Source organism: Enterobacter sp. MGH119, assembly GCF_001037675.1.
GTDB lineage: Bacteria > Pseudomonadota > Gammaproteobacteria > Enterobacterales > Enterobacteriaceae > Enterobacter > Enterobacter hormaechei_C.
On record NZ_KQ089929.1, the window covers coordinates 1398794 to 1509205 of the forward strand.

Genomic DNA, 110412 nt, shown 5'->3' on the forward strand with positions numbered 1-110412 from the left:
ATTCGCTGATTGCGTGGTGTAAAGCTCGTGGTGAAGCGGTGGTGGCGAGTCAGGACTGGCATCCGGCAAACCACGGCAGCTTTGCCAGCCAGCACAACGTTGAGCCTTACAGCCAGGGCGATCTGGACGGGCTGGCGCAAAACTTCTGGCCCGATCACTGCGTGCAGCAGACGGAGGGCGCTGAGCTGCATCCGCTGCTGAACCAGAAGGCCATCGACGCGGTGTTCCACAAAGGTGAAAACCCAACCATCGACAGCTACAGCGCGTTCTTTGATAACGGTCATCGTCAGAAGACGGCGCTGGACGCGTGGTTGCGCCACCATGAGATCACCGAGCTGATTGTGCTGGGCCTGGCGACGGATTACTGCGTGAAGTTCACCGTGCTGGATGCGCTCCAGTTGGGCTATACCGTGAATGTCATCACCGACGGCTGTCGCGGGGTAAATATTCAGCCGCAGGACAGCGCTCAGGCGTTTATGGATATGGCCGCAGAAGGCGCAACGCTGTATACGCTGGCTGACTGGATGGAGACGCAGGCGTAAGCTTTTTAGCCGGGTGGCGCTGACGCTTACCCGGCCTACTTTCTCTGGTTTTGTAGGCCGGGTAAGCGTCAGCGCCACCCGGCATTTCTTCCCCAATCCCCATAAAGTGAACTCCCTCGCATCACAAGCGAAACGGCGATGCTATTCTCTTCAGGCTGTTTTTTCGCCACGCCTTTTCTGTGGCGTGGTTATTTTTATTCAGTCAAAGAGGAACTTATATGAAACGTTTGCCCTTGCTGGCAGCATTACCCTTGCTTTGCGCGTCACTGGCTTCCGCCGCGCCCCTGATGTCCGTGGGCTACTTCAATGGCGGTGGCGATGTTACCGCCGGACCGGGTGGCGATATTAATAAACTCGACGTCCGCCAGATCACCCACCTCAACTACTCGTTTGGTCTGGTCTATAACAACGAGAAAGACGAAACCAACGCCGCGCTGAAAGATCCGGCAAAACTGCATCAAATCTGGTTATCACCTAAGGTGGCATCCGATCTGGCGTTACTTCCTCAGCTTCGTAAACAAAACCCGAACCTGAAAGTCCTGCTTTCCGTTGGCGGCTGGGGGGCGCGTGGTTTTTCTGGCGCAGCGGCAACCAAAGAGAGTCGCGCGGTATTTATTCGCTCCGCGCAGGAGATCGTCAGTAAATACGGCCTGGACGGGATCGACCTGGACTGGGAATATCCGGTCAACGGCGCGTGGGGACTTGTCGAAAGCACCCCTGCCGACCGGGATAATTTCACCGCGCTGTTAAAAGAGATGCGTGACGCGTTTGGTAAGAAAAAGCTGGTCACGATTGCGGTGGGCGCGAATGCGGAAAGTCCGAAAAGCTGGGTGGATGTGAAAGCTATTGCCCCCCTGCTCGATTACATCAACCTGATGACCTACGACATGGCGTACGGTACTCAGTATTTTAACGCGAATCTGTATGACTCCAGCGACTGGCCAACGGTAGCTGCCGCAGACAAATACAGCGTCGAGTTTGTGGTGAATAACTATCTGGCCGCCGGGCTGAAGCCGCAGCAGATGAATCTCGGAATTGGTTTCTATGGGCGCGTGCCGAAACGTGCCGTAGAGCCAGGGATCGACTGGAGCAAACCAGACGCGCAAAACAATCCGGTGACGCAGCCCTACTTCGGGCCGCAGGAACTGAGCCTGTTCAAATCGCTTGGCTATGATCTGACCAAAGATACCTATGTGAAATACAACGATATCGTCCGCAAGCTGCTGAACGATCCGCAAAAACGCTTTACCGAGCACTGGGACGAACAGGCGAAGGTGCCGTGGCTGTCGGTGAAATCCGCCGACGGGAAGGCGCTGTTTGCGATTTCCTATGAGAACCCGCGCTCCGTGGCGATCAAAGCGGATTACATCAAGGAGAAAGGTCTGGCCGGCGCCATGTTCTGGGAGTATGGGGCTGACGACGAAAACCAGCTCGCGAAACAGCTGGCGGAGTCGCTTGGGATCCCGCATCAGTAGTAAGACAATCAAGCCCTCTCCCTTTGGGAGAGGGTTGGGTGAGGGCATAAACCCGCACCGTTATTGCATTTTCATCGTCGCAATCGGCTTCGGCGTGATGCCGAAGTCTTCTTTTAACTCGCGCTTGCTTTTCATCACCATCTGACCGTTAGTGTCGATGGTCATGTGCTGGGCGTCGGTATTGTGACGCGCCTGCCACAGCATCACCAGCTGCAAGCTGTTCTCTTTTTGCTCAGGTGTGAGCGCCACACCGTCCGGCCATTTTCCCAGCTCAACGGCCGTCACCAGACGCTGATAAACCTCCGGGGTCATACCTGCAATCATGTCATCAATATTCATGATCTCTCCCTTTCAAAGGAATAATTTGCTGAATCGTTTTTTCAACCCTTGGTCTGGTCGCCGTTTTCATCATCGGTAAAGCTCATGGAAGCCGAATTTACGCAGAAACGCTCCCCCGTCGGCTGCGGGCCATCCGGGAAGACATGCCCGAGATGGGCGTCGCAGTTCCCGCAACGAATTTCGGTGCGCACCATGCCGTGCGAGGTGTCCGTCAGGTAGCGGATCGCATCATCGCTGACAGGCTCGTAAAAACTCGGCCAGCCGCAGCCAGAATCGTACTTCGTCTGGGAGTTAAACAGCGGTGCATCACACACCAGGCAGTGGTAGACGCCTTCCCGTTTATTGTGCAGCAAACGCCCGGAAAACGGCGGTTCTGTGCCGTGATTTTGCGTCACGTAAAACTGCATCTCTGTAAGGTTTTTTTTCAAATCGTCGGGGTTACGTTGGTTCGACATATGCTTACATCTCGCTGTTGAAACAGACATCTTTTAACCCAGATTCTAACAAAACATTAACACCCGCGCGTGCACTTTTGTTCTAAACTTATGTGTCGCGAAAAGGCGGTCAGGCAATTGTGATCAATTTCACATTTTAATCCTGCGAGGCCTTTAAAATTCCGGGCGCAGCCCCCATGTGGTTGCTAGCTCAAAGGGAAAGTGAGGCGAGTCAGTCGCACAAACGTTAGTCACAGGATTGATTTGTCGCAATGATTGACACGATTCCGCTTGACGCTGCGTAAGGTTTTTGTAATTTTACAGGCAACCTTTTATTCACTAACAAATAGCTGGTGGAATATATGACTATCAAAGTAGGTATCAACGGTTTTGGCCGTATCGGCCGTATTGTTTTCCGTGCTGCTCAGAAACGTTCTGACATCGAAATCGTTGGTATCAACGATCTCCTGGACGCTGAATACATGGCGTACATGCTGAAGTACGACTCAACTCACGGTCGTTTCGACGGCACCGTTGAAGTGAAAGACGGCCACCTGGTTGTTAACGGCAAAACCATCCGCGTTACTGCTGAGAAAGACCCAGCTAACCTGAAATGGAACGAAATCGGTGTTGACGTTGTAGCTGAAGCTACCGGTATCTTCCTGACCGACGAAACTGCACGTAAACACATCACTGCGGGTGCGAAGAAAGTTGTTCTGACTGGTCCTTCCAAAGACAACACCCCAATGTTCGTTCGCGGTGCAAACTTCGAAACTTACGCTGGCCAGGACATCGTTTCCAACGCATCCTGCACCACCAACTGCCTGGCACCGCTGGCTAAAGTTATCAACGACAACTTCGGCATCATCGAAGGTCTGATGACTACCGTTCACGCAACCACCGCTACTCAGAAAACCGTTGATGGCCCGTCTCACAAAGACTGGCGCGGCGGCCGTGGCGCGGCTCAGAACATCATCCCATCTTCTACCGGTGCTGCTAAAGCAGTAGGTAAAGTACTGCCAGAACTGAATGGCAAACTGACTGGTATGGCGTTCCGCGTTCCAACTCCTAACGTATCCGTTGTTGACCTGACCGTTCGTCTGGAAAAAGCTGCTTCTTATGAAGAAATTAAGAAAGCAATCAAAGCTGCTTCCGAAGGCCCAATGAAAGGCGTTCTGGGTTACACCGAAGACGACGTTGTATCTACCGATTTCAACGGCGAAGTGTGCACTTCCGTGTTCGATGCTAAAGCAGGTATCGCACTGAACGACAACTTCGTGAAACTGGTTTCCTGGTACGACAACGAAACTGGCTACTCTAACAAAGTACTGGACCTGATCGCTCACATCTCCAAATAAGTTGAGATGAGTGCTTGATCCTAAAAGGCGACTTCGGTCGCCTTTTTTATTGTTTTTAGACAGAGGATTGCTTAATGATTAATAAAATTTTTGCACTTCCGGTAGTCGAACAACTTACCCCTGTGCTCTCCCGCCGTCAGATTGACGGTGCCGATATCATCGTCGTTGATCATCCGCGCGTTAAAGCCTCCGTCGCGCTCAATGGCGCCCACCTGCTCTCCTGGAAACCAGAAGGTGAAGAAGAAGGCCTGTGGCTGAGCGAGGCCACCTCGTTCAAAAGAGGGGCGGCGATCCGCGGCGGCGTACCGATTTGCTGGCCATGGTTTGGCCCGTCAGCGCAGCAGGGATTACCGTCTCACGGTTTCGCCCGTAACCAGCAGTGGACGCTGAAAGCCCACAACGAAGATGAAAACGGCGCGGTGTTGACCTTTGAGCTCCAGGCGAATGATGAAACGCGCGCCCTGTGGCCACATGAATTCACCCTGTATGCCCGCTTCAAGCTGGGTAAAACCTGCGAGATTGAACTGGAAGCGCACGGCGAATTCGAAACAACGTCCGCCCTGCACACCTATTTCAACGTAGGCGACATTCAGGCCGTTAAGGTGAGCGGACTTGGCGATACCTTTATCGACAAAGTGGATAACGCGAAAGAAGGCAAGCTGGACGACGGCGTGCAGACTTTCCCGGATCGTACCGACCGCGTATACCTGCACCCGGAAGCCTGTAGCGTCATCCACGACAGCGCGCTGAACCGCGGTATTGATGTGGTTCATCACCACCACAGCAACGTAGTGGGCTGGAACCCGGGCCCTGCCCTTTCCGTCAGCATGGCGGATATCCCGGATGACGGTTACAAGACCTTCGTCTGCGTGGAAACCGCGTGCGTGACCGCGCCGCAGAAAACCAGCGAAGAAAAACCGTCCCGCTTAGGCCAGACGATCAAGATTGTGAAGCGCTAATATTGTTCAGGCATCATAAAAAACAAACGGGGCGCAAGCGCCCCGTTTTAATGCATTACGTTCTGGTCAGAACTTGTAGGTCACACCTACAGAGAAGATGCCAGACCAGGACTTGTCGACCATCGGGCTGTCTTTCACTTCATCGCTCAGACGAATGTAACGGCCAGTACCGTACACATTCCAGTCACCGAGGAAGTTATACGATGCGGTGAGTTCCAGGTACGGGTCCCAGCCATCATCCGCGCTGTAGCTATTCAAACCACTGCGGCGAGACTCCGCTTTAGACACGCCATAGTAGTAGTCGTTGTAATTTTCGCTGCTGTACTGCACACCGATACCCGGCGTCAGCGTCACTGCGCCGTTGGTATAGCGGTAAAGCCACGCCAGATCCCAGATGAAGCCGTTGCTGTTGTCCAGGGTATCGCCCGCCAGCGCAGTGCGCAGGAAGCCATACTCGGTATTATGGACGTAAGAAAGCCCCGCCATCAGTGAGCTTCTGCGTTTGTCCAGTTGACGAAGCGCATTGCTGTCGCTGTCGCCTGGTTTAAAGTGCGTTGGGTCGTAATAGGCCATGATGGAGAGCTTATCGGCCGTATCGTTCCACAGATAGTAGCCGCCGCCCAACCCACGGAACCAGAAGTTATCGCCTTCATAGGTGACAACGGGGACAGGATAAACGTCGCGGTCATATTGCTTGTACGGGCTGTTAATCACGCCAGCACCCGCGCCAACAGTCCACTGGCTCTCAGCCTGTACGGTGCTCGCTGCGGTAGCGGCAAGGATGCCCAATGCCAGAAGTTTGAGTTTGGTCACAATCCATTCTTTCCTGTAGTCAAATAATCAGCGGGTGAAGTGTAACCGCCATTCCCGTACATCCCAAAATTTTTTGCGCACTAATCCGTTTGATTAACCCGTTATTTTTCATTTTTCAGATGACATCCCGCTTTCATTTATGTGACCGATAAATGAAAAACCCGCTTTTCGCTTATAACCGCAGTGGAAATTTTTGGATGAGTTATTGATATGTCATTGAAAGTAGATTTTATCCGTATGCAAGTTTTGCAATTGCCATCTACGCTTTAATTTAAGAAGAGGTTTTGCTGAACACCCTGCGGTTCATAGCCTTCGACCTGGCACACAGGTTGCTGCTCTGGCAGTGAGGTGCGAAAAATTCTCTTCCGGGAGCCTCCACTACTCATACGAACGGCTCTTATCCTGTGCTAAAAAACGAAAGGACGGCATGCCATGAATATATTCGATCACTATCGCCAGCGCTACGAAGCTGCCAAGGACGAAGAGTTCACACTGCAGGAGTTTCTTACCATTTGTCGGCAAGATCGCAGTGCCTATGCCAATGCGGCAGAACGGCTATTGATGGCTATTGGTGAGCCAAACATGGTTGATACTGCCCTGGAGCCACGGCTTTCCCGTCTCTTTTCGAATCGGGTGGTCGCCCGATACCCGGCGTTTGAAGAGTTCTATGGCATGGAAGATGCCATTGAGCAGATCGTCTCCTACCTGAAGCATGCCGCTCAGGGGCTGGAAGAGAAGAAGCAGATCCTTTACCTGCTGGGTCCTGTCGGTGGGGGTAAATCCTCCCTGGCTGAACGGCTGAAAGCGCTGATGCAGCGCGTGCCGATCTATGTGCTGAGCGCCAACGGCGAGCGCAGCCCGGTCAATGACCATCCGCTGTGCCTGTTTAATCCGCAAGAGGATGCGCAAATTCTGGAAAAAGAGTTTGGCATTCCGCATCGCTATCTCGGTACGATCATGTCGCCGTGGGCGGCAAAACGTCTGCACGAGTTTGGCGGGGACATCACCAAATTCCGCGTCGTGAAAGTGTGGCCGTCTATCCTCGAGCAGATCGCCATTGCCAAAACAGAACCCGGTGACGAGAACAACCAGGATATCTCGGCGCTGGTGGGTAAAGTCGATATCCGTAAGCTGGAGCATCACGCGCAAAACGACCCGGATGCCTACGGCTATTCCGGTGCGCTGTGCCGTGCCAACCAGGGGATTATGGAATTCGTCGAGATGTTTAAAGCACCGATCAAAGTGCTGCATCCGCTGCTGACCGCCACCCAAGAGGGGAACTACAACGGGACGGAAGGTATTTCCGCCCTGCCGTTTAACGGGATTATCCTTGCCCACTCTAACGAATCTGAATGGGTGACCTTCCGTAACAACAAAAACAATGAGGCGTTCCTTGACCGTGTGTACATCGTCAAAGTGCCTTATTGCCTGCGGATCTCCGAGGAGATCAAGATTTACGAAAAACTGCTCAACCACAGTGAGCTGGTCCATGCCCCTTGCGCACCGGGAACGCTGGAAACGCTGTCGCGCTTCTCGATCCTGTCGCGCCTGAAAGAGCCGGAAAACTCCAGCATCTACTCAAAAATGCGCGTGTATGACGGCGAAAGCCTGAAGGATACCGACCCGAAAGCGAAATCGTACCAGGAATACCGCGATTACGCCGGGGTCGACGAAGGGATGAACGGTCTGTCGACGCGTTTCGCGTTTAAGATCCTCTCCCGCGTCTTTAACTTCGACCACGCGGAGGTGGCCGCCAACCCGGTACATCTGTTCTACGTGCTGGAACAGCAAATTGAACGTGAACAGTTCCCACAGGAGCAGGCTGAACGCTACCTGGAGTTCCTGAAAGGCTACCTGATCCCGAAATACGCCGAGTTCATTGGCAAAGAGATCCAGACCGCCTATCTGGAATCCTATTCCGAATACGGCCAGAACATCTTCGACCGGTACGTCACTTACGCTGACTTCTGGATCCAGGATCAGGAGTATCGCGACCCGGATACCGGCCAGCTGTTTGACCGTGAATCCCTGAACGCGGAACTTGAAAAAATCGAGAAACCAGCCGGGATCAGCAACCCGAAAGACTTCCGAAACGAGATTGTGAACTTCGTGCTGCGCGCCAGAGCGCATAACAACGGCCGCAATCCGAACTGGACCAGCTACGAAAAACTGCGCACCGTTATAGAGAAGAAAATGTTCTCTAACACGGAAGAGCTGTTGCCGGTTATCTCGTTCAACGCCAAAACCTCAACCGACGAGCAGAAAAAGCACGACGATTTTGTCGACCGTATGATGGAAAAAGGCTATACGCGCAAACAGGTCCGCCTGCTTTGTGAATGGTATCTGCGCGTGCGTAAATCGTCTTAAAACAAGTGCCCGGTAACGCGCTTACCGGGCCAACAAAATGTCCGGCACTTACGGACGCTGCAAGTTGGCAAATGCAGTACGGGGGATATATGACCTGGTTTATTGACCGGCGTCTTAACGGCAAAAACAAGAGCACGGTGAATCGCCAGCGCTTCTTGCGCCGTTATAAAGCGCAAATTAAACAGTCGATCTCCGAGGCCATCAACAAACGCTCGGTGACCGACGTCGACAGCGGCGAATCCGTCTCCATCCCCAACGATGACATCAGCGAACCGATGTTTCATCAGGGGCGTGGCGGCCTTCGCCATCGTGTACACCCAGGTAATGACCACTTCGTCCAGAATGACAGAATCGAGCGACCCCAGGGCGGAGGCGGCGGTTCTGGCAGCGGTCAGGGGCAAGCCAGCCAGGACGGAGAAGGCCAGGATGAGTTTGTCTTCCAGATTTCAAAAGACGAATATCTCGATCTGCTGTTTGAGGATCTGGCCCTGCCGAATCTGAGAAAGAATCAGCACCGTCAACTCAACGAATACAAAACCCATCGTGCGGGCTATACCGCAAATGGGGTGCCCGCCAACATCAGCGTGGTGCGTTCACTGCAAAACTCGCTGGCGCGACGCACGGCGATGACGGCAGGCAAACGGCGCGAACTGCGCGAGCTGGAAACCAGCCTGAAAGTAGTGGAAAACACGGAACCGGCGCAACTGCTGGAAGAGGAGCGCCTGCGAAAAGAGATTGCCGAACTGCGGGCGAAGATCGACCGGGTGCCGTTTATCGACACGTTCGACCTGCGCTACAAGAACTACGAAAAACGCCCTGAGCCTTCCAGCCAGGCGGTGATGTTCTGCCTGATGGACGTGTCAGGTTCAATGGATCAGGCCACCAAGGATATGGCTAAGCGTTTTTATATTCTGCTCTATCTGTTCCTGAGCAGAACGTATAAGAACGTGGAGGTGGTCTACATCCGCCATCACACTCAGGCGAAAGAGGTGGATGAACATGAGTTCTTCTACTCGCAGGAGACCGGTGGCACCATCGTGTCGAGCGCCCTGAAGCTGATGGATGAGGTAGTGAAGGAGCGCTACGATCCGGCGCAGTGGAACATCTACGCCGCGCAGGCATCGGATGGCGATAACTGGGCGGATGACTCGCCGCTGTGTCATGAAATTCTGGCGAAGAAGATCCTGCCGGTGGTGCGTTACTACAGCTACATTGAAATTACCCGTCGCGCCCACCAGACGCTATGGCGTGAGTATGAGCATCTGCAAGCGATGTTTGATAACTTTGCGATGCAGCACATTCGTGACCAGGATGACATCTATCCGGTCTTCCGGGAACTGTTCCAGAAGCAGAGTTCTACAACCTCCAATTAAATGTTATTAATCAGCCAGTTAACCATGTTTTTCTGGCTGATTTTATTGCATTTCCATTCTTAATTTTCACTATATTTTTCATTCGCTTAGCTTTTATTTTGGGGAGTGCGATTTTGAAGAAGTGATAATGCAAAACTTCCTTTGAGCTTTAAGGATGGCCATCATGCGATGGAGGAAAAATCCTATCGTGCCGACCAAAACCACACAAAAAAACCAGCCGCTTATGGCTGGTTATTCGTCAGTGAAGCATGGGGAACTTTATCTATATTGCAGGGCAATCATCATCTAATGCACGATTGATGAAGAACGTCACTCTGCCCAACACTTCCACCTCTTCCAGAGCGGTTCCTTCTATTGCCTCGCCATCATCCGTGATCAATGACTTACCCATCAGTTTTGCAAACTGCGTGTGGCCGTCGCACAAAATTAACAATACATCTCCTGGCCTTTTTTTCGTGGCTGGCTCAATGACTGCAAACCCAACATCTGTTTCAAGCACCCTGCTTTCGGCCCCTATGTTGCACAGAACGGATGGAGAAAGTTGGCGTTCGACGTAATCGGTAGCAGGTGATGCAAATCCCATCAGAGGACCCTCCCCATGTTTCTCAGGATCCAGTACCGGTTATCGCTACCGTCTGTCGTCTTGTCAGCGAAGCCTGGCTGATTGCGCTCTATCCATGCATTGGCGTCGGCTCGGGTGAAGTGCCAGTTAAAACCACGCAACTTTTCTATAAAGCTGTCTGTTCTCAGGTAGCGGTAGCCCTTTGGGTTAAGCTCTATGGCCGCAATAAAGGCGGCCTGAATATCTGAAATTCGGGGCATAATCTGCACTCCCTTTATTGCTGTGTTTATATACAGTAGTTTCAAATGGAATGCAGATCAATTTGGGTTCGCCTATTAATTTTTAAGGCTGAATGTCCTCAGGCTGCTCTGTCAGTTCAAGAGAAGCTTCGGAAGCTCTTGTTTTCCAGATGCTATCCTCTGGCATATCGAGGCGAACGTCGATCCAGCTATTGGCAGGAACATCTATAGGAGCCCCTTTCGTTTTAACAATTTCGCCTTCTTCGTTGAGTATGTATTTCCGCTTAAAAAGCCGAATCGTCAGCCCACCGCTTTCTGTCTGCTCAGCTTCAACTACACCAAGTTCTCCCATTCCACCCGGGTCCATTGGCGGCAGCAGCTGCCAGCCTTCTGATGCCAGCCCTGCCGAACCAGTCAGCAAATAGATACCTACATCTAGCCGGGAAATTTTGATTCCCTCCGCCTCAGCATTAGCCGTACCGCATCCGCACCAGATAAAATCATTTTCATCAATATCTGTGCGCTGATTCTCGTTCTGAGATTTCACGATTCTGGCCACCGGCGAAGCTGCTTTCAGCGTGCCATCGGAGGCTTTAGTGGTATTTTCAGAAGTGTAAACAACTGAGCCTGGCTTCACAGACAGCATTGTTGAGAATGCATCGGTGCCATTATTTCTTCCTGCGATTTGGTAAGAGACGGCACCACCAATGCCTGCAACACCTGCCCTGAAGCGAGGAGTACCGTTAACCATCACCGTATGAGCCCATACACTACCAACAGTTGAAAGTCCTTCAACGGTGAAAGCGTAAGGGTTACCGGCAATACCGGCGATATTCAGGGCATTTGTTAACGTACCACCGCTAAGACTAAGAGCACCAAGTGCTGTTAGCGCGCCATTAGCTGTGCTCTCTCCCGTACCGCCCTGAGCGATGCTGAGAGGAGTTGTTAATCCGTTCAGGCTGGTAATGTCTTTGTTTGCACCTTTCTTCGCCAGCGATTTTTGACCCGGTACGGTAACGGCAGTGCCATTGATAGTTATGGTGACATCAGATGTCCCGTTCATTACATCAGCGAACCCGCTCATGTAGCGCTGATACATCGTGAAGGTTTCAGCGATATCCTGCGCCAGACCATCCACGCTCAGACTGTCACTCAGAAGAATGGCAAATCGGGTTCCGGCGGGAACTGCTGGGTTAGCCGCTGGTGTTACGGTGAGACTTGTTGCGCTGCCAATGGTGGTAATCTGAAATACCTGCACAGGGCTGGTCATTGCAATAACGGTACATCCGTTACGAATAAGAGATCCAGCAGCAGTGAAGTTTGTGCCGGTACCTGTAAGGGTGTTTCCGCTGATGGCGATAGTGCCAGTAGTATAAATCATGTTTTCTCCAGGCAATAAAAAACCCCGCCGGAGCGGGGTTTGTTCAAAACTGAATGGGTTAGTGACAGGTGGTGCTGGTGAACGTGTTGGCGCTCACCCATGACCAGTTAAAGGGATAACCGGCGCGGTACTGCGTCTGATTGTTTTGTTTACGGACTCCGTAGATCTGGACGCTGCTTTCCTGTCCGCCGACCAGGGCTGTTCCGGTGCATACGGGTTGCTGTTTCTCAATAACGCCAGCGCAACCGGAGAGCAATACCGCTACCGCCAGGCAAAGAATCATATTTTTCATAGTGGTTATATCCCAGGGCATTCATGAAGCTACACAATAACAATATGAATCAACGGGATATAATTGATTTGGTAGATCAATTATTCGAAATTGATCGTTCAAAACGATCAATCATAATTGGCGCAGTTAATGGCCATAATCACGTTTCTCAGATTCGAATACGTAACGTTCTGAAGGTTGCCACCGGGGGTTGTCTGCGGCCTGGCGAATATCCGCGTATTGCTTCCCTCAAGTTTTGCCAAGCTCTTGTATATAGCCGAGTATGGCTGCGGTTGACCGCCAGCCGATACAACCCCGGTAATTAGCCCCAGCATGGCAGGCATGCAGGCCCACTTCCCCGCCAGAGTTGTATTGATGTTGTATCCTGAGCTGGCATCCACCCCGGCGGTACCGAGGGTGACAACATCGCTCAGCGTGCGCGTTTCGTTTGTTAAAATCAGCGTCCCTGATGCATCCCACACAGCCAGCCCGTAGTCTGGCTTTGTCTGCGGGAAAATAGAGAAAAAATAAACGTACGCTGTGCCGGTTGCATTCGGTCTGAGAAAATCAATCGTGATGGTGTTCCCGCTTATCGTCTGAGTTATTTCGACCTCAACCGTGCAATGAACGAAGGCGACAACAGGCTGACCTGCGGGGAATGTGTGCGTCACTTTGGTATTGAACCCCGATGTTCCCTGAAGTGCCGCTGTCTTTCGCGCCTGAAGAGCGATTGGCGAGCTGTTAGCGGTCACCCATACTTCCCCGCTCGTGGTCGTCAGTAAAACGCCATACTCCGCCATTTATGCCCTCTCGATCTGGAAAATGAGATAAGCCGCTGCCGCAGGCTCAGTCCCTGCTGAGTAGTCGGTATCGCCTGCTGCTGACACTGTTGCTGTTCCCCCCGAAATGGTGATCTTCCTCCGACTCGTACCAAACTGATCGCCGTTCATGACCTGAAAACAGGTTAGCCTGCAACCCGGTGGAAGCGCTACGGAGTAAGAGCCTGTTTTCTGGTTCTGGGCCAGCTGGAGATAGCCACAAACGCTGACAGGCTTAACGCCATAGTTATTTACATTGCCTGAGGCGTCCCATGTCTGAACACCATATTCCGCCATCCAGTCCTCCTGAAAAAAAAGAGGCCCCGTAAGAGGCCTCCCGTTACCATGTTCCCGTGATTCTCCCGATCTGCACCCTCAACACATTCCTGGAGTCCCGCACGCTGATTGTCTGGTTTGTCTGTTTCATGGCCCCCTCACCAGCTGTCGAACCGTAGTTCTCAAACGTACCTCCCTTATCCAGCCTCCATCCGACTGAGCCAGCGACATAGTTATTGGACTGGATGTAGTTGCCAATCTTGGCGTTGCCGATGGTGCCGTCCTGAATGAAGGTTTCCCGGATAAACACCTGCCCGTTCTGGATAACGAACGGCAGTGTAACCGCTCCCCCCGCCTGCGCCATGACGGCGAGGCGATCCGCCAGGAACAGCACCTGCGACTGCATGCCCGATGGAGTATTCTCAACACCAATCCCCATACCAGCAGCATACTGTTTTCCGTTCGCATCCACGGCAACCTTGATGCTGTACATCGCCTTCAGGTCACCGTTAACGTTCGCTATGGCCTGAGCGTTAGTGGTAATGGCTGAGGTATGTCCGTTGATGGTCGCCGTGATTCCGTTTATCTGCGTGGCCGTGGCCTGCTGGTAATCGGAGAACGTCTGGTTCAGGCTGTTGATGGATGCTTTATTGCCGTTCACGTCAGCCTGCAAGCTCAGCAGCGAACGTGCTGTTGCCTCCCTGTCGCTTGCCATGACGTTATCAATACGATCGATGCCGGCCTTGCTGTCACCGTACTGCGCGCTCAGTCTCACCCGCTGATCAACCTGCGCCAGCGTACTCGTTATTAGCGCGATAGCGTTATTCTGGATGCCGCCGCTGGCAGTATCGGTTCTTGCTCCCAGCTCCTCCAGGCGGGATGCCATTGATGAAGTCGTGTCTGTGACAACTTGTCGCAACGTGGTGATATCAGCAGTGTTTTGTGAGCTGGCTTGTTCAGCCGCATCTGCCTTACCTGATGCAGCGTCAGCTTTACTCGAAGCCGAATCAGCTTTATCAGAAATGACCTGAGTGCTCGCAGTGAGCTGATCAACAGCAGTAGCCCTTGCCTGAGCTTCATCTGACAGAGCCTGCCTTACCTCGGTAACTCCCGCCTCGTTCTGCGAAGTTTTTGCCTCAAGACGGGTAACATCCGTTACGCGCGCCTCCGTTTCAGTAGCGATCACCTCCCGGAGCTGTTCGAATGTCGCAGAGTTAGCGCCCTGTTGGGCTGTCTGGCGCACGATAACATCGGCAATAGCCAGCGCGTTGCCGATGATTGCTTCTGCTGTCTGCTTATTCGAACCTACGGCGGCAGCCAGCCCATCGGCGTTCTCCTTAATTGCATCAGAAAGCTCGGCCAGTTTCTCGTTACTGTCTACAGCACTTTCAATCAGATCCTTAAATACCTCGGAATCTTTAATCTCCTCCAGGATCGCATCGGTGATATCGGATACATCAATGCTGGCCTGCCCGCGCACCCATTCTGTGTAACCTGATTCGTTGCCGCTGCGGTCCACCAGCTGCGCGCGATACCAGAAAATCTGCCCCGCTTTAAGGCCCATCTGCTGATATTTGCGCTGCGGGTAAGGCACATCGGCAAGCAACATCGCATCGTCTTCGGTACCGGTCAGGCTGTACTGAATTTCCGTCTTCAGCGTGTCGTCGGTGTTCGCCGGGAATCCCCAGCTCAGCTCGATACCGAATACCACATTATCGGAAGCGATGAAGCCGACCGGTTTCGGCGGATTGCCCACTTTACCCGTAAGATTCACTTCTGATGATGTCGCCCAGACTGATGAAACGTCGCTGGCGTTCACCGCCCTGACGCGGACCAGATAGCGACCCGAGTAGATACCCTGTACTTCAAAGCCGAGAGAAGACGTTCGGGGAACGCTTACCCAGTTGCCGCTGTCACGCCGCCATTCCGCCTCGTACGCAACTGCACCCTGAACAGAATCCCAGGCAACGCGCATGGTGGTAATCGCAATGTTCTGGTTAACCGTAGAGTAACTGTCTACGACAATATTTCCTGGGGGAGCCTGAACCCCCGGTGGAATGACACTGACTGGCCGCTCGTCCAGTCTTGCGCCGGTATCAACAGCGGAATAGATATCAGGGTTGTAAGTCGTCCCGGTGACCTCGAAAGTTCCGTCGTTGTTGTCCCGCGTTCCCGTAACACGGAAAAGCGCTATAAACAGATCGTCAGAGTCCACGCCCCAGTTACATTCAGCCTCCGGCGTTTCGCTGTAGGGTGTGGTGACAGTGACTGTGTTTCCGTTAACGGCCTGGACGGTTCTGGCCTGAGCTGTGCCTGATGGAAGATTCAAAAACAGCCTGTTACCGGCTTTCACATCAGCAGCGCGATCGAGGGTTATGTTGCGGCCGTTAACCGCGCTCACCCTGCCGCCGATAGTTCTTCCGGCCAGCTCGTTAGCAGCCACGCCGATCACCTCACCAACAGGGGGAACGTCCATGCCCGTGCTGAAGGTCACCACCTCGCCGATACCGTTGGTAAGCAGCGCCCAGCGCCCCCGCCGGTTTGCCTCTGACTGCCTGGTGCAGCCGATCGCAGTCATTTCGAGCTGACGATAATCGAAGCGCATGGCCAGATCGTTATCGTAAATAGGCTCAGGCGTGTCTTTGTAGTGGTTAGCTGGGTCAGACCAGTTCACCAGCGCGGCAGTGTTTCGGGTGGTTTCACTCGGGTCCGCAAAGGTAAATTTACCCTCAACAACGCTGGCGTGGTTATAGATATGCCACACATCGCGGGGCATATCAGCCAGGACATACATCTTATTGTCACCCCAGTACGTCATGCCGCGAAATATACCCGCCAGATCACGAAGTACGGTCCAGGCGTCATTACGGTCCTGGATATAAACGTTGCAACGAAAACGAGGCTCCGTCCCGCTGCCGCCCTTGCCGTCTGGTACCAGTTGATCGCAATACTGGGCGATGCGATAAAGTTCCCATTTGTCTATCTGAGTCGCATCGATTCTTTGACCCAGCCCGAAGCGCTCGTTCAGAATGATGTCGTAATAAATCCAGGCAGGGTTATCCGTCCACGCCCATTTAAATACGCCCTCCCATGTACCAGAATAAGTGCGGGTTTCGGGATCATAAGTATCAGGTACACGGATGATTCGCCCTTTCGGATTGCACACAACCTGAGGAATGCCATTAGGGAACTGCTTTGCGTCAAACTCAACATACAGCAGCGCTGTGTTAACGTAGCGAAGTTTGGCGTCAATAATTTCAGTAACGGCCACAACGCGCATGGTGTCGACGATATTCACGCTCGTGGAATCCGGCGTGATTCTGCGAACCCGCAACTGCCATCCAGTCGAGGCTTTCGGAAGATTGACGCGGTGACTGCGCTCATAAAGCGACGTGGTTTTGTCATCAACAGCACCGTTAACCACCGTTTCATACGGCCCGCCATCGACCGACAGATCGATAGCATACTCAACGCGGGTGCCGACTTTATCACCGTTGTTTTTCTGGAGTAAAAGAGTTGGCCATCCCAGGCGAATTCGCAGCGCAGAGAGCTGCGTGTTGGATACCGCGCGCACGTACGGCACAGCCTGTTTCAGCTCGTATGAAACCTGAAGTTCGTTTTCAATGCCGGGGAAGCCCTGAATGTAGTCCTGGTCCTGAGTACCGGAACGGAACTCATATTTCACATTATTGAAGTTATAACTTCCGTCGGCGTTCTGAAGAGGCGTGTAGGAAGATGAGTCACCAAGAAAAATGTTTTTACCATCAAGCCCGCCAGCGAACTCACCCTCTCCAAGCGCAATCAGCACCTTTGCCCTTGCAATGGACTGAATGCTGTCCGGTGCTTCAATGGGTGTTCGGGTCTGATTGCTGCCACCTTTACCGCGGCCTTTGATGATTGTCGTCGTCATATCGCGTCCATAAAAAAGCCACCGTCAGGTGGCTTGCAGTACGTGGTTTGGTTTATTGCTGATCTTCTGCATAAACCCCGGCGGATATAATGGCGCCGCCAATTTCCCGTTGCCCATAAAGCAGGGGAACGGGATTGCCAGATGCTGTCGTGTTAACGGGACCACCAAACGCATAGGAGGGTTTGTTATCAGGTTCCTGACGCATTCGCAGACCTGAAACCTGAGGAGAGAGCATCTGCACTACACCACCAACGGCCATAGAACCAGCTGCGGCATATAGTGCCATTTGTGTGCTTGCTGCCCATCCTATTGGGTTCCACCAGGTAAAGGCCGCAATTGCGGCGGCAGTAACAATTTGAAAGAGCCCCGCCCTTTTACTACCGCGTATGACAGGGATAATACGGAGCTCATCACCAGGCCCAAGAAGATCAAACTCTTCCTTGCCTATGTTTATTTGGTTTCGGAAGATGACAAAGTCCAGCCCTTTCGCTCTGGTCTCTCGCAGGTAGGCATCAAATCCGTCAATGGTGTTAGAAAGTGCCCTGAACACTTCGCTGGCCGACGTTAGTGCGCGGCGATGTGTCCTGCCAAATCGCTGAGCCATTGAGCCGCTGAGTTTGATAACGGTTTTTCTTTCCATTACATCAAATCCTTATAACGCAGAATTTTGATGGTACGGTCACGGTAATAGCCACCGTAGGGAATACGCTGGCTTAGCTGGCCATACATGTGATGCAGTAGCATGTTGCCATCAAGCAAAATCCCGGCATGGTTCGGGACGGTAGACTGAACCTGCATGATAACCATGTCACCTGGCTGAGCGGGACCGTCGTACTCACGAAAACCGCATTCCTGCCAGTTGTCCATATAGAGGTTTTCACCCTGCTCCCACCAGTGGCGATCTACGCTGTAGTTGGGCAGTTCAATGCCGTGTTCGATGCGGAAATAGTCCATGATGAGAGACCAGCAGTCTGCATATCCGAGAACAAACTGGCGCCCTGTGAGGGGTCGGTCTCCGCGAGGCATGACGGTGCGAATGTCGCCCTCCGGCCACGATGCAATAATCCAGGGCAGTTCCGTGGCATCACACATCAGCATGTCGAGCTCGCTCGGCTGAGTTGTTGCCCCGTCGCCGGGATGGCTGTGGACGATCGCCACCACAGTGCCCTGCTCTTCGGCGGCCGAATAATCCTCAGGATTAATTTCAAATTGCTCAGTCGGCGACTCAGCATTATTTTTGCAGGGGATGTATTTCTCCACCCGCCCCTTCTGAATAACCACGCCACAGCACTCCTCGGGGAAGGATGCGGCGGCATGCGCCAGAATGGCGCTAACTGTTTTCTCGCGCATGATTATCCTCTCAGAAGTGAAGCCCCAGGGAACCCGCCATAATCCAGCTGCTCATTCTCTCCGAAACGAGGTTTGCAGCCCGTTGACAGCAGTCCGGAGCAAACATCCTGTGAGGGATCGTCCACCCGGTTGCCGTCTTTATCGAACCAGCCGTTTTGCCCGGCGTAGGTGCAGCCGTTCCCGGTTTTGTACCAGCCCCGCATGCACCACGTGCACATTGGCTGAATTTGCCGGGTCGGAATAAGTTGCCCGCGCAGATCGGCTGGACTGGAAAGCTCAAACTCTACGGTTTCATCGTCCGATCCTGATTTACGGTCGATGTAATAAACCTGTTTGCGCTCCTCGTTGGGATTCGCAGTCGGGTTCCCGTCAGGAAAATTTCTTGCGTCCAGGTAGTGGGCGAAGGTGTCATGGATGATCACCTTTGCTTTAGCCATCCCCTGAAACCTTCGGCACAGCGCGCCAATCGTACCGCTGATGTTTGCCACGGTGAGAGACGGCCGTGAACTCTGGCCGTCACTGCTTACAGATATGCCGGTCAGTTCATACGGCCACGCGCCATACTCCTGCCCCTGCCACCACACCGACTTCGGCTCAAGTTTTGACTCGTCGCCGCCTGCGGCGATGATTTCCGCCTCGGTATGCGGGATTGTCTCGTTGTGAAAGCGAAGAATACCCGCACCGAACGCTGAGCCGTCTACCTCGATCAGGCGGACGCGCTTACCCGGTTCCAGTTTCTGGACATCAGATGAAATACTCATGGATGGTATGCCTGTATGAATGTGCTGCTGAGGGTGTATTTTTTGTTGCCGTGGGTAGATATCTGGAAGGATTCCGCGCGCCATAAACCTGAAGGCTCAAGCGGTGGCTTCCAGATAAATGACTTCCACCCTGCATGTCTGTTCAGAAAGTTTTTAATGGCCTGAATGTAAGCCTCGTCGCCGGTAAAGCTCACGCTCCACTGAGGTGTTACCGGGTTGATGCCGTCCCCGGCCACCTGTGTATAGCCATCGCCAAACTGCGCCTTTCGGGTACGAAAATTTGTATCAACCTGAGAGGCAACCTTTGGGCACCAGCTGAAGGTTTCGACTGCCATGGTTAAACTCCCTTGATTAATCGCCACAGAGGCGAGCCCGGCATGCTGGCCTGTTCGTTAATGACACCAGTGACGGCATCCTTAAGCTGCCTGCCTGCTGCTCCGGCAGTACCCTGACTGGACGCCTGTGGAGATCCGCCCTGAATATTGATATCGCCGAAGTTAACTGAAGGCACACCGCCAGAGACCTGTGGCATCCCCACTGCGCGAACGGCAAGATCACCATTAGGTGCCCGCGTGAGGGGCATAATGGCTTCAGGACCTGCCTCGCCGAAAATCCCCGCACCCTTGGCAAAAGCAAACAGCTGAGGCGTCTGGAAAACGCCATTGCTGTAAGCGCTCAGGGACGGAGAGTCGTAAACGTTACCCTTCGCATTAAATGTGAAGTTCGCGCCAGCATTCTGAATGGCGGTACCGCTGCTGGCGGTTGCGGCTGACGAGGCACCAAAACTGAACAGTGATCCAATTGAGCTGACGCCATTAGCAACAGCCATGTTCACCAGAACGTTCTGGATGATCTTCAGTACGCTCACGCCCCAGTCCTTCCAGCTGTCAACGTTGCCATTGAGCATGTCGGTGATCGTGGTGACCGCGCCACCCATGGCCTGCTTCATGCCGTCAGCGGCCATGGAAGAATAATCAGTAGCTTCGTCCACCCAGTTCGCATAACCCTCAGACAGTCCCGTCATCCAGTCGTCACGCTGCGCATCAGAAGCTGCGTAATATCCCTCCTGGTCGCGCAGGCGCTCTTCGAGGTAGCGCTTATTAAGTGCCAGCCCCTGCTGATAGAACGTCTCGTCGATTTCACCAGCCTGACGCTGGCGGAGAAGATCGGTATTCTTCTGCTCAAACTCCTTACGCAGATTGAACTGCTCCTGAAGTCTTTCACGGAACCTGGTTCCCTGCCCGTATCCCAGCAGTTGCGCTTCATTGGCCGCGCGGGCGCTGGCGTTACTGTCGGCAAGGTTGGCTTCGTAATTTCGCAGTTGCTCACGCAATTTAACCTGGTCAATCAGTGCAGCATTCTGCAATACCGTCTTTTTCTGGGCTTCCGTCAGAGAAGCAAGTTCCCCCTGGCTGACCTGGTATTTAACCTTCGCCAGCTCAGTATTCTGACCTTGCAGGGCAATCTGCTCTTTTTGCTGCTTGATAAGGCGCTTATACACATCCTCGGTTTTCTCGCCTTCGGTTTTACCGCCCTTCGCCTTAGGTTTGTTGGCCTCATTATTCCGCCATTCAGCAAGACCGTTATTAATCAACTCCTGACGGCCTGTCTGGAATTGCGGATCACTGGTTAACCCCAGGTCATCGGCTGCATAACTCAGTCGCAGGCGCTCTTTTGCTTCACCCTTCAGGCGTGACAACTCCAGATCCCGGCGGCTCTTTTCGAGGGCATCGGTTTGCTTTTTGTCGAGGTCGGCCTGAGGAAGTCTGAGCGGGACGTTAGCCAGCCCCTGACGCGCCATAAGGAGTTGGTTACCCAGGCCGAGTAATCGATTAAGTTCATCGTGCTGCCCATTCATCAACAGAAGTGATTGATAAGCCCGGTTCTGATTCGCCGCCTCCTCCCGAATTAGCGTCACACGCCGATGCTCAAGACCTTCAAGAACCTGTTGGATAGAGGCAGATTTCTCCTGCATCTGGGCAAGCCTTTCCTGCTCAACAGATAACTGTTCAGTGGCTGTAGCCAGTCCACGGGTCACGGTATCCAAAGATGTCAGGTGGTTAATCATGAAACCACCGCTGGTCGTTGGACCGGGATTACTGATCACTGACTGATAACCAGCTATCTGCTCTTTCAGATTTTCTATCTTGCTCTTTTGTTCATCTATCAGCCTGTTCTGCTCATTCAATGCTGCGCGCGTTTTCTCAGCATTGTCTGAAGCTTCAGGCAAAGACATTGCCTTCGACTTTTTACTGACTTCATCAATCGTGGTGGCGTATTCCTGCGCCGAACGACGGGCCTGCTCCTGATTTTGATAGACCGCATACCAGGCACCAGCACCCAACATGACCAAACCCGGTATTCCGCCGATGAGACCAAGTGCACCACTCATCAGGCGAGTACCAACTGATGTTACATTGTTGAGATTTCGCTGGGTGGAGACGCGATTTGCCAGATTCCTGTCTCTGGCTGCCTCCGCAGAAGCCAGTCGTCTTTCAGCAATAGCCTGAGCATCGGCATTTTTTGCAGCCACCAGCCCTGCCTGCGCACGCTCAAGCGCAGTTCTGGCCCTGACTTTTTCTGTGGCGGAGCCACTTGCAAGAGCAGTGGTCAGCCTGGCTTGAGCTGCTGTGACTTTGGCTTCCGCTGCCGCAATTTTTTCTTGCTGAGCGGCCTGAACATCTGCACTTCGCGATCTTTGAACAGCTTGCTGGGCTCGATAAACTTCTGCCCTTGAAGCTGCAACAGCAGACTGAGCCGCTTTATCCTGCGCGACAGCAAGGGCAACCTCTGATTTCGCAGCTGAAATTAGCGCACCTGTTGCGCTACTGGCGCTGGTTACAACTCCGCTGAGGTATCTTGCCAACCCAACACCAACAAGCGCCCCAGCGACTGTTGTAATTGTTGACATATTGTCAGCAACGTCATTCAGCGCGCCGCTCACTGCTGATGAAGTAAAAGAATCAAGCGTCTGGGCAACATTATCCAATCCGCCAGACAACGCATCAGTAGCACCGGTTGCCTGGTTTACACCGCCCACCCAGGCCATGAATGAGTTAGTTACTTTTTGAAGGGATCCGGAAACCGTTTGTGGCATGCTGGCAAATTCGCCCTGCAATGCTCCTAACTGGCTCATTAAAGCTGGGACAACCTTATCGATCGTAAGCTGTCCCTGGTCAGCCATGCTCTTGAGGTCTTTACGGGCTACACCCATTCCCGCAGCCAGAGCGCGGATTACCCGATCACCGGCTTCGTTAACGGCATTAAATTCTTCACCGCGAAGAACGCCTTGTGCGAGCGCCTGGCTGAACTGAGTGATAACAGAACTCGCCTCCTGAGTGTTAGCCCCAGAAAGTTTAAGGCCGGTAGAGACAGCTTCGGTAATTTTCAGAACTTCGTCAGAGCTATAACCGTACTCGCGCATTGAGGCTGCTGCGCGGGAAAAAAGGTTTGCGTTATCTGAAAATGCCGTGCCGGTTCTTTGGCTGATTTCCATTAACTGACGCTGTGAAGCAGCAAAATCATCAGCAGAAGATGATGCCTGTTTAAGACGAGCGTTTACGGAATTCCACTCATCAGCAATCTGCACAATTTTACCCGTTGCAAAAGCTGCCGTAGCTGCGGCGGCAGCCCTTCCAGCCGATGCAAATCCGGCAGTCAGATCAGATAATGCCCTTTCGCTCTCTCTGGCGGCAGCGGCGGCCTGACGACCACCATTTTGCATGGTTCGGTAATAATCCTGCCCCATGCGTGAGGCGCGGGAAATTTCCGTCTGGAATGATTGCGAGTTAGCGGAAATTTTAATAATCAATTCACGTAATGTTGCCATCACATTTCTCCAGGCGAAAAAAAACCCCGCCGGAGCGAGGTTTAATTTGTTGCTGCTGTGCCGGGTGCCTCCCGGTGAGTCCTCCAGTCAAAGAACTCGCGATCTCGTTTACGTTTCTCATCAGAGAAATTTGACTGTACGCCCATCCGCATAGGTGGATTCACAGCAGCAACATTATGCTAACTTAGGAGTTCGTATCTGACAAACTCATTTTGAACAAGTATTGGATTTGAAATTATTGGATGCGACCCACTGCCAGTTAAACGGATAGCCAGCTCGATACTGAGTTTGTTCAACCACCTTACGAATGCCATAAATTTGTACTGTTGTTTCTTGTCCGCCAACCATGGCTACACCAGAACAAATAGGGTCCTGTTTATCAAGCAGACCGGCACAACCTGAAAGCACGCTAGAGATACCCAGAGCCAAAATAAATCTTTTCATTGCACATCCTCTTAGTTTTTCTCAGATTAACAGCAATTTATTTTGGATTAAACTCGTGTTAAAGCAGGCTTGGAATTGTAATCACCAAATTTCTTTAGCCAGAGAGCAAAAAGAATGTTCTTACTGTGTCGCAGCTGTAAGTGCAGCCTCAAGCCCTGCAAACGGGTCCTTCGGTTCTGATTGCTCATCGCCCCCCCAGCGCAGGATCGCATCATCAAGCGGTACTTTTGCCCCCTGCGAGCCGTAGATGGCAGAGACGAGCTGGGCTGCCTGAATGTCGCCACGGATATCGCCAACCGGACTTTGCCTGTCGAACTCAATCCACATCAGAAGCTCGCTTGCCGTCATATTCTGCCGAAGCTCTGAGAGCGTGCGCCCCATCCGGAGCGCAAGCGACATCAGAAACTTTACGCCGGGGGTTGAGACTTTTCCCGCGCTTCGTCCGCGTTGTTGATCAGGTCAAGCGCCTGCTTGAGCAGGCGTGAATGGACGGGGCCGTAGATTTCACGCACCTGCTCTTCTTCGTCTACGCTGAATACCGGTTGCTTATCGGTGTCGCACAGGACGTCAATGAAGAGCACCACGTCAGCGCAAAGATTACGGTGTGCCTTTTCCGATACCGACACATTTTCATCATCAGCACCCGCTTTCACCACCTCCTGCCAGCGCAGCCAGGCTTCTCCAGACGGCTCACGGAGAACCACTTTGACGCCTTCCCACTCAGGAACGGCGACCGTCTTATGACGAAATCCCGACATCTTAGCCAGGGCGAGATTTTTAATATTCTTCATGCGACCTCTCAGGAGCCAGACTCGATGTTTTCAGGCTTACCTTTCAGGCGCAGGGAGAACGTTGCCGCCACTACGCCGTTGGTACCTGAAGACCAGGTGTGCTGGCGGATTTCAGCCAGGAACTTAAAGCCCTTGCCGGACGGGAAGATAACCTGGAAAGCGTAGGTCGTATCGTTGTCATAGGCCTCACGCAAGGCGTCCTGCGCCGGATTCTTGTAGAAGTTGCCGGACAGAGAGATTTCTGACGGAGAAGGCAGGCCGTTGATGTTCTCCTGCTCGGTAGAGCAAAGTGTTGTTACGTCGATATCCTGCTTCTGACCACCGGTGAACTGAATTTCTTTGATGGTGCAACTCAGATCGAGGAAGGTTGCGGAATCCATCGTTTCTTTGGTGGCTGGCAGGGAGGAAATAAGGATCTTCGTCAGCTGCGATTTTTCATAAAGTGCAGACATAGCTGTCTCCTGGAAAAAGAAAACCCGCCATCAGGCGGGTTCGTTGGGTGAATTAATTGTCAGGGGGTAACTTTAAAATCCAGGGTGGCACGGTAGAGCCGATAATCTGGCTCGTACCCGGGGATTTTTACCACCTCTGTAGGGGTTAACGGCTCAAGCGAAGCGAGCACCAAATCTCTCAGGGATCGTGATTCAGCGATCGAAGTGGAATACACATCGACCTGAACGGAAACCCTGCTCTCTGCCTGGCCACACAGTACGTCAGCGGAAACATCATCGACGATGGAAAAGATAATCCAGGGTGGAGAGACAGACGGTTTCCCGTCACTACCTAATGGCGCAACATAGGGGTATACCCGTCCTTCTGCCAGGGAAGAAAGCAAGGCGTAGATATTATCTTCATTCACTTGCTCAATACCTCATCAATAGCCTGATTCATCCTGGCAATGGCGACGCTGGCGGCCTCTTCCTCGCGAGTATCGTAAGCGGGTCGCACAAACGGATGTGGCGGCATGTTGGCAGTTCCCATTTCAACGAATCGCCAGTAAAAGGCGTTTCTCGGGTTATTCGCCTTCATCGTGTTATCGCTGTTGCCGGTGCGCGGGTTAACGCCACGAATATGGACGCCGGAAGAAATCTCCCCGCGGCGGCGGCTTTTTTGGGTCACCACCACCACGTTTTTTTTCAGTTTTCCGGTGCGCACCGGTGCACGTGCGATCACTTCTTCCTTAAGCACTTCCGCGCCGGCGCGCGTGGCATCACGAAGAACCTTATTGTTTTCAGCGCGGCTAAGCGCCTCCAGATCCTTTGCGATGTCATTTAACCAGGAAAAATCGAGGCTCGTCTCAATCATTTTTCGATCCCCTGCTTACAAAGAATTTCGAGCTGAATACCACGAGAATCAGGGATTGGCGGACCAATGATATTTAAAATGACACCCTTGAACGGGCCAGTCACAACCCTGAGTCTTGACGCAGCAGTTATATCGTTACGAAATCGAGTCCATACCCTGATAGTGGCTACGGCCGTTTCTGCACCTGCCGCTACAAGCTCACGCCCGCTGATACCTTTAACTTCTGCCCATGTAGTCGCGCCGTCATGCCACGTTTCAACAGGCTGACCAGAAGGGTCTCTGGATGTTGTTATGTTCTGAATAACCACCATGTCTCTCAGTCTTCCGGCCTGCATACCCCCCCCCTACAATCCATAAATGCGGTATGGCTGCAATAGCGCTTCCACAGCAAAAGGTACGGCTGAAGTTATGTTCCCGATGTTTACCGCTTCCCTGTTTGCATACCAGTGACCGATAAGCAGTAGCATGGCTGCCTTAACATCATCATTGAGCAGTATCGGGTCCGGATCGTCAGCGTAACCAGGGCTGCTTTCCTTTTCATAGAGCGTTCGCCGTGTCCATGTCTGGACGTACCGGGCCGCCGCACCTGTGTAAATCTCCAGCAGAGCATCATCACCCGTAAAGTCGGCATCAATGCGGCAATGCTGTTTCACCACATTCTGATCAAGCATTTGTTTGCCCCGAAAAAAGCGGCCCGAAGGCCGCAATAGTTATCAGCTACCCGCGCCGGTGCTGAATGAACCGTACACGAACGCCTCAGGGCGTTTCACAGCCAGCGCCAGACGTTCTTCGCAGCGAATGGAGATCATGTTTTTCTCGAAGTCGTCGGCGTTTTCGGTGGAGATAACCACGTTGGCATCTTCACGATCGAACAGTTGAGCTGCGGCATTGAATGCGCCTGTCAGGAATTTGCCCTGGAAAGCTGCTGCCTCAGTTGCTACCACCGGAAGCCCCCAAAGCGTAGGGCCAGTCAGGGATGCCGGGTTAGCCAGGATATAGCGGCCCATACTGTCTTTCGTGAGCTCGATTTTCGCCCAGTCGATGAAGTGCAGGACGTGGCCAGATGCAGGGAATCGAGCCAGTTGAGCCTGAAGCATTGCCAGGCGCAGATCATCAATCCCGTTCTGGCTCTCAACAGAAAATGCCGGGTCGAATGCTGAGGCCTGAGGAACGATGCCGTGCAGGTGCACACCAGTTCCGTCGCCGAACAAGATTTCCTGTTCCTCAACATATTTCAGGCCGTAACGCATCTCAGCGTCAACCGTAGACTGGAGTTGAGCGAAATCGTCAAGGATCTGCTTGGATGCCTTAAACATGTGCGCGATGGTTGTCACCGGCGTGATTTTAGTTGCGAATTCAATATCGCTGTAAGGTTTGGCAGTCCCCTCTGCAACGACTTTCGCTGCATTGGTAAAGCCCGTTTGCTGCACCCAGAAAATAGCCGGTGAAGATGTGCGGCCAGGCGCAATCAGATCACGAATGAAGAGACGCTGTTTTGGTGCAGTGTCGATTCCAGGCAGTCGCTGTGGTTCAACCACGCCATCTGCAACATCTGTAGAAAGCAAGGCCGCGTGAACTGGGACGCTTACGCGCTTATTGCCTTCAACGCTCGCGGCAAAGGCCTTCAACGCCTCGCTATTAATCACCACCTGTCCAACAGTTTCGGTAACTTTAGCAGCGTTGTTCAAAGGCATTTGGGCAACATGCTGTTCCAGCTCACCAAGGCTGGCCTTAAGGGTTTTTTCAGCTTCCTTAAGAGCGTTGAGCTCTGACGCCATTTTATCTACAACATCTTTGGTCTGAGCTGAGAGCTGACCATTCTTTTTCGCTTCGGTCAGTGCCTCTTCTGCTTTCGCGTTGAATTTGCTGGTTGCATCTTCAATGCTGGCAGTGACTTTTTTCAGAATTTCGTTTACTTCAGACATAAAGGGTCCTTATTTGACTAACGCCGCAAGAGCGCTTTCAAGTGAATTGAGGGTTTCAGGTTTGATCTCTTCGGCAGCGCCCGGCGTACCGTCGTTGGTGGTGACAGCGCCAGGCATGCCACCAGATAAGGCTTTAATGAGTTTTCTGCGCTCAGAGCGCGGGGTGTTGGTTTTAGCCAGCAGCGCATCAAGTTTGCGAAGCGCGGCCGCGGGTGATTCATCGCCATCACTGACCGCATCAGCAGAAAGCAGGCTGTCTGCCAGTCCCTTCGCCACAGCGTCACTGCCACCGATATAACTCTCGGCGTCCATCAGTTTCTGAACGGCTGCCATATCAAGGCCGGAACGCGCCGCGTAGATGTCTGCCATAGCGGTATCGAACGGCTCAAGAGACTGTGCCAGTTCCGCAAAGTCATGGCGGTTACCCATCGCGTAGACCCAGCAGTTGTGGATCATCAGGAAGGCACCACGACCGATCTGAATATCATCCCCGGCCATCGCAATGACCGAGGCGGCGCTGGCGGCAATACCGAGCACCTTCACCGTCACACGGCCTTCGTATTCACGCAGAAGGTTGTAGATGGCCAGGCCTTCAAACATGTCACCGCCAGGGGAGTTGATATTGACCGTGACGTCGGCGCCATTCATCGACCGTAGCGCACCGGCGATACGTTTGGCTGTTACGCCTTCACCCCAGTAGTCCTGCCCGATCACATCAAAAACAGAAATACTGTTGTCGTCGGTGGCCGCAGCTTTGATCCCGCCGTCCCAGCGGTCCAGTGCGGACGGTAATGTTTCACAGGTAACGCGCGCGCAGGGGCGACCCGCCGGTGCTACCGGAAGTTGTTTTTTGCTCATCAGGAAAGTGCTCCTAAGCGGCCTGTTTCAGCGGAGATTGTTCAAAGGAAATATCGGGGAATACGTGGTTATGCAGTTCTCTCAGAGCCAGAGCCTGAACAGCAGGATTGCTGCTTTCGAGATTTTTCAGTTGCGTCAGGTTGAGCTGAACGGTGTAAATGTCACCCCCTTCAATCGGTGGCATATTCTCAAGACGGCGCACGTCATTGCGGGACATCCACCCATTCTGGAGCGCACTGGTATAGTACGCAGCACGGCCCGCGCTGTCGGCGCGCAGCAGTCCTTCTACAGAGAACTCCGCGAACACCTCATCATCGCTGTCCAGCAGGCACCGTCCTATTTCCTGTTCTATGTTCACCAACAGGGGTCGCAGGGTGTGCGTCAGGAACTGGAGGTTCATGCCCTCCAGACTGGATGCCCAGCTGCTTTGCTTCGTGGTGTGACCGACCATGAAAGGCGGAACGCGAAACCAGCGACAGATTTCCTCAATACTGAAAGAGCGGCTTTCCAGCATCTGGGCGTCTTCGGGATTCATGGTGACGCCCTGGTACTTCAATCCGCCTTCAAGCACCATGATTTTCCCGGCGTTTTTTGAACCGGTAAATGCAGCCATGTAGCTGCGAAGTCTTTCACGTTGTTCGTGATCCAGTGCACCCTCAGCGGAGAGAAAACCTGAACTCTGAAGCCCCTGTTCAAAAATCTTCGCGGCAGACTCCTCAACCGCCATTGCAGAACCGATCACATCCCGCCCTGTTTTCATCGGCATCATGCCGCAAACACCGTCAAGACCGAACCCGCGAATGTGCATGATGTTTTTGACGGGAATGACGCGCTCGTTACCGTTTTCAGTGTATTTGTATTCCAGCGCCCCGGTCGTGAGACGTTTAACCACCATGTTCTGCGGCAGCAAAGGCACCAGCGAAACCAGGCGGTTTGCGATGAATTTCTTCTCAATGAAGGCGTTCCCGCGCAGGCAAATACTGGCGACCACCATCAACATAAAGCGTGATGGTGTCATTTCTGAATTGGGTCGGCGGCACAGTATCGAGTAGGCCGGATGATCGGTTGCCGCTTTACGCGAACCGTCAGGCTGTCGAACGTATATTTTCAGCGGAAGGGTTGAAATAGACTCGCTTAACAGTCTTACGCATGCCCACACAGCCGATAGCTGGATGGCTTTATCGGCCGTGACCACCTTTCCGCTGCTGCTGGTACCAAACCATTCCTCCCAGAATGTGCCGGTAGTCAGGCTGATAGGCACACCAAGCCAGTTAAGCAGAGCACTTTTAACCCTGCCTGGCCGTTTGTTTTTTTTCATCAGAAACCTACCATGATGGGATTATTGAAGAATCCGGAGAGATCCTGCTGGTCGTTGCCACCGTTAACCAGAACGCGGCTCATTGCTGTGAACAAGGCCGCAGGGCCGTCAATTTTGGCCTCTGGTGTGGACTTATTCGGGAAAATGTTCTCGTTCCGGTCAGGTTTGACGGTTACGTTGGACATCATCCAGTTCATCACCGGGTGATCGCTGTGATGGAAGCGGCCACCGTATACCAGCGCTTCGACCTCTTTCATCGCCTCAGAGAAATTGCGAACCGTCTGCGGCACTTCCACCAGCGGCAACCCTTCTTCTGCCAGCGCAAGGCTGAACTGCGTCGCACTCCACGGGTCGAATCCAATTTCTTTCAGGCTCTCGCCAGCTACCCACAGCTGTAGCTCTTCCTTAATCTGAGCATGGTCGATTACATCCCCGTCGGTAAGGATCAGCTTGTCCATCCCGGCCCACTTACGATAGAGCTCTGCCATCTGGCGTGAACATTTCTCAAGGCGTCCTTCCGGTAGCCAGAATTTGAAATCAGCATGAACGTGGCCATCTGGCGCGCGCCAGACTTTAGCGGCCGCACAGATATCAATTTTGTTTGACAGGTCAACGCCCACCCAGGAGGGATAGGTTTTAAGTTCGTGCTGCGGGGCGATAAACTCGCATTTCTCCCATTTCATCATGTCCATCCAGGCTGACTCAGCGGTAACCCAGATATTCATGTGCTTGGTGAAAAAGTTGATTCTGGCCGAAACCTGCTCTTTCGCCTTTTTAGCCAGGCGGCGCAGGTCATCCCAGCGCTTACAGATACCCAGCCCCGGATTCGCCTTCTGCCAGACTTTTTCATCAAAGGGATCGTCACCTTCATCTAAGGTGTAGATGATGGCAAAAAACGTATCGTCTTTTACCAGCCCACGCAGCACCTTGATGGCGTAATCACGCAATTCGTAGCAGATGCCTTCTTTGTTGAAACCGGCGGTGGTGATACCGAAAAGCAGCGATTGCAGACGCGCACCGGTTGCCGTCTCCAGAACGTCCCAGACGTCACGGGTTTTGTGAGCATGCAGCTCGTCGACGATAGCGCAGTGGATGTTCAGACCATCGAGGTTGTTCGCATCTGATGATAATGGCTCGAACTTGGAGGCCGTTTGCTCCTGGTAGATAGCGAGCTTGTTGAATTCGAAGATCCGCCCAAGCGTGGCTTTCGCCTTTTTGACCATATTCTTCGCGTCTTCAAAAACAATTCGCGCCTGGTCACGGGTGGTTGCAGCGGAATAAACCTCCGCACCGCCCTCGCCGTCGGCGCCAGCCATATAAAGCCCCACGCCAGAGCAAAGCGTTGATTTGGCATTTTTACGAGCCACCTCAACATCTGCTGTCCGGAAGCGCCGGACCATTACTGGACGACCGCTGCCGTCGTTACGCAGAACGGTTTCTCCCGTTTCTTCGTTAACCAGCGGGATCACGAAACCAAAAATATTAATCAGGATGAAAACGTGCCAGTCCATCAGCTCAATAGGCTGCCCTGCCAGCGCGCCTTTTACGTGAGGTACAAAATTATAGAAATTCAGAATGTGCTGCGCGCGCGGTTCACTGAAGAAAATACCGCGCTCTTCGCCGTGTGCCAGATCGTCAAGAAAACGCTGACAGGCAAGGCGCACATACTCACAGGCAATAATTTCACCTGCCACTACCCTCTCGGCGTAGCGGATGCCTTCTGCAACCTTAGCCATTAATCTCTCGCTTTCATAAACTCGGCCAGCGGGTCAACCGCTTCAGGACCTTTTGCATTCACTTTCGATCGGCTGGCTGGAGTCATGCCGAACTCACCAAGCATGGCACGCAGACGTTTCCAGGCATCAGCTTTCATGATGGCTGCGGGGTGAGCCTTGATCAGCACATCACCGTTCTGCGTTTCGGTCCGGTAGGTGTAGCCCTCAACTTCAAGCGTGTCGCAGTGATGCCGGTATTCGGTATAGGCCTCAACCAGCAGCTCAAGGGCTCTGGCGTCCAGCTGAGACATCACACCGATAGCATCAAGCTCGTCGGCCATCCGTTTAAACCAGTATTTCCCCTGCTTGTCGAAATGCTTCGGCGTTGGGGGTACCCCTGAAGGGGGTTTTGGTTCGTTCTCATTGATCGGGCGTTTAGATGGGTTACCCCTCACCAAACGTAGATGGGTCGGGGTTTTCGGTGGTCCAGACATAATCGAAAACTCCTATTAATTATCGAGTGGGGAACCCCATAAAAAAGTTTTCTAACCTGCGGCGATGTGAAAAGAGGTTAGGCGGCGGTCCTTTGGCGCGTCGTTCCTGAACTTTCAACCCGCCCTCCCCCTCTGTCGATTCAAATGAAAATTGATGTCATTTGAGTCTTTCGACCGCTGTCTTCGCCCTGTGGCAAGGCTTGCAGAGGCTTTCGAGGTTGGACAGGTCATCGGTCCCCCCATTTGCTTTGGCGGTGATGTGGTCCACCGTCTCAGCGGGTTTATACCTTCCATTTCGCAGGCATTCCTGACAAAGGTGTTTATCTCTGTCGAGAACGATTGGGCGCAGCCTGTCCCACTTGCTGCCATAACCTCGCTGATGCCTGCTCTGTCCTCGCTGATGCTGCTGCCAGCCTTCGTTAAGGTGCTTGGGACAATAGCCCGAGCGGTCTGTGGTTGTGCCAGGGCAGCCACGCTTGCGGCATGCCCTCGGTATTAACGCAGGCATCAGGCTAACCTCCACGCCCGGCGGCGTTCTGTGCGTGGCGCTGAGTCTGGGTGACGCTCAACCGGTTCGCCGTCAGCATGGTCCACCAGCGAGTAACACGGATAGATCACTGAGCCACCCCATGCATCACCCACAGCGTAATCGGCGGGCTTGCTGCTGTCCCATCGAGAAAGGACTCGTTCAATATGCTGAGAAGGTACGCTATAACAAACGCCGTGTATCAGCCGCGGCAGTGTGATGTAGTCAGCCTGAGTCTTATCAGCAACTATCAGCCGTTCGGCTATCTGTATTTGATACTGAGGTGGGCGACCAGTGCCCAGATAAAAACTTATCAAGGAATCAGGGAAGCGTTTCAACCAGTTCGATACTGGTGTGTAGAACAAATCCACAGGCAGCGCGTCATCCTCAATTACGACAACCCGGCATGTTTGTTCTGCTGCCCACTCAAGCGCGCGGCGATGATTCCAGTTCGCACCGTGGTTACCGTCATCAATCAGCAGATGGGCATCCAGCAGCGCAGCAAGACGTTGTGCATGTCCTGTGCGAGAGTGATGGCCGACCACCACAAACTTAATCTCTTCAGCCACCAGCGAATCTCCAATAAAAAAGCCGCACAATAGCGGCTACTGTCTGAATATCAGGGTGTTGCTTCTCTTTAACCCTGGTTAAGGTAAGCATTCAGCCCGTCAGTGGTGGGACACTGGCGCACTCTGTCGCGGGGGGATGGCTGATTACCTCCGAAAAGGAAAATACCCATGGGTTCCATGTCAGAACTGGAAAAAGCAGTTGCAGATTTGCAACGTGAATTAAAGATTGAAAAAGCCACCAATAAACTGGTTTTTTCTTTGATTATTGAAGCTGTTAACAAGCTGTCACCAAAACAGAATGTTGGGGACGTTCTGATGGATGTACTGAAGGAGGTTACACCGCCTGAAATTTCATCTGCCCCAGATGCTCACGAAGCGATTAAGAGAGTTGAGAAAATAATTCAGAAGAAGCAACCGCGTTCGTAACTTCCTGAATTAAATCGTCAGCGGCTCGGTGCTGAGCCGCATTCACAATCTGATCGATTACAGTTTTCGCATGAGTTTCAGCGCGCTGCTTGTAACCTTCAAGAGTAAAGTCTGCTGTAATGTCTTCACGGTAAGGTACAGTCAGCATTGTTTTCTTATTGATATGTACTTTGACGTCTCCGCCAATAGCCTCAACCGTTTTACAGTCCAGTCCCTCCGCTGAAGAATAACCGTTTATTTTTAAGCTAAACGATTTTTGAGTCGGAAACTCAACCTCATATGAAATCATAAGAACTCCTGTTATTTATGGCGCCACCAAGCATTTTCTTTGCCGATGCCATCAGTTTTGAAAACGGTATGTACCAGAGGGCCGGTGACCAACCTGTCAGCGAATGACTGCGCAACAATGCCGAACGCCATCATGTCGCCCACACCGGCGCCTGCCTGTTCTTTCTTCCAGAAACGATAGCTCTCGATCCGGTAGTAAAGACGGATGATGCCGTGAGCGAACGCCATTACATCAGCGCGGGTACCACCCAGCAGTCCAGCATTTAGCATCACATCGTTGCGATGCTCTTCAATGAACTCCTGATAGATGCGCTCCGGATGATTCTGCTTTGCCCAGGCGTCAGCGTAAGTCTTTGGTTCTGAACCGACGTACACCTTCCCGGGCGCCATTTCTTCCCACGGGGCGCGAAGCATTTCGACATCGGTACCATCGGTACACCAGACGAATCGGTATTCAGGGTGATCGCGTAGATGTTGCCAGATGTGCAGCCATCGCCGGAAGTAGACATTCATCTTCACGTCAGGAACGCGACATAGCTCAACATCTGCCGAGGCTGCATGCAGCTCATCCACCAGCGCTATGCGGCCACAATTCCGAAGTGATGAGGCCCATTTAGCCAGCATGTCAGGCGAGGCCGCCATTTTCGTGCCGCGCTGCGGGTCAGGCTGACTGGTGAGCAGCGTTGTGATAACTACATCGCGCTGCTGGCGGTATTCAACGTAACCAGTAAACCCGGCATCACGCCGTTCGTTGTGGATCTTCACGTTACGTTCCACCAGCGCCTGTCGGTCGGGACGCGGTACCGAACGCTCTACGGCTTCATGCTCATCGAGAGAATGGATCAGCTTTTCTGAACCGACCACATCACCGTAAGCCCATGTCGTCAGGCCAGCATTATGGATGCGCAGGGCGAGGTCGCTGTGTTCGTACATGCCGCGACCGTAAACGGGATCGAAACCGCCAACCTTCTCGATAGCGCTGCGGTGGTAATACAGCATCACGCCGCGCTGCCCGGTGTAAGCGATGTGCTTATCATCCCGGTACAGGACCGCCATATCCTTCAGCTTATTCGTCCCTGCCAGATCGAGAAACTGGTAAGCCAGGTGCGGTTCGGGTGATTCGATGTATGGAAGGTGCCAGTTATCAGCGATGGGCCAGGCGTCATCGTCCCAAAGGAAAAGATGCTCACACCCGGCGTCCATCAGCGCGGTTAAACTGGCGTTCTTCGAAGCAACAATGCCGAGTGATGTTTCATGGCGAAGTAGCTGCACGCCGTCAGGCACTACTGCGGCAGGTTTTGAACCATCATCGACTACCACCACCAGCGCGCCGGCTGGCAGATGTTTAATGTGCTGCTCAATGGCGCGGTTTAAAACGTCTGGCCGGTTGTGGGTAGTGATGGCAATGCCAATCCGTGACGCTGAAGCGCAGGCAGGCACAAACGGGACACCATCAATAGTGACCTGCATTTGATTTTCCTTTTAGACGTGAGCCTGTCGCACGGCAAAGTCGCCGAAAGTTAACGGTTTGCCCAGGCTCACAGCTGAAAGACTTTCTTTGATGTGCGCGTGCGATGCACAACAAAAAGGCCGCCTAAGCGACCTTTGATTTTTTAACGAGATCCACCGCCTCCGGGGCGGGAATCAGCAGATCGTCCACCACAGCGAGAACCATCGCTTGCGGTATCTGAGTCATGTTGACAGTTACCTGCATACGCTTGAGTTGTTGCACCCAGAGACATCAGAATAAAAAGAACAGCCAGTACCTTTTTCATTGTGCTTACCATGTGTAGGCCATCATTTGACGGCGCGTTTATCATAGTACTTTTTCTTCATGCACGAAAACCCTCCAACGAGTGACTAAAGAATTTAATGCTCGTGTGAGCCGCTTGATAACTTGTAGCGGGATAGTGCTACTTTTTCTGCGGCTGCGATGAGTGCAAGAAAATTCTTAAAGCGTCCACTTGCGCTTGAAAGCAAAATGACACAGGTCATTATTAATATCCTCTGAGCTGGCTCCTACCAACGCCAGAGGGTGTAGTACCTTAAAACGAAATAAGCCGTATAAGTTGCCCTCCAGTGGAGGGCTATTTTTTTACCATTATCAAGCCCACCAGCAGGTGAGCTTTGTAATGGCTACGAATCCACCGCGTTATGCAGTGCTTCCTGACTGGCAATATGCTCGTAACGAGAAACCGTCTTTCCGTTCTGGTTCATCACGTAGGCGACCTCGCCGGGTTTCAGGAATACATTTTTGTCCATTCCCGAGACAGCAATACTCTGCTGGTTAGGATTGAAACCAACGCTCAGACCGCAATGAATCTCTTCGCCGCCGCCAAGTGACATTACTTTTACTGTTAACATGCTTCTTCTCCTGCTTCTTCTGGGAATAAAAAAGGCCGCCCATAGGCAGCCTTTTGACGTTAGAGATGTTACTTATGAGGTATGACATGGTTTACAGCAGTAGTAACACCCGTTTGATTTTGAATAATGCTTCTTAGCTTCCGTGACAGCTGGACGACATGTGTCGAAGATACCAAGGTAAATGCGATTCTCTGTCGCAGGCATAAATGCGCATCCTGTAACGTGTACCTCGTGGTCGCCGTTTGCCTGAGCATTTTTATTTACGTAATAGAACTGTCCCATTTTTAAAATCCCAGAGTGACGCTGCTTCTTGCAGCACCTGAGATGTTAATAATCTTGTAGCTTCAAAGTTACGATATATCCTTAAACTTTGAGCTAGTTCACTTTGGCCAATTGATAAAAAACATAAATCCGATGAAAGCGAATAGCAGTCCAGCAGCTCCAGCAATAACGATTAAAGCCCAAACAAGAATTGTTCCGATGGTTGCAATCACTTGGACCTCACTTCCTTTGGATTCTGACAGTTAGCCTGCCACGCTTTGTTATGAGCCAGGATGTCTTTCTTCGTCTGGCGGTCCAGCACATCCCAGTCGTGGGCTGTGCCGTAGATGGGTTTAACCCAGTCGCAAGCCGTATCCACTACCTCAACCCTTACGGGTCCAGTTGTCCCGCAGCTCGCGATCAACATCGTCGCCAGGCATATGGTTAACAGTCTGCTGTACATTGCTGGCCTCTTTCGTTGCTTCTACCCGGCGTTCGGCTGCTGCGACCGTTGCCGCTGCGTTATCTTCAGTGCGCTGCTGGTCGGCTTTCGCTTCCGCTTTGCTGGTGCCGCGGATATGGCCCAAGCCAAACGCTCCGACAATTGCTGCTAGCGCTGCAACTATTAGCCCCAGCATTGTTTCAAGGTTCATCTTTCGTCCCTTACCTGCTGCTGTACTTTTCCGACCAGTTGGCTATGAGATCCAACCTCTGATATACCGATTCCACTTATTCCGATGTATTCACGTCCCGTTTGTTTATCCTGGATGAGATAAACACCACGCCAATTGTCATAAGCGAGCCCGTCACGGAACTCTGACATTTTTGTCACCTTGATGCGGTCGGCATCCGATGAAAGTTGAGATGAAACTGCCATTGTTGACTTGGCTGGCGCTGGCCCATTGTCACAAGCAGACAGAAGGAGAACGGCGGTAATCAATAGATATATCTTTGTTGTCATATCACACCACCAGCACAGATTTCGCCAGGTTAAACAGCGCGCGGCGTTTATCCAGCCCGTTACGTCCACCATTGATAAGCAGCGTGACGCGCTCCACGTCGCCGGAATGGAGCAGGCAACCGCGAGACGAATAGAACCATGCAGCTGAGCGCGCAGCGTAATCATCTCGCTCCAGCAATTCGGGATACGACACCAGATCCAGTTTGAGCGCCTGACCACAACTGTGATAATTGCTCAGCCCGGTGATTTGCTTCAAACCACGACCGCGATATTTCCAGCCATGGCCTGCTGACTGATTGCCCAGGTGTTCTTTACCCCACTCACCGCCGTACACCAGATTAGCGATCGCTTTCTGGTTAGCCGGATGAGCTGCCGTTCTGCCAAGTGCGGCGGCCTGCTGTGGAGTGATGCGGTGGCTGCCGAACGTAGGTACCAGGTTTTCTGCCGCGTAATTCAGATTTTCCACAACACGGGTAAACCTGGTGCTTTCATGCCCCATCTGGGCAATAAACATGGCCTGGTCAAGCGGTGCTGTGATGCCGTATTCCTTCATGGCAGCGTCGATATGTGGAAACCAGCGCGCAGCTAACCCGGCGCTGATACCAGCCGCCTTCTGAAATTGTGATTGGTTCATTAGTGCCTCAGTGCATCAATCAGGCGCGCCATGTTTCCCCGTGCCCAGAGAAGAGCAGCGCAAATCAGAACGTTCACAAGCACCACAAACCAGTGCGATTCGTGATACAGGCCAAACAGGTAACGGAAAGGGACGCTGGCATAAACCAGCACCGTGAAATAAGCCATCAGCGATATCAGTGGACGATGTCTCGCCCCTCCACGCTGGTAGAACATGAGGGCAAGAACGATTACCCCGCAGATGATGGCATTCGCCATTGCACTCGGATCACTTGTTACCATTGCTGGTCCCTCCTCCACGTAAACGAGAGAGAATTCCAAACAGGCTACCCAAATCCTGGCTGTTGACGAACGTCAGCAGCTTAATCGCAATAGCGGCTACGATTACCGCGCCCAGCGCATCAAGTGGCCTGTCGCTATACCCCGTCCATTTGGAGAAGTAAGAGCCAAGAAGTGGAGCGCCAATAACGCCGAAGATGAATGAGGTGATGAAGTAGCCCACCAGCTTAAGGCGGCTGATATTAACCGCCGTAGCGACATAGAACACTGCACCAGCGAATGCGCCAAACACCACACCGTAATCAATACCGGTTGCCAGGCCAAAGATACTGGCCCCCATAAGACCACCAGCCGCTACCGTAGCGCCAGAAACAGGATCGGACATTTAGCCCCCTCTTTTTGCCGTGAGTCCTCTCAGAACGAGGGGAAACAAAAAAGGCCACCCGGAGGCAGCCCTTAAAATAAAAAACCCGCAGCAGTGGCGGGTTTATGTTTTGATTTGTTGCTCAGTACGCTTTACTGTCCCGAGCCTACCACAATTTAAGCACTTTCCTGCTCACTCTGCAACGTAAATCTGTCGCTATTTGTGGCGAATGCGTCACAAAGTGGTGCGTAAAGGATCGATTCTGCAAGACTAACCCATGTATCAATACGACGACGGCATGTAATAAGGGTCCAGCCGGGGTGTTTTGAATTAAGCTCTTTAGCCATCTGGAGTTTGCTTTTACGCAGACGATGACGATCAACAATCACACTATACAGCCCATGGTATTCTTCGTTCATCAATATCGCAGCAATAACGCCGTCAATCTTTAGCCCCTCCTCGTCTGAGCAGAACGCCAGGCCAGTTTTGTTTTTACTGTCGAGAATTTCACGAAGGTATGCTTCCAGCTCGGGTTTAGTGATGCCGGATTTCTTCATGCGGCGCAGCGCATCGTTGATGGCGGATTTGGTTATTTTCCCGGATGCCAGCAGCTGGTTGAACATGTTTCCGCCCGAGCCACCACCGATATAAGACCAGCGGCCCCACATGCGGAGCTTTCCCTGTACCCAGATACTTTCGAGAGTGCGAAGGCGAACCAACTCGCCGGATTTGCCTACTTCTGAAGGATTGATCATTTGCGTCTCCACTTACGCCAGTACGCCGATTTCCAGCGCACGATCTAAAAACCGAAACAACAGCACCAACTGGTCGCCGTATTTCGCTTCAAATGCCACAGGATCAGCGTGTAACTCGTCGTGATGCGCTCTGCACAGCGGTATCACAAACAGGTCATGCGCCTTAGTACCCATTCCACCCTGCCCGTGGCCTATCAGGTGGTGGGGGTCGTCTGCCGGGTTATTGCAGCAACTGCACTGCTGCGACTTCACCCAGCGGGTGTATTTCTCGTTTTCCCAGCGTCGGCGCTTTGGCCTCAGCATGAAAGATTCCGGCGTTTCAGGATCGACCTTCACCGCCACTATCTTTTTTTGCCTTCTCCTGAAAGATTTGCGTAGCCGGTAATGACGGGACAATGTCGCTTTCCCTCATCACTGAACTGTGCTGTTCTGGCTTGATTCTGAGTGCTTTACTCGCCACTGATTCAGGAACAAGGTCAGCCAGATCATTACGTACCATCCACCAGCAGAACTCAGGAAGCGAAAGAGTGTGGTCAGGGCTGAAACCTAAATCAATATTTACCCTTTCCAGCAGCCATTTTACCAGGTTCTGCATGGCAATTCCTGCCAGTCTTTCAGTGGTTTGCTCACGTAAATGGTTATCACACGACCAGCAAAGACGAATGCTCCCCGGAGCGTGGCGCATTATCGTAAAGTCACTGGCATGCCAGTCAGTGTGAGGCCACTGGCATTCAAATTTTCTCTCCAGCCAGGCATCAAGGCTACTCAATCCACCGGCTCGCTGAATGACCCTCTCGTTAACGAAAATAGCCTGCATATTGGCATCGTCAGTCAGGGGCTGGTGGGCTTCAGGGATTAATCCAGATGGCAGATGCTGTATGGCTTCGGATGGTGGCTCAATAACTACCCTTCCCTGACGGAATAGCCAGAGCAGTTCGGTACCAGGGCGGAACAGAACCACCCCAGACATCGGCGCAATTTCAGGCGTCAGTATGGCTCTCACCCAATTCCCCCCATTGTTGGTTGATGCCTGGTTATCGATATTTCTACCCTTCCGCCATGCACTTTAGGTCCCCACTCCACCAGCATTCTCTGCACCTGGCTGTCATCCTCCCAAATGCCAGCATGCGTAAGCGCATCAAACAGAGCCTTGTTGTAGTTGTCGATGTCGCGGCGGCGGGCATCTGGCGGAAAGAGAAGGATCTCCACCGCAGCTGGTGATGATGATGGTTTTGGTAAGCAACGCAGTTGCTCAATGATCGCTGCACATGCCGCGCTCTGGTATGCCCTGCCCTTCTCGCTGATAAGATGGCGGCCTTTTAACGGCCCCTTGTTTGGGGCTCGCCAGTATGTGTTTACGCTCGGTGGGAACGGGAGCACCAGTTTCATAAACTCACTCCCTGTTTTTTCAGCCATTCAACAGCGTTATCTCTGGCCTTGTCTCCGCCGGATAGCAGGTCTTTGATGATCGTCACTGGTTCTGCATCCCATTCCGTTTTGACGACGGTAATGCCCCTGGCTGCGCCAGGAGCAACAGTGATGTAACCCTTTTTCTTAAGTGACTTCACGTGCGCTACAGCAGCGTTCGGTGATGCGCAGCCAATTAATCCGGCAAGCTCCAGCATCGTAGGTGGGAAGCCAGCCTTTTCGATATGAACCTTGATAGCTTCGAACACTTCATTCTGACGCGGCGTTAATTCGATCATGACTCGACTCCATAACGCCCGTTCAGGCGTCCGATTACGCTGTTGAACATCACCAGGCTTACACCCATCGGTTTAACCTTCTCGTGGTACTCCTTCAGGATCGGAGGCACTACGACATTCCAGCTTGGCTTTGGCTTCTGCTTTAGGGCTTTTTTGATGGCATCGTTGCATTGACGGGCTACATCACGCACAGCGTTCTCATGCTCGGTAGATAGTTTTTTCATGCGGCGCGCTCCTGTAGTTTTTTCATGGGAACGGCAACTGCCGGTATAAGCTCAACAGCTGGTGATTCAGATTGATTTCCCCAGTGGTCCCAGCCAGGCGCACCGCAACGGCTGAATAGTTCGATGCGTGGAACATCACCGTAAAGCTTCTCCAGACGGAAACGCGCCTCTGCTGGCTTCTGGCTGTGCTCACCGAGTGGACTGTAGATAACCTGCTTAATGCTGGCGCACTTGCGTTCCAGTCCATTTCCCCTGGTGGCGATTAGCACGTCTTCGGTATTGGCTCGGGTGTAGTTCCCGCCGTTCATGCGTGTTTGTACGTTCAGCAGGTCGAGGAAGTCGTAAAAATCCTCCACACGGCCTGCCTGAAGTGCTTTGTTGATGTGCTGCTCTGCCAGTGGATTGAACTTTACCCAGGTAAAGCCCTTCATCGTGCGGACCTTAAAGCCCCACGCTTCAGCCAGCTCGATAGCCTCTCGGGTATGGGTTCCGGTAAACCACATAGCCAGAACTGCATCATCGGCAGCCAGGTCCCAAACCGGCAAGCGCTTCATGTCGATCAGTTTCATCGTGTCGTAGTGATCTTCTGCTGCACCGTTACTGGCTTTGTTGTCATAAAGCCAGGCTGGGTCGGCATAAATGAGTGAGTATTTCCCGGTCATCGCGTTACACCTCAAAAGCAAGTTGTGGCGTGAACCGATCGCGTTCTGCGTCGTAATTCAATGAACTTGCGGAGTTAAATGATTCAATGCGTTCAACCAGCACCGCCGCGCGGGTTTCTTTGCTGGCTGGCGCGTAGGCTGATTTATCCCACGACTTATCTATTCCGATGTTGCGCGCAACGTTGGTGCTGTCAGCTGACGACAGCGGGATGTGAGTGAAAATATCTTTATTCAGCATGCGAAGGCCATGAAGCTTGGTAATCGGATAGCCATTTGAATCGACTACGTGGCGTATAAGGTCTCGCAATTTTGCCCGGCAGGCTCGAGGTCGCTTTGCATCGTATTCACCCATGCTACCGATGCATACCCTTGGGAATTCATGACACAAGCGGATGAAACGTTCGTCAGGCTCGTTGAAGTGATAGACTGGCGCGCCGACGACTTTGCCATGCGGCCATTCAGCTATAAGAGCATCGTTCTCTTCACTGGTTCCTCCGATTACATCTGGAATAACTGCAAATGCGAAACGAGGATGATTCATCCACTCCTTAACGAATTCGTAATAGTCGAACCAGTTAACTGGCTGGCCCTTATTCCAGAAGCTAAATGCACCGTTATCCAGCGCGAAAGACTGGGTGACTTCGCTGGCCAGGGCTATTTGGCCGGGGTTAGCGAAGGAGATGAAAGCGTGCCTGCCTTTCCATGCCTTCAGCGCGCATGTGTCCGGTGTGATTGGTCCTCCGTGGTAGTGGATCATCAGACATTCCTCGCTCGGCCAGCAAGACACCATGCATCAGAGGGTGCTTTAACTTTCGGCGCCATGCTCAGGCAACGCTGACGCTCAATCAGTATCTTCATCCGCTGCTCTTCGTTCTTAGAGCGATTGAAGGCATCCATCAGAACCGTGGCTGCACGCTGGTAGAGACCTTTTTCAAACAGGCCTTGAGCCTTATCCATCATTGTGGTCACAGCCGGATTCAGACCTTCTTCCTGTTCTGGTACAGCTGGTTTATCAGCCCGGTTGATTTTCAGTGCAGAACGCCCCTCGCCAATCTCCCCACCCGGTGCTTTGGCAAAATACTGGTAGCACTTACCGTTATGCTGGCGGGTTGCGCGATTCAGTTTGACCAGATGGCATACACCGCGCTGAACAGCGTGAACGTCGTACTGGGGCATTGATGCCGCAATATCTTTGTTCGTTAAGCCAGGGTTAGTGGCGATGAAAATCTGAATGTCTTTCAAGAGGCTCATGGCTTAGCTCCTCTGAAACCTGCTGGGATTGCTTTATCTGGCCCGCCGAAGGTAAGGGAGTTTTTCTTACGTGCTGCATCCCAATCTTCGCGTTGTGGTCTGCCCTTCGCATCCCAGCGAGTTGCAATCTGTAGGTAGCCTGGGAAGTTTCCGGGGGTGAACAAAGTTTTTGGACGCATGTACTGGTAATCCTTTAGTCCTTTCCAGTGCTCGTGCTTGTAATCGACCACCAGCATGAGTTCTTCGGGAGTGAAGCCCTCGCGAAGTCTTGCGCGGATGTTATCCAGCGACGCAGGGCAATTCTGGAAACGAGAACCGCTCACCTGGTTGAGATGTTTCAGTACCAGTCTGGAATTTTCAGTCAGCAAAACTTCAGGATCAGTCTTCTTGCCAGCACTCTCATCGTCGGGTTGCGGGGCAACCTGACAAGAAGGTTTTTTATCTGATGGATCAGTAGTTGATTTTACTGACGGATCCCCACCAGATTCTGACGGGTGAAAACTGCCATTATTACTGTTTTTCGACGCATCAAATTTTGACGGGTCGGATTTTGATGCATCAGATTTTGACGCGTCAGATTCTGACAGGTGAGAAAAGGCAGAATCACGGAGCTTTTGGACGTTCAGCTGATAAACGTTGGATGCATTACGGTTTCCCTTACGACGCTGCTGGCGAGTCAGCCAACCGTCTTTTTCCAGCTGAGAAATAGCTGTGCGTACCGTGCTCTCACCAGCACCAATCTGGCGCGCGATGGTAGCAATGGAAGGCCAGCTAACCCCTTCATCACTGCTGAAGTCTGCCAGACGCGCCATGATGGCAACGCTGGACAGCTTCATGCCAGAAGCGGCGCAAGCGTCCCAAACGTAACCTGTTAATTTAGTGCTCATGGTCGTCCTTTAACTCTGTAAATTTACGCTGGAATTGCTCAAGAGGGCTGAAGCACTCATGATCGTACCCTTCGCGAAGGTATATAACGCGTCGGGTTTCAGGCTCCCATCTGATGACGTGGACGGTGATGCCTCTTTGGTCTCTGAATCGCCGGTCAACTTCAGCCATTCCTCACGCCCCTTCTCGTTCATCAGTGCAAATGCCTCTACCATCGCGTTCTCAGGCTGGTAGTTGTTCTGATCCGCCTGGTTGTTTAATCTCTCCACATAGCCGAACGGGGAATCTTTTCCCACCAGAGGAAGGCATCTGAATTGCTTCGCTGGTCTCAATCGGTTTAAACTGTTCATGCGTTAGTTTCTCCACTGAATACGACACGCCACGACGCCCGGAGCTGCACACTCGCGGGCGTCACTTCTTTTGGCTTTTCTTACGGCTAAACAGCGCGACAATCGCGCGGATCTCTTCTTCACGCGCTGCCAGATGACGGCGGTGATATTCGTTGATTTCTTCAGCTTCATGACGTTCGATTACTCCATCTTCGAGAGCTCTCTGGATCACGGTATCAACACGTCCACGCGCTGCTGACGTTCTCATGGCACGATCAAAAAGGTCGACACGATCAAGGTCTTCAAGTTGAGGAATGTCCACCAGCAGCGCACCACGACGACGGGCAAAGTAATCTGCCAGGAGGGACGTATTCGAGATATCTTCCATGGCCTCCAGCTCGTTCACTTCGAAAAACCGGCAGCCATTCTTCTCATACAGGTTGTTATTGAACTGAGTTACTGACATGCCAAGAGCACCGGCCATAGCCTCACGGCCACCGGGATACGCTTTGCACATCGCTTTCACTACTTCTTTCAGGCTTGGCTCTACCATGTTGATTTTCCTTTTGTAGTTACTTTCAAGCAGCTGAATCTGTAGCCTTTTGGTAAAGGCTCGCATCGTACTTAAGCTTGCCTTTCGTAATTCGCTCGATGACGAACGCTTGCTTTTGAGGGATGACTTCACCCCATCGGCAAACTGCCGGGTGGGAAATCCCAAGGACACTGGCGGTTTTTGATACGCCGCCGAAGTGCTCAATGACTTCTGATTTACGCATGGTTCCTCCTGGTTAACTCACGCCTTAAAGGTAACAAAAGGTACATCAAATAGCAAACAACAGTTACAAGGAATCAATGTAACATTGGTTACATGAAAACAGAGATGAAAGACCGAATAAGATCCCGACGAGTCCAGCTCGACATAACACAGCAGACCCTGGCTAAACGCTTAGGCGTCAGCCGTGTTTCCGTAACTAAGTGGGAGAGCGGTACAACCAAACCTGATGGTGAGAACCTCCACCAGCTGGCAATGGCGTTGCAGACAACTCCAGAATGGATTCTTTACGGTCAGGGTGAGGAAACGCAGGACGATACTAAAGTTGTTCCGTTCCTTAAGCCCCCAACGGCAGTCCCCATTATCTCGGCTGTTCAGGCTGGTATGTGGACTGATACTTATGCATGCTCAAGGCTTTCTGATGTGATTTCATGGACACAAACCACTGCAAATGTTTCTGATGAAGTATTCGGATTGGTTGTTCGTGGGGAGTCTATGACTAACCCTCATGGGCTTCCATCAATCCCTGAAGGTTCGATCGTTATTGTTGAGCCTCATTATGGCCAGCTGGATGACCTTTACGGAAAAATTGTAGTAGCGATACTTGACGGCTCAGCTGAGGCGACCGTTAAAAAGCTTGTATGGGATAGTCCTTTTGCATATTTGATGCCACTTAATCCTGCCTTTAAACCCATCCCAATAGACGGTAATTGCCGGATTGTTGGGAAGGTAGTTCAGATAACCCAGAACATCTAAGTTATTCATTCCAAATGCCAGATATTCTTCTGGCATTTTTTTCGCACCTTCAGGTAACAAAAAGTACATTCACCGCTTGACCATTATAGTAACTAAAGGTACATTTAAATCACACCACGGGTACTGACAGTTACCTGTGGTGGTGTGGTGGTAAGTAGTACGGCATATGGCACATGTGCCGCAGCGGTCCGGGGATTCCTTGCATTACTTTTTCCAGATCCAGCGGGTAGCCGGAATGTGCAAGCCAGGCAAGCACGACGGCCAGAGACGTTTCACCAGCGTGGCGATCAGGTGACAGCCCAGACGATATCTGAGTGGCTATAAAAACAGATGGGAGCCGGTGGAATCCCGGCACACAACATGAAAGCGCACTCCATCAACTATCGGTTGTGGATGGCAGGTAAATAAACGAACGGAGTGCGCTTCCAGTTGTGTTAACCGTAGTAGCTGTACCAGATGCTGTGTGTAGTCTTAGCGGTCGGCAGTTTTGAATGTCCTTAATGTCGACCGCCCCTTTTCACAACTGAAAGCGCGTTCTGCGTTCAACTTGAGAGGCCGTAGTCGTTAAATCAACTCAGGAGAACGCGCTCTCAATTGTGGAGAAGCTGACTGGCGGTGGCGGCCGCCCGTTTCACTAAGTGCCCTGGTTGGGTGCTTACTAAAACGAACACCCTTAATTTTTTGTCGCCAACCGGCGAGGGATTCGTGCAACCAAAATTCAGGGTGAATTTCCACTGGAGGAACGATGAACCACCTCGAATTTATAGAGAAGAACGTGAGGGAACAGCTGATTAAACAAGGCTTTTCCTCTTCGGTGGCTCAGAGGGGGGGCGTGGCAAGCACTTGATTTGTATAAGCGAATGTCACAAGCCAGTAAGAAGGGCGCAATTTTCGACGATGTAATGAGGCACGCAAAAGCCTGGGCAGACAAGCAGGTTTCAAAGGCTGAAGTTACCAAGCGGAAACGAACCTCCCCTAAAGATCAAGGTGGCCTCTTCTAAGTTGTAAGGCCAAGAATTCAGCGCTGTGCAGAGCGCATATAACACGGAGAAACTATCCATGACGAACACACAGAACGTCACCGAGTTACAACCACGCATGACCCGGGAGCAGCTGATCGACGCAGCACGTAAGGCAGCACCTCTCCTTCCGCCAGCTTATCGCGGCATTATGACCGAACTGGCTAACCGCCTGGATATTACCAGCGTCGCGCTTTGCGAAGCGATGGCTCAGCGTAAGGAACTGGCTGTTCAGAACGCTACCTTGCGTGAAGATGTCTCAAGCTGGGCCAAAGAGTGTGACCACATTGTTGAACGCCACACGAAGAGCAGAACCAATATGCATTTACTGGAAGCCCAGCGAGAACTGCGTGAGTTGTCTACCGTCGTCGTTTCCCAAAATAACGAGGTGGCTCTCTAATGGCTAACTCATTCAAGCAAATGACACGTGACGGGACCATCAAGCGCACCGATACCGGGATGTTCATCAGCCTTGACCAAATCCATGTGCGTGAAGGTTTCAACAAACGCGAAGATGATGAGCGTACCCGCCAGGCAGATGATGACCTCTTCAACTATCTGATGAACGGTGGCTCCGTTCCCCCGCTGGAGGTTATCGCCCGTGATGAAGGTGGAGTGTGGGTTGTTGAAGGCCACCGTCGGCGTCGCTGCTATGCGCGCTGTGCAGAAGCTGGTAAGCCAGTAGACCGCATCCATATCATGCCGTTCAACGGTAACGATGTTCAGCGCCTGGCGCGCATCATGACCAGTAACAACCAGCTCCCGCTATCCGATATGGAACAGGCAGCTGTTATTCAGGAGCTTCATAACGCCTTCAACCAGACCACCAGCGAGATAGCAAAACTGGTCAACAAGTCTGTCCCTACTGTCGAAAAGCTTCTGCTTCTTAGCACAGCCAATCACGACGTTCAGAAAGAAGTTAAGTCCGGGACCGTGTCTGTAGATGTGGCCGTTGACCGAGTAAAAGAGTTTGGCGAAAAGGCCGGTGAGGTTCTTCAGAAGGATAAAGCTTCTGCTGCCGCCAGGGGGAAAAAGAAAGTCACCCGCAGCGTTATAGCGCCGGAGATTAGCGTTAAGAAAGCGCGCCGCCTTGTTGAGTTGATAAGCCTGGCCGGGATAAGTGACACGGGCGTCATCTCTCTCGAAGGGTTGGCGCATGCAGAAGCCATGGAAATTATCGACGAGCATAAAGCCATAGCTTCACAACGTTCAGGAGCACCAGCATGAAATTGAATTATGAAGAACTTGAAGCCAAGTGCGCAGCGCTGGCTGCGGAGAATGCGGGGCTGAAGGACTTTGTCAAAACCTGTTTCCGCGCAGCGGCTGATGGTGCATCGCTGGATGGTGCTGATATTCAGGAGCTTGGCGAACGTCTTGGCTTGTTTGGACGCGAGACGTATCAACCAGCGTTGCACGGCTACATCTGCGGTCATGAGGCTGGAGAGGACACCGTCTATGTCATGAAGAAAACCCCAGAAACCTCTGCTTTCCTGGCTGAAGTGCGGGCGCAGGGTGTGGAGATGTTTGCCGCACATAAGCGAGAACGACAGCAGGCTCTGCGTAGCCGAAGCATGAGGATGTCTGAAGAAGCTGCTGGCATGGCTGCTGATGCTGAGAACTTCGCTGACGAGCTTCGCAAAGGAGTGCAGTCATGAAACTGAAAATGCACACGCCGGACGGAACGGTGATTGTCGAAAGTAATCTGGTAACGCAGTTCTACCCTGATTTCGATAGCGGCGGCGAGCTGACCACCATCGAAACGGTATCGGCAACAGGAGAAACCTTCTCGGTTAAAGTAAAGCACTCGTTTATGCATGTGACTGGCGCGCTGGCTACAGCCTGGAGCGTTGACGAAAAGAAAGCAGAAGGAGCCGCCCAATGAGCAACATCGACAAACGCGCGTTACTTGAAAGCGCAGAAAGCACAATCAACATTCTGGAAAACATCGCCGGCTTCGAACCATCTGATATCGACGTCGACACCGTAGAGCTCCGCTTTGAAACTGAGGACGGATTCGATACCGGTTGTGACGTGAGCATTGTTGACCAGTGCCAGAAAGCCGCCGATGTAGTTCAGGCGCTGCTGGAGGAGCTGGAGGCTAAAGACAAGCGCAACGAACGCGCACTGTCGCTCCTGAAAGATGCCAGCCCGGAAAACGTCTGGGAAATTATAGGGCGCCTGAAGGTTGTTATCAGTGGCGATTATCGTAGTGAAGCTGAAATCGCAGCCGCAGCCGGTAAAGGAGAGTGAGCATGTCAGTAGAGCTCAAAGATAAACGCCGTAGTGGGCAACGCATTCCCGGCCTCGGACTCGCTAATGGGACGTGGTTTGCAGTTCTGGATATTCCAGGAATGGAAAAGCTTGTCAACCAACAGCATACCAATGACCCGCTTGATGTGACGCCAGCCAAAGCGAAAAAGATGGCGGATTTGGTCGTGTCATGGACACCACCGGAGGGCTGGTCGGGAGATATGGCTGCCGAGATGAAGGGCTACATCGTCGAGTTTCTTCGTGGTTGCAACGGATTCAGGAGTCATTAACCCATGAGCACTATTACCAAAGAATTCACCAAAGAGCAGTTACAGCAAATTATCGAAACTGACCACGTTCAATGTGGTGAGGCTTCGGTGCTGGCGCGTATCGCGCTGGCATCGCTCGAAGCGGAGGCTGTGTGCGTCATCGACCAGTCCAATCTTGATTATCTCAAATCGGGATCTGATGCAGACGTATGGCCAGCATCGAGAACAGAGATGGGTGATGTGCTTCTGTATCGCTCTGCCCCGCCAGCGCCGGTATCTGTGCCTGATGGATACAGGTTGCAACCATTTTCTGAATATGACGCAATGTGCGCCGCCATGCTTCAGGGTTCCGAACCTGTAACGACGACTAACAAGTTGCCAGAAGAAACCGGTTCATCTTTGCAATTGCGTAATCTCATCCGTCAGCGCCATGCTGAGTGGTCACAGGCCACGTTCGGTGATGTTGGTCCTGTCGGCCCGCTCAAGCATCTGTCGAAAGAGGCACTCGAAGCAGCAGAGGAACCTGATGATCTCAGTGAGTGGGCTGACATGCAGTTCTTATTATGGGATGCACAGCGCCGCGCCGGTATCAGCGATGGTGAAATTACAGCAGCGATGGAAGAAAAGCTGAAGGTGAATATGGCGCGCCAGTGGCCAGAGCCGAAAGACGGCGAGCCGCGACTGCATATCAAAGCAGCACCGCAGCAGGAGGTGAAGTGATGCCTAACCCATTCGATTTTGTGATGTTCGTGCTGCTGGCAATCGGCGCACTTCAGCAAATGGGGTGGCTGCCATGGTGAGCAAACTCAAACAGCGGCGCCTGCGCCGTCTTAAATCCGATGTTGCCTGGTGGAAAGGTGAAGCATCGGACCTGTACGCCAGAGTCATGGAGCAGGCAGACGAAATAGCCGAACTCCGCAGGCTGGTTATCCGCGTTCCGATGCCAGTAATTATTTCAAAGGAGATGGCCAACCAGCTTTATAACAACGAAACGAAAAGATGTCGTACCTGCAATGATGGCCTCCGTGGTGGGTGCTCATCATGCATTTTCTATAAAAGATAGCCGGGTGCAGCCGGTAAAGTGGAGAGAAACGCATGGGGCAGTTAGTAACACTTCATGAGTGGGCATCTGGTCCTAATGGATTCAAATATCCATTAAGCAACTCAGCATTAAACAAAATAGCAAAGACCAAACAGACTTATCCGCCAGCCTTAAAGCAAGGTCGACGCTGGGTAATAGATGAAGATGCTCGTTTTGTTGGCATGGTTGGCAGTGTTGATATTTCGTCATCATTATCAGACAAGGCCCGCCAGTTAGTGGAGAAAGCAATAAATGGCAGCTCGCCCCAGAAAACATAATGTCAAAATACCCAACCTTTACTGTAAGTTAGATAAACGTACTTCAAAAATTTATTGGCAATATCGCCACCCTGTAACAGGTTCATTTATTGGATTCGGAACAGATGATGAAGCGGCAAAAGCTGCTGCAATCGAGATGAACCGTATAACAGCAGAACAAGAAACTCAGCAATCTTATGCTCTGATTGATATGGCAATGAAGAGCTCAGGGAAAAAGGATCAAGGTATACGTGTTTCTGAGTGGATTAAAAAATACATCGAAATTCAGATGGAAAGGTTGCGTGACGGTGAGATAAAAAACCCTACTGTAAAATCCAGACGATTATGTTCTCAGATTCTCGCAGATAGAGTGCCAAACCTTCGCCTGAAGGATGTTGATACAAGACTCATTGCAAAAATTATTGATGAATATAAGGCAGAGGGAAAGCACAGAATGGGCCAACTGATAAGAAGCGTACTAAACGACGTGTTCAAAGAGGCGCAGCATGCTGGCGAGGTTGATCCTGGCTATAACCCAGCCTTAGCTGTAAAAAATCCAATAGCCAAAGTAAAACGAAGCAGACTTAGCATTGAACAATGGAAGTTGATTTTTGAAAGCGCAGGCTCTTTACCTCCTTGCGCTCAAAATTCTATGCTTTTGGCTTTAGTAACCGGGCAAAGGATAGGTGACATAGTCGAGATGAAGTTTAGTGACATTTGGGATAATCACCTTCATGTTACCCAAAATAAAACCGGAATGAAGTTAGCTATCCCCTTAAATTTAAGGTGCGATGCAATCGGGTTGACTCTGGCTGATGTTATTAGTAAGTGTCGCGATAGAGTAGTAAGCCCTTATCTGATCCACCATGTTAAGCATCACGCTTACGGTAAAGCGGGATCTCACGTTCCAGAAAAAACGATATCAAGATATTTTAAGGAGGCAAGAGATAAAGCAAATATTACCTGGCCTAAGGATTGCACTGCCCTTCCGCCGTTTCATGAACAGCGCTCGCTTTCATCAAGAACATACAAAGCTCAGGGTATAGATGTCAAAACTCTTTTAGGGCATAAAACCGAAGCAATGAGCGTAATGTATGGAGATGATCGTGGTCTAGAATGGAAAAAAGTTGTGATTTAAACAGGGAGTTTTGGGGAATTATTTTGGGGATGTTTTGGGGAAAGAGTTTTATAAATTAAATTCAGTCACTTAGAATTTAGCGAATTGCTCCAGAAACAGTCATCCACCAGCAACGCATGACCCAACAGCCAGCGCTCCCGCTGGCTGTTTTCTTTCAGCCCTCTCCGTCCCGTGCTAATGTAGCAAGCTACGTATTGGCAAATCACAGGTGAAATCGTTATGTCTGATGACGTGACCGGGACGACGACCCATCAGCGGCTAATCAGCTTATTAACCGAGCAGGAGGCGCGCTTTCGCGTGGTGGCGCATGAGGCCGTTGGGAAATGCGAAGCGGTCAGTGAAATTCGCGGGACCGATCTCCGGCAGGGTGCAAAAGCACTGGTCTGCAAGGTAAAAGGCAACGGCGTTAAGAAACATATTCTGGCAATCCTTGCCGCCGATCGGCAGGCCGATCTGAGCCTGCTGGCCAGCCATTTCGGTGGGCTAAAGGCCTCTCTCGCCAGTCCGGCAGAAGTGGATGCGCTTACCGGCTGCGTTTTCGGCGCCATTCCCCCCTTCAGCTTTCATCCGGATCTGACGCTGGTCGCCGATCCGCTGCTGTTTGAGCGCTTCGATGAAATCGCCTTTAACGCCGGCCTGCTGGAAAAATCGGTGATAATGGATACCCAGGACTATCTGCGTATCGCCCGTCCTGAACTGGTGACGTTCCGTAAACAATAAATACAGCGGCTGGCTAACGGTCAGCCGTTTTCCAGCAGCAGCACGGAAGCAATCAAAATAATCGCGATGATAAAAAATGATGAGGAAATAATTAGCGTTTCGACAAACATAGGATCGTTCATGATGCCCTCTGCTTTGCCCATTTACCTCTTTTTTTACTCCCCCACAATGACAGCTAAATGACAATGACGCGTCCGCGAAATGACGATTTTTTCGCTGAAACGATTCGCTGTTAACGATCCTCCCCCGTATAAAGTCACTGTTTAAATATTTTATTTGTTACCGGTATCACGAAAAGAAATTTACGTAACCCCGATGCCAGATCTCGCAATTGTTAACCTCTTCATCCTGGTTAACCCTGTTTACGGAGCACCTCAAAAATAAACCTTACACTGGCAAGGTGAATACAATGACCGAGATAATTACCCGTAAAGAAAAGATCAGTTATGGGTTAGGCGATATGGCGAGCCATATTGGGCTGGATAACGTCATTATTTTTCTGACGTTTTACTATACGGACGTGGTGGAGCTACCTGCCGCATTCGTGGGCACCATGTTTCTTCTGGCGAGAACCGCCGATGCCATAATAGACCCGGCGATGGGCTATATCGCTGACAGGACGCGCACGCGCTGGGGCAAATTCCGTCCCTGGATGCTGTGGCTGGCGCTGCCCTTTGGCGCAAGTTGTCTGCTGACCTACGCCGTGCCGGCGTCCCTCGATCTGCACGGTAAAATGATTTTCGCCACCGTCAGTTATACCCTGATGATGCTGATGTATACCGCAATCAATATTCCCTATTGCTCCATGGGCGCGGTGATTACGCCCGACAACGATGCGCGAATTTCCCTACAGTCTTATCGCTTTTTCCTTGCCACTTTGGGTGGCGCGCTGTCGACATTCTTTATGATGCCGCTGGCAGAGTTTTTAGGTGGCGACGATAAATTACTGGGCTACCGCTGGGCAATGGCCATTATGGCGACCGTCGCGGTCGTCATGTTCTGGATCTGCTTCGCCAATACGCGTGAACGTATTAAGGCTCCCGCTACCCACAATAATTATCTTGCGGAACTGCGGGATTTATTACGAAACGACCAATGGCGGATTGTCGCCGTCTTGGTATTAACCAACATTGGTTTTGGCGTTATTCGCCTTGGCGCAATGATGTATTTCGTCACTTATTATCTCGGTAGCGCAAGCTATTTTATGTGGATGCTCGGGGCGCATATTCTCGGGAAAGCCGCAGGCAGCGCGCTGGCCAAACGTCTGACGCAGAACGTCAGCAAAGTGCAGATGTTTGGATACTGTTCCGTACTGGCGGGGGTACTCAGCATCGCTCTGTTCTTTGCGCCTAAGTCGGTGCTTATTCTGGTGCCCATGACGTTTATCGTCTCCACCCTTTACCAGGCCACCACCACGCTGATGTGGGTAATGATGGCGGACGTCGCCGATTACGGCGAATGGAAACAGGGCAAACGCATGGACGGCGTGATCTTCTCCACCTTCCTCGCCGTACTCAAGTTGGGGATGGCGATCAGCGGCGCGATTGTTGGCTGGACGCTGGGCTTAAGCGGTTATGTTGCCAATGCCCCGGAGCAGACCAACACGGCCATGTACTGCATCATCGCCCTCTTCACCGTCGTGCCTGGCGTCTTGTCACTCTGCGCGTTTGCCACGCTGCGCTGGTATAAGCTCGACGACAGCACAATGCAATCCATCCATCTCGCCAAAAACCCTGTTTAGAAGGACGCGTTATCCATGAGTGAGCTGATTCAACATTCCAACAGCATCGAATGGCGTTTTGAACGCCAGATCCTGCGTATTGAACCGTGGGGAGAAAACAGCCTGCGCGTCAGGGCCACCTGCTCCCCGGCTTTTGAGGACACCTTACAGGCACTGTTGCCCGCCGCCCCTTGCCAGGCTGAGATTATCGCCGAAGCGGAAAGCCTGACGCTGCGCAACGGCAATATTACCGCGACGCTGAACCTTAAAGGTCAGCTGGCCTTCTACAATCAGCGCGGCGAACTGCTGCTGGAAGAGATGTGGCGCCAGCGTTCAACGGTGGGTATCGGTGCCAGCGAGAAGAGTCAGGATAAATATGTCAGCGCCCTGAAGCTGGATGGCCGTGAATTTAAGCCGCTAATGGGGGGAAAATATCAGCTCACCGTCCGGTTTGAATCGCGTCCGGATGAACGCATCTATGGCATGGGTCAGTATCAACAGCCGTGGCTGGATCTGAAAGGCTGTACGCTGGAACTGGCGCAGCGCAACTCCCAGGCCAGCGTGCCCTTTATGCAGTCCAGCCTTGGCTATGGCCTGCTGTGGAACAATCCGGCGATTGGTGAAGCCAGCTTTGCAAAAAATCAGACGGAATGGCGCGCCCGCGTGACGGGAGAAATGGACTACTGGATCACCGCCGCTGATACGGTGGCGGATATCACCCGCCAGTATGTAAAAGCCACCGGAACTCCGCCCGCCGCCCCGGCGTTTATCAGCGGGCTGTGGCAGTGCAAATTACGCTACCGCACCCAGCAGGAGGTGCTGGAGGTTGCGCGGGAGTATCGCCGCCGTAATCTGCCGCTGTCGGTGATGGTCATCGACTTTTTCCACTGGCCGAATCAGGGCACCTGGTGCTTCGACCCCGTAGACTGGCCCGACCCTGAAGGGATGGTCGACGAGCTGCGCGAAATGGGTATTGCGCTGATGGTGTCGGTGTGGCCAACGGTAGAGGCGCGCAGCCCTCTCTATCCGCTGATGAAAGCCAAAGGCTGGCTGGTCAGCAGTGAACGTGGCGTGCAGGTCAACCTCGACTTTATGGGCAATACCACCTTCTTTGATGCGACCCATCCTGAGGCGCGGAAATTCGTCTGGGATACGGTGAAGAAAAATTACTACGACATGGGCATTAAGCTGTTCTGGCTGGACGAAGCGGAACCGGAATACCGCGCCTATGATTTTGACAACTATCGCTACCACGCCGGTCCGGTACTGGAAGTGGGCAATCGCTACCCGCGTGATTTTGCGCAGGGCTTTTACGATGGGCTCCAGGCAAACGGTGAAACCGACATTGTTAACCTTGTACGCTGCGCCTGGGCAGGCAGCCAGCGATTCGGCGTGCTGGCGTGGTCGGGTGATGTCCACTCCTCATTCCATGCTTTTCGCAATCAACTCGCCGCGGGACTGAATATGGGCCTGGCGGGGATCCCATGGTGGACGACCGATATCGGCGGCTTCCAGGGAGGGAACGTTAACGACCCGGCGTTCCACGAATTACTGATCCGTTGGTTCCAGTGGGCGGTGTTTACACCGGTTCTGCGCATGCACGGCTATCGCGAACCGCAGATCCAGCCTCCGGAGCGCTACCGTGACGGCATTCCTCAGTGTAACAGCGGTTCGCCTAATGAGCTGTGGAGTTACGGAGAAGAGAATTACGCCATCATGCAGCACTGGCTTACCGTGCGCGAAACCCTGCGCCCGTATATTGACGCGTTGTACCAGCAGGCTCATCTGCACGGAGACCCGCTCATGCGTCCGCTGTTCTGGCACTATCCGCAGGACAAGCAGAGCTGGGCGTGTGAAGATCAGTATCTGTTTGGCGAAGATCTTCTGGTGGCACCGGTTATGCAGGCCGGCCAGCGTGAGCGCGATGTCTGGTTGCCGACGGGCAATAGCTGGGTCGCTCTCAACGGTGAGCGCTACGCCGGTGGGGAGCATATCAGGGTGCCTGCGGCGCTGGAAACCATCCCGGTGTTTATCCGCGAAGGAAGTCCGCTTATCCAGCAGCTGGTGGACTGACGTCAGGCAAGTGCCCAAAAATAGACAATTTTTTCAGTAAAGCCTGCCTGCCGTCGCGTTTGCGCGTAAAGTAAGCAGGCTTACTATTTTTGGCAAGGATCCCGTCATGTTCGACCCTACACTGCTCATACTTCTGGCCCTGGCTGCACTGGGTTTTGTCAGCCACAACACCACCGTCGCGATTTCCATTCTGGTCCTGATCATCGTTCGCGTCACACCGTTGAACACCTTCTTCCCGTGGATAGAAAAACAGGGGCTTACCATCGGGATCATTATTTTGACCATCGGCGTGATGGCCCCGATTGCCAGCGGAACGCTACCGGCCTCAACGCTGCTGCACTCCTTTGTAAACTGGAAATCGCTGGTGGCGATTGCGGTGGGCGTTTTTGTCTCGTGGCTTGGCGGTCGCGGCGTGACGCTGATGAGCAGCCAGCCTTCGCTGGTGGCGGGGCTGCTGGTGGGCACCGTGTTAGGCGTGGCGCTGTTTCGTGGCGTGCCGGTTGGCCCACTGATTGCTGCCGGTCTGGTTTCGCTGTTTATCGGGAAGTCGTAGTCAGGCTGGCGATATAGCGGGCCGGCGTCTGTCCCAGTCCTTTCTTAAACATGGTGATGAAGGCGGTGGTGGAGTCATACCCCAGCGCCTGCGCCGCCTGCTGGACCGACTTCCCGCCGATCAAAAACTGCAATGCGACAATCAGCTGGAGCTGGTGCCGCCAGCGGCGAAAGCTTAAGCCGGTCTCTTTCACCACCAGCCGCGCCAGATTGCGTTCGCTCATGGCAAAGTGGCTTGCCCACTGCGCCAGCGTCTGCCAGGCGGCAGGTTCGTTTGCCATGGTCTCACTCATCAGGCGAATTTTTGGATGCGGAGATACCGGCAGCTGTAGATGCTCCTGCGGTTGCAGGGGCAGTTCATCAAACAGGACGTCTACCAGCCTTCCGGTAGCGGGAAGAGGCAACTCTTCCCGTGACCTGTCCGCAAGCGCCAGCACCAGCTCCCGCACCAGGGGCGATATTTTCAGCGTACAGGTACGCGTCGGCAATTCGAGCGCACCGGGTTCAATAAACAGCAGGCAGAGCTGCGCGCCGGGCGTCGCCTTGTTGCTGTGCGGCGTTTGTCCTGGGATCCACACCGCATACTGGGGCGGCACCATCAGCATCGCGCTCTCCACTTCACAGGTGATCGCTCCACCCAGCGCCATAATCAGCTGCCCTTTGCGGTGCTGATGCAGCGGAATAAATTGTTCCTGTGCCACCACGCGGATGCGAAAGGCCACCGCCGCGTCGTGCTGGCTATCGGGATCGTAGCCGTCGAGCCCCAGTCCGTACATAAAGTTGTCCGATATTAGCGATAAACTGTCATTTTAGCCTGATTTCAACCACGACTTAAATCGGTATGGTATGCGCTCGCCTGAACGTAAGAGACAATAATGACTACTGCTATTCAACCTTCCGGGAAACAGGGTGCGCTGCTGGTTGCAGGCATCCTGATGATCGCCACGACGCTGCGCGTCACCTTTACCGGTGTCGCCCCCCTGCTCGACACCATCCGACAGGACTATGGCTTAAGCACGGCGCAAACCGGCCTGCTAACAACGCTGCCCCTGCTTGCCTTCGCCTTTATCTCTCCCCTTGCCGCAGGCGTCGCCCGGCGCCTGGGCATGGAGCGCAGCCTTTTTATCGCTCTGCTGCTGATTTGCATCGGGATTGGCGTACGTTCGCTGCCGTCGGCCGCGCTGCTGTTTATCGGTACGGCGATCGTGGGCTGTGGGATTGCGCTGGGCAATGTCCTGTTACCTGGCTTAATCAAACGTGATTTTCCGGGCCAGGTCGCAAAACTCACGGGGGCGTATTCGCTGACGATGGGGGCCGCCGCTGCCGCAGGGTCGGCGCTGATCGTCCCGCTGTCGCTGGGGAGTGGTGGCTGGCACGGAGCGCTGTTGATGCTGATGTTCTTCCCGCTGGTGGCGCTGCTGCTGTGGTTACCGCAATGGCGCCAGAGGCCGGCCGCCACCCTGACCGGCGCGGGCGCGTTGCACAACCGGGCTATCTGGCGCTCGGCACTCGCCTGGCAGGTGACGCTTTTTCTGGGCATTAACTCGCTGATTTACTATGTCATTATCGGCTGGTTACCCGCGATTTTGCTTAGCCACGGCTACAGCGAAACGCAGGCTGGCTCCATGCACGGGCTTCTCCAGCTGGCAACCGCTGTTCCCGGTCTCGCCATTCCGCTGATCCTGCACCGTCTTAACGATCAGCGTGGCATAGCCGGGCTTGTCGCTCTGATGTGCGCTGTCAGTGCGGCCGGGTTCTGGTTCGCGCCGGGGCTGGCCGTCGTCTGGACGCTGGTGTTTGGCTTTGGATCCGGCGCCACCATGATCCTCGGCCTGACGTTTATCGGACTGCGGGCCAGCTCGGCACATCAGGCCGCGGCGCTCTCCGGCATGGCACAGTCGATTGGCTATCTTCTGGCGGCCTGTGGCCCACCGCTGATGGGGAAAATTCACGATACCGCCGGAGACTGGCGCATTCCGCTGCTGGCCTGTGCGCTGGCTGCGGTAGTGATGGCCCTGTGCGGCATGCTGGCCGGGCGTGACCGGGAGATCACACCCCGCTGACATTCAAGGCAGACCTGACGGTCTGCTTTTTTTATCCCTGCGCCGCCCGCAGCATGGCCTGTACCAGCACGACAGGTCGCCCTTGAAGCGCAGCCCGCTCATGCTGGAACAGGGTGATGACAAAGAAAGGATGGGTTATCAGCTCTGCCGCGCGGATCTCGCCCTGCTCGTCCCAACCCGTTACGCGCATGTCGCCCCGCTCAAGCTGGCTGGCAAACTCAGACGAGACACCGTAATTGCAGTGATACCCCTCCTGAATTTCCGGCTTGCCATACGCTTTGGCAATCAGCGTGTTATTCCGCAGCTCTATCGCGTCGGTTTTTTCTACCAGCGAGCAGGTCAGCGGCGCAATCACCATCCTTCCCTCGGTATCGGTTTCGGCATGGCCTGCATCGTGCCAGCCCAGTACATTACGCGCATACTCAATCAGCGCATGCTGGAACCCGCCGCAGGTGCCGAGAAAGGGGATGCTATTCTCACGCGCGTAACGCGCCGTAATAAACGCCGCCTCGGTGTTTTTATACGGGCTTGCCGGTACCAGCCAGATGGCATCATACCCGACGAGGTCTTCGGGGCTGGTCAGCTCAGGCGTGGCGAGCCAGTCATAATCAGCGGTGAGATCCAGAACCGCAGCGGCGTCGTCAATCGCCAGCGGGATCGCCTGGTGCGCAATAACATCAGGATTGAAATCACCAACCAGCGCAATGCGCAGCGTCGTTTTAACCGGGGAGAGTTCCATGAGAGATTCCTTATGCCGGAGGATTTTCAGATAACATAAGGAGCCTCAGACTACCGATCTTTTGCAATTATCACAATACCTTAAATTGGGTGGATAAAAGCCGGGTGCTATAGTGTTCTTGCCGAACGTCGCACGGCAGGAGGAAAACGGATGATTCAATGTAAGCGCGTATATGAACAGGCAACGTCAGACGATGGTTACCGGGTGCTGGTAGACAGACTCTGGCCGCGAGGAATAAAAAAGACCGACCTCGCCTGTGATGAGTGGTGTAAATCGCTAACGCCGTCCAGCGAACTGCGAAAAGCTTTTCACAGTGAAACGATAGATTTCACTGCGTTCAGTGAAGCCTATCGTAAAGAGCTGGCGCAGCATCAGGATGAAGGCAAACGCCTGGCGGCCCTCGCCCGACAGCAGACCGTGACGCTACTCTACGGGGCGAAAAACAGGGAGCAGAATCACGCGCGGGTACTGGCGGACTGGCTACGTAAACTGTGATTAACCGATCGCCAGCTCATCCACGTTGTGTGGCATCTCGTCGGGAGTAAGCGGCATCAAATGTTCCGGGCGAACAAATGCAAAACCGTGCTGGTTATCAAAGGCGTAAACATCACCGGTGACCAGCCACAGCGCACGTGCTGATGTATCAGGTAATTGCGTCATGACGCCGTTAACCGGGTTTACGAAACGCTGGCCCGGCTGACAAAGGCCAAACAGCTCCACGGATTTACCGATATTTCGACGGCCTGCCGCCGTACGCGCACCCACGATCATCGCCATGCTGCCCGGTTTTAACTGAAACATACTTCTTCTCGCAAACGTACTGCCAGAAACTGGCTAAGAATATTCCTAAAGAGAAGTGTATCGCAGTTTTATTGCCCTTGTCATCTGGTTGGTTGCGGGTGATCGCGGCGGTAGAGATCCCATTCATCGATCACTTCCCCGCCTGGTAATTTGCACTCGGTACGTACACCCTGCGGGCTTTGAACAGGGATTTGCTCTCCCCCTTTCTCCAGACAGTACACTGACGCCGGGTTTGCCATACCAATAGCGTGAGGCGGTTGAGGCGCATCAGAAGGGGTGGTCTTTGTTGAGCAGGCGGCCAGCGGTACAACAAGCGCCAGGAGAAGATATTTCATTATCATGATCCTTCAGGGTGTAAAAACGTCAGAGTAACGGGTCATCGCCATTTTCTCCATGATTTCTCCATTAAACCTGCACGATTCCCCCTTATAGTGATACCTGTTCTCACACTGACCAGAGAACATCATTCCGTAATCAAGATGTTTTGCCCCGATCTCAACATCGGGGCTTTTTTTTAGCATCTCCCTCATCCGCTTTTAGAAGAATCTATAAAATTAATCCTGTTCATGTTTTACTATGACCGGAGTCTAAATTTTCAGCATAACATGCAGATACAGAGGTCTTCTGCATGGGAGTCAACCTGCCTCATGTCAGATATCATTCTTGCCCGTGTTTCAGAAACCCTCTCCACTGAACAATCTCTCGACAGTCTGGTGCGTCAGCTACTGGAAATGCTGGAAATTGTGACGGATATGGAATCAACCTACCTGACCAAAATCGATATTAACGCGCGTTTGCAGCACATTTTATATGCCCGTAACAGCAAGCAAATGCAAATCCCGGAAGGGTTCAGCGTGCCCTGGGACGAAACGCTCTGTAAGCGCGCCATGGATAGCGACACTTTGTTCAGTAACGAGGTGCCCGACCGCTGGCCGGAGTGTGAAGCGGCAAAAGCACTGGGTATTACAACCTATATGAGCGTGCCGGTTCACCTGGCTGACGGTTCTCTGTACGGCACGCTTTGCGCTGCCAGCACCGCACAGAAACAGTTCAGCGAGCGTGGCGAGCAGGTGATCAGGCTCTTTGCCGGGTTAATTGGTCAGTATATTCAGAAAGAGTCGCTTGTGCTTCAGCTTCGTGAAGCAAATGCGGCACTCATTACCCACTCTTACACCGACGCCCTTACCGGCCTGCCGAATCGTCGCGCCATTTTTGAAAACCTTACCACCCTGTTCTCACTGGCGCGCCATCTTAGCCGCAACCTCATGATTGCCTTTATTGACCTCGATGATTTCAAGCGAATCAATGACCAGTACGGGCATGAGGCGGGCGATCGCTTCCTCGTACAGGTCGGCAAGCGACTGACTCACGAGCAAACGCAGGATGAGATTATTGGCCGGCTCGGCGGCGATGAATTTCTGGTTGCCAGCCTGAGTCACAGCGATGATGGCGACACCAGTACAGAGATCAACGCAATCAAAACCCGCCTCAATGGTCTTATTGCGGGCGAATACGGGTTAGGCAATGCCACCATTCTTTATCCCGGTGCAAGCCTTGGCGTCGTTATTGTTGATCCTCACAGCACGGATGAAGATAGCGCCCTGCGCACCGCGGACCTCGCGATGTATCAGGATAAAAAAGGAAAAAGCAAAACAGGCTTTGTCGCGTTAGATTAAAACCGTACACTCTACGGCCTTATACAAACTCAAACAGGTGATGGCATGAGAATAGGGATCCTCTTTCCGGTGGTTATTTTTATCACAGCGGTGGTGTTTTTAGGCTGGTTTTTCCTTGGCGGTTACGCCGCGCCGGGGGCATAAATGAGAAAAACGACCATCATCATGCTGATTGTCGCCATCGTGGCCGTCGCCGGTACGCAGTTAGGCTGGTGGTAACGCCCAAAGTAAAAAGGCCGCCGTCAGGCAGCCTTTTTTAACACAGGTCAGATTTAGCTTTTGATTTTTCTGTAGATAAACAGAACAACCAGCGCGCCAATCACCGCGACGACAAAGCTGCCGAAGTTGAAGCCATCAACTCTGCCAAAGCCGAACAGGGTACTGATCCAGCCGCCGACGACTGCACCCACAATCCCCAGAATGATCGTGACGATGAAACCGCCGCCATCTTTGCCCGGCATAATCCACTTCGCCAGGATCCCCGCAATCAGCCCAAAGATAATCCAGGATAAAATTCCCATAGCTTTCCTCTCTGTATGGTTTTTGTCATTAAATCAACGACACAGAAAAGGATAGCACAGGATCTGAGAAAGGAAATTTGTGATAAGAATCACACGGCTCGTTTGAGTAAAATATGAGCAGTAAAAAATGTCGATCCACACTCATCCTGGGGTTGCATCTTCTACTGAGAAAGATTATCTTTCTCATTACTGAATAGTTGAGCAAATAACTCAGGTATTCAGTACGACATTGCTCACATTGCTTCCAGTATTTCTTGCCCACTTTTTAGTGGGCTTTTTTTTTTGCCTCAACCCACCAAAATCTGGCGTTTTTTCTGTGGAGGTGAAACGCTATTCTCTGTGGCTTCTGAATAACCAAAAAGCGTTGATAACATGAACGTATCGAGCAAGTTCGTCATCTGCCTTAATCTTGTTTCTGCCAGTACGCTACTGTTACTGCTCTCAACACGGTTTGAGTGGTTCTGAGTTGAAAGGAGCCTGGCAGGGTGGATTTCCTTCCGATTCCGTGCCGGCTCAACTCTCATACTTGTAGCTTTTATGACCTGTGATAAGATCCCTGCACCTCAGGACGTGGCGGGACAGCAGGAAAATGAAGAAGGCCATTGCCGTTGCTATCATCTCAACCCTAATGGTCGTCCTGTCGCTGTATGCGGTTAACGCCATTATCGTTGAGCAGCAAAAGAACCGGCAGAGGGAGATCTCCCACACGCTCTTAAGCTATTCCGAAGAGTTAACGCAAAATATCGCCAGTACGCTTAAAAATACCTCCGCGCAGGGATGCGATAGCGCCAGTCTGAACGTCTACCGAAAATTAAAGATGCGTAGTCTCTATTTCGCCGATGTGGGGTTTATTGAAAAGGGGAAAATCACCTGCACCGCGTTTTGGGGCAAGCTGGCAAATCCCATCGCCCTTCCCCCTGAGCTGCATAAAACCCAGAACGGATTCAGTCTGGCGCAGTTTTCGCAGAAAGATTTCTTTATCGGTAATGCGACAATTTATAACCACCTTATTATTTTCACCTCCCGTTCAGCCTACGATAAATTTGCCCCCGTTACCGCCAACTATTCGCTTCGTTCTTCCACTAAAGATTTCGGCCGCACCTTTTTCACCGTTACGCCGCCATCAGAAAACTTCAGCCGCTTACAGTCTCTGTTATTTACGCTGGCTGTGACAGAGTGCAGTACACGCTGGGATTTGTGTGTCACCGTCACACACCACGATGCCGGACTGGCTTCGCTCTCCCACGTAGTGATGGTGCTTCTGTGCTTGTTTTTATACTTTATCTGGGTATCCCTGACGCTGTTTTCTCTTCGACTTTATGAAGACCGACGTTCTCTGGAACGAACGCTGGTCAAAGCGGTAAAAGCGAATACCATCAGCGTTCATTTTCAGCCCGTTATTCGGGTGGCTGATAAGAAAATCGTCGGGGTTGAAGTGTTATCAAGATGGCAGGATAACAATCACAAAGAGGTTTCTCCTGAGCTGTTTATCCCGTTAATCAAAAAAATTGGCCTGTATAACGTTTATTATCAGAACATGATAAAGAAATCCCTGGCGGAAATTGCCGCGCTGGCCGCTGAACATCAGTTAATGATTTCACTGAACGTTGGCCGGACGGAAATTGAAGACGGCAAATTCCTGTCGGTATTACGTCATGCATGCTCAGAGAACGCGATTCCTTTATCGTTAATCAAAGTTGAGTTATCCGAGAATGGCGTTTCCACCTCGGCCATCCTTGAAGAGTTTTGTGAGGAGCTTAAATCGGCAGGCGTCAAAATTTCAATAGACGATTTTGGCGTGCAAAACTCTAATCTTGCCAGGCTCACAAATCTCAAATATGACGAAATCAAGGTAGATAAGTCGTTAGTGGACGGCATCAGCGAGCACTATAAACAGGATATCCTGGTGATCTTCAGCGACGCGCTCGCTAAACTGAACAAAACCCTGGTTTTTGAAGGGGTTGAAAGCGAAACACAATTTCAGTTCATCGCGCAGAGATACCCCGATGCCCTCGTACAAGGCTGGTACTTTTCAAAGTCGCTAACCCGGCACGACCTCGCCAGGCTGCTGGCAGACTCAGCGCGATGATGCGTTATTCATTGCCCCACTGATTCAGGAAGTTCGCAATATCGTCAATGCGCGCTTCGTCTATCTCCGCCTGGACAGCCATCTCCCGCTGCGCCTCTTCACTGATTTCCTCATTGTTGTATAAGCGAGTGAGCAGCAGCTGGAAATAGTGTGCCAGCGGCGTACGCTCTGCCTCTTCTACCGGTTTCGCCGTTTCAGTCGCATACTCGTCGACGATGTCATAATACTTGAGCGGGATATCATGGGTCATAGCGTTGTTTCCGTCTTGTGTGCATAAAAAACGGGAACCCTCAGGCTCCCGTTGTCATTTAACCCAGCGAGTGGATTACATGTTCGCGATAATCGCGTCGCCAAACTCTGAGCATTTCAGCAGTTTAGCGCCTTCCATCAGACGTTCAAAGTCATAGGTGACGGTTTTCGCGTTAATCGCGCCTTCCATACCCTTAACGATCAGGTCTGCGGCTTCGAACCATTCCATATGACGCAGCATCATCTCTGCGGACAGAATGATAGAGCCTGGGTTGACTTTGTCCTGGCCTGCGTATTTAGGTGCAGTACCGTGAGTGGCTTCGAACAGGGCGCACTCGTCACCGATGTTCGCGCCCGGGGCGATACCGATACCACCCACCTGTGCTGCCAGCGCATCGGAGATGTAGTCACCATTCAGGTTCATACAGGCGATCACGTCATACTCAGCAGGACGCAGCAGGATCTGTTGCAGAAACGCATCGGCAATCACATCTTTAATGATGATCTCTTTACCGGTGTTCGGGTTCTTAATTTTCTGCCATGGGCCGCCGTCGATCAGTTCACCGCCGAACTCTTCGGTCGCCAGCTGGTAGCCCCAGTCTTTGAACGCGCCTTCGGTGAACTTCATGATATTGCCTTTGTGCACCAGGGTCACAGAGTCACGATCGTTGGTGATAGCGTATTCGATGGCGGCACGCACCAGACGCTTGGTCCCTTCTTCGGAGCACGGCTTGATGCCGATGCCGCAATGCTCAGGGAAGCGAATTTTCTTCACGCCCATCTCTTCGCGCAGGAATTTAATCACTTTTTCTGCGTCAGCAGAGTCCGCTTTCCATTCGATACCCGCGTAGATGTCTTCAGAGTTTTCACGGAAGATAACCATGTCGGTCAGTTCCGGGTGCTTAACTGGGCTTGGGGTGCCCTGGTAGTAACGCACCGGACGCAGACACACATACAGATCCAGTTCCTGACGCAGCGCCACGTTCAGGGAGCGAATGCCGCCGCCAACTGGCGTGGTCAGAGGGCCTTTGATAGCAACGCGATAGTCGCGGATCAGGTCCAGCGTTTCGGCTGGCAGCCAGACGTCCTGGCCATAAACTTGAGTGGATTTTTCACCGGTGTAAATTTCCATCCAGGAAATTTTACGCTCGCCTTTGTAGGCTTTCTCAACAGCGGCATCAACCACTTTCAGCATCGCCGGGGTAACGTCTACACCGATACCGTCACCTTCGATGAACGGGATAATCGGGTTGTGAGGAACGTTAATCTTGCCGTTTTGCAGGGTGATCTTTTTACCTTCCGCCGGAACAACTACTTTGCTTTCCATTAACCTCTCCTTCGAGCGCTTCTGGTTGTTACTGATCTTATGTTAATAAATTGTAATGAGCCTTCCGATAGTACCTGATTGTCCGACGCCATGAAAGGTCTTCGTTATTAGGCTATAATGCGGCAATTGATAACGCCTGAAAATACCATGACGAAAACTTCTTTTAGAAAACACCGGGTTGAGCGATTCAGCTCACGACAAGCCACCAGAAGAACGCCAGAACCCCAGCCAACGCGGGTCATACTGTTCAATAAACCCTACGATGTATTGCCGCAGTTTACCGACGAGGCCGGGCGCAGCACGCTGAAGGACTTTATCCCCGTACAGGGAGTCTACGCAGCGGGACGTCTGGATCGCGACAGCGAGGGGCTGCTGGTCCTTACCAATGACGGCGTGCTCCAGGCCAGGCTTACTCAGCCGGGCAAACGTACCGGAAAAATTTACTATGTGCAGGTTGAAGGCGAGCCGGACGACGCGTCGCTGGCAAAGCTGCGCAACGGCGTAACGCTGAACGACGGTCCCACCCTGCCGGCTGGTATTGAACGTGTGAATGAACCCGAGTGGCTGTGGCCGCGCAACCCGCCGATTCGTGAGCGCAAATCCATTCCTACCAGCTGGCTTAAAATCACCCTTTATGAAGGCCGCAACCGACAGGTCAGGCGCATGACTGCGCATGTGGGCTTCCCTACCCTGCGACTCATTCGCTACGCCATGGGCAGCTATACGCTGGACTCGCTGGCAAACGGGGAATGGCGGGATGTTACCCCTAAGGAGAACTGATGTTTAAACCTCATGTTACGGTCGCCTGCGTGGTACACGCGCAGGGGAAATTCCTGGTGGTGGAAGAGACCATTAACGGCAAAGCGCTGTGGAACCAGCCAGCCGGGCATCTTGAAGCCAATGAAACCTTATTGCAGGCAGCGAAACGCGAGCTCTGGGAAGAGACGGGTATCCGCGCCGAACCGCAGCGCTTTATCCGTATGCATCAGTGGATAGCGCCTGACCAGACACCTTTCCTGCGCTTTTTATTCGCCGTTGAGCTTAACGAAACGTGCGCCACTGAACCGCACGACGACGATATCGATCGCTGCCTGTGGGTGACCGCAGACGAGATCCTGAACGCGTCAAACCTGCGCTCGCCGCTGGTTGCGGAAAGCATCCGCTGCTGGCAGTCTGCGGCGCGCCTGCCGCTGGATGTCATTGCAGAATTTAACTGGCCGTTTACAGAGGGTGTCAATGGTGGGGGGGCGTGATAGAATACGCCGCCTTGAAGTTCAATGTCGTGAGTATTCCATGTCAGATAACAGCCAGAAAAAAGTAATCGTCGGCATGTCCGGCGGTGTCGATTCCTCCGTTTCCGCCTACCTGTTGCAGCAACAGGGCTATAAGGTGGAGGGCCTGTTCATGAAGAACTGGGAGGAAGACGATGGCGAGGAATACTGCACTGCCGCTGCGGATCTCGCCGATGCGCAGGCCGTGTGCGATAAACTCGGCATCGAACTGCACACCGTTAACTTTGCCGCAGAATACTGGGACAACGTTTTTGAACTCTTCCTCGAAGAGTACAAAGCGGGCCGCACGCCAAACCCGGATATCCTGTGCAACAAAGAGATCAAATTCAAAGCCTTCCTGGAATTCGCTGCGGAAGACCTGGGCGCAGACTACATTGCGACTGGCCACTACGTGCGTCGCGCGGATGTGAATGGCAAAAGCCAGCTGCTGCGCGGCCTGGACGGCAATAAAGATCAGAGCTACTTCCTCTATACGCTGAGCCACGAACAGATTGCCCAAAGTCTGTTCCCGGTCGGCGAGCTGGAAAAGCCGGAAGTGCGTAAGATTGCTGAAGATCTGGATCTGATCACCGCGAAGAAAAAAGACTCCACCGGTATTTGTTTTATCGGCGAGCGTAAATTCCGCGAGTTCCTGGGGCGCTACCTGCCTGCACAGCCGGGCAAAATCGTCACCGTTGACGGTGATGAGATTGGTCAGCACCAGGGACTGATGTACCACACTCTCGGCCAGCGTAAAGGTCTGGGTATCGGCGGCACCAAAGAGGGCAGCGAAGATCCGTGGTACGTGGTCGACAAAGACGTCGAAAACAATATTCTGGTTGTGGCTCAGGGTCACGACCACCCGCGCCTGATGTCCGTTGGACTGATCGCGCAACAGCTGCACTGGGTCGATCGCGAGCCGCTGAAAGGCACGCTGCGCTGCACAGTGAAAACGCGCTACCGCCAGACGGACATCCCTTGCACCGTAACCGCACTGGATGGCGATCGCATTGACGTGCGTTTCGACGAGCCGGTTTCCGCCGTTACCCCTGGCCAGTCTGCTGTTTTCTACAGCGGCGAAATTTGCCTCGGCGGTGGGATCATTGAACAGCGCCTGCCGCTGCCTGCTGTTTAAACCGTTTGCACACATAAAGGAGACCGTGTGGCGAAGAACTATTACGACATCACCCTGGCGCTGGCGGGAATTTGCCAGTCAGCCCGTCTGGTGCAACAGCTGGCGCATCAGGGTCATTGCGACGCTGACGCCCTGCACGTTTCACTTAACAGCGTTATCGACCTCAACCCAGGCTCCACGCTGGGCGTCTTTGGCGGCAGTGAAACCAATCTTCGTCTCGGTCTTGAAACTCTGCTCGGCGTGCTCAACGCCAGCAACCGTCAGGGGTTGAATGCGGAACTGACCCGCTACACCTTAAGCCTGATGGTGCTGGAACGTAAGCTGAACACGGCAAAAGGCGCAATGAATACCCTGGGCGATCGCATCGCCGGGCTACAGCGCCAGCTCGACCACTTTGACCTCCAGTCTGAGACCCTGCTGAGCGCGATGGCCGGTATCTACGTTGACGTGATTAGCCCGCTCGGCCCGCGTATTCAGGTCACCGGTTCGCCTGCCGTATTGCAAAGCCCACAGGTACAGGCGAAGGTACGCGCTTCGCTGCTGGCAGGCATCCGTGCCGCCGTGCTGTGGCAACAGGTCGGCGGTGGCCGCCTACAGTTAATGTTTTCTCGTCATCGCCTGACTACTCAGGCAAAACAAATTCTTGCTCATTGTTAACCTCCCGGAGTTGCGAATTATGGAATTATCCTCACTGACCGCCGTATCCCCTGTCGATGGACGCTACGGCGATAAAGTCAGCGCGCTGCGCGGGATCTTCAGCGAATATGGCCTGCTGAAGTTCCGTGTTCAGGTTGAAGTACGCTGGCTGCAAAAGCTGGCCGCCCAGACAGCAATCAAGGAAGTTCCTGCTTTTGACGCAAAGGCAAACGATTACCTTGATAAAATCGTTGCTGAGTTCAGCGAAGAAGATGCCGCGCGCATTAAAACCATCGAACGCACCACCAACCACGACGTGAAAGCAGTTGAATACTTCCTGAAAGAGAAAGTGGCATGCGTCCCTGCCCTGCACGCGGTATCTGAATTTATTCACTTCGCCTGTACGTCTGAGGATATTAACAACCTGTCTCACGCGCTGATGCTCTCTACCGCGCGGAAAGAGGTGGTACTCCCTTACTGGCGTAAAATCATTGATGCGGTGAAAGCGCTGTCCGTGGAATACCGCGACATTCCGCTGCTGTCCCGTACTCACGGCCAGCCAGCAACCCCATCTACCATGGGTAAAGAGATGGCGAACGTGGCGTACCGCATGGAACGCCAGTATCGTCAGCTGGAGCAGGTTGAGATCCTCGGCAAAATCAACGGCGCGGTGGGTAACTACAACGCCCACATCGCCGCGTACCCGGAAGTGGACTGGCACCAGTTCAGCGAAGAATTTGTGACCTCTCTGGGGATCCAGTGGAACCCGTACACCACCCAGATTGAGCCGCACGACTACATCGCCGAGCTGTTTGACTGCATTGCGCGCTTCAACACCATCCTGATCGACTTCGATCGTGACGTATGGGGTTACATCGCCCTGAACCACTTCAAGCAGAAAACCATCGCCGGGGAAATCGGTTCGTCCACCATGCCGCACAAAGTGAACCCAATCGACTTCGAAAACTCCGAAGGTAACCTGGGTCTGGCAAATGCCGTGTTGCAGCATATGGCGAGCAAGCTGCCGGTATCCCGCTGGCAGCGCGACCTGACTGACTCCACGGTGCTGCGTAACCTGGGCGTAGGTATTGGCTACGCGCTGATCGCCTACCAGTCCACCCTGAAAGGTGTGAGCAAACTGGAAGTTAATCGCGACCGTCTGCTGGACGAGCTGGATCACAACTGGGAAGTGCTGGCGGAGCCGATTCAGACCGTGATGCGTCGTTACGGCATTGAAAAACCGTACGAGAAACTCAAAGAGCTGACCCGCGGTAAACGCGTTGATGCTGAGGGTATGAAACAGTTTATCGATGGTCTGGCGCTGCCCGAAGAAGAAAAAGCGCGCCTGAAAGAGATGACCCCGGCAAACTATATTGGCCGTGCCATCACTATGGTTGACGAGCTGAAGTAATCGCCCTTCCCCCTTTCCATCCGGAAAGGGGGCTGTTTTTCATCATCGAGTTGATGTTTTCACGTCACATTACCTGTTTTGCCGGGATTAAAGCCTGCCGTCAGGATGGTTGTTAATTTTCGTCGTGGAATAACTTTCCGGAATATATCGTTTTAAGCCGAACGGGCACAGTTTGAACTGGCACGGGGTTTCAGCCGTGCACGGACGATCTATCTCTTGCCGGTTGCCTGGACACGCGTTTTTCTGTTTGAACCCCATCCAGCCTATGGATGTAAAGGGCATTGCCTGCGCTATCCATACTCTACGGCGTCGATCGTTAATCAGGATCCCCTGGTTTGAGGTGGTGATGATTTCACCTGTACGAACGTAATAATCTCCCTTTAACCACAGGATATAATTCAGGCCATACTGTGTTTCAACTTTGCAAAAGATAGTTCCGCTTTCCGGGCTCGCAATAGTCTCAACAACCTTCCATTCCATAAAACCCTCTTTACTCGCTATATTGCTGTTTTGTCGTGTAAAAATGCTGCTTTTCTGGCACATCTTATGCAAATCTAATTTCGCACCATAAAATAAGCATAGACAAAGGCATACATAGTGAGAACATCCTTACAAAAAAAAGGGCAATCTTTACAAAACTGGCGTGACCCTTCTGTCAAAAAAGCGACTCGCCTTCAACATTTCATAAACGGATGGCTGTTTTATCCGGATTGCAGAAGCTTGCGAAAACAAGTCCGTTTATATTACCCGCGCCTGGCGTCATGCCCCCTGTGTTCTGGAGCATGCAAAAAAATCATTTAATTTCATCGCGCTGGTGTCAACCTGAATAATCAGCGTTAAACTATTCATACCATTTATAAAGGGAGAAGTGATGATGCGCGTACTGGTTGTTGAGGATAACGCATTGCTACGTCATCACCTGAAAGTTCAACTTCAGGAGATGGGTCATCAGGTGGACGATGCTGAAGACGCAAAAGAGGCCGATTATTATCTCAATGAACACCTGCCGGACATCGCCATTGTCGATTTAGGGCTACCGGATGAAGACGGATTGTCCCTTATCCGCCGCTGGCGTAGCCATGACGTTTCCCTGCCGGTGCTGGTGCTAACTGCCCGTGAAGGCTGGCAGGACAAGGTTGAAGTCCTGAGCGCTGGCGCGGATGACTACGTGACCAAACCCTTCCATATTGAAGAAGTCGCCGCGCGTATGCAGGCGCTTCTGCGCCGCAACAGCGGGCTGGCGTCGCAGGTGATCTCTCTGCCGCCATTCCAGGTGGATCTCTCCCGCCGCGAATTTTCTATTAATGATGAAGTGATCAAGCTGACCGCATTCGAATACACCATCATGGAAACGCTGATCCGTAACAACGGTAAAGTGGTGAGCAAAGATTCCCTGATGCTTCAGCTCTATCCGGATGCCGAACTGCGCGAAAGCCACACCATTGACGTGCTGATGGGCCGCCTGCGTAAAAAAATTCAGGCGCAGTACCCGCATGACGTGATCACCACCGTGCGTGGTCAGGGCTACCTGTTTGAATTACGCTAAATGAAAGGGATTTTGCGTCACATTTTACCCCTTTCGCTGCGGGTTCGCTTTTTGCTGGCAACCGCCGCCGTCGTGCTGGTGCTGTCGCTCTCTTACGGGATGGTGGCGCTGGTCGGGTATAGCGTGAGCTTCGATAAAACCACCTTCCGCCTGCTTCGCGGCGAAAGTAACCTGTTTTATACCCTGGCGAAGTGGGAGAACAACCGAATCACCGTCGAGATGCCGGAAAACCTGAATCAGCAGAGCCCGACGCTGGCGCTGATCTACGATGAAAAAGGGAAATTGCTGTGGGCCCAGCGCGATGTCCCGTGGCTGAAAAAGCGCATCCGTCCGGAATGGCTGAAAACCAACGGTTTTCATGAAATAGAAGCCGATCTCAACTCCACCAGCAGCCTGCTGCGTGACGATCGCGCCTTACAGATCAAGCTTAATGAGATCCGTGCCGAAGATGACGACACGGAGATGACCCACTCTGTGGCCATCAACCTTTATCCCGCCACCCTGAACATGCCGCAGTTAACCATTGTGGTGATCGATACCATCCCGGTTGAGCTGAAACGCTCATATATGGTATGGAACTGGTTTGTGTATGTTCTGGCTGCCAACCTGCTGCTGGTGATCCCTCTCCTGTGGGTTGCTGCATGGTGGAGCCTCCGCCCGATTGAATCCCTTGCCAAAGAGGTGCGCGAGCTGGAAGAACATCACCGCGAGAAGCTGAACCCGGAAACTACGCGCGAACTGACCAGCCTGGTGCGCAACCTCAACCGCCTGCTGAAAAGCGAACGTGAACGCTACGACAAGTATCGCACGACGCTCACCGACCTTACGCACAGCCTGAAAACCCCGCTGGCGGTGATGCAGAGTACCCTGCGTTCCATGCGCAGTTCGAAAATGAGCGTGGATGATGCAGAGCCGGTGATGCTGGAACAAATCAGCCGTATTTCACAGCAGATCGGCTATTACCTGCACCGCGCGAGCATGCGCTCCGGAAGCGCTCTGTTGAGCCGTGAACTGCACCCGGTAGCCCCGCTGCTGGATAACCTCACCTCGGCGCTGAACAAGGTGTACCAGCGTAAAGGGGTCAACATCAGTCTGGATATCTCACCGGAAATTAGCTTTGTTGGCGAGAAGAATGACTTTATGGAAGTGATGGGAAACCTGCTCGATAACGCCTGCAAATATTGTCTGGAGTTTGTCGAGGTCTCCGCGCGGGTAACGGATAACGAACTGCATATTATCGTTGAGGATGATGGTCCTGGCATTCCCCGTAATAAACGCGAAGTGGTGTTCGATCGCGGCCAGCGCGCCGATACGCTGCGGCCAGGCCAGGGCGTCGGATTATCCGTCGCCAGGGAAATTGTCGATCAGTACGAGGGCAAGATTGAAACCGGTGAAAGTTTGCTGGGCGGAGCCCGGATGGAAGTCATTTTTGGCCGCCAGCATCCCGTATCGAACGATAGTTGACCCGGAATGTGAAAAATACGCGGATCTCGCAGCCAGGGAGCGGGGCTTCCGTTATAATCCGACTCAGTAAGAGCCTGCGGAATACATAAATATGGATTATCAATTAACGCTTAACTGGCCCGACTTTATTGAACGTTACTGGCAAAAACGCCCGGTCGTTCTTAAACGCGGGATCAGCAATTTTATCGACCCTATTTCTCCTGACGAACTCGCTGGTCTGGCGATGGAAAACGAGGTAGACAGCCGTCTGGTAAGCCACCAGGACGGGAAATGGCAGGTCAGCCACGGTCCCTTTGAAAGCTACGATCACCTGGGCGAAAACAACTGGTCTTTACTGGTGCAGGCGGTCAACAACTGGCACGAACCTACCGCAGCCTTAATGCGTCCCTTCCGCGCCCTGCCAGACTGGCGAATGGACGATCTGATGATCTCCTTCTCCGTTCCCGGTGGCGGCGTGGGTCCGCATCTGGATCAGTACGACGTGTTTATCATTCAGGGTACCGGTCGCCGTCGCTGGCGCGTGGGCGAAAAAGTGCCAATGAAACAGCACTGCCCGCACCCGGATCTGCTCCAGGTTGATCCGTTTGAAGGGATCATTGATGAAGAGCTGGAGCCAGGTGACATTCTTTATATCCCACCGGGCTTCCCGCATGAAGGTTATTCCCTGGAAAACTCGCTGAACTATTCGGTTGGTTTCCGCGCGCCAAGCGGGCGCGAGATGATCAGCGGATTTGCTGACTATGTTTTACAGCGTGAGCTGGGCAGTTACCGTTACAGCGATCCGGACGTTCCGGCGCGTGAGCATCCGGCGGATATTCTGCCAGAGGAGCTGGATAAGCTGCGCGGGATGATGCTGGATCTGATCAACGAACCGGAGCACTTCAGACAGTGGTTTGGCGAGTTTATCAGCCAGTCGCGTCACGAACTGGACGTCGCACCGCCAGAGCCGCCTTATCAGGCAGATGAAATTTATGATGCGCTCCAGCAGGGCGATAAGCTGGTTCGTCTGGGCGGATTACGTGTACTGCGCATTGGCGAAGAGGTATTCGTCAACGGCGAGCGCCTGGACTCTCCGCATCGCCCGGCGCTGGAAGCGATTGCCAGCCATATGGTGCTGACTGCGGATACCTTTGGCGACGCGCTGGACGATCCCTCCTTCCTCGCCATGCTGGCCGCGCTGGTTAACAGCGGGTACTGGTTTTTTGAGGACTGAACCATGATGTTTGCCGGGTGGCAGCTACGCCTTACCCGGCCTACAAAAGCCGTTCCTGTAGGCCCGGTAAGCGAAGCGCCACCGGGCTTTTTTTACCGCTTCGCGGTTAACTCCGCTATCCGCACAATCACCTGCACCGCTTTCTCCATCCCTTCCAGCGTCACGAACTCATGCTTGCCGTGGTAGTTATATCCACCGGTAAACAGGTTCGGGCACGGCAGGCCCATAAACGACAGCTGTGAACCATCGGTTCCACCACGGATCGGTTTCATCACCGGCTCGATGTCACAATCGCGCATCGCCTGCTGGGCGATATCAAGAATGTGCGGATGTACCATCACCTTCTCGCGCATATTGTAATAGCTGTCTTCGATGATGAGCTCAATATAGCAATCCGGATGTAGCCCCTTGCCGACTTTTTTCGCGATCTCCATCATCTTACGCTTGCGCGCTTCAAAGGCTTTGCGGTCGAAATCGCGGACAATATAGTGCATCTGCGCGCTGTCCACGGTCCCCTTGATGCTGGTCAGATGATAAAAACCCTCATACCCTTCCGTCATCTCCGGGCTCTCTTCGGCGGGCACTTCCGCATGAATACGCGCAGCCAGCGACAGTGCATTCACCATCACTCCTTTCGCAGAGCCCGGGTGCACGTTATTCCCGACGATTTTGATCGTTACCGATGCCGCGTTGAAGTTTTCATACTCAAGTTCACCCACGCCGCCACCGTCAACGGTGTAGGCCCATTGCGCGTTAAACGCCTCAACGTCAAAGTGTTTCGCGCCTTTTCCAACCTCTTCATCCGGCGTGAAGGCCACGCGGATATCGCCATGCGGGATATTTTTGCCCTTCAGCACCGCCAGCGCCGTCATGATCTCGGCGATGCCCGCTTTGTCATCGGCCCCCAGCAAGGTTTTGCCGTCGGTAGTGATTAACGTCTGCCCCAGCAGCTGATGCAGTACCGGGAACATCACTGGCGACAGCACTTCGTCGCCAATGCCCAGTGCTATATCACCGCCGCGGTAGTTTTCAACAATCTGCGGATTAACGTGTTTACCGCTAAAATCAGGTGAGGTATCGACATGAGAAATAAAGCCAATTGCCGGGATATCGCCGTCAATATTCGCCGGCAGCGTTCCCATCACGGTCCCTTTTTCGCTGAGCGTGACGTCAACCAACCCCATAGCCTCCATCTGCTCTTTCAGCAGATTTAGCAGCTTCCACTGGCCTTCGGTGCTTGGCACCTGTCGGACCCCCGGCTTAGATTGGGTATCCAGCGAAACGTAATGTAAGAAACGCTCAAGTAGTTTATCCATGCAGTCACCCTCACTTTTTGTGACAACATTATCATTAAGCAGCAAAACGCAAATATTGCGTCAGGTCACTTTTATCCCGCAAACGAGAACTTTTTACGTTTATATCGTTCTGCGTTAATAAATGTAGCTTATGAATAAGTGAGAAGGATTGGCGATTCAATGGGTTTGCCGTAGAATGTCCGCCCTCATTACGAGTCACCAAGGTGGTTACACACAAACCCCGCTTCAGTCTGCTGCCTGAGGCGTCTATATGGGACAGCGCGAAAATTGAATACACAACCCCGTTCCCTTTCACCGCTGGTGCAACTGGAACGAATTCGTAAAAGTTTCGATGGCAAAGATGTCATTTCCGACCTTAATCTGACCATCAATGACGGTGAGTTTCTCACGCTGCTCGGCCCCTCCGGCTGCGGCAAAACCACCGTCCTGCGCCTTATCGCCGGGCTGGAAAGCGTCGATAACGGCCATATCCATCTTGAGAACCAGGACATTACCCAGGTTCCTGCCGAAGATCGCCACGTCAATACCGTCTTTCAGAGCTATGCCCTGTTCCCGCACATGACCGTGTTTGAGAACGTGGCGTTTGGCCTGCGGATGCAAAAAACACCGGCCAGCGAGATCCCGCCTCGGGTTACCGAAGCCCTGCGCATGGTGCAGCTGGAGGCATTCGCCCAGCGCAAGCCTCATCAACTTTCCGGTGGTCAGCAGCAGCGTGTGGCCATTGCCCGCGCCGTGGTCAACAAACCTCGCCTGCTCCTGCTGGATGAATCCCTCTCCGCGCTGGACTACAAGCTGCGCAAGCAGATGCAGAACGAGCTTAAAGCACTTCAGCGTAAGCTCGGCATTACGTTCGTGTTTGTCACGCACGATCAGGAAGAAGCCCTGACCATGTCAGACCGTATCGTGGTGATGCGTGACGGCAAGATTGAGCAGGATGGCACCCCGCGTGAAATTTACGAAGAGCCGAAAAACCTGTTCGTCGCCAGCTTCATTGGTGAAATCAATATTTTCAACGCCACGGTGATTGAGCGTCTGGACGAGCAGCGCGTGCGCGCAAACGTGGAAGGCCGCGAATGCAATATTACCGTCAACTTTGCCGTCGAGAAGGGTCAAAAGCTCAACGTCCTGCTGCGCCCGGAAGATCTCCGCGTTGATGAGATCCACGACACGGCTGACGTCGAAGGTCTGATCGGTTACGTTCGCGAACGCAACTACAAGGGAATGACCCTCGAATCCGTTGTGGAACTGGAAAACGGCAAAATGGTGATGGTCAGCGAGTTCTTTAACGAGGACGATCCGGACTTCGACCACTCGCTGGATCAGAAAATGGTCATCAACTGGGTAGAAAGCTGGGAGGTTGTACTGGCTGATGAAGAACACAAGTAAGTTCCAGAATGTGGTGATTGCCACGATCGTCGGTTGGCTTGTGTTGTTTGTCTTTCTTCCCAACCTGATGATCATTGTGACCAGCTTCCTGACCCGCGACGACACAAACTTCGTGGCGATGGTCTTTACGCTGGACAACTACGCGCGCCTGCTCGATCCGCTCTATTTTGACGTGCTGCTGCACTCGCTCAATATGGCGCTGATTGCTACCCTCGCCTGTCTGGTGCTGGGGTATCCGTTCGCCTGGTTCCTGGCCCGCCTGCCGCAAAAAGTACGACCGCTGCTGCTGTTTTTACTTCTTGTACCCTTCTGGACCAACTCGTTAATCCGCATCTACGGGCTGAAAATCTTCCTCAGCACCAAAGGTTATCTGAACGAGTTTCTGCTGTGGCTGGGGGTGATCGAGACGCCGATCCGCATCATGTTCACCCCGGGCGCGGTGATTGTCGGCCTGGTCTATATCCTGCTGCCGTTTATGGTGATGCCGCTCTACTCCAGCATTGAAAAGCTCGATAAACCGCTGCTGGAAGCAGCGAAAGACCTGGGCGCCAGTAAGTTACAAACCTTTGTCCGCATCATTATTCCGCTGACCATGCCGGGTATTATCGCCGGCTGTCTGCTGGTCATGCTGCCTGCGATGGGGCTGTTCTACGTCTCGGACCTGATGGGCGGGGCGAAAAACCTGCTGATCGGTAACGTGATTAAGAGCCAGTTCCTTAACATTCGCGACTGGCCGTTCGGCTCGGCCACCAGCATAACGCTGACGGTGGTGATGGGGCTGATGCTGCTGGTTTACTGGCGTGCCTCACGCCTGTTGAATAAGAAGGTGGAGCTGGAATGATCGGTCGACTGCTTCGCGGTGGTTTTATGACCGCCATTTATGCGTATCTTTATATTCCGATAATCATTTTGATCGTGAACTCCTTTAACAGCTCGCGCTTCGGGATCAACTGGCAAGGGTTTACCACCAAATGGTATGGCCTGCTGATGAACAATGACAGCCTGCTACAGGCCGCTCAGCACTCGCTGACGATGGCGGTATTCTCTGCCACCTTCGCGACGCTGATTGGCTCGTTGACCGCCGTGGCGCTGTACCGCTACCGTTTTCGCGGTAAGCCGTTCGTCAGCGGTATGCTGTTTGTGGTGATGATGTCCCCGGATATCGTGATGGCCATTTCACTGCTGGTGCTGTTTATGCTGCTGGGCGTCCAGCTCGGTTTCTGGTCGCTGCTGTTCTCGCATATCACCTTCTGTCTGCCGTTTGTGGTGGTAACCGTCTACGCGCGTCTGAAAGGGTTCGACGTACGCATGCTGGAAGCGGCGAAAGATCTGGGTGCCAGCGAGATGACCATTCTGCGCAAAATCATTCTGCCGCTGGCGATGCCCGCCGTGGCAGCAGGATGGCTGCTCAGCTTTACCCTGTCGATGGACGACGTGGTCGTGTCCTCCTTCGTCACCGGGCCGAGCTATGAAATTCTGCCGTTGAAGATCTACTCAATGGTTAAAGTCGGTGTTTCACCCGAAGTGAACGCGCTGGCGACTATTCTGTTGGTGTTATCGCTGGTTCTGGTGATTGCCAGCCAGGTTATTGCTCGTGATAAAACAAAATCTCAGGGGACACAGAAATGAAAAAAATGCTTGCCGCTGCGGCACTGGTGCTCGGAATGGGCGCTGCGCATGCTGATGACAGCAAAACGCTCTATTTCTACAACTGGACCGAGTATGTGCCGCCGGGCCTGCTGGAGCAGTTCACCAAAGAGACAGGCATCAAGGTGATCTATTCGACCTACGAGTCGAATGAAACCATGTACGCCAAGCTCAAAACCTATAAAGATGGCGCGTATGACCTGGTGGTGCCGTCGACCTATTTCGTCGACAAGATGCGCAAAGAAGGCATGATCCAGAAGATCGACAAAACGAAGCTAACCAATTTTTCAAACCTCGATCCTGAGATGCTAAACAAGCCTTTCGACCCAAAAAACGACTACTCCATTCCGTACATCTGGGGCGCGACGGCAATTGGCATCAACAGCGATGCCATTGATCCCAAAACGGTTTCATCCTGGGCTGACCTGTGGAAGCCGGAATACAAAAGCAGCCTGCTGTTAACCGACGATGCGCGCGAAGTGTTCCAGGTGGCGCTGCGTAAACTCGGCTATTCCGGCAACACCACCGATCCGAAAGAAATCGAAGCAGCGTATAACGAACTGAAAAAGCTGATGCCAAACGTGGCGGCGTTCAACTCGGATAACCCGGCTAACCCGTATATGGAAGGTGAAGTGAATCTGGGGATGGTCTGGAACGGCTCTGCGTTTGTGGCGCGTCAGGCCGGGACGCCGCTTGAGGTGGTCTGGCCGAAAGAGGGCGGCATCTTCTGGATGGACAGCCTCGCGATCCCGGCGAATGCGAAAAACGTCGAGGGTGCCCTGAAGCTGATCAACTTCCTGCTGCGCCCGGATGTGGCAAAAGAGGTGGCGGAAACTATCGGCTACCCGACGCCAAACCTGGCCGCACGGAAGCTTTTAAGCCCTGAAGTGGCAAATGATAAATCGCTTTATCCGGACGCTGAAACCATCAGCAAAGGGGAATGGCAGAACGACGTCGGTGACGCGAGCCGCCTGTATGAAGAATATTATCAGAAGCTAAAAGCAGGCCGTTAATGCATAACGGGCGACGCAATGTCGCCCGTTACTCTTATAGCCCCTTCAGGAGTTTATCCACAAAGACTGGCACCACCTCGCTCGCCAGACCGTAATGTTTCTCTTCAAACTCACTCCCGACCTGGCTTGGCTCCAGATTAAGCTCCACCGTATGGGCACCTTGAAGTCGCGCTTCGTGAACAAATCCCGCCGCCGGATAGACATGTCCCGAAGTACCAATGGCGATAAAGAGGTCCGCCATGGCCAGGGCGCTGTAGATCTCATCCATTCCCAGCGGCATTTCGCCAAACCAGACCACATGCGGACGCAGACGCGAAGGGAACTGACAGCAGTGGCAGCGGTCTTCGTCCAGCACGTCCTCTTTCCACTCCAGCACCTGACCACTCCAGGCGCACCGCACCTTGAGCAGTTCGCCGTGCATGTGAATGATGTTGTGGTTTCCTGCCCTTTCGTGAAGATTGTCGATGTTCTGCGTGACCAGCAGAAAACGATCCCCCAGCGCTTCCTCCAGCTTTGCCAGCGCCAGGTGCGCCGCATTCGGCGCAATCTCCGGCTGCTGAAGCTGGCGACGGCGGGCGTTGTAGAACGCCTGCACCAGCGCCGGGTCGCGGGCGAAACCTTCCGGCGTCGCCACATCTTCAACTCGGTGTTCTTCCCACAGTCCATCCGCTGCGCGGAAAGTCTGAATACCGGATTCGGCGGAGATCCCCGCCCCGGTCAACACCACCACTCTGGGTTTATCCATCGCTTCTGGCATCATCCTGTCTCTGAAAAAGATCCGCTGACGCAGGCGTTCACGTAAGCGGCGTTTATTTTTGCGAAAACGGCTGAGTCGACCCTGGCGACGCGACAGCATAATAACCTCGTAAACTAATCGGTGAGATGAAGGAATGCGGCTCCGCGCATGCCTCCTGCGTCCCCGTGTCGCGCACGCTCAATGCGCGGCACGCGGGCGACCGGCAATAAATGTCGGGTCAGACGCCCGGACAACTGTTCCGTAATCGCAGTGAAATTTGACAGCCCTCCCCCGATCACCAGCAGATCCGGATCGACGATAGTCAGGATATTCCCCAGACACACCGCCAGCAGATCCAGATAGCGCTCGACGTGCTCACGCGCCTGCGCATCCCCCTGCTCCCACAGGGTAATGATATGAGGGGCCTCAAGTTTCTGATGATAGAAGTGTTCGTAAAGCCATGCAAACCCGCGGCCTGATAGGTAGTTCTCAATACAGCCGTGCTGCCCACAGCCGCAGCGGGTCAGCGGGAAATCACGTCCGACGACCTCCAGAGCATCCACCGGCAGGCGGATATGGCCAAATTCGCCGGTGATGTAGCTGCGCCCGGTAATGGGCTTACCGTTAATGACAATCCCGCCACCGACGCCCGTTCCGAGGATCAGCCCCATCACCAGCGGGAAGCGACGGAATTCATCATCCCAGGCTTCAGAGAGCGCGAAGCAGTTGGCATCGTTATCTAAACGCACGTCGCGTTCAAGGAGCGCGGAGAGATCGGCCCGCAGCGGTTTGCCGCTGGCGGCAGGCACGTTGGCCGCGTACAGCGTGCCATCGTCGGTTTCGGGCATACCCGGAATACCAATGCCAACGCTGCCTTTGACGCCAAAGCGTTCATCCGCTTGCGCCACCAGCGCGGCAATGGCGGTTAAAAATTCATCGTAGCTTTCGCGCGGCGTGGGGACGCGGGTTTCCCATTGTAGCTTAAGATCTTTATCGAACACGCCGAGCGCAATCTTGGTGCCGCCAATATCAAATCCGTAATACATGATGCATTCCTCTGTTTGATTCAGCGGCCAAAAGACCGCTAAACCATGACGAAATTACTGGCCACTTAATACCCTCGCCGGATCAATTCGGCTAGCGCGACGCGCCGGATACCAGCTTGCCAGCAGACTCAGTAAAAGTGCTGTAACCAGCACATAAATAACGTCCAGCCAGTGCAGTTCAGACGGCAGGAAGTCAATAAAATAGATATCGCCTGACAGGAACTGATGGCCAATAAGCGCTTCAATCCCGTTGATAATCGGCGTCAGCTGAAGGGAAACCACCACGCCGATCGCCACGCCGCAGAGGCTGCCAAACAGCCCCGCCAGTAAACCGTACCAGACGAAGATGGCGCGAATAAGACCGTCTTTCGCCCCTAAGGTACGCAGCACGGCGATGTCGCCGCTCTTATCCTTAACGGCCATCACCAGCGTCGAGACGATATTAAAACACGCCACCCCAATCACCAGCACCATCGCCAGATACATAATCGCGCGGATCATCTGGATATCACGATACATATACCCGTAAGTGCCGATCCAGCTTTTGATGTAGACATAGTTATTCGTCACGCTGCCAGCGTCACGCACCAGTTTATTGGCGTTGAAGACGTCGTTAACCTTAATGGCAATGCCCGTCACGCTGTCGCTCATATCCAGATACTGGCGTGCATCTTCCAGCGGCACCATCGCGAAGCTGTGATCGAGCTGGCCGCTCAGCTGCAAAATACCGGTGACGTGCAGACGTACGCGCTTAGGCTGCTGCAATTTGTGATCAGCGCTGGCGTTCGGGATCATGATCGAGACCCAGTCGCCCTGCTTCACCTTCAGCGCATCGGCAACGCCTTTGCCCATGATAATCTGCTGCTCGCCGGCCTTAAAGTTTGCCCATGCGCCATTTTGCACATAGCGCGGCAGCGCGCTCAGACGCTCTTCCTGACGAGGATTTACCCCTTTCACCTGAATGGCGCGCAGGTTTACCCCGCTCTCTACCAGCCCGGTAAAGTTAATGTAAGGTGCAGCCGCCGCAATGCCGGGCACCTTTTCCACTTTGTTCAGGGCATCCTGCCAGTTGGACCACGGCTGGTTAACCGGCTCGATTTCACCGTGAGGGACAACGGCCAGAATGCGGTTATTCAGTTCACGCTCAAAGCCATTCATGGCGCTTAAGCCCACAATCAGCACCGCCACGCCCAGGGCGATACCGATGGTGGAGATCACGGAGATAAGGGAAACCATCCCGCTCCGGCGACGACCGCGGCTAAAGCGTAACCCGATGAGTAACGATAACGGTGAAGCCATTACTCCGCTCCCATCAGCGTCAGTTCAGCATTCAGACGACCGTCGCGCATTTCCAGCTGACGCCCCATCCGCTTAGCCAGTTGTAAATCGTGGGTGACCACCAGAAACGCGGTTCCCTGCGCGGCGTTCAGTTCGCCGAGAAGCTGGAAAATGCTGTCTGCGTTACGCGCATCGAGGTTACCTGTCGGTTCATCCGCCAGCACCAGGCGCGGGTTGTTGACCAGCGCACGGGCGATGGCCACACGCTGACGCTCACCGCCTGAAAGCTCAGACGGACGGTGATTCCCGCGATGACCCAGCCCTACCGCTTTTAGCATGTCGCTGGCGCGGGCATTAATTTCCGCGGGTTTCTTTTTACCAATCAGCAGCGGCATTGCGACGTTTTCCAGCGCCGTAAAGTCCGGCAGCAGATGGTGGAACTGGTAGATAAAACCCAGCTCACGGTTACGCAACTCGGCTTTCGCCGTAGACGACATTTTACTCAGCGGCTGCCCGGAGAAGATCACATCGCCTTCGGTTGGCGTGTCCAGCCCGCCAAGCAGGTGCAGCAGCGTACTTTTACCGGAGCCGGAGCTGCCGACAATCGCCATCATCTCGCCTTCGCCCACGCTAAAACTCACATTGTGCAACACGTCGGTCTGCACAGTGCCTTCCTGATAGCGTTTGGACAGGTTGTCGCACTGCAACAGGATCTTATTCATAACGTAAAGCCTCAGCGGGTTGAGTGGCGGCAGCCCGCCAGGAAGGATAAAGCGTAGAAAGCAGCGCAATGGCCATCGCGGCCAACGCAATACCGACCACCTGGAGCGGCTCGATAGCCACCGGCAGCGCCGCGCCATCAAGCAGCGCGCCGATAATCGGCATGAGATTGTTGAGCTGGCTGGCGAGCAGCGCCCCCAGCGCCGCGCCGAGCAGCGCGCCGATGATGCCGGCGCTGGCACCCTGGACCATAAATACCGCCATGATCTGGCGCGGAGTCAGCCCCTGGGTTTGCAGAATGGCGACTTCGCCTTGCTTCTCCATCACCATCAGCCCGAGCGAGGTGATGATATTAAACGCGGCAACGGCCACGATCAGGCTCAGCAGCAGCCCCATCATGTTTTTCTCCATGCGCACGGCCTGGAACAGTTCGCCTTTCCGGTCGCGCCAGTCCTGCCATTTCGTCCCTTCCGGTAGCGTCTGCTGGCTAAGGGTATCCACCTTCAGCGGCGCATCAAGCCACAGACGCCAGCCGGTAATATTTCCCGCGGGGTAGCGCATCAGACGCGAGGCGTCCTGAATGTTCACCAGCATCTGGTAACCATCAACTTCGCTGTTCGCCGCAAACGTGCCAATCACGTTGAACAGGCGCTGGCTTGGCAGACGCCCCATCGGCGTAAACTGACTGGCTGACGGCACCATCACGCGCAGCTGATCGCCACGGTTGACCCCGAGCTGCCCGGCAAGCTGCTCGCCGAGGATGACGTTGTATTTACCCGCTTCCAGGTCGGTTTGTTTCACATTGACCAGGAACGTCGTCAGCGGATCTTTTTGCGCGGGATCGATACCCAGCATCACCCCGACCGCCACGCTACGGGCGCTTTGCAGCACCACATCGCCCGTCGTGAGCGGCGCAACGCGCGTGACACCCTGTAACTTCACCGCGCTTTCCGGCAGCTGTTGCGGATTAACGGAACCCTGAGTGGAAGAGAGAACGGCCTGCGGCATCAGCCCCAGGATATTGTTTTGCAGCTCGCGCTCGAAGCCGTTCATGACGGAAAGCACCGTCACCAGTGCCATCACGCCAAGCGTAATGCCAATAGTCGAAAGCCAGGAGACAAAGCGACCGAAGCGGTCCGCGGCGCGCCCACGCATGTAACGTAAGCCTATAAAGAGTGCGACAGGTTGATACATAAAATCCGTCTGTTTGCTGATAGCAGACCCACGAGTATATAAGCGAATCCGTTAAGCGTAAATGACTGAAACCGTAAGATTCGGTAATCATTTTTCCGAAAAATTCAGATAAATCATCATGCTACTGACTGAACTTCCGCCAGACAGTCTCCACCTTTTCCGAAAATCGTCCTGATACAGACTGTTACCCATTACATCAGGGCTTCATTTTACAACAATCGGCGTTTCGTTTATGGCAACAAGGTCGTCACGCACCATGAAACAAAAAGCATTATGGATTAACCAGATAAAAGGCCTGTGCATCTGCCTGGTGGTAATTTACCACTCGGTGATCACCTTTTATCCTCACCTTGACGGGCTACAGCATCCGTTATCGGGCCTGCTCGCCAAATGCTGGGTCTACTTTAATCTTTACCTTGCCCCGTTCCGTATGCCGGTGTTTTTCTTTATCTCCGGCTATTTGATCCGTCGTTATATTGACGAGGTGAACTGGCGCACCAGTCTCGACAAGCGGATCTGGAGCATCGTCTGGGTTTTGGCCCTGTGGGGCGTCCTGCAATGGCAGGCGCTGACCCATCTGAATGCCTGGCTCGCCCCCGAGCGAGAACTGGCGACAGCATCCAATGCGGCCTACGCCGATTCCGTTTCAGGGTTTGTACTGGGAATGCTCACGGCCAGCACCAGCCTGTGGTATTTGTACGCGTTAGTGGTCTACTTTACGCTCTGTAAGCTGCTGAGCCGCTGGAAACTGCCGATGCTGGGGATTCTGGCGCTGGCAAGCATCGCCATCAACTTCCTGCCGTTACCGTGGTGGGGAATGAACAGCGTGGTGCGCAACATGATCTACTACAGCCTCGGCGCATGGTACGGCGCGCAGTTGATGGCGTGGATGAAAGGGATGAATTTGCGCCGCAGCTGGCTGGTACTTATCGCCTCTGGCGCGGTGTCGGTAGTGCTGTGGTTCGCTAATGTTCCTCTGCCGCTCTCACTGCTGTCGATCGTAGTCATCATGAAGCTCTTTTACAGCTTCGAGCAGCGTTATGCCGTTCATCCCAATAATCTGCTGAACGTCATCGGTTCAAACACCATCGCGATTTATACCACCCACCGCATTTTAATTGAGGCGTTTAGCCTGCTCCTGATTCGCGAAATGAATGCGGCGTACTGGCCGATCTGGGCGGAGTTAACGCTGATTCTGGTCTATCCGTTTATCAGCCTGCTCGTCTGCACGCTGGTTGGGCTGGGGGCACGTAAGCTCTCAACCGCCCTCTTTGGCGACCTTTTCTTCTCCCCTCCCGCGCGGCTTTCTCCACAGACTGCTACCCGTTAATCTCCTCGGCCCCCATCCGGGGGCACTTTCCCTCTTGTGCGGTTACGATTTGCTTATGCATAACGATCGAGGATAATAAAGACATTGCGTATCAGTGATATGCCCCAATACTGTTGGTATATCCCCAAGAGACTCTGACATAGCCATGCCTGAACACTATCGTTTTTCCTTGCCTGTAAAAGCAGGTGACCAACGCCAGCTGGGCGAACTGACAGGCGCGGCCTGCGCCACGCTGGTGGCGGAAATTGCCGAGCGGCATCCAGGGCCGGTGGTGCTGGTTGCCCCGGACATGCAAAACGCCCTGCGCCTGCACGACGAAATTCGTCAGTTCACCGACAGTCTGGTATTCAGCCTGGCCGACTGGGAAACGCTTCCCTACGACAGTTTCTCTCCGCACCAGGAGATCATCTCCTCGCGCCTGTCGACGCTGTATCAGCTCCCCACCATGCAGCGCGGCGTGCTGATTGTGCCGGTGAATACCCTGATGCAGCGCGTCTGCCCGCACAGCTATTTGCACGGCCATGCGCTGGTGATGAAAAAAGGCCAGCGCCTGTCGCGCGATGCCCTGCGCGTGCAGCTGGATGGAGCCGGCTATCGACATGTCGATCAGGTGATGGAGCACGGCGAATACGCGACGCGCGGTGCGCTGCTTGATCTCTATCCGATGGGCAGCGACCAGCCGTACCGTCTGGATTTCTTCGATGATGAGATCGACAGCCTGCGCGTGTTCGACGCCGACACCCAGCGCACGCTGGAGGAAGTGGACTCTATTAATCTGCTGCCCGCCCATGAGTTCCCGACGGATAAAACCGCCATCGAACTGTTCCGCAGCCAGTGGCGCGACAGGTTCGACGTGAAGCGTGATGCCGAACATATCTACCAGCAAGTCAGCAAAGGCACCCTTCCGGCCGGGATCGAGTACTGGCAGCCCCTGTTCTTTAACGAACCGCTGCCGGCGCTGTTCAGCTACTTCTCGGCAAATACGCTGATTGTTAACACCGGGGATATCGACGCCAGCGCCAGCCGCTTTGAAAGCGAAACGCGCGCCCGCTTTGAAAACCGGGGCGTTGACCCGATGCGTCCGCTGCTGCCGCCGGAAATGCTGTGGCTGCGTACCGACGAGCTCAACGCCGAGCTGAAACGCTGGCCGCGTATGCAGCTCAAAACCGATTCGCTTGCCGATAAGGCCGCCAACACTAACCTCGCCTTCCGGATGCTGCCTGACCTGGCCGTTCAGGCGCAGCAGAAATACCCGCTCGATAATCTGCGCAAGTTTCTTGAGTCCTTCACCGGGCCGGTGGTCTTCTCCGTTGAAAGTGAAGGTCGCCGTGAAGCGCTGGGCGAACTGCTGGGAAGGATCAAAGTCGCGCCAAAGCGTATTCTTCGCCTGAGCGAAGCGACCGGAAATGGCCGTTACCTGATGATCGGCGCCGCCGAACACGGATTCATTGATACGCTCAATAACCTGGCGTTGATATGTGAAAGCGACCTGCTGGGCGAGCGCGTCGCGCGCCGTCGTCAGGACAGCCGTCGCACCATCAACCCGGACACCCTGATCCGCAACCTGGCCGAACTGCACCCCGGTCAGCCGATTGTTCACCTGGAACACGGTGTGGGTCGCTATCAGGGGATGACTACCCTCGAAGCAGGTGGCATCAAAGGTGAATACCTGATGCTGACCTACGCTAACGACGCCAAGCTGTATGTTCCGGTGTCGTCCCTGCATCTGATCAGCCGCTACGCCGGGGGTGCGGAAGAGAATGCGCCGCTGCACAAGCTGGGCGGCGATGCCTGGGCGCGTGCACGCCAGAAAGCGGCGGAAAAAGTGCGCGACGTGGCCGCCGAGCTGCTGGATATTTACGCTCAGCGTGCGGCCAAAGAGGGGTATGCGTTTAAGCATGATAAAGAGCAGTACCAGCTGTTCTGCGACAGCTTCCCGTTTGAAACTACGCCGGATCAGGCCCAGGCCATCAACGCCGTGCTGAGCGACATGTGCCAGCCGCTGGCGATGGATCGCTTAGTCTGCGGCGACGTGGGCTTCGGTAAAACCGAGGTGGCGATGCGCGCCGCTTTCCTGGCGGTTGAGAACAACAAGCAGGTGGCGGTGCTGGTGCCGACCACCCTGCTTGCCCAGCAGCACTTCGACAACTTCCGCGACCGCTTCGCCAACTGGCCGGTACGTATCGAAATGTTGTCCCGCTTCCGCAGTGCCAAAGAGCAGACGCAGATCCTGGAACAGGCAAGTGCAGGCAAAATTGATATTCTGATCGGCACTCACAAGCTGCTGCAAAGTGACGTGAAGTGGAAAGATCTGGGGTTGCTGATCGTTGACGAAGAGCACCGCTTCGGGGTGCGCCACAAAGAGCGCATCAAAGCCATGCGCGCCAACGTCGATATTCTGACCCTGACCGCAACGCCGATCCCGCGCACCCTGAACATGGCGATGAGCGGCATGCGCGATCTGTCGATAATCGCTACCCCACCGGCGCGCCGTCTGGCGGTGAAAACCTTTGTTCGCGAGTACGACAATCTGGTGGTGCGCGAGGCGATCCTGCGCGAAGTGCTGCGCGGTGGCCAGGTCTATTACCTGTACAACGACGTTGAAAATATTCAGAAAGCCGCCGACAGGCTGGCAGAGCTGGTGCCGGAAGCGCGCATCGCCATTGGTCACGGCCAGATGCGCGAGCGCGAGCTGGAGCGGGTGATGAACGATTTCCACCACCAGCGTTTCAACGTGCTGGTGTGTACCACCATCATTGAGACCGGAATCGACATTCCGACGGCGAACACCATCATCATCGAACGGGCGGATCACTTCGGCCTGGCCCAGCTGCACCAGCTGCGCGGGCGGGTCGGGCGTTCGCACCATCAGGCCTACGCCTGGCTGCTGACGCCGCATCCGAAGGCAATGACCACCGACGCGCAAAAGCGTCTGGAAGCGATCGCCTCGCTGGAAGATCTGGGCGCTGGCTTTGCGCTGGCGACCCACGACCTGGAGATCCGCGGCGCCGGTGAGCTGCTGGGTGAAGACCAGAGCGGTTCCATGGAAACCATCGGTTTCTCGCTGTATATGGAGCTGCTGGAAAATGCCGTCGACGCGCTTAAAGCCGGACGTGAACCGTCTCTGGAAGATCTCACCAGCCAGCAGACCGAAGTGGAACTGCGCATGCCTTCCCTGCTGCCGGATGATTTTATTCCTGACGTGAATACCCGTCTGTCGTTCTACAAACGCATTGCCAGCGCGAAAAGCGAAGGCGAGCTGGAAGAGATCAAAGTCGAACTGATTGACCGTTTTGGGATATTGCCCGATGCGGCGCGCAACCTGCTGGATATTGCCCGCCTGCGTCAGCAGGCGCAGAAGCTGGGCATTCGCAAACTTGAAGGCAATGAGAAAGGCGGCGTAATTGAGTTTGCCGAAAAGAACCACGTCGATCCGATGTGGCTGATTGGCCTCCTGCAAAAACAGCCGCAGCATTTCCGTCTTGATGGCCCTACGCGTCTGAAATTTACTCAGGATCTGACGGAACGTAAAACCCGCATGGACTGGGTGCGTAACTTTATGCGTCAGTTGGAAGAGAACGCCATCGCATAACGGTTTCCCCCGCCAGCGCCCGGCTGGCGGGGGGACAATTTACAAACTCTTTGCACTTCGCCCGATCTTCCCGACTATACATTCGCCATAATTATCATTAACGCCTTATAAAACAATAACCTTATCATTTGTATGGATTATCATAATGATGATTTCTTCGCGTTTTACCCGCTGGTTAACTCTGGTTGCGCTGGCCGCGACGGTTGCCGTCGCGCTCCCTGCTCGCGCCAATACCTGGCCTCTTCCGCCCGCCGGCAGCAACGTCGTAGGTGAAAACCGCTTTCACGTGGTTGAAAACGATGGCGGCTCGCTGGAAGCGATTGCCAAAAAATATAACGTCGGGTTCCTGGCGCTGTTGCAGGCCAACCCGGGCGTAGATCCGTACGTGCCCCGGGCGGGCAGCGTACTGACGATTCCGCTGCAAACCATCCTGCCGGACGCGCCGCGTCAGGGCATTGTGATTAACCTCGCCGAGCTACGTCTGTATTACTACCCGCCGGGCAAGAACGAAGTGACCGTCTACCCTATCGGTATTGGTCAACTGGGGGGCGATACGCTCACACCTACCATGGTCACCACCGTCTCTGATAAGCGCGCTAATCCTACCTGGACCCCGACGGCAAACATTCGCGCCCGTTATAAAGCTCAAGGTATCGACCTGCCCGCCGTGGTACCTGCTGGCCCGGATAATCCGATGGGACATCATGCAATTCGCCTGGCGGCATATGGTGGGGTTTATCTTCTGCACGGAACGAATGCGGATTTCGGGATCGGGATGCGCGTCAGCTCCGGCTGCATTCGCCTGCGCGATGACGATATCAAAACGCTCTACCGCGTGATCGCCCCTGGCACGAAAGTGAATATCATTAATACGCCGATTAAAGTGTCTGAAGAGCCAGGTGGCGTCCGTCTGGTTGAGATCCACCAGCCGCTATCGAAAAACATCAATGACGATCCGCAGACGCTGCCGATTAATCTGAATGCCTCAATGGTGAGCTTTAAAACGAATGCCAACACCGATGGCGCAGTGATGGAGCGGGCGATGGAAGCACGTTCGGGGATGCCAACCGATGTTACGCGGCATCATGAGGTTGCTCAGCAGTCAATGTAAAGCAGCAATAACGACAAACGCCCTGCATCAGCAGGGCGTTTTTTATTGCAGTGGCATAACGGAGGGTTGCGTTACGCTTATTTGTAGATAACTGCGGTACCGTGCAGGGTGTTAGGACCGGTCACAGAGGTGATGCGGAATGATTTCGCACCCATTTCGTCAGCTTTTTGCGCCAGCTGATCTTCCAGAGAGCCCAGGTTAGTCCCGGCAGTGGCAGAGATGGTACCGACTTTCTGCTGGTCTGCTGGAGTGGATTGCACTTCAACAGCAGCGAAGCTTGCGAAAGAGAGTGAACTCAGAACGGCGGCAGCGATGAGGGTTTTAACGTTTTTCATGATTTTATACCTTTAGGCAGATGATGTAGTGGTCGTTAGTTATTTAGTTAACGATCGATAGGTAAATAATAGATGTGATCCAGGTCACACGTCAACTCATTTTTATAATGGTCGTTAAATTAATTTCATTTGCCTTATATTTCAAAAAGATAAAATTATATTATTTTTCAGAAATCACCGCTGGTCGTTGCAGACGTTTATTTTTATAATGACTATTCAATAAAACAACAGAGGACCAACGGCACATGACAACCGATGTCACGCGTTGCGCAAAGAAAAGCCGTGGCCGACCAAAAGTGTTCGACAGGGATGCGGCGCTCGATAAGGCCATGACGCTCTTCTGGCAGCATGGGTATGAAGCCACGTCGCTTTCAGATCTCGTGGAAGCTACGGGTGCTAAAGCCCCTACCCTGTACGCAGAGTTCACCAACAAAGAAGGCTTATTCCGGGCCGTTCTGGACAGATACATCTCGCGCTTCGCGGCAAAACATGAAGCCCAGCTATTCTGTGAAGAAAAAACGGTTGAGCAGGCATTACAGGATTATTTCACGGCAATCGCGACCTGCTATACCAGCAAGGACACGCCTGCGGGGTGTTTTATGATCAACACCTCCGCGACCCTCGCGGCATCGTCTAAAGAGATTGCCAACACGGTCAAATCGCGACATGCGATGCAGGAGGAGACGCTCAGCACGTTTCTGGCTCAGCGTCAGCTGCGCGGTGAAATCCCGGCGCATTGCCGTCCGCAGGAGCTGGCCCAGTATCTGAGCTGTATTTTACAGGGGATGTCCATCAGCGCCCGTGAAGGCGCGACGCTGGAAAAATTGCAGGGGATTACGCACACAACGCTGCGCCTGTGGCCTGAACTTCTTAAACTCTGACGCAAAAAAAAGCTCCTCAGCCTGAGCGCATGAGGAGCTAAGTTCAGAGAACATCTTTTTTACACTTTGTTATTCAGTATCAGCTGACCATTGCTGTCGAGAGGGATCTGCGTACCAGGATCTTTATCCATGCGGATTTTGCCCTGCTGATCGCCAATTTTGTAGGTTACGTCGTAGCCCAACATTTTTTCAGACTTGTCATACACGGTTTTACAGCGCTGCTGCGTTGTGGTGTAGGTATCATTTTCCTGCATCGCGCCCTGCACCTGGTTACCGGCATAACCGCCACCCAGCGCACCAACCACCGTCGCGACATCCTTACCACGGCCGCCACCAAACTGATGACCAATCACCCCACCAGCAACCGCGCCCAGCACGGAGCCAGCGATACGGTTTTCATCCTGAACCGGACGACGATGGGTGACAGAAACATTACGGCACTCCTGACGAGGCGTCTTGACCGTCTCTTTGATCGGTGTAGCGGAAACCACCTGCGCATACTGCGGGCCACGATCAAGTACGTTCAGACTGGCAACGGCAGCCACACCTAACGCAGCTGCGACGCCAATCCCTATACCCGCCAACATTGATTTATTCACGGGACTTCCTCCTTTGTTGCAATTGGTAGCAATTTTGCAGCGCAATAAACGCTTCGCCAATAAGATAAAGGATCAAAATCATGGTTGTTGGCCGGGACAACGTGGGTTTAAGAGAACTCTTAAGCGTCAGGAGGGAAATGCACAGCATGATGTGCTAAGAATTCCCTCCGGAGGGTCCGGAGGGAGAGAGAAATTAGTGCAGCTTCAGGCGTGGACGGATCACGCGGTTGATGCGGCCAACCAGCATCATCAGGCCGGTTTTGAAGTAGCCGTGCAGCGCAATCTGGTGCATACGGTACAGAGAAATGTACACGAAGCGGGCGATGCGCCCTTCCACCATCATGGAGCCGCGCATCAGGTTACCCATCAGGCTGCCCACGGTGGAGAAGTTTGAGAGCGACACCAGAGAGCCGTGGTCTTTGTAGACATAGGCTTTCATCGGTTTGCCTTTTATCTGCGCCAGGATGTTATGCAGCACGAGGCTTGCCATCTGGTGCGCAGCCTGAGCGCGAGGCGGTACAAATCCGCCTTCCGGACGTGCGCAGGAGGCACAGTCGCCGATGGCGAAGATGTCCGGATCGCGCGTGGTTTGCAGCGTCGGCTCTGTCACCAGCTGGTTAATGCGGTTTGTCTCCAGCCCACCGATATCTTTCATGAAATCAGGCGCTTTGATCCCCGCAGCCCAGACCATCAGGTCGGCCTGGATGTACTCGCCGTCTTTGGTATGCAGGCCGCCCTCATCCGCGCTGGTCACCATGGTCTGGGTCAGCACGCGCACGCCCAGTTTAGTCAGCTCGTTGTGCGCCGCGCCGGAAATACGCGGCGGAAGCGCAGGCAGAATGCGTTCACCTGCTTCCACCAGCGTCACATTCAGCGCTTCGTTAGTCAGCCCTTTGTAGCCGTAGCTGTGCAGCTGTTTGACCGCATTGTGCAACTCCGCCGATAATTCAACGCCCGTTGCGCCGCCGCCCACGATAGCAATGTTGACCTTGCCGTTAGCACCCATGTTGTTGGTGTACTTCAGGAACAGGTTAAGCATCTCCTGATGGAAACGACGCGCCTGATGCGGGTTATCCAGGAAGATGCAGTGCTCTTTTACGCCTGGGGTGTTGAAATCATTGGAGGTACTGCCCAGGGCCATCACCAGCGTGTCATAGGCCAGCTTGCGCTCAGGAACCAGCAACTCGCCTTTATCATCACGCAGCTCAGCCAGCGTGATGGTTTTGTTTTCACGATTGATATCCACCACCGAACCCAGCTGGAACTGGAAGTGGTGGTTACGCGCATGCGCCAGATAGCTGAGCGCATCCACGCCCTCATCCAGCGACCCGGTCGCCACTTCGTGCAGTAACGGCTTCCACAGATGGCTGTGGTTACGATCCACCAGCGTGATTTTGGCTTTCTTACCGCGACCCAGTTTCTTACCCAGCTGCGTCGCCAGCTCCAGTCCGCCAGCACCACCGCCGACAATCACTATCTTTTTCAATGGCGTAGTCAACGTGACCCCCTCAAATTATTAACCAATTGTTAATTAAAAGTTATATAAATAACCCTTAATTAACAACAGGTTACTGCACTGAAACCATTCAGATTCATTGAGAATAGCACGTCAGGCGCATTGGTCATACCAAAATTGATATGTATCAAGTTTTGATGGTTTAAAAGTAGACAATTCTGACAAAAAAGAGGCCCGGTACGCTTTCACGTACCGAGCCTTTATCAGGTTCAGGGAGATCAGCCCAGCGTTTTAAAGGCTTTAATACGCTGCAAGTGCGGGGAAATGTTTTTGAACTTGTGGGTCTGCTCTTCGTCCCAGACAATTTCGTAGTAATGGTGCAGAAGCTCGGCGGCGCGGGAGCTGTTCAGCGCTTCATCGTTGCGGGAGAGGATCACCAGACACCGATCGCGGTTCTTTTCACGGAAATTGCTCACGCATTTGGTGGCGATGTCGGCGTACTCCTCCGGGCGATCGATTTTGCCTTCCATGTTTTCGTTCGGAAACAGGTTAGGATTAAAAATGACCTGACGGATATCGCACAAAAAACCGATGCGCTCTGCCCAGTATCCTCCTAACCCCACGCCGCAGATCAGCGGGCGATCGTCGATATTGAGCTGCAACATTTTATCCACTTCTTTAAGCAGATGCTGCATGTCATGCTTCGGATGACGTGTGCTGTAACTGATCAGCCGGACATCCGGATCGATAAACTGCAATTGCAGCACTTTCTCATGATTACCAGGACTGTTTGAGTCAAAACCGTGTAAATAGATGATCATCGTCTCACCACGCTACGCCTTCCGGGATGAATTAAAGGGCTGCTTTATGTGCCTGCCAGCGCTCGTTCAGGGCTTCAAGCCGGGCGTTTACCGTTTTCCAGCGCGCCGAGTCCATCAGCTCCTGACGACTAAATGAACCTTTATGATACAATTGTGTAACACGTTCAGCATTGATCGGCGACAGGTTATCCAGCACGCTCACCGCCCCTTTACGATTATTGCAGACGAGGATCATATCGCAACCCGCATCCAGCGAAGCCTGCCCACGTTCGGCATAGCTACCCATAATCGCCGCCCCTTCCATGGATAAATCGTCAGAGAAAATTACGCCATTGAAGCCTAACTCCTGACGCAGCACGGTTTTAAGCCAGTGTGGAGAGCCGCTGGCCGGACGCGGATCGACCTCACTGTAGATGACGTGCGCAGGCATGATGGCATCCAGCTTGTTATCAGCGATCAACGAGCGGAAAACCGACATATCTTTAGCGCGAATGTCTGCTTCCGGGCGCGGATCGCGCGGGGTTTCTTTATGGGAATCCGCCGTCACCGCCCCGTGGCCCGGGAAATGTTTGCCGGTGGTTTTCATGCCCGCAGCATGCATACCGTCAATAAAGCGCGTCGCCATTGCCAGCGCAATACGCGGATCGTCATGATACGAACGCTCACCAATTGCCGCGCTAATGTGTCCTACGTCCAGCACCGGGGCGAAGCTGATGTCGATATCCATGGCGATCATCTCGCTGGCCATCAGCCAGCCGGCATCCTGCGCCAGTTGACCGCCCTCTTCGATCCCCAGCAGCGCAGCAAAAGATTGCGCGGCGGGTAAACGGGTAAACCCTTCGCGGAAACGCTGCACACGCCCACCTTCCTGGTCTACGGCCACCACCAGGTGATTGCGCGACGCCGCACGGATCTGGCGAACCAGCTCACGCAACTGCTCCGGATCATGATAATTGCGGGTGAAAAGAATCAGCCCCCCTACCAGCGGATGTGCCAGAATTTCGCGCTCTTCCGCATCCAGCTCAAACCCTTCGACATCCAACATTACTGGACCCACACCAACCTCTCTTATCCTTTCGTTTGTAACTGACGCCAGGCATCATTTGCCAGCGCAATAAATTGTTTGTCACCTGTCTGCTGAAGGCGCATTTCAAACCATCCCGCCATCAGCATCAACACCCACGGACGCCAGCGCGCGACCTGCCGCGCAAGGGTGAGCGCATTGATGTTGGCGTTTCGGGCATAGGCGGTTATCAGCTGCTCGCGCGACGCCTCATCAGGCATCCAGACCGCAGCAAGTTCGAGCGCCACGTCACCGTCTCCGGCATATTCCCAGTCGATAAGTTTCTCGCCTGCCGTGGTATGAACGATATTCCCCGCGTGGACATCCATATGCAGCGGCGCCAGACGTAACGCCTGCGGCTCTCCCGCTTTACGCAACCGCTTAAGCTGCGCCAGCCAGTAGGGCGTGTGTCGTCCAGGCGCAGCCTGCTGCCAGTAGTGATCCAGCAAAGGAAGTAACGTTACCCGCCAGCCCAGACGCGGCTGGCGATGCAGATGATACAGCATGGCTGCCAGCGCAGGCGTATCGGGAAGCTCGCTTTTGATCTCACCCGCAATAAACGCCACCGCCATCCAGTCTCTAATAAAGAGATGAGGTTGTGGCGCAAGGTCGGCGGGCAGGCGCTTCAGGGCGCGGAACTGGCGACGAAAATGGGAGGCAGGCGCGGCGGCATCGTGATGCTGACGTAAAACCAGCCGATGGTCGCCATGCTCAATAATGCAACTCGCGCCGCCAAGCCCGGCGGGGGCTTGCGGCGCGATAACATGGTATTGAGGGAAATAACGCGTCAGGACCTCATGACGCGTGCGCTTATTGTTGCGTAACGGCACCTTTACCTGACCAGATAATTTCGCCGGTCTGAACCAGCATTAACTGCATCTGCAACGACGGCGTGTTCACGTTGCCTGTCGCGTTAGAATAAAGGACATACTGCGCGCCAACGTTGCGGGCAATACCAATCGCTTTACTGCGCGAACCCAGGCTGTCCTGAGGCGACAGACCAAGCTGCTGCTTTGCGACCGCGAGCTGCTGAGCAGAGACCAGCGTAAATTTACCGTTGTTTGCCAGCGCGTTGCGCAGGGTTTCCGTCGCTTCTCCCGCATTCAGGGAACCGTTTGTACGGTTGTTCACGCTGTCCACCAGCAGCACGCTGCCGGGCGTAACACCCTGTGCCTGCAACATTTTGCCCACCATCGGCTGCATTGCGCCATTCCAGTCATAGTGGCGTACTCGCGGCGCAGGCTGTGCGGTGTCGTCCGGATGTTCGATCGGGCCAGGCTGCGCCGGAATGGTCGGTACAGACGGCACGGTTGGAACAGGCTGCGCTGGCGTTGTTGGCTGTTCCGTTCCCGGCTTCGCCTGATCCACCGGTGCAGGTTCTTCCGTTCGCGTCACACAACCCGCCAGAAAGAGTGCAAAGGCACTCAGGAGCGCATAACGGCTCATTGTTTTAATCAAGGTTCACTCCTTACAAATAAAGATAAAGTCTCACCTTATGTGCACCCAGATAGCTGGCGCTGCCGTAGAGCGTGACCGACGTTCTTGCCGGGATGGTCACGCTGCGCGGCGCCTCAAGCGGGTGCATCTCAAGACCTCTCACGTCATACCAGTAGAAGCGATAATGCACCGTCACTGGCTCTTGCCTTTCGTTATAGAGCGTAGAAGAGGCTGAAGACTGGATTTCGCTTATGGTCAGCGAAGGCTTCTCCGCCGTGATGCCCGCAGCAAGCACTGAGGACTCCATCACCAGCGTCTGTTCTTCACTGACCGGGATGGCGGGACGCGCGCTGCACCCAACCATTACCAGCGTCACGATCAGCGCTGCAATACGCCCAGTTAACATATTAAAGACCTTTATGTGCCAGCATCGCTCCCAGTGGACGTCCACCCAGCAGATGCATATGAATATGATAGACTTCCTGGCCGCCATGGCGATTACAGTTCATGATCAAACGGTATCCGTCTTCAGCAATCCCTTCCTGCTCAGCGATTTTCGCGGCCACCGTCAGCATACGGCCCAGCGCCACTTCATGCTCGGTTTTAACGTCATTAACGGTCGGGATCAGAATATTGGGAATAATAAGGATGTGCGTCGGCGCCTGGGGAGAAATGTCGCGGAAAGCCGTGACCAGTTCATCCTGATAGACAATATCCGACGGAATTTCGCGGCGGATAATTTTACTGAAAATCGTTTCTTCAGCCATGACCTTTTCCTTTTAAGTTTAATCTGGCGTCGTGCGTCCGTTGTTAACACACATTGTCTGATTTACTGCGTGACACAAGACAAGAGTATGAGCGAGTTTCTCCTGTCCTTTCAACCTTCTCCCGTGATTTCTTTCCTGATTGTCCCCCATCTGGCTGAAGAGGCATCGCTTTAGGACATTTCTTTTCTGAAACCTTATTTCAGTTCATCCCGAAACATCTGTTTACAGCGTTAATCACAATGCGTATATTTCGCATTTGCATTTTCATGCGCATTTTTAACATAGAAAACGACGTCAGCCCGTGCTAGCGGGACTGTCGCGAAATACCTTCACCATTCACTAAGGGTTTGATGATGTCTTTCATTAATCACACCAGGGATGGGCAACGTCAGCCTGCCGCAACACCTTCGTTGCTGGCCGCCTGCATTGCTATGGCATTGACGCCAACCGCCGCTTTCGCTGCTTCAACCACCGAAGATACCGTTGTCGTTGACGGGGGTTTTGACAACACACAGGATCTTTCTGCCAGCCAGGATCAGGATTACAGCGTAAAAACCACCACCACCGGCACCAAACTGTTGTTGGTTCCCCGCGACATCCCACAGTCCGTCAGCGTTATCAGCCAGCAACGTATGGCTGACCAGAATCTGCAATCCATCGGACAGGTGCTGACGAACACCACGGGCATTACGGCCCAGGTGCAGGACAGCGACCGTACCGTGTTTTACTCACGCGGCTTTTTCGTCAGCAACTACGCCTATGACGACTTGCCAACCTCCATCAGTGAAGTGTGGAACTTTGGTGATACCGCCGCCGATACCGCGATTTATGACCGCATTGAAGTGGTTCGCGGCGCCACCGGCCTGATGTCCGGCACGGGGAACCCGGCGGCGTACGTTAATATGGTGCGTAAGCACGCGGACAGCCCGGAATTTAAAGGTAACGTCTCCGCCAGCTACGGCAGCTGGGACAAGCAGCGCTACGTGCTGGATCTCCAGGCGCCGCTGGTAGAGTCAGGTAAGGTACGGGGTCGTCTGATCACCGGTTATCAGGACAACGACAGCTTCGTGGATAACTACCACTACCGGAAGAAATTCCTCTACGGCGTGATGGACGCGGATGTCACCGACAGCACGACTCTCTCGGTAGGGTATGAGTATCAGGAAAGCCATACCGCCGACCCAACCTGGGGCGGACTGCCGACCTGGTACAGCGACGGAAGTACGACCCACTACAATCGCAGCCAGACCGTTGCGCCTGACTGGGCTTATTCAGATAAAGACAGCACCCGCATCTTCGCTAACCTGACTCAGCGTTTCGATAATGGCTGGGAAGCGCACATCAACGGTATGCACGCTGAAACCAACTTTGACTCTAAGCTGATGTATATGTCCGGCTATCCGGATAAAGAGACTGGTGCGGGTCTGGTGGGTTATGGCGGCTGGAACCGTGGAGAACGTAAACAGGATGCGGTTGACGCCTTCCTGCGCGGCGGCTTCGATCTCTTTGGCCGTCAGCACGAAATGATGTTCGGCGGCAGCTTCAGCCGTCAGCGTAACCATTACGACAACTCCATGCCGGATGCGGTATACGGCATGGTGGATGTCGGCAACTTTAAGAACTGGAACGGGAACATCGCCGATCCGCAGTGGACGCCGTGGAAACTCTACAGCAAGGATGATATTCGCCAGTCTTCAGCCTATTCTTCGGCTCGTTTCTCGCTGGCCGATCCGCTGCACCTGATCCTGGGCGCGCGCTACACCCAATACAATATTCGTTATAACCCGGCAGGATCGCCGAATACCCGTCTGGAAAGCACCAAAGATGATGTCACGCCGTACGCTGGCCTGGTGTATGACATCAATGAGGACTGGTCGACCTACGTCAGCTATACCTCTATCTTCCAGCCGCAGGATAAGCGCGACGCCAGCGGACGTTATCTCGACCCTACCATGGGTAAAAGCTACGAAGCCGGGGTGAAGGCAGACTGGTTTAATACCCGCCTCACCACCTCACTGGCGATTTTCCGCATTGAGCAGGATAACGTCGCCAGCAATACCTACACCTACATGCCGAGCGGTGAGTCGATCTATGAATCGCTGGACGGGGTGGTCAGCAAAGGGGTCGAGTTCGAGCTCAACGGTGCCCTGACCGATAACTGGCAGCTGACCTTCGGCGCGACGCGTTACATCGCAGAAGATAAGAATGGCAACGCCGTCAGCTCCGATCAGCCGCGCACAACCATGAAGCTCTTCACCCGCTATCAGTTGCCAATGCTGCCGGAACTGACCGTGGGCGGTGGCGTAAACTGGCAGAACAAAGTGTGGACGGACGTGGAAGGCGGCCCGGCAGGACGTTCCCGCGCGGAGCAAGGCAGCTATGGGCTGGTGAACCTGTTCAGCCGTTATCAGGTCACCAAAGATTTTGCGGTACAGGCTAACGTCAACAACCTGTTCGACAAAGAGTATTACGACTACGTCGGATCGTATGCGGTGTATGGCGCGCCGCTGAACGTCTCGGTGAGCGCGAGCTACGATTTCTGAGTGACAGAAGCCCGGTGGCGCTGCGCTTACCGGGCCTACCCATCACGTAGGCCAGGTAAGGCGCAGCCGCCACCCGGCACCACAAGCCGCAATAATAAAAAAGGCAGCCATTCGGCTGCCTTAGTCTCCCCAGGTCACAGCTTAGTTGTTGCGGATGTACTCATCCATTTCAGTTTTCAGGTTATCGGATTTAGTACCGAAGATTGCCTGAACACCAGAACCTGCAACAACGACGCCCGCTGCGCCCAGTTTTTTCAGACCCGGCTGGTCTACTTTCGCAACGTCGGCAACGCTCACACGCAGACGAGTGATACACGCGTCCAGGTTAGTGATGTTCTCTTTACCGCCGAAAGCAGCTACCAGAGCAGGCGCCATTTCGCTGGTCGCACCGGCTTTGCTGTCTTCCGTTGCATCTTCACGACCCGGCGTTTTCAGGTCCAGTGCTTTGATCAGCACGCGGAAGACGGTGTAGTACACCACTGCGTAGCCTGCACCCACGATTGGGAACAGCCACAGCTTGCTGCTGTTACCGGACAGAACGATGAAGTCGATCAGACCGTGAGAGAAGGACGTACCGTCACGCATACCCAGCAGGATACAGATTGGGAATGCCAGACCTGCCAGTACCGCGTGGATGATGTACAGGATCGGCGCAACGAACATGAAGGAGAACTCGATCGGCTCGGTGATACCGGTCAGGAACGAGGTCAGCGCTGCGGAGATCATGATACCGCCCACTTTTGCACGGTTCTCTGGTTTAGCAGAGTGCCAAATCGCAATTGCGGCAGCTGGCAGACCGTACATTTTGAACAGGAAGCCACCAGACAGTTTACCTGCCGTTGGGTCACCCGCCATGTAGCGTGGGATGTCGCCGTGGAATACCTGGCCTGCTGCGTTGGTGTATTCACCAATCTGCATCTGGAATGGAACGTTCCAGATGTGATGCAGACCAAATGGTACCAGGCAGCGCTCAATGAAGCCGTAGATACCGAACGCCACAACCGGGTTCTGGTAAGCCGCCCACTGAGAGAAGGTCTGGATTGCCGTACCGATTGGTGGCCAGATGAAGGACAGGACAACACCGGTGAAAATCGCGGCCAGACCAGAAATGATCGGCACAAAACGTTTACCCGCGAAGAAGCCCAGATACTCAGGCAGCTTGATGCGATAGAAGCGGTTAAACATGTACGCTGCAATCGCACCGGAGATGATACCACCGAGAACACCGGTGTCTGCCAGGTGCTTAGCGGCAATCTCTTCAGCAGGTAAATGCAGGACCAGCGGCGCAACCACAGCCATGGTTTTCACCATGATGCCGTAAGCAACAACGGACGCCAGAGCAGATACACCGTCGTTATTGGTGAAGCCCAGAGCAACACCGATAGCGAAGATCAGCGGCATGTTAGCAAAAACAGAACCGCCTGCTTCGGCCATCACGTGGGAAACTACGGCTGGCAGCCAGCTGAAGTTTGCAGAACCGACACCCAGCAGGATACCTGCGATAGGCAGTACGGATACTGGCAGCATCAGCGATTTACCGACCTTTTGCAGGTTAGCAAATGCATTCTTAAACATAATTGAGAGTGCTCCTGAGTATTTGTGCTTTTTTTACGTTTTCACGCATTGGCCCGGGGGGAGTACCGCGCCGTGGACAGGACATCTAAGCGCCCTTTATTTATTACACAGAGTAAAATAATTCCCTCTGAGTTTGTTTGACGGCTATCACGTTTCAGTTCAAGACGGCCAAAAAACTTGCAGATATTTACATAAAGCATGTCTGGATGTGTCTAAAAACGCCATCACCGCCCCAAATGAGGCGGTGAACTTTACTCGTTTTACTTATTAATTACGAGCCTAAAAATAACAGGTGTATCAGACAGATTGCAGGCGGGCGGGGTCGATATGGAACAGGCTGGCGAAGTTTTTCGTTGTCACGCGAGCCAGTTCTTCGATACTGACACCTTTCAGAACGGCCATATACTCAGCGACATCCCGGGTCATCGCTGGCTGATTCTCTTTGCCGCGATGAGGCACCGGCGCCAGGTACGGGGAATCGGTTTCCACCAGAATACGATCCAGCGGAACATAGCGCGCCGCATCACGCAGTTGCTCAGCATTGCGGAACGTGACAATCCCCGAGAATGAAATATAAAAGCCTAAATCAAGCAGCTTACCCGCCGTTTCTCTGTCTTCTGTGAAACAGTGTAGTACGCCACCGCAATCCGTCACCTTTTCTTCCCGCAGGATCGCCAGCGTGTCGGCGCGCGCATCGCGGGTATGAACGATAACCGGCTTATTCAGCTCACGGCCAATACGGATGTGGTTGCGGAAGGATTCCTGCTGGCGAGGTTTTGTTTCGGGGGTGTAGAAATAGTCCAGACCGGTCTCGCCCATCGCCACTACGCCCTCTTCTGCGGCAAGACGGCGTAAATCCTCAACGTCGTAAGCTTCATCCTGATTCAGCGGATGCACGCCGCAGGAGAAGACGACATTATCGCGCTCGCCTACCAGTTCACGCATGGAGCGGTAACCCGGCAGCGTGGTCGCCACGGCCAGGCAAAATTTCACATCGCGCGCGGCGGCTTTCGCCAGCACGTCGTCCACATTTTTATGCAGGGATTGATAATCCAGGCCATCGAGATGGCAGTGTGAGTCGACTAAAAACATAATGTCTCTCTCAGAGGTGGGAAACCGGCGGTATGACACCCGGTTGCAGGTAGTGTTCGATACGCATTAACTGGTCGGTCAGTAAAAGCTCGCGATTGAGACCGGTTACCGTCAAAAGTTGTTCATGACTCTGGCAGATATCATGAAGGATAGCGTGCAGCGACTGCCCTGACAGGCGATTCGCAAGTGTGGTGACCAACGCCCACACGTCAGGGTTAGTCAGAAGCGTAGCCCCCTGCTGGATTTTGAGCGCATCCAGCAGCAGTGCGGCCAGCCAGTGCAGCCGTTCCGGAGCCTGATCGCTGTTCAGCGCTGGCAGCATGCTCAGCCAGTCATGGCTGTCGAGGGCTGATTCAACCGCACGACACAGCGTTTCACGCTGGGACCACACCTCCGGCTGCAATAAGGCCAGCGCAGCCGCAGGCGCACCGCTGCACAGGCGCAACGCCGAGCGCGCCGCGTCTTGTGACACCGTCACTTCTCGCTCAAGCCAGGCGAGCGACCAGGATTCCTGAGGGACAGCGAGGTGGTGAAGACGGCAGCGACTGCGCAGCGTCGCCAGCAAGCGTTCCGGCTCGCGGCAGGAGAGGAAAAACCAGGTGTTCTCTGGCGGCTCTTCCAGGGTTTTTAACAGGGCGTTGGCTGCGGCTTCCGTGAGCAGCGCGGCGTCTTTCAGCCACACCACTTTCGCCCCGCCCAGACGCGCATATTCGTACAGTTTCTCACTGACCTCACGCACCGCGTCGATACCGAGCGTATTTTTGCCTTTCTCGGGTTCGAGGGTGTAATAGTCAGGATGCGTGCCCGCCTGCATGAGCTGGCAACCCCGGCACTTACCGCAGCTTTTATGTCCTTCCGGCTGTTGGCACATCAGAAAGCGGGTGATGGCGTAAATCAACGCATCATCACCCATTCCCGGAAGCGCCTGGATCAGTAACGCATGATGCCCCCGACCAACCTGATAGCTGCCGATCAGCTGTTCAAAGTGTGGGCGCAACCATGGATACCATTTCATGCCTGCTGCTCCTGTAGCCACTGCGTAACTGTCTGCTGAATATCACGCGTAACGTCTTCAAGGGATTGCGTCGCATCGATGGTACGAATGGTCTTGTCCTGCCCGGCCAGCTCCAGATAACGCGCACGGGTGCGGTTAAAGAAATCAAAAGATTCCTGTTCAATGCGGTCCAGTTCGCCGCGGGCGCGGGCGCGCTTCAGGCCCACCTCAGGGGTCACGTCCAGATACAGCGTCAGGTCAGGACGGAAATCGCCCAGAACCGCGTCGCGAAGCGTAGCCAGCATGGTCTGGTCGATACCCCGGCCACCGCCCTGATATGCCTGGGTTGAGAGATCGTGGCGATCGCCAATCACCCATTTCCCTTCTGCCAGAGCGGGTTTGATCACCGTCTCCACCAGCTGAACGCGCGCCGCATAGAACATCAGCACTTCCGCTTTGTCGGTAATAACTTCATCGCCAACGGATTTGATATCCAGAACCAGGCTGCGCAGTTTTTCCGCCAGCTGCGTACCGCCCGGCTCGCGGGTGAAGACCATATCGGCAACGCCAAGCGACGTAAGCGTATCCACCACCACGTTACGGGCAGTTGTTTTGCCCGCCCCTTCGAGTCCCTCAATGACAATGTATTTACTGCGCATTTTTTTCCTTAAGTGCCTTCAGATAGTCCTGAACGGAGCGATTGTGGCTGGCCAGGTTGGTATTGAACGTGTGCCCCCCTTTTCCGTCAGCCACAAAATAGAGATACGGCGTTTTGGCCGGGTGCGCGGCGGCCTTCAACGATGCTTCACTCGGCGTCGCAATCGGTCCAGGCGGCAGGCCGCTAATCACGTAAGTATTATACGCCGTTGGCGTCTCCAGATCTTTTCTGGAAATCCTGCCGTTGTAGTTTTCGCCCATGCCGTAGATGACGGTAGGATCGGTTTGCAAACGCATGCCGATGCGCAGACGGTTAATAAACACCGAGGCAACCTGGTCACGTTCGGCAGCAACGGCCGTCTCTTTCTCGATGATCGAGGCCATCGTCATGAACTGGTTTTGATCTTTATAAGGCAGGCCTTCTGCTCGCCCTTCCCAGGCAGCGTCTACCGCCGCGACCATTTTGTTGTGCGCGCGCTTCAGAATGGCCACATCCGTCGTGCCTGCCGTATACATCCACGTATCGGGCCAGAACCAGCCTTCCACCCACTCGGGATGTTCGAATTTTAAGGCGTCTGCCACGGTCTGGTAGCGGTCATCTTTCAGCGTATGCTTGATGTACGGCGCGTCACGCAGCTGCCTGAGGTAATCGCTCAGACGCATACCTTCCACGAAACGCAGCGGGAACTGGGCTTCTTTACCACTTTCCAGCAGTTGCAGCATCTCGCGCACGGTCATGCCAGGGGTAAAGCGATAGGTACCGGCCTTGAAATGGGACAGGTCCGGTTCAATACGCAGCAGCCACTGGAATACGCGTGGGCGATTGATAATTTTGTCGTCATACAGCTGCTGACCAAGCGCCTGCCGCCCGGTCCCCGCTTTCAGGGTAAAAATCGTCTCGTCTTTTATCAGGATCTGACTCTCCGCCAGCTGACGGACTTTCCACACTCCTGCTCCGCCAGCGATACCTAACGCAACGATCAGAAGGAGGACAAAGCGTAACATTTTCTTCATGACTACCTGGTTTGCTCACATAACGGGGCCAGAAACTGGAACAGCTCGCGGGATGACCAGCATTTGCGGCCATAAGCGCGAACGGGGACAACGGGCATCAGCGCATTGCAGATAACAACTTCATCGGCAGCCAACAGCGCCTCTTCCTTAGCGTTGACTTCGACAACACGAAAGCCTGCGCGTGCCAGCTGGTGCATACAAAACTGCCGCATAATGCCGTTGACGCCGGCCTGCTCCAGCGAAGGCGTGAACACGTCACTACCCTTCCGCCAGAGTAAATTAGCCGCACAGCATTCCGTAATGTACCCTTCGCTGTCAAGAACCAGCGCCTCCCCGGCCTCCGTCTGCTCAAGATGAGTACGAATTAGCACCTGTTCAAGGCGGTTGAGATGTTTTATGCCAGCGAGCATCGGGTTTCTTCCCAGACGTACCGGACTTAGCGCCAGGGCTACGCCCTCTTCACGCCAGTGCGCATAATGGGAAGGATAATCTGAAACGGAAAGGATCCGCGTAGGATGCAGACAGGCAGAACCGCTATAGCCCCGGCCACCGCTCCCGCGGCTGATAATGACTTTCAGGACGCCGCTTGCTTTTTCTGACGCCAGCCGACGCATCTCACTTTCAAGAATGTCCCACTGCGAGAAGGGGATCAGTAATGTTTCGCAGGCTTTTTGTAAACGAAGGATATGGGCCCCGAGCAGGCACACGTCACCGTCGAGAATACGCGCAGTCGTGAAACAGCCATCGCCAAACTGGGTCGCCCTGTCGCTTGCCGGCAGCGTGTCTTGCTCAAGGCCATTAATCAAAAACATAGTGGCTCCTTATGCGTGGAGGCTCAGTCTGGCAGGATGTGAACAGCCGGACAAGGGGATTTCGCCTAATAAAAAAGGCCCGGCAAGCGGACCTTTTTTATCGTCAGCGACTAACCAGACTCAGACCTTTTTGAAGATCAGAGAACCGTTAGTCCCACCGAAGCCGAAGGAGTTACACAGGGTATACTCCATACCGCTAACCTGGCGCGCTTCGTGAGGAACGAAGTCCAGATCGCAACCTTCATCCGGGTTATCCAGGTTGATGGTTGGTGGTACAGCCTGATCGCGCAGCGCGAGAATAGAGTAGATTGACTCTACTGCCCCCGCAGCGCCCAGCAGGTGACCGGTCATGGATTTCGTGGAGCTCACCAGCACACGGCTGGCAGATTCGCCGAAGATAGACTTAACAGCCTGCGCTTCTGCTTTATCGCCCGCAGGGGTAGACGTCCCATGCGCGTTAACGTAGCCAATCTGTGCCGGCGTAATGCCCGCATCACGGATGGCGTTTTCCATCGCCAGCGCAGCACCTGCGCCATTCTCTGGAGGAGACGTCATGTGATAAGCATCGCTGCTCATGCCAAAGCCAACAACTTCAGCATAAATTTTCGCGCCACGTTTTTTCGCGTGTTCGTACTCTTCCAGTACGATCATGCCTGCACCGTCACCCAGCACGAAACCATCACGGTCTTTATCCCACGGACGGCTCGCCGCCTGAGGATTATCGTTTCGGGTAGAGAGCGCACGCGCTGCACCGAAACCACCGACGCCCAGTGGGGTACTGGCTTTTTCAGCGCCGCCCGCAACCATAGCATCTGCATCGCCGTACGCAATGATACGCGCGGCCTGGCCGATGTTATGCACGCCAGACGTACAGGCTGTCGCGATTGAGATGCTTGGGCCACGCAGGCCGAACATAATGGTCAGGTGACCTGCCACCATGTTGACAATCGTAGACGGAACGAAGAACGGGCTGATTTTACGCGGGCCGCCATTCATCAGAGATGTATGGTTTTCTTCAATCAGACCAAGACCGCCAATCCCGGAGCCGATAGCGGCGCCGATACGGGTCGCGTTCTCTTCCGTAATCTCAAGGCCAGAATCCTGCATGGCCTGAACGCCAGCGACAATTCCATATTGAATGAAGGCATCCATCTTGCGCTGTTCTTTGCGCGAGATGATCTCTTCACAGTTAAAATCCTTTACTAAGCCAGCAAATTTCGTTGCATAGGCGCTAGTATCGAAATGGTCGATTAGGCTGATGCCGCTCTGACCGGCAAGGAGAGCTTTCCAGGTGGACTCTACGGTATTGCCGACAGGAGACAACATGCCAAGTCCGGTCACAACTACACGACGCTTAGACACGCTTGTCCTCCAGGGAGGGATAAAAAAAGAGATTCGTGGGACAACAAAAGATAAAACTCAGGCGGTCGAATGACCGCCTGGAGATGTTCACTTACGCCTGGTGACCGTTGATGTAATCAATGGCAGCCTGAACGGTGGTGATTTTCTCAGCTTCTTCGTCCGGAATCTCAGTATCAAACTCTTCTTCCAGAGCCATTACCAGCTCAACGGTGTCAAGAGAATCTGCGCCCAGGTCTTCAACAAAGGAAGCGGAGTTCACAACTTCTTCCTGCTTAACGCCCAGCTGTTCGCCGATAATTTTCTTAACGCGTTCTTCGATAGTGCTCATACTCTTAAATTTCCTATCAAAACTCGCTTTCGCGATGGTTTTCGTAGTGTATAAAATGTTGAAAAATTTGCAACTAAATCCCGGCAGGTCTTACCACGATTTTACGTTATTTTGAGGCCATTTGCCCAAATAACGCAAATATTTTCGATCGTGATTAAACCATGTACATCCCGCCGTTGACGTGGAGGGTTTCACCAGTGATGTAACCCGCTTCGTCAGAGGCTAAAAATGCAACCGCGCTGGCGATTTCTTTAGGGTCGCCAAGACGACCCGCTGGAACTGCCGCCAGCGTACCCGCACGCTGCTCATCAGTTAGCGCACGCGTCATGTCCGTTTCAATAAAGCCCGGAGCAACAACGTTTACAGTAATTCCGCGGGACGCGACTTCACGCGCCAGCGACTTACTGAAACCGATCAGACCTGCTTTCGCCGCAGCGTAGTTAGCCTGACCAGCATTTCCCATGGTACCAACCACAGAACCTACAGTGATAATACGACCATGACGCTTTTTCATCATAGCGCGCATTACCGCTTTTGACAGACGGAATACAGATGACAGGTTGGTTTCGATAATATCGTTCCACTCGTCGTCTTTCATTCGCATCAGCAGGTTGTCGCGAGTGATCCCGGCATTATTGACCAGAATATCCACTTCGCCAAACTCTGCGCGAATATTTTCCAGAACAGATTCGATAGATGCTGGTTCAGTCACATTCAGTACCAGACCTTTACCGTTCGCACCCAGATAGTCGCTGATGGCCTGTGCGCCATTCTCGCTGGTCGCAGTCCCGATCACCGTTGCGCCGCGCGCAACCAGTGTTTCAGCAATAGCGCGCCCAATACCGCGGCTTGCGCCGGTCACCAGGGCAATTTTTCCTTCAAAACTCATGGTATTCCTCTTTTATTGCGAGAGTGCCGCTTTCATGGCTTCCGGCTCGTTAATCGCCGAGGCAGTCAGGGTATCTACAATACGTTTTGTCAGACCGGTAAGTACTTTACCTGGACCGACTTCATACAGATGTTCCACGCCCTGAGACGCCATAAATTCAACAGTTTTAGTCCACTGAACCGGGCTGTAGAGCTGGCGAACCAGCGCGTTACGGATAGCCTCCGGCGCGGTTTCGCACTTCACATCGACGTTATTCACAACGGAAATCGTCGGTGCGTTA

General features: G+C 53.5%; 128 protein-coding genes and 3 pseudogenes (2 of these 131 only partly in view). 46 read left to right on the plus strand and 85 right to left on the minus strand.

Annotation, left to right across the window (positions count from 1 at the left end; all coding sequences use genetic code 11):
* Positions 1-542, plus strand: partial view of a bifunctional nicotinamidase/pyrazinamidase gene (pncA, locus tag SK53_RS06570; RefSeq protein WP_022650870.1) — the 3' portion only. 100 nt of this gene lie to the left of the window's left edge; 542 of the gene's 642 nt are visible here — the last part of the coding sequence; its start codon lies off the left edge, out of view; its stop codon occupies positions 540-542.
* Positions 543-760: 218 nt separating this feature from the next.
* A complete protein-coding gene (locus SK53_RS06575; RefSeq protein ID WP_048208853.1) occupies positions 761-2017 on the plus strand; it encodes a chitinase ChiD in 1257 nt (418 codons plus the stop codon).
* 60 nt (positions 2018-2077) lie between these two features.
* Here the strand turns inward: SK53_RS06575 and SK53_RS06580 are convergent, their stop codons facing one another.
* Both SK53_RS06580 and msrB read right to left on the minus strand, forming a co-directional pair.
* Positions 2078-2356 (minus strand): YeaC family protein, encoded by a 279-nt coding sequence (locus SK53_RS06580; protein ID WP_003857863.1) that lies wholly within the window; start codon positions 2354-2356, stop codon positions 2078-2080.
* A 41-nt stretch (positions 2357-2397) separates the two neighbouring features.
* The gene (msrB, locus tag SK53_RS06585) at positions 2398-2811 is read right to left on the minus strand and encodes a peptide-methionine (R)-S-oxide reductase MsrB (RefSeq protein ID WP_003857865.1); all 414 of its coding nucleotides are present in this window, start codon (positions 2809-2811) and stop codon (positions 2398-2400) included.
* 341 nt (positions 2812-3152) lie between these two features.
* Here msrB and gapA point away from each other — a divergent pair, with 341 nt between their 5' ends.
* Both gapA and SK53_RS06595 read left to right on the plus strand, forming a co-directional pair.
* Positions 3153-4148, plus strand: coding sequence for a glyceraldehyde-3-phosphate dehydrogenase (gapA, locus tag SK53_RS06590; protein WP_006809136.1), 996 nt, complete (start codon positions 3153-3155; stop codon positions 4146-4148).
* 74 nt (positions 4149-4222) lie between these two features.
* Entirely contained in the window at positions 4223-5107 is an 885-nt protein-coding gene (locus SK53_RS06595; protein WP_023324474.1) for a D-hexose-6-phosphate mutarotase, read from the plus strand.
* Between the two features lie 66 nt (positions 5108-5173).
* On the opposite strand, the gene SK53_RS06600 is transcribed toward SK53_RS06595, so the two are convergent.
* A complete protein-coding gene (locus SK53_RS06600; RefSeq protein WP_022650867.1) occupies positions 5174-5920 on the minus strand; it encodes a MipA/OmpV family protein in 747 nt (248 codons plus the stop codon).
* 432 nt (positions 5921-6352) lie between these two features.
* Between SK53_RS06600 and yeaG the strand changes: the two genes are divergently transcribed.
* Together yeaG and SK53_RS06610 are read left to right on the plus strand one after the other, a co-directional pair.
* Positions 6353-8287 (plus strand): protein kinase YeaG, encoded by a 1935-nt coding sequence (gene yeaG / locus SK53_RS06605; RefSeq protein WP_006809140.1) that lies wholly within the window; start codon positions 6353-6355, stop codon positions 8285-8287.
* An 89-nt stretch (positions 8288-8376) separates the two neighbouring features.
* Positions 8377-9660: a YeaH/YhbH family protein gene (locus tag SK53_RS06610; protein ID WP_023299884.1), complete on the plus strand. Its 1284-nt coding sequence runs from the start codon at positions 8377-8379 to the stop codon at positions 9658-9660.
* A 262-nt stretch (positions 9661-9922) separates the two neighbouring features.
* On the opposite strand, the gene SK53_RS06615 is transcribed toward SK53_RS06610, so the two are convergent.
* The 27 genes and pseudogenes from SK53_RS06615 to SK53_RS22590 form a co-directional block, all read right to left on the minus strand.
* Positions 9923-10243 carry a hypothetical protein gene (locus SK53_RS06615; protein ID WP_022650865.1) on the minus strand — a complete coding sequence of 107 codons (321 nt, stop codon included), beginning with the start codon at positions 10241-10243 and terminating at the stop codon, positions 9923-9925.
* Positions 10243-10482 (minus strand): hypothetical protein, encoded by a 240-nt coding sequence (locus SK53_RS23890; protein WP_022650864.1) that lies wholly within the window; start codon positions 10480-10482, stop codon positions 10243-10245. The genes SK53_RS06615 and SK53_RS23890 overlap by 1 nt, the downstream gene beginning before the upstream one ends.
* Positions 10483-10564: 82 nt before the next feature.
* Positions 10565-11842, minus strand: a complete 1278-nt coding sequence (locus SK53_RS23570) for a phage tail fiber protein (RefSeq protein WP_048208856.1) — start codon at positions 11840-11842, stop codon at positions 10565-10567.
* Between the two features lie 58 nt (positions 11843-11900).
* A complete protein-coding gene (locus SK53_RS06630; protein WP_017382566.1) occupies positions 11901-12134 on the minus strand; it encodes a phage exclusion lipoprotein Cor in 234 nt (77 codons plus the stop codon).
* A gap of 107 nt (positions 12135-12241) precedes the next feature.
* Positions 12242-12913: a hypothetical protein gene (locus SK53_RS06635; protein WP_048208858.1), complete on the minus strand. Its 672-nt coding sequence runs from the start codon at positions 12911-12913 to the stop codon at positions 12242-12244.
* Entirely contained in the window at positions 12914-13228 is a 315-nt protein-coding gene (locus SK53_RS06640) for a hypothetical protein (protein WP_045338908.1), read from the minus strand.
* 43 nt (positions 13229-13271) lie between these two features.
* Positions 13272-17117 (minus strand): TipJ family phage tail tip protein, encoded by a 3846-nt coding sequence (locus SK53_RS06645; RefSeq protein ID WP_048208859.1) that lies wholly within the window; start codon positions 17115-17117, stop codon positions 13272-13274.
* Between the two features lie 52 nt (positions 17118-17169).
* Positions 17170-17757, minus strand: coding sequence for a tail assembly protein (locus SK53_RS06650; protein ID WP_032648711.1), 588 nt, complete (start codon positions 17755-17757; stop codon positions 17170-17172).
* Entirely contained in the window at positions 17757-18467 is a 711-nt protein-coding gene (locus SK53_RS06655; RefSeq protein ID WP_048208861.1) for a C40 family peptidase, read from the minus strand. Before SK53_RS06655 ends, SK53_RS06650 begins: the two co-directional genes overlap by 1 nt.
* Before the next feature lie 2 nt (positions 18468-18469).
* Positions 18470-19228, minus strand: coding sequence for a phage minor tail protein L (locus SK53_RS06660; RefSeq protein ID WP_006809150.1), 759 nt, complete (start codon positions 19226-19228; stop codon positions 18470-18472).
* Complete coding sequence (locus SK53_RS06665) at positions 19225-19563, minus strand: phage tail protein (protein WP_047731790.1); 339 nt, start codon at positions 19561-19563, stop codon at positions 19225-19227. Before SK53_RS06665 ends, SK53_RS06660 begins: the two co-directional genes overlap by 4 nt.
* Positions 19564-19565: 2 nt before the next feature.
* Positions 19566-23057, minus strand: a complete 3492-nt coding sequence (locus SK53_RS06670) for a phage tail tape measure protein (protein WP_048208865.1) — start codon at positions 23055-23057, stop codon at positions 19566-19568.
* 207 nt (positions 23058-23264) lie between these two features.
* Positions 23265-23501, minus strand: coding sequence for a phage exclusion lipoprotein Cor (locus tag SK53_RS22575; RefSeq protein ID WP_072052052.1), 237 nt, complete (start codon positions 23499-23501; stop codon positions 23265-23267).
* A gap of 120 nt (positions 23502-23621) precedes the next feature.
* On the minus strand, positions 23622-23900 hold the full coding sequence (locus tag SK53_RS06675; protein ID WP_045332808.1) for a phage tail assembly protein T: 279 nt from the start codon (positions 23898-23900) through the stop codon (positions 23622-23624).
* Between the two features lie 8 nt (positions 23901-23908).
* Positions 23909-24292 carry a phage tail assembly chaperone gene (locus SK53_RS06680; RefSeq protein WP_001549114.1) on the minus strand — a complete coding sequence of 128 codons (384 nt, stop codon included), beginning with the start codon at positions 24290-24292 and terminating at the stop codon, positions 23909-23911.
* 32 nt (positions 24293-24324) lie between these two features.
* Positions 24325-24744 (minus strand): annotated as a pseudogene (locus SK53_RS06685) (phage tail tube protein); the annotation flags it as partial.
* Between the two features lie 59 nt (positions 24745-24803).
* Complete coding sequence (locus tag SK53_RS22580; protein WP_022648886.1) at positions 24804-25151, minus strand: tail completion protein gp17; 348 nt, start codon at positions 25149-25151, stop codon at positions 24804-24806.
* Positions 25148-25597 (minus strand): HK97-gp10 family putative phage morphogenesis protein, encoded by a 450-nt coding sequence (locus SK53_RS06690; protein ID WP_048208867.1) that lies wholly within the window; start codon positions 25595-25597, stop codon positions 25148-25150. Before SK53_RS06690 ends, SK53_RS22580 begins: the two co-directional genes overlap by 4 nt.
* Positions 25594-25932 carry a phage head closure protein gene (locus SK53_RS06695; protein WP_048208869.1) on the minus strand — a complete coding sequence of 113 codons (339 nt, stop codon included), beginning with the start codon at positions 25930-25932 and terminating at the stop codon, positions 25594-25596. The genes SK53_RS06690 and SK53_RS06695 overlap by 4 nt, the downstream gene beginning before the upstream one ends.
* A gap of 9 nt (positions 25933-25941) precedes the next feature.
* Entirely contained in the window at positions 25942-26268 is a 327-nt protein-coding gene (locus SK53_RS06700; RefSeq protein ID WP_032659093.1) for a head-tail connector protein, read from the minus strand.
* Between the two features lie 42 nt (positions 26269-26310).
* The gene (locus tag SK53_RS06705) at positions 26311-27522 is read right to left on the minus strand and encodes a phage major capsid protein (protein ID WP_048208871.1); all 1212 of its coding nucleotides are present in this window, start codon (positions 27520-27522) and stop codon (positions 26311-26313) included.
* 9 nt (positions 27523-27531) lie between these two features.
* Complete coding sequence (locus tag SK53_RS06710; protein ID WP_048208873.1) at positions 27532-28380, minus strand: head maturation protease, ClpP-related; 849 nt, start codon at positions 28378-28380, stop codon at positions 27532-27534.
* Between the two features lie 13 nt (positions 28381-28393).
* Positions 28394-29698 carry a phage portal protein gene (locus SK53_RS06715; RefSeq protein ID WP_040092011.1) on the minus strand — a complete coding sequence of 435 codons (1305 nt, stop codon included), beginning with the start codon at positions 29696-29698 and terminating at the stop codon, positions 28394-28396.
* Positions 29698-31434 carry a terminase large subunit gene (locus SK53_RS06720; RefSeq protein ID WP_016063095.1) on the minus strand — a complete coding sequence of 579 codons (1737 nt, stop codon included), beginning with the start codon at positions 31432-31434 and terminating at the stop codon, positions 29698-29700. Before SK53_RS06720 ends, SK53_RS06715 begins: the two co-directional genes overlap by 1 nt.
* Positions 31434-31907 carry a phage terminase small subunit P27 family gene (locus SK53_RS06725; RefSeq protein ID WP_048208875.1) on the minus strand — a complete coding sequence of 158 codons (474 nt, stop codon included), beginning with the start codon at positions 31905-31907 and terminating at the stop codon, positions 31434-31436. The genes SK53_RS06720 and SK53_RS06725 overlap by 1 nt, the downstream gene beginning before the upstream one ends.
* 157 nt (positions 31908-32064) lie before the next feature.
* Entirely contained in the window at positions 32065-32415 is a 351-nt protein-coding gene (locus SK53_RS22585) for an HNH endonuclease (RefSeq protein ID WP_075262512.1), read from the minus strand.
* On the minus strand, positions 32415-33005 hold the full coding sequence (locus SK53_RS22590) for a hypothetical protein (RefSeq protein WP_075262526.1): 591 nt from the start codon (positions 33003-33005) through the stop codon (positions 32415-32417). Before SK53_RS22590 ends, SK53_RS22585 begins: the two co-directional genes overlap by 1 nt.
* A gap of 165 nt (positions 33006-33170) precedes the next feature.
* Here SK53_RS22590 and SK53_RS06740 point away from each other — a divergent pair, with 165 nt between their 5' ends.
* Positions 33171-33428, plus strand: coding sequence for a hypothetical protein (locus SK53_RS06740; protein ID WP_040117529.1), 258 nt, complete (start codon positions 33171-33173; stop codon positions 33426-33428).
* Here the strand turns inward: SK53_RS06740 and SK53_RS23575 are convergent.
* The 21 genes and pseudogenes from SK53_RS23575 to SK53_RS06840 all read right to left on the minus strand — a co-directional run bounded on the left by SK53_RS23575 (position 33382) and on the right by SK53_RS06840 (position 45166).
* Positions 33382-33717 (minus strand): hypothetical protein, encoded by a 336-nt coding sequence (locus SK53_RS23575; RefSeq protein WP_040117528.1) that lies wholly within the window; start codon positions 33715-33717, stop codon positions 33382-33384. The two genes, SK53_RS06740 and SK53_RS23575, sit on opposite strands and share 47 nt — an antisense overlap.
* 11 nt (positions 33718-33728) lie before the next feature.
* Positions 33729-35186: a glycosyltransferase family 2 protein gene (locus tag SK53_RS06745; RefSeq protein WP_048208879.1), complete on the minus strand. Its 1458-nt coding sequence runs from the start codon at positions 35184-35186 to the stop codon at positions 33729-33731.
* A 666-nt stretch (positions 35187-35852) separates the two neighbouring features.
* Positions 35853-36080, minus strand: coding sequence for a hypothetical protein (locus SK53_RS06750; RefSeq protein WP_048208881.1), 228 nt, complete (start codon positions 36078-36080; stop codon positions 35853-35855).
* Positions 36081-36570: 490 nt separating this feature from the next.
* On the minus strand, positions 36571-36720 hold the full coding sequence (locus SK53_RS06755; RefSeq protein WP_255349773.1) for a hypothetical protein: 150 nt from the start codon (positions 36718-36720) through the stop codon (positions 36571-36573).
* 4 nt (positions 36721-36724) lie between these two features.
* Entirely contained in the window at positions 36725-36994 is a 270-nt protein-coding gene (locus tag SK53_RS06760) for a hypothetical protein (protein ID WP_048208885.1), read from the minus strand.
* Positions 36991-37302, minus strand: a complete 312-nt coding sequence (locus SK53_RS06765; RefSeq protein WP_048208887.1) for a hypothetical protein — start codon at positions 37300-37302, stop codon at positions 36991-36993. The genes SK53_RS06760 and SK53_RS06765 overlap by 4 nt, the downstream gene beginning before the upstream one ends.
* Position 37303: 1 nt before the next feature.
* A complete protein-coding gene (locus SK53_RS06770) occupies positions 37304-37936 on the minus strand; it encodes a glycoside hydrolase family 19 protein (protein WP_048208888.1) in 633 nt (210 codons plus the stop codon).
* Positions 37936-38217, minus strand: coding sequence for a phage holin family protein (locus SK53_RS06775; RefSeq protein WP_045338888.1), 282 nt, complete (start codon positions 38215-38217; stop codon positions 37936-37938). Before SK53_RS06775 ends, SK53_RS06770 begins: the two co-directional genes overlap by 1 nt.
* Positions 38204-38599, minus strand: coding sequence for a phage holin family protein (locus SK53_RS06780; RefSeq protein ID WP_032103826.1), 396 nt, complete (start codon positions 38597-38599; stop codon positions 38204-38206). Before SK53_RS06780 ends, SK53_RS06775 begins: the two co-directional genes overlap by 14 nt.
* A 155-nt stretch (positions 38600-38754) precedes the next feature.
* Positions 38755-39333, minus strand: a complete 579-nt coding sequence (locus SK53_RS06785) for a DUF1133 family protein (RefSeq protein ID WP_048208891.1) — start codon at positions 39331-39333, stop codon at positions 38755-38757.
* Between the two features lie 12 nt (positions 39334-39345).
* Positions 39346-40336, minus strand: a pseudogene (locus tag SK53_RS06790) (DUF968 domain-containing protein).
* Entirely contained in the window at positions 40333-40722 is a 390-nt protein-coding gene (locus SK53_RS06795; protein ID WP_022650833.1) for a RusA family crossover junction endodeoxyribonuclease, read from the minus strand. Before SK53_RS06795 ends, SK53_RS06790 begins: the two are co-directional and overlap by 4 nt.
* Positions 40719-41039: a LexA family protein gene (locus SK53_RS06800; RefSeq protein WP_023315875.1), complete on the minus strand. Its 321-nt coding sequence runs from the start codon at positions 41037-41039 to the stop codon at positions 40719-40721. Before SK53_RS06800 ends, SK53_RS06795 begins: the two co-directional genes overlap by 4 nt.
* Positions 41036-41263 carry a hypothetical protein gene (locus tag SK53_RS06805; RefSeq protein WP_022650831.1) on the minus strand — a complete coding sequence of 76 codons (228 nt, stop codon included), beginning with the start codon at positions 41261-41263 and terminating at the stop codon, positions 41036-41038. Before SK53_RS06805 ends, SK53_RS06800 begins: the two co-directional genes overlap by 4 nt.
* A complete protein-coding gene (locus SK53_RS06810; protein ID WP_048208893.1) occupies positions 41260-41925 on the minus strand; it encodes an MT-A70 family methyltransferase in 666 nt (221 codons plus the stop codon). Before SK53_RS06810 ends, SK53_RS06805 begins: the two co-directional genes overlap by 4 nt.
* Positions 41926-41929: 4 nt before the next feature.
* Positions 41930-42682 carry a hypothetical protein gene (locus SK53_RS06815; protein WP_048208895.1) on the minus strand — a complete coding sequence of 251 codons (753 nt, stop codon included), beginning with the start codon at positions 42680-42682 and terminating at the stop codon, positions 41930-41932.
* The gene (locus tag SK53_RS06820) at positions 42682-43176 is read right to left on the minus strand and encodes a hypothetical protein (RefSeq protein WP_048208897.1); all 495 of its coding nucleotides are present in this window, start codon (positions 43174-43176) and stop codon (positions 42682-42684) included. Before SK53_RS06820 ends, SK53_RS06815 begins: the two co-directional genes overlap by 1 nt.
* Entirely contained in the window at positions 43173-44063 is an 891-nt protein-coding gene (locus SK53_RS06825) for a conserved phage C-terminal domain-containing protein (protein ID WP_048208899.1), read from the minus strand. Before SK53_RS06825 ends, SK53_RS06820 begins: the two co-directional genes overlap by 4 nt.
* A complete protein-coding gene (locus SK53_RS22605; RefSeq protein ID WP_075262513.1) occupies positions 44053-44232 on the minus strand; it encodes a DUF4222 domain-containing protein in 180 nt (59 codons plus the stop codon). The genes SK53_RS06825 and SK53_RS22605 overlap by 11 nt, the downstream gene beginning before the upstream one ends.
* A 240-nt stretch (positions 44233-44472) precedes the next feature.
* A complete protein-coding gene (locus tag SK53_RS06835; protein WP_023305901.1) occupies positions 44473-44943 on the minus strand; it encodes a YmfL family putative regulatory protein in 471 nt (156 codons plus the stop codon).
* Positions 44944-44968: 25 nt separating this feature from the next.
* The gene (locus SK53_RS06840; RefSeq protein WP_016530206.1) at positions 44969-45166 is read right to left on the minus strand and encodes a Cro/CI family transcriptional regulator; all 198 of its coding nucleotides are present in this window, start codon (positions 45164-45166) and stop codon (positions 44969-44971) included.
* Positions 45167-45258: 92 nt separating this feature from the next.
* Here SK53_RS06840 and SK53_RS06845 point away from each other — a divergent pair, with 92 nt between their 5' ends.
* From SK53_RS06845 to SK53_RS06900, 12 genes and pseudogenes are all read left to right on the plus strand, one after another.
* Positions 45259-45918, plus strand: a complete 660-nt coding sequence (locus tag SK53_RS06845; RefSeq protein ID WP_172657808.1) for a LexA family protein — start codon at positions 45259-45261, stop codon at positions 45916-45918.
* Between the two features lie 1059 nt (positions 45919-46977).
* Entirely contained in the window at positions 46978-47337 is a 360-nt protein-coding gene (locus tag SK53_RS06850; protein ID WP_048208902.1) for a hypothetical protein, read from the plus strand.
* Entirely contained in the window at positions 47337-48164 is an 828-nt protein-coding gene (locus SK53_RS06855; RefSeq protein WP_048208903.1) for a hypothetical protein, read from the plus strand. The genes SK53_RS06850 and SK53_RS06855 overlap by 1 nt, the downstream gene beginning before the upstream one ends.
* On the plus strand, positions 48161-48592 hold the full coding sequence (locus SK53_RS06860) for a hypothetical protein (RefSeq protein WP_053070163.1): 432 nt from the start codon (positions 48161-48163) through the stop codon (positions 48590-48592). Before SK53_RS06855 ends, SK53_RS06860 begins: the two co-directional genes overlap by 4 nt.
* Positions 48589-48819, plus strand: coding sequence for a hypothetical protein (locus SK53_RS06865; RefSeq protein WP_048208905.1), 231 nt, complete (start codon positions 48589-48591; stop codon positions 48817-48819). Before SK53_RS06860 ends, SK53_RS06865 begins: the two co-directional genes overlap by 4 nt.
* Entirely contained in the window at positions 48816-49187 is a 372-nt protein-coding gene (locus SK53_RS22610; RefSeq protein WP_075262514.1) for an ead/Ea22-like family protein, read from the plus strand. Before SK53_RS06865 ends, SK53_RS22610 begins: the two co-directional genes overlap by 4 nt.
* Before the next feature lie 2 nt (positions 49188-49189).
* Positions 49190-49477 (plus strand): DUF7739 domain-containing protein, encoded by a 288-nt coding sequence (locus tag SK53_RS06875; protein ID WP_048208907.1) that lies wholly within the window; start codon positions 49190-49192, stop codon positions 49475-49477.
* A gap of 387 nt (positions 49478-49864) precedes the next feature.
* Positions 49865-50149 (plus strand): annotated as a pseudogene (locus tag SK53_RS24040) (dATP/dGTP pyrophosphohydrolase domain-containing protein); the annotation flags it as partial.
* A gap of 100 nt (positions 50150-50249) precedes the next feature.
* Positions 50250-50519, plus strand: coding sequence for a hypothetical protein (locus tag SK53_RS06890; protein WP_023315860.1), 270 nt, complete (start codon positions 50250-50252; stop codon positions 50517-50519).
* Between the two features lie 32 nt (positions 50520-50551).
* Positions 50552-50815, plus strand: a complete 264-nt coding sequence (locus tag SK53_RS22615) for an excisionase (RefSeq protein ID WP_022650818.1) — start codon at positions 50552-50554, stop codon at positions 50813-50815.
* Positions 50790-51932 (plus strand): phage integrase Arm DNA-binding domain-containing protein, encoded by a 1143-nt coding sequence (locus SK53_RS06895; RefSeq protein WP_006809195.1) that lies wholly within the window; start codon positions 50790-50792, stop codon positions 51930-51932. The genes SK53_RS22615 and SK53_RS06895 overlap by 26 nt, the downstream gene beginning before the upstream one ends.
* A 219-nt stretch (positions 51933-52151) precedes the next feature.
* Entirely contained in the window at positions 52152-52652 is a 501-nt protein-coding gene (locus tag SK53_RS06900; protein ID WP_022650816.1) for a YbaK/prolyl-tRNA synthetase associated domain-containing protein, read from the plus strand.
* 20 nt (positions 52653-52672) lie between these two features.
* On the opposite strand, the gene yoaI is transcribed toward SK53_RS06900, so the two are convergent.
* Positions 52673-52774, minus strand: coding sequence for a small membrane protein YoaI (yoaI, locus tag SK53_RS23900; RefSeq protein WP_017384693.1), 102 nt, complete (start codon positions 52772-52774; stop codon positions 52673-52675).
* A gap of 287 nt (positions 52775-53061) precedes the next feature.
* Here yoaI and SK53_RS06905 point away from each other — a divergent pair, with 287 nt between their 5' ends.
* From SK53_RS06905 to SK53_RS06915, 3 genes are all read left to right on the plus strand, one after another.
* On the plus strand, positions 53062-54393 hold the full coding sequence (locus tag SK53_RS06905; protein WP_048208909.1) for a glycoside-pentoside-hexuronide (GPH):cation symporter: 1332 nt from the start codon (positions 53062-53064) through the stop codon (positions 54391-54393).
* 15 nt (positions 54394-54408) lie between these two features.
* Entirely contained in the window at positions 54409-56445 is a 2037-nt protein-coding gene (locus tag SK53_RS06910) for a glycoside hydrolase family 31 protein (RefSeq protein ID WP_048208911.1), read from the plus strand.
* Positions 56446-56551: 106 nt separating this feature from the next.
* Positions 56552-56998, plus strand: a complete 447-nt coding sequence (locus SK53_RS06915; protein ID WP_003857881.1) for a DUF441 domain-containing protein — start codon at positions 56552-56554, stop codon at positions 56996-56998.
* Here SK53_RS06915 and SK53_RS06920 read toward each other — a convergent pair.
* Positions 56982-57773, minus strand: a complete 792-nt coding sequence (locus SK53_RS06920) for an AraC family transcriptional regulator (protein ID WP_022650813.1) — start codon at positions 57771-57773, stop codon at positions 56982-56984. The two genes, SK53_RS06915 and SK53_RS06920, sit on opposite strands and share 17 nt — an antisense overlap.
* A gap of 99 nt (positions 57774-57872) precedes the next feature.
* On the opposite strand from SK53_RS06920, the gene SK53_RS06925 reads away from it, so the two are divergent.
* A complete protein-coding gene (locus tag SK53_RS06925; RefSeq protein WP_022650812.1) occupies positions 57873-59060 on the plus strand; it encodes a CynX/NimT family MFS transporter in 1188 nt (395 codons plus the stop codon).
* 31 nt (positions 59061-59091) lie between these two features.
* Here the strand turns inward: SK53_RS06925 and SK53_RS06930 are convergent, their stop codons facing one another.
* Positions 59092-59799, minus strand: coding sequence for a CTP synthase C-terminal region-related (seleno)protein (locus SK53_RS06930; RefSeq protein ID WP_048208913.1), 708 nt, complete (start codon positions 59797-59799; stop codon positions 59092-59094).
* A 150-nt stretch (positions 59800-59949) separates the two neighbouring features.
* On the opposite strand from SK53_RS06930, the gene SK53_RS06935 reads away from it, so the two are divergent.
* On the plus strand, positions 59950-60294 hold the full coding sequence (locus SK53_RS06935; protein WP_003857886.1) for a DUF488 domain-containing protein: 345 nt from the start codon (positions 59950-59952) through the stop codon (positions 60292-60294).
* On the opposite strand, the gene SK53_RS06940 is transcribed toward SK53_RS06935, so the two are convergent.
* Together SK53_RS06940 and SK53_RS23340 are read right to left on the minus strand one after the other, a co-directional pair.
* A complete protein-coding gene (locus SK53_RS06940) occupies positions 60295-60600 on the minus strand; it encodes a hypothetical protein (RefSeq protein WP_022650810.1) in 306 nt (101 codons plus the stop codon).
* An 80-nt stretch (positions 60601-60680) separates the two neighbouring features.
* A complete protein-coding gene (locus SK53_RS23340) occupies positions 60681-60935 on the minus strand; it encodes a putative hemolysin (protein ID WP_023315857.1) in 255 nt (84 codons plus the stop codon).
* 312 nt (positions 60936-61247) lie between these two features.
* On the opposite strand from SK53_RS23340, the gene SK53_RS06955 reads away from it, so the two are divergent.
* Genes SK53_RS06955 through yoaJ form a run of 3 tightly spaced genes read left to right on the plus strand, consistent with a single transcriptional unit; the run spans position 61248 to position 62495 of the window.
* The gene (locus SK53_RS06955) at positions 61248-62276 is read left to right on the plus strand and encodes a sensor domain-containing diguanylate cyclase (RefSeq protein WP_048208916.1); all 1029 of its coding nucleotides are present in this window, start codon (positions 61248-61250) and stop codon (positions 62274-62276) included.
* Between the two features lie 45 nt (positions 62277-62321).
* A complete protein-coding gene (locus tag SK53_RS23580) occupies positions 62322-62420 on the plus strand; it encodes a YoaK family small membrane protein (protein WP_015570793.1) in 99 nt (32 codons plus the stop codon).
* Positions 62421-62495, plus strand: a complete 75-nt coding sequence (gene yoaJ, locus SK53_RS24045) for a protein YoaJ (RefSeq protein WP_015570794.1) — start codon at positions 62421-62423, stop codon at positions 62493-62495. It abuts the gene before it with no gap.
* Positions 62496-62548: 53 nt separating this feature from the next.
* Here yoaJ and SK53_RS06965 read toward each other — a convergent pair whose 3' ends face one another.
* On the minus strand, positions 62549-62797 hold the full coding sequence (locus SK53_RS06965) for a GlsB/YeaQ/YmgE family stress response membrane protein (protein WP_003857896.1): 249 nt from the start codon (positions 62795-62797) through the stop codon (positions 62549-62551).
* A gap of 372 nt (positions 62798-63169) precedes the next feature.
* On the opposite strand from SK53_RS06965, the gene yncL reads away from it, so the two are divergent.
* Both yncL and SK53_RS06970 read left to right on the plus strand, forming a co-directional pair.
* Positions 63170-63262, plus strand: a complete 93-nt coding sequence (gene yncL / locus SK53_RS22635; protein ID WP_071524166.1) for a stress response membrane protein YncL — start codon at positions 63170-63172, stop codon at positions 63260-63262.
* Positions 63263-63386: 124 nt separating this feature from the next.
* Positions 63387-64886 carry an EAL domain-containing protein gene (locus SK53_RS06970; RefSeq protein WP_022650807.1) on the plus strand — a complete coding sequence of 500 codons (1500 nt, stop codon included), beginning with the start codon at positions 63387-63389 and terminating at the stop codon, positions 64884-64886.
* A 4-nt stretch (positions 64887-64890) separates the two neighbouring features.
* On the opposite strand, the gene SK53_RS06975 is transcribed toward SK53_RS06970, so the two are convergent.
* Positions 64891-65136, minus strand: a complete 246-nt coding sequence (locus SK53_RS06975) for a YmjA family protein (protein ID WP_022650806.1) — start codon at positions 65134-65136, stop codon at positions 64891-64893.
* A gap of 75 nt (positions 65137-65211) precedes the next feature.
* Positions 65212-66462 carry an NADP-dependent isocitrate dehydrogenase gene (gene icd, locus SK53_RS06980; RefSeq protein ID WP_003857898.1) on the minus strand — a complete coding sequence of 417 codons (1251 nt, stop codon included), beginning with the start codon at positions 66460-66462 and terminating at the stop codon, positions 65212-65214.
* A gap of 117 nt (positions 66463-66579) precedes the next feature.
* Between icd and rluE the strand changes: the two genes are divergently transcribed.
* The 5 genes from rluE to purB are packed head-to-tail and all read left to right on the plus strand — an operon-like array spanning position 66580 to position 70915.
* Positions 66580-67242, plus strand: coding sequence for a 23S rRNA pseudouridine(2457) synthase RluE (rluE, locus tag SK53_RS06985; RefSeq protein WP_022650805.1), 663 nt, complete (start codon positions 66580-66582; stop codon positions 67240-67242).
* Entirely contained in the window at positions 67242-67715 is a 474-nt protein-coding gene (locus tag SK53_RS06990) for an NUDIX hydrolase (RefSeq protein ID WP_045897334.1), read from the plus strand. The genes rluE and SK53_RS06990 overlap by 1 nt, the downstream gene beginning before the upstream one ends.
* A gap of 40 nt (positions 67716-67755) precedes the next feature.
* Complete coding sequence (gene mnmA, locus SK53_RS06995; RefSeq protein ID WP_048208918.1) at positions 67756-68868, plus strand: tRNA 2-thiouridine(34) synthase MnmA; 1113 nt, start codon at positions 67756-67758, stop codon at positions 68866-68868.
* Between the two features lie 27 nt (positions 68869-68895).
* Positions 68896-69525, plus strand: a complete 630-nt coding sequence (hflD, locus tag SK53_RS07000; protein WP_003857903.1) for a high frequency lysogenization protein HflD — start codon at positions 68896-68898, stop codon at positions 69523-69525.
* Positions 69526-69544: 19 nt separating this feature from the next.
* Positions 69545-70915, plus strand: coding sequence for an adenylosuccinate lyase (gene purB, locus SK53_RS07005; RefSeq protein WP_022650802.1), 1371 nt, complete (start codon positions 69545-69547; stop codon positions 70913-70915).
* Positions 70916-71002: 87 nt separating this feature from the next.
* Here the strand turns inward: purB and SK53_RS07010 are convergent, their stop codons facing one another.
* On the minus strand, positions 71003-71395 hold the full coding sequence (locus tag SK53_RS07010) for a hypothetical protein (protein ID WP_181011168.1): 393 nt from the start codon (positions 71393-71395) through the stop codon (positions 71003-71005).
* A 394-nt stretch (positions 71396-71789) separates the two neighbouring features.
* Between SK53_RS07010 and phoP the strand changes: the two genes are divergently transcribed.
* The 3 genes from phoP to SK53_RS07025 all read left to right on the plus strand — a co-directional run bounded on the left by phoP (position 71790) and on the right by SK53_RS07025 (position 75138).
* Entirely contained in the window at positions 71790-72461 is a 672-nt protein-coding gene (gene phoP, locus SK53_RS07015) for a two-component system response regulator PhoP (RefSeq protein ID WP_026094318.1), read from the plus strand.
* The gene (gene phoQ / locus SK53_RS07020) at positions 72462-73925 is read left to right on the plus strand and encodes a two-component system sensor histidine kinase PhoQ (RefSeq protein ID WP_015570801.1); all 1464 of its coding nucleotides are present in this window, start codon (positions 72462-72464) and stop codon (positions 73923-73925) included.
* A gap of 91 nt (positions 73926-74016) precedes the next feature.
* A complete protein-coding gene (locus SK53_RS07025) occupies positions 74017-75138 on the plus strand; it encodes a ribosomal protein uL16 3-hydroxylase (RefSeq protein WP_003857909.1) in 1122 nt (373 codons plus the stop codon).
* A gap of 92 nt (positions 75139-75230) precedes the next feature.
* Here the strand turns inward: SK53_RS07025 and pepT are convergent, their stop codons facing one another.
* Positions 75231-76454, minus strand: a complete 1224-nt coding sequence (pepT, locus tag SK53_RS07030; RefSeq protein ID WP_048208923.1) for a peptidase T — start codon at positions 76452-76454, stop codon at positions 75231-75233.
* 237 nt (positions 76455-76691) lie between these two features.
* Here pepT and potA point away from each other — a divergent pair, with 237 nt between their 5' ends.
* From potA to potD, 4 genes are read left to right on the plus strand one after another with little or no spacing between them, the layout of a single operon-like run.
* Positions 76692-77840, plus strand: a complete 1149-nt coding sequence (gene potA / locus SK53_RS07040; RefSeq protein ID WP_162837914.1) for a spermidine/putrescine ABC transporter ATP-binding protein PotA — start codon at positions 76692-76694, stop codon at positions 77838-77840.
* Positions 77824-78681 carry a spermidine/putrescine ABC transporter permease PotB gene (potB, locus tag SK53_RS07045; protein WP_048208925.1) on the plus strand — a complete coding sequence of 286 codons (858 nt, stop codon included), beginning with the start codon at positions 77824-77826 and terminating at the stop codon, positions 78679-78681. The genes potA and potB overlap by 17 nt, the downstream gene beginning before the upstream one ends.
* On the plus strand, positions 78678-79469 hold the full coding sequence (potC, locus tag SK53_RS07050) for a spermidine/putrescine ABC transporter permease PotC (RefSeq protein ID WP_015570805.1): 792 nt from the start codon (positions 78678-78680) through the stop codon (positions 79467-79469). The genes potB and potC overlap by 4 nt, the downstream gene beginning before the upstream one ends.
* The gene (gene potD / locus SK53_RS07055; RefSeq protein WP_048208928.1) at positions 79466-80500 is read left to right on the plus strand and encodes a spermidine/putrescine ABC transporter substrate-binding protein PotD; all 1035 of its coding nucleotides are present in this window, start codon (positions 79466-79468) and stop codon (positions 80498-80500) included. Before potC ends, potD begins: the two co-directional genes overlap by 4 nt.
* A 34-nt stretch (positions 80501-80534) precedes the next feature.
* Here potD and cobB read toward each other — a convergent pair whose 3' ends face one another.
* The 5 genes from cobB to lolC are packed head-to-tail and all read right to left on the minus strand — an operon-like array spanning position 80535 to position 85474.
* Entirely contained in the window at positions 80535-81356 is an 822-nt protein-coding gene (gene cobB / locus SK53_RS07060) for a Sir2 family NAD+-dependent deacetylase (protein WP_048208930.1), read from the minus strand.
* Positions 81357-81370: 14 nt separating this feature from the next.
* On the minus strand, positions 81371-82282 hold the full coding sequence (gene nagK, locus SK53_RS07065; RefSeq protein WP_023324463.1) for an N-acetylglucosamine kinase: 912 nt from the start codon (positions 82280-82282) through the stop codon (positions 81371-81373).
* A 54-nt stretch (positions 82283-82336) separates the two neighbouring features.
* Positions 82337-83581 carry a lipoprotein-releasing ABC transporter permease subunit LolE gene (gene lolE, locus SK53_RS07070; RefSeq protein WP_003857918.1) on the minus strand — a complete coding sequence of 415 codons (1245 nt, stop codon included), beginning with the start codon at positions 83579-83581 and terminating at the stop codon, positions 82337-82339.
* Positions 83581-84282 (minus strand): lipoprotein-releasing ABC transporter ATP-binding protein LolD, encoded by a 702-nt coding sequence (gene lolD / locus SK53_RS07075; protein ID WP_015570809.1) that lies wholly within the window; start codon positions 84280-84282, stop codon positions 83581-83583. The genes lolE and lolD overlap by 1 nt, the downstream gene beginning before the upstream one ends.
* On the minus strand, positions 84275-85474 hold the full coding sequence (gene lolC / locus SK53_RS07080) for a lipoprotein-releasing ABC transporter permease subunit LolC (protein ID WP_048208933.1): 1200 nt from the start codon (positions 85472-85474) through the stop codon (positions 84275-84277). Before lolC ends, lolD begins: the two co-directional genes overlap by 8 nt.
* Positions 85475-85730: 256 nt before the next feature.
* Between lolC and SK53_RS07085 the strand changes: the two genes are divergently transcribed.
* From SK53_RS07085 to SK53_RS07095, 3 genes are all read left to right on the plus strand, one after another.
* A complete protein-coding gene (locus SK53_RS07085; RefSeq protein ID WP_023324461.1) occupies positions 85731-86804 on the plus strand; it encodes an acyltransferase family protein in 1074 nt (357 codons plus the stop codon).
* Between the two features lie 145 nt (positions 86805-86949).
* Positions 86950-90396, plus strand: coding sequence for a transcription-repair coupling factor (gene mfd / locus SK53_RS07090; protein ID WP_048208935.1), 3447 nt, complete (start codon positions 86950-86952; stop codon positions 90394-90396).
* A 145-nt stretch (positions 90397-90541) separates the two neighbouring features.
* The gene (locus tag SK53_RS07095) at positions 90542-91507 is read left to right on the plus strand and encodes a L,D-transpeptidase LdtC (RefSeq protein ID WP_022650791.1); all 966 of its coding nucleotides are present in this window, start codon (positions 90542-90544) and stop codon (positions 91505-91507) included.
* Between the two features lie 77 nt (positions 91508-91584).
* Here SK53_RS07095 and bhsA read toward each other — a convergent pair whose 3' ends face one another.
* A complete protein-coding gene (gene bhsA, locus SK53_RS07100; RefSeq protein ID WP_006809234.1) occupies positions 91585-91842 on the minus strand; it encodes a multiple stress resistance protein BhsA in 258 nt (85 codons plus the stop codon).
* 245 nt (positions 91843-92087) lie between these two features.
* Between bhsA and comR the strand changes: the two genes are divergently transcribed.
* Positions 92088-92723: a TetR family copper-responsive transcriptional repressor ComR gene (gene comR, locus SK53_RS07105; protein ID WP_022650790.1), complete on the plus strand. Its 636-nt coding sequence runs from the start codon at positions 92088-92090 to the stop codon at positions 92721-92723.
* Positions 92724-92782: 59 nt separating this feature from the next.
* On the opposite strand, the gene SK53_RS07110 is transcribed toward comR, so the two are convergent.
* From SK53_RS07110 to hinT, 8 genes are all read right to left on the minus strand, one after another.
* Entirely contained in the window at positions 92783-93322 is a 540-nt protein-coding gene (locus tag SK53_RS07110) for a glycine zipper 2TM domain-containing protein (RefSeq protein ID WP_017384715.1), read from the minus strand.
* A 193-nt stretch (positions 93323-93515) separates the two neighbouring features.
* Positions 93516-94820: an NAD(P)/FAD-dependent oxidoreductase gene (locus SK53_RS07115; protein ID WP_022650789.1), complete on the minus strand. Its 1305-nt coding sequence runs from the start codon at positions 94818-94820 to the stop codon at positions 93516-93518.
* Between the two features lie 236 nt (positions 94821-95056).
* A complete protein-coding gene (gene ycfP, locus SK53_RS07120) occupies positions 95057-95599 on the minus strand; it encodes an alpha/beta hydrolase YcfP (RefSeq protein ID WP_006809239.1) in 543 nt (180 codons plus the stop codon).
* 31 nt (positions 95600-95630) lie between these two features.
* Complete coding sequence (gene nagZ / locus SK53_RS07125) at positions 95631-96656, minus strand: beta-N-acetylhexosaminidase (protein WP_003857934.1); 1026 nt, start codon at positions 96654-96656, stop codon at positions 95631-95633.
* Between the two features lie 11 nt (positions 96657-96667).
* Entirely contained in the window at positions 96668-97492 is an 825-nt protein-coding gene (thiK, locus tag SK53_RS07130; RefSeq protein ID WP_048208938.1) for a thiamine kinase, read from the minus strand.
* Positions 97473-98117: a penicillin-binding protein activator LpoB gene (lpoB, locus tag SK53_RS07135; protein WP_085929697.1), complete on the minus strand. Its 645-nt coding sequence runs from the start codon at positions 98115-98117 to the stop codon at positions 97473-97475. Before lpoB ends, thiK begins: the two co-directional genes overlap by 20 nt.
* A gap of 13 nt (positions 98118-98130) precedes the next feature.
* Positions 98131-98505, minus strand: coding sequence for a YcfL family putative periplasmic lipoprotein (locus tag SK53_RS07140; RefSeq protein WP_032658037.1), 375 nt, complete (start codon positions 98503-98505; stop codon positions 98131-98133).
* Between the two features lies 1 nt (position 98506).
* Positions 98507-98866 carry a purine nucleoside phosphoramidase gene (hinT, locus tag SK53_RS07145; protein ID WP_048208939.1) on the minus strand — a complete coding sequence of 120 codons (360 nt, stop codon included), beginning with the start codon at positions 98864-98866 and terminating at the stop codon, positions 98507-98509.
* Positions 98867-99219: 353 nt separating this feature from the next.
* On the opposite strand from hinT, the gene fhuE reads away from it, so the two are divergent.
* Entirely contained in the window at positions 99220-101409 is a 2190-nt protein-coding gene (gene fhuE / locus SK53_RS07150) for a ferric-rhodotorulic acid/ferric-coprogen receptor FhuE (RefSeq protein WP_048208941.1), read from the plus strand.
* A 141-nt stretch (positions 101410-101550) separates the two neighbouring features.
* Here the strand turns inward: fhuE and ptsG are convergent, their stop codons facing one another.
* From ptsG to fabD, 10 genes are all read right to left on the minus strand, one after another.
* Complete coding sequence (gene ptsG, locus SK53_RS07155) at positions 101551-102984, minus strand: PTS glucose transporter subunit IIBC (protein ID WP_003857942.1); 1434 nt, start codon at positions 102982-102984, stop codon at positions 101551-101553.
* 297 nt (positions 102985-103281) lie between these two features.
* The gene (locus SK53_RS07160) at positions 103282-104076 is read right to left on the minus strand and encodes a metal-dependent hydrolase (RefSeq protein ID WP_003857943.1); all 795 of its coding nucleotides are present in this window, start codon (positions 104074-104076) and stop codon (positions 103282-103284) included.
* Positions 104077-104086: 10 nt separating this feature from the next.
* The gene (gene holB, locus SK53_RS07165) at positions 104087-105091 is read right to left on the minus strand and encodes a DNA polymerase III subunit delta' (RefSeq protein ID WP_045350106.1); all 1005 of its coding nucleotides are present in this window, start codon (positions 105089-105091) and stop codon (positions 104087-104089) included.
* On the minus strand, positions 105088-105729 hold the full coding sequence (gene tmk, locus SK53_RS07170) for a dTMP kinase (protein WP_003857946.1): 642 nt from the start codon (positions 105727-105729) through the stop codon (positions 105088-105090). The genes holB and tmk overlap by 4 nt, the downstream gene beginning before the upstream one ends.
* Entirely contained in the window at positions 105719-106741 is a 1023-nt protein-coding gene (yceG, locus tag SK53_RS07175) for a cell division protein YceG (RefSeq protein WP_045330553.1), read from the minus strand. The genes tmk and yceG overlap by 11 nt, the downstream gene beginning before the upstream one ends.
* 2 nt (positions 106742-106743) lie before the next feature.
* Positions 106744-107553 carry an aminodeoxychorismate lyase gene (gene pabC, locus SK53_RS07180; protein WP_045350108.1) on the minus strand — a complete coding sequence of 270 codons (810 nt, stop codon included), beginning with the start codon at positions 107551-107553 and terminating at the stop codon, positions 106744-106746.
* Between the two features lie 120 nt (positions 107554-107673).
* Positions 107674-108915: a beta-ketoacyl-ACP synthase II gene (fabF, locus tag SK53_RS07185; protein WP_003857950.1), complete on the minus strand. Its 1242-nt coding sequence runs from the start codon at positions 108913-108915 to the stop codon at positions 107674-107676.
* Between the two features lie 91 nt (positions 108916-109006).
* Entirely contained in the window at positions 109007-109243 is a 237-nt protein-coding gene (gene acpP / locus SK53_RS07190; protein ID WP_003857954.1) for an acyl carrier protein, read from the minus strand.
* Positions 109244-109397: 154 nt separating this feature from the next.
* A complete protein-coding gene (fabG, locus tag SK53_RS07195; protein ID WP_003857956.1) occupies positions 109398-110132 on the minus strand; it encodes a 3-oxoacyl-ACP reductase FabG in 735 nt (244 codons plus the stop codon).
* Between the two features lie 12 nt (positions 110133-110144).
* Positions 110145-110412 carry the 3' portion of an ACP S-malonyltransferase gene (gene fabD, locus SK53_RS07200; RefSeq protein WP_003857958.1) on the minus strand. 662 nt of this gene lie beyond the right edge of the window, so only the last 268 of its 930 coding nucleotides appear in the window; the start codon falls outside the window, past its right edge; its stop codon occupies positions 110145-110147.

Excerpts from the sequence above, each read along its gene's own strand:
- SK53_RS06705 (WP_048208871.1), bottom strand. The coding sequence starts at position 27,522 with ATGTCTGAAGTAAACGAAATTCTGAAAAAAGTCACTGCCAGCATTGAA.
- icd (WP_003857898.1), bottom strand. The coding sequence starts at position 66,462 with ATGGAAAGCAAAGTAGTTGTTCCGGCGGAAGGTAAAAAGATCACCCTG.
- SK53_RS06850 (WP_048208902.1), top strand. The coding sequence starts at position 46,978 with ATGACGAACACACAGAACGTCACCGAGTTACAACCACGCATGACCCGG.
- SK53_RS06795 (WP_022650833.1), bottom strand. The coding sequence starts at position 40,722 with ATGAAACTGGTGCTCCCGTTCCCACCGAGCGTAAACACATACTGGCGA.
- SK53_RS06770 (WP_048208888.1), bottom strand. The coding sequence starts at position 37,936 with ATGAACCAATCACAATTTCAGAAGGCGGCTGGTATCAGCGCCGGGTTA.
- msrB (WP_003857865.1), bottom strand. The coding sequence starts at position 2,811 with ATGTCGAACCAACGTAACCCCGACGATTTGAAAAAAAACCTTACAGAG.
- SK53_RS06710 (WP_048208873.1), bottom strand. The coding sequence starts at position 28,380 with ATGAGCAAAAAACAACTTCCGGTAGCACCGGCGGGTCGCCCCTGCGCG.
- SK53_RS06575 (WP_048208853.1), top strand. The coding sequence starts at position 761 with ATGAAACGTTTGCCCTTGCTGGCAGCATTACCCTTGCTTTGCGCGTCA.
- yeaG (WP_006809140.1), top strand. The coding sequence starts at position 6,353 with ATGAATATATTCGATCACTATCGCCAGCGCTACGAAGCTGCCAAGGAC.
- SK53_RS06740 (WP_040117529.1), top strand. The coding sequence starts at position 33,171 with ATGGGTTCCATGTCAGAACTGGAAAAAGCAGTTGCAGATTTGCAACGT.
- phoP (WP_026094318.1), top strand. The coding sequence starts at position 71,790 with ATGCGCGTACTGGTTGTTGAGGATAACGCATTGCTACGTCATCACCTG.
- SK53_RS06805 (WP_022650831.1), bottom strand. The coding sequence starts at position 41,263 with ATGAAAAAACTATCTACCGAGCATGAGAACGCTGTGCGTGATGTAGCC.
- SK53_RS22575 (WP_072052052.1), bottom strand. The coding sequence starts at position 23,501 with ATGAAAAGATTTATTTTGGCTCTGGGTATCTCTAGCGTGCTTTCAGGT.
- SK53_RS06630 (WP_017382566.1), bottom strand. The coding sequence starts at position 12,134 with ATGAAAAATATGATTCTTTGCCTGGCGGTAGCGGTATTGCTCTCCGGT.
- potC (WP_015570805.1), top strand. The coding sequence starts at position 78,678 with ATGATCGGTCGACTGCTTCGCGGTGGTTTTATGACCGCCATTTATGCG.
- yoaI (WP_017384693.1), bottom strand. The coding sequence starts at position 52,774 with ATGAACGATCCTATGTTTGTCGAAACGCTAATTATTTCCTCATCATTT.
- comR (WP_022650790.1), top strand. The coding sequence starts at position 92,088 with ATGACAACCGATGTCACGCGTTGCGCAAAGAAAAGCCGTGGCCGACCA.
- yncL (WP_071524166.1), top strand. The coding sequence starts at position 63,170 with ATGAACGTATCGAGCAAGTTCGTCATCTGCCTTAATCTTGTTTCTGCC.
- hinT (WP_048208939.1), bottom strand. The coding sequence starts at position 98,866 with ATGGCTGAAGAAACGATTTTCAGTAAAATTATCCGCCGCGAAATTCCG.
- SK53_RS23570 (WP_048208856.1), bottom strand. The coding sequence starts at position 11,842 with ATGATTTATACTACTGGCACTATCGCCATCAGCGGAAACACCCTTACA.
- SK53_RS06840 (WP_016530206.1), bottom strand. The coding sequence starts at position 45,166 with ATGCGTAAATCAGAAGTCATTGAGCACTTCGGCGGCGTATCAAAAACC.
- potB (WP_048208925.1), top strand. The coding sequence starts at position 77,824 with ATGAAGAACACAAGTAAGTTCCAGAATGTGGTGATTGCCACGATCGTC.
- SK53_RS06635 (WP_048208858.1), bottom strand. The coding sequence starts at position 12,913 with ATGGCGGAGTATGGCGTTTTACTGACGACCACGAGCGGGGAAGTATGG.
- SK53_RS06615 (WP_022650865.1), bottom strand. The coding sequence starts at position 10,243 with ATGGGATTTGCATCACCTGCTACCGATTACGTCGAACGCCAACTTTCT.
- SK53_RS07085 (WP_023324461.1), top strand. The coding sequence starts at position 85,731 with ATGAAACAAAAAGCATTATGGATTAACCAGATAAAAGGCCTGTGCATC.
- SK53_RS06835 (WP_023305901.1), bottom strand. The coding sequence starts at position 44,943 with ATGGTAGAGCCAAGCCTGAAAGAAGTAGTGAAAGCGATGTGCAAAGCG.
- lolD (WP_015570809.1), bottom strand. The coding sequence starts at position 84,282 with ATGAATAAGATCCTGTTGCAGTGCGACAACCTGTCCAAACGCTATCAG.
- SK53_RS06990 (WP_045897334.1), top strand. The coding sequence starts at position 67,242 with ATGTTTAAACCTCATGTTACGGTCGCCTGCGTGGTACACGCGCAGGGG.
- SK53_RS06720 (WP_016063095.1), bottom strand. The coding sequence starts at position 31,434 with ATGGCTAAGGTTGCAGAAGGCATCCGCTACGCCGAGAGGGTAGTGGCA.
- fhuE (WP_048208941.1), top strand. The coding sequence starts at position 99,220 with ATGTCTTTCATTAATCACACCAGGGATGGGCAACGTCAGCCTGCCGCA.
- SK53_RS06715 (WP_040092011.1), bottom strand. The coding sequence starts at position 29,698 with ATGAAAAAAAACAAACGGCCAGGCAGGGTTAAAAGTGCTCTGCTTAAC.
- SK53_RS06700 (WP_032659093.1), bottom strand. The coding sequence starts at position 26,268 with ATGCTTGATCAGAATGTGGTGAAACAGCATTGCCGCATTGATGCCGAC.
- SK53_RS06690 (WP_048208867.1), bottom strand. The coding sequence starts at position 25,597 with ATGATTGAGACGAGCCTCGATTTTTCCTGGTTAAATGACATCGCAAAG.
- SK53_RS06920 (WP_022650813.1), bottom strand. The coding sequence starts at position 57,773 with ATGTACGGACTGGGGCTCGACGGCTACGATCCCGATAGCCAGCACGAC.
- phoQ (WP_015570801.1), top strand. The coding sequence starts at position 72,462 with ATGAAAGGGATTTTGCGTCACATTTTACCCCTTTCGCTGCGGGTTCGC.
- SK53_RS06825 (WP_048208899.1), bottom strand. The coding sequence starts at position 44,063 with ATGAGCACTAAATTAACAGGTTACGTTTGGGACGCTTGCGCCGCTTCT.
- SK53_RS06970 (WP_022650807.1), top strand. The coding sequence starts at position 63,387 with ATGAAGAAGGCCATTGCCGTTGCTATCATCTCAACCCTAATGGTCGTC.
- SK53_RS23340 (WP_023315857.1), bottom strand. The coding sequence starts at position 60,935 with ATGAAATATCTTCTCCTGGCGCTTGTTGTACCGCTGGCCGCCTGCTCA.
- SK53_RS06660 (WP_006809150.1), bottom strand. The coding sequence starts at position 19,228 with ATGAGTATTTCATCTGATGTCCAGAAACTGGAACCGGGTAAGCGCGTC.
- SK53_RS07010 (WP_181011168.1), bottom strand. The coding sequence starts at position 71,395 with ATGGAATGGAAGGTTGTTGAGACTATTGCGAGCCCGGAAAGCGGAACT.
- gapA (WP_006809136.1), top strand. The coding sequence starts at position 3,153 with ATGACTATCAAAGTAGGTATCAACGGTTTTGGCCGTATCGGCCGTATT.
- bhsA (WP_006809234.1), bottom strand. The coding sequence starts at position 91,842 with ATGAAAAACGTTAAAACCCTCATCGCTGCCGCCGTTCTGAGTTCACTC.
- SK53_RS06925 (WP_022650812.1), top strand. The coding sequence starts at position 57,873 with ATGACTACTGCTATTCAACCTTCCGGGAAACAGGGTGCGCTGCTGGTT.
- SK53_RS06815 (WP_048208895.1), bottom strand. The coding sequence starts at position 42,682 with ATGATCCACTACCACGGAGGACCAATCACACCGGACACATGCGCGCTG.
- SK53_RS07025 (WP_003857909.1), top strand. The coding sequence starts at position 74,017 with ATGGATTATCAATTAACGCTTAACTGGCCCGACTTTATTGAACGTTAC.
- SK53_RS06975 (WP_022650806.1), bottom strand. The coding sequence starts at position 65,136 with ATGACCCATGATATCCCGCTCAAGTATTATGACATCGTCGACGAGTAT.
- SK53_RS06930 (WP_048208913.1), bottom strand. The coding sequence starts at position 59,799 with ATGGAACTCTCCCCGGTTAAAACGACGCTGCGCATTGCGCTGGTTGGT.
- SK53_RS06855 (WP_048208903.1), top strand. The coding sequence starts at position 47,337 with ATGGCTAACTCATTCAAGCAAATGACACGTGACGGGACCATCAAGCGC.
- SK53_RS06775 (WP_045338888.1), bottom strand. The coding sequence starts at position 38,217 with ATGGTAACAAGTGATCCGAGTGCAATGGCGAATGCCATCATCTGCGGG.
- yceG (WP_045330553.1), bottom strand. The coding sequence starts at position 106,741 with ATGAAGAAAATGTTACGCTTTGTCCTCCTTCTGATCGTTGCGTTAGGT.
- pepT (WP_048208923.1), bottom strand. The coding sequence starts at position 76,454 with ATGGATAAACTACTTGAGCGTTTCTTACATTACGTTTCGCTGGATACC.
- SK53_RS06940 (WP_022650810.1), bottom strand. The coding sequence starts at position 60,600 with ATGTTTCAGTTAAAACCGGGCAGCATGGCGATGATCGTGGGTGCGCGT.
- rluE (WP_022650805.1), top strand. The coding sequence starts at position 66,580 with ATGCGGCAATTGATAACGCCTGAAAATACCATGACGAAAACTTCTTTT.
- SK53_RS06765 (WP_048208887.1), bottom strand. The coding sequence starts at position 37,302 with ATGACAACAAAGATATATCTATTGATTACCGCCGTTCTCCTTCTGTCT.
- SK53_RS06895 (WP_006809195.1), top strand. The coding sequence starts at position 50,790 with ATGGCAGCTCGCCCCAGAAAACATAATGTCAAAATACCCAACCTTTAC.
- SK53_RS06800 (WP_023315875.1), bottom strand. The coding sequence starts at position 41,039 with ATGATCGAATTAACGCCGCGTCAGAATGAAGTGTTCGAAGCTATCAAG.
- SK53_RS06780 (WP_032103826.1), bottom strand. The coding sequence starts at position 38,599 with ATGTCCGATCCTGTTTCTGGCGCTACGGTAGCGGCTGGTGGTCTTATG.
- SK53_RS06875 (WP_048208907.1), top strand. The coding sequence starts at position 49,190 with ATGTCAGTAGAGCTCAAAGATAAACGCCGTAGTGGGCAACGCATTCCC.
- SK53_RS06860 (WP_053070163.1), top strand. The coding sequence starts at position 48,161 with ATGAAATTGAATTATGAAGAACTTGAAGCCAAGTGCGCAGCGCTGGCT.
- SK53_RS06965 (WP_003857896.1), bottom strand. The coding sequence starts at position 62,797 with ATGGGAATTTTATCCTGGATTATCTTTGGGCTGATTGCGGGGATCCTG.
- SK53_RS06760 (WP_048208885.1), bottom strand. The coding sequence starts at position 36,994 with ATGAACCTTGAAACAATGCTGGGGCTAATAGTTGCAGCGCTAGCAGCA.
- SK53_RS06845 (WP_172657808.1), top strand. The coding sequence starts at position 45,259 with ATGAAAACAGAGATGAAAGACCGAATAAGATCCCGACGAGTCCAGCTC.
- lolE (WP_003857918.1), bottom strand. The coding sequence starts at position 83,581 with ATGGCTTCACCGTTATCGTTACTCATCGGGTTACGCTTTAGCCGCGGT.
- mfd (WP_048208935.1), top strand. The coding sequence starts at position 86,950 with ATGCCTGAACACTATCGTTTTTCCTTGCCTGTAAAAGCAGGTGACCAA.
- SK53_RS06745 (WP_048208879.1), bottom strand. The coding sequence starts at position 35,186 with ATGCAGGTCACTATTGATGGTGTCCCGTTTGTGCCTGCCTGCGCTTCA.
- holB (WP_045350106.1), bottom strand. The coding sequence starts at position 105,091 with ATGAAATGGTATCCATGGTTGCGCCCACACTTTGAACAGCTGATCGGC.
- lolC (WP_048208933.1), bottom strand. The coding sequence starts at position 85,474 with ATGTATCAACCTGTCGCACTCTTTATAGGCTTACGTTACATGCGTGGG.
- SK53_RS06680 (WP_001549114.1), bottom strand. The coding sequence starts at position 24,292 with ATGAAGAATATTAAAAATCTCGCCCTGGCTAAGATGTCGGGATTTCGT.
- acpP (WP_003857954.1), bottom strand. The coding sequence starts at position 109,243 with ATGAGCACTATCGAAGAACGCGTTAAGAAAATTATCGGCGAACAGCTG.
- SK53_RS06890 (WP_023315860.1), top strand. The coding sequence starts at position 50,250 with ATGGTGAGCAAACTCAAACAGCGGCGCCTGCGCCGTCTTAAATCCGAT.
- fabG (WP_003857956.1), bottom strand. The coding sequence starts at position 110,132 with ATGAGTTTTGAAGGAAAAATTGCCCTGGTGACCGGCGCAAGCCGCGGT.
- SK53_RS06935 (WP_003857886.1), top strand. The coding sequence starts at position 59,950 with ATGATTCAATGTAAGCGCGTATATGAACAGGCAACGTCAGACGATGGT.
- SK53_RS06580 (WP_003857863.1), bottom strand. The coding sequence starts at position 2,356 with ATGAATATTGATGACATGATTGCAGGTATGACCCCGGAGGTTTATCAG.
- SK53_RS06955 (WP_048208916.1), top strand. The coding sequence starts at position 61,248 with ATGTCAGATATCATTCTTGCCCGTGTTTCAGAAACCCTCTCCACTGAA.
- SK53_RS06665 (WP_047731790.1), bottom strand. The coding sequence starts at position 19,563 with ATGGCAGTCGAAACCTTCAGCTGGTGCCCAAAGGTTGCCTCTCAGGTT.
- SK53_RS06650 (WP_032648711.1), bottom strand. The coding sequence starts at position 17,757 with ATGGAAAGAAAAACCGTTATCAAACTCAGCGGCTCAATGGCTCAGCGA.
- SK53_RS07140 (WP_032658037.1), bottom strand. The coding sequence starts at position 98,505 with ATGTTAACTGGGCGTATTGCAGCGCTGATCGTGACGCTGGTAATGGTT.
- ycfP (WP_006809239.1), bottom strand. The coding sequence starts at position 95,599 with ATGATCATCTATTTACACGGTTTTGACTCAAACAGTCCTGGTAATCAT.
- SK53_RS06640 (WP_045338908.1), bottom strand. The coding sequence starts at position 13,228 with ATGGCGGAATATGGTGTTCAGACATGGGACGCCTCAGGCAATGTAAAT.
- pabC (WP_045350108.1), bottom strand. The coding sequence starts at position 107,553 with ATGTTTTTGATTAATGGCCTTGAGCAAGACACGCTGCCGGCAAGCGAC.
- SK53_RS06610 (WP_023299884.1), top strand. The coding sequence starts at position 8,377 with ATGACCTGGTTTATTGACCGGCGTCTTAACGGCAAAAACAAGAGCACG.
- SK53_RS06750 (WP_048208881.1), bottom strand. The coding sequence starts at position 36,080 with ATGTTAACAGTAAAAGTAATGTCACTTGGCGGCGGCGAAGAGATTCAT.
- SK53_RS06785 (WP_048208891.1), bottom strand. The coding sequence starts at position 39,333 with ATGATCAATCCTTCAGAAGTAGGCAAATCCGGCGAGTTGGTTCGCCTT.
- potD (WP_048208928.1), top strand. The coding sequence starts at position 79,466 with ATGAAAAAAATGCTTGCCGCTGCGGCACTGGTGCTCGGAATGGGCGCT.
- SK53_RS06725 (WP_048208875.1), bottom strand. The coding sequence starts at position 31,907 with ATGTCTGGACCACCGAAAACCCCGACCCATCTACGTTTGGTGAGGGGT.
- purB (WP_022650802.1), top strand. The coding sequence starts at position 69,545 with ATGGAATTATCCTCACTGACCGCCGTATCCCCTGTCGATGGACGCTAC.
- SK53_RS22615 (WP_022650818.1), top strand. The coding sequence starts at position 50,552 with ATGGGGCAGTTAGTAACACTTCATGAGTGGGCATCTGGTCCTAATGGA.
- SK53_RS23890 (WP_022650864.1), bottom strand. The coding sequence starts at position 10,482 with ATGCCCCGAATTTCAGATATTCAGGCCGCCTTTATTGCGGCCATAGAG.
- SK53_RS22610 (WP_075262514.1), top strand. The coding sequence starts at position 48,816 with ATGAGCAACATCGACAAACGCGCGTTACTTGAAAGCGCAGAAAGCACA.
- SK53_RS06695 (WP_048208869.1), bottom strand. The coding sequence starts at position 25,932 with ATGCAGGCCGGAAGACTGAGAGACATGGTGGTTATTCAGAACATAACA.
- SK53_RS06820 (WP_048208897.1), bottom strand. The coding sequence starts at position 43,176 with ATGAGCCTCTTGAAAGACATTCAGATTTTCATCGCCACTAACCCTGGC.
- SK53_RS06905 (WP_048208909.1), top strand. The coding sequence starts at position 53,062 with ATGACCGAGATAATTACCCGTAAAGAAAAGATCAGTTATGGGTTAGGC.
- SK53_RS06645 (WP_048208859.1), bottom strand. The coding sequence starts at position 17,117 with ATGACGACGACAATCATCAAAGGCCGCGGTAAAGGTGGCAGCAATCAG.
- SK53_RS23580 (WP_015570793.1), top strand. The coding sequence starts at position 62,322 with ATGAGAATAGGGATCCTCTTTCCGGTGGTTATTTTTATCACAGCGGTG.
- SK53_RS06655 (WP_048208861.1), bottom strand. The coding sequence starts at position 18,467 with ATGCGCGAGAAAACAGTTAGCGCCATTCTGGCGCATGCCGCCGCATCC.
- SK53_RS23575 (WP_040117528.1), bottom strand. The coding sequence starts at position 33,717 with ATGATTTCATATGAGGTTGAGTTTCCGACTCAAAAATCGTTTAGCTTA.
- mnmA (WP_048208918.1), top strand. The coding sequence starts at position 67,756 with ATGTCAGATAACAGCCAGAAAAAAGTAATCGTCGGCATGTCCGGCGGT.
- SK53_RS07095 (WP_022650791.1), top strand. The coding sequence starts at position 90,542 with ATGATGATTTCTTCGCGTTTTACCCGCTGGTTAACTCTGGTTGCGCTG.
- SK53_RS06670 (WP_048208865.1), bottom strand. The coding sequence starts at position 23,057 with ATGGCAACATTACGTGAATTGATTATTAAAATTTCCGCTAACTCGCAA.
- SK53_RS06915 (WP_003857881.1), top strand. The coding sequence starts at position 56,552 with ATGTTCGACCCTACACTGCTCATACTTCTGGCCCTGGCTGCACTGGGT.
- SK53_RS22585 (WP_075262512.1), bottom strand. The coding sequence starts at position 32,415 with ATGCCTGCGTTAATACCGAGGGCATGCCGCAAGCGTGGCTGCCCTGGC.
- SK53_RS06810 (WP_048208893.1), bottom strand. The coding sequence starts at position 41,925 with ATGACCGGGAAATACTCACTCATTTATGCCGACCCAGCCTGGCTTTAT.
- SK53_RS06675 (WP_045332808.1), bottom strand. The coding sequence starts at position 23,900 with ATGTCGCTTGCGCTCCGGATGGGGCGCACGCTCTCAGAGCTTCGGCAG.
- SK53_RS06900 (WP_022650816.1), top strand. The coding sequence starts at position 52,152 with ATGTCTGATGACGTGACCGGGACGACGACCCATCAGCGGCTAATCAGC.
- SK53_RS06865 (WP_048208905.1), top strand. The coding sequence starts at position 48,589 with ATGAAACTGAAAATGCACACGCCGGACGGAACGGTGATTGTCGAAAGT.
- nagK (WP_023324463.1), bottom strand. The coding sequence starts at position 82,282 with ATGTATTACGGATTTGATATTGGCGGCACCAAGATTGCGCTCGGCGTG.
- SK53_RS06910 (WP_048208911.1), top strand. The coding sequence starts at position 54,409 with ATGAGTGAGCTGATTCAACATTCCAACAGCATCGAATGGCGTTTTGAA.
- SK53_RS07160 (WP_003857943.1), bottom strand. The coding sequence starts at position 104,076 with ATGTTTTTAGTCGACTCACACTGCCATCTCGATGGCCTGGATTATCAA.
- cobB (WP_048208930.1), bottom strand. The coding sequence starts at position 81,356 with ATGCTGTCGCGTCGCCAGGGTCGACTCAGCCGTTTTCGCAAAAATAAA.
- ptsG (WP_003857942.1), bottom strand. The coding sequence starts at position 102,984 with ATGTTTAAGAATGCATTTGCTAACCTGCAAAAGGTCGGTAAATCGCTG.
- SK53_RS22605 (WP_075262513.1), bottom strand. The coding sequence starts at position 44,232 with ATGGCTGAAGTTGACCGGCGATTCAGAGACCAAAGAGGCATCACCGTC.
- tmk (WP_003857946.1), bottom strand. The coding sequence starts at position 105,729 with ATGCGCAGTAAATACATTGTCATTGAGGGACTCGAAGGGGCGGGCAAA.
- SK53_RS06595 (WP_023324474.1), top strand. The coding sequence starts at position 4,223 with ATGATTAATAAAATTTTTGCACTTCCGGTAGTCGAACAACTTACCCCT.